Below are 115,343 nucleotides of genomic sequence, written 5' to 3'. Positions count from 1 at the left end.
CGGCTCGCCCACATGCTGCGCGACAGCGCGGCGACGCTGGTATTGACGCAAAGCGCGCTGCTCGAACCGCTCGCGCCGGTTCTGCGTGAGACCGGGGTCGAGGCCTGGTGCATCGACGCACCGCAGCACCTCGCCGGCGAAGATACAGGCAACCTGAATGTCGAGATCCATCCGGACAGCCTGGCCTATGTGATCTACACGTCGGGATCGACGGGAATGCCGAAGGGCGTGGCGGTGTCGCACGGGCCACTCGCCATGCACTGCGAGGCGATCGGGCGGCTGTATCGCATGACGTCCCGCGACCGGGAATTCCAGTCGGCATCGATCAATTTCGACATTGCGCACGAGCGATGGCTGGTGCCGCTGATGACGGGCGGAGCACTCGTCCTGCCATCCAGGCCAGGTCTTTTGATCGACGATCTCGTCGAGGAGATCGAAAGCAATTCGGTAACATCGATCTTTCTGCCGCCGGCCTATGCGGATCAGTTGAGCGCAGCGTTGCGGCAGAGCGGGCGCAGGCTTGCGATCAGGGCATGCATTGTGGGCGGCGAAGCCTGGTCGGATACCGGAATAAAGGCGCTTCGCCAGGCCGCCAATGTGGAGCTCCTGATCAACGCCTATGGCCCGACCGAGACGGTGATCGCGCCGACGGCGTGGCTCGTCGACGACGCCGCGTTGACGCCGGGGCAGCCGGCGCCGATCGGACGTCCCGTCGGTGTCAGGTCCGCCTACATCCTCGACGCCGACCTCAACGTCGTGCCCGTTGGTGTCACCGGCGAACTTTTCATCGGCGGTCTCGGGCTGGCTCGGGGCTACCTGAATCGGGGCGCACTTACGGCGGAAAGGTTCATCCCGGATCCGTTCGGCGGTGACGGCGATCGCCTCTATCGGACCGGCGATCTCGCGCGGTGGCGGACCGATGGCGTGATCGAATATGTCGGCCGCGCGGACCAGCAAGTGAAGGTCCGCGGCTTCCGTATCGAGCTGGGAGAGATTGAAGCGCGTCTGATGGAGCAGCGCGGCGTGCGCGCCGCCGCCGTGGTGACACGCGAGAGCAGGACCGGGCGTCAGTTGATCGCCTATGCGAGCGGCGAACCGGTACTTGACGGCCGTGCATTGCGCGATGCGCTATCGGCCATTCTGCCTGATTACATGGTGCCATCGGCAATCGTGATACTCGAGCAGATGCCGCTGACCCCGAATGGTAAGATCGACCGGCGGGCGTTGCCGGCGCCCCACGAGGATGCCCAGGCTCGCCGCGGTTATGAGGCGCCCGAGGACGAGATCGAAATCGCGCTGGCGAAGATCTGGGCCGAGCTGCTCGGTGTCAGCCAGATCGGACGCAACGATCACTTCTTCGAGCTCGGCGGACACTCATTGCTTGCGGTGCGGGTGCTCAGCCGGGTGTCGCAGGAGATTGGCGTGTCGGTTCCGGTTTCAGATCTGTTCGTTCATCCCGAACTTGCATCATTCGCGCGCGTCGTGTCGATCAGGCTGATCGAGCAGGAATTCGGTACAGAAGAACTCCAGAGCCTGATCGCGGCGGGGCAGTGAACATGGTGGGTTCATCAAAGCCGAATTTGCGCGATCTGGATTCCGCGGAGGTAAGAAAGCTCCTGTCGCTGGCCAGGGATCGCGGCCGAAATGCCAACAGGAATGGGCCTGCCTCTATTCCAGCGGTGCCGCGCGACGGACCGCTGGAATTGTCCTTTGCACAGCAGCGACTTTGGCTGCTGGCGCAGCTCGATGGCGTCAATTCCAACTATCACATTCGCGGCGCATTGCGCCTTTCGGGCGATCTCGACGTCCGTGCGTGGCGTCGAAGCCTCGACCGGGTGTTTGCACGTCACGAATCGCTGCGCAGCGTCTTTCGCGTGGTCGACGAACAGCCGCGCGTCGAATTGTTGTCCGATGAACATCTGCCGGTGCTCGAACATGATTTGCGGCAACGGGAGGATGCCGGACAGGAACTCGCGCGCTTGCGCCGCGAGGAGGCCGATACGCCGTTCGATCTCACCACGGGACCATTGATCCGCGGCCGCCTGATCCGGATCGCGGAGAGAGAGTACGAGTTCCTCCTCACCCAGCATCACATCATATCCGACGGCTGGTCGATGGGCGTGCTCGTGCGCGAGCTGGGCGCGCTATACCGGGCGTTTGTAGCCGGCCAGGAAGATCCGCTGCAGCCGCTGGCAATTCAGTACCCGGACTACGCCGCCTGGCAACGGCAATGGTTGGCGGGCGAGCGATTGCAGCGGCAGGTCGACTATTGGCGACAGGCGTTCAAGGACGCGCCAGCGGTGCTCGAATTGCCGACGGACCGTCCGCGATCGCCGGTCAGGTCTCTCGCCGGCGCGTCGCTGCCGATCGAGATCGACGCGGACCTTGCACTCAGCATCAGGCGGCTCAGCCAATCACATCGCACGACGGCATTCATGACGGTGCTGGCGGCCTGGGCGGCGGTGTTGTCAAAACTTTCTGGCCAGACCGATCTCGTAATCGGTACGCCGACGGCCAACCGCAACAGGCGTGAGATCGAAGGCCTGGTCGGCTTCTTCGTCAATATGCTGGCGCTCCGCGTGGATCTGTCGGAAGAGCCTGATGTGGCGGAGTTGTTCAGCCGCGTACGCGGTGCGGCGCTGGCGGCTCAGGATCATCAGGACCTGCCGTTCGAGCAACTCGTCGAGACCATTCAGCCGCCGCGGCGGCTGGACCATACGCCGGTCTTCCAGGTCGTGTTCGCCTGGCAGAACAACGAGACGGCAATGCTTGAATTGCCGGGCCTCAAGGCGGAGATTGCCGAGATCCCGCTGCAGCAGGTCAAGTTCGATCTCGAGCTCAATTTGGGCGAGACGGACGGCCGCATCGTCGGCGCCCTGAACTATGCGACGGCGCTGTTCGACGAAGCGACGATCAGGCGTCACCGGGACTACCTGCTCGGCATGCTGCGGGTCATGGTCGCCGACGCGGGGCAGATCGTCGACCGGATCGATATTATAGACGCCGGGGAGCGCAAGCTCGTTCTGGACACATGGAACCAGACCTTTGCGCCGTTCCCGGCCGAGCGTTGCATCCACGAACTGTTCGCGGAGCAGGTTCGAAATTCGCCTGACGCCATTGCACTAACTTACGAAGACGTTCGCCTGAGCTATGGCGAACTTGATGCAAAAGCCAATCAGCTCGCGCGATACCTGATTGGTTTGGGCGTAGGTCCGGACCAGCCGGTCGCGATCTGTCTCGAACGCGGCGTTGCCATGATCGTCAGCCTGCTGGCTGTGCTGAAGGCCGGCGGTGCCTATCTGCCTCTGGATCCGGCCTATCCGGCGGAGCGGTTGCGACAGATCGTCGATGACGCAAAACCGAAATTGTTGATCGCCCATAGTGCCGGACGCGCAATCTTCGCGAATGCGTCGTGCAAGATTGTCGATCTGGAGACGAGCGCGCCCGCCATCGCCAGCCTCGCGACATCAGATCCAGGTGAGCTTGTCACAGGACTGACCTCACGGCATCTCGCCTACATCATCTACACTTCCGGCTCCACCGGCCGGCCCAAGGGGGTGATGGTCGAGCATTGCGGTCTGGTGAATCTGGCGCTGGCCCAGAGAGCGCTGTTCGCGGTTTCCCCGCGCAGCCGCGTCGTGCAGTTTGCTTCGTTCAGCTTCGACGCCAGTACCTGGGAAATCATCATGGCTCTCTGTTCGGGGGCCGGGCTGTTTCTCCTCAGTGCGCGCGAGCACCGCAACACGTCGGAGCTGCCCGACTATCTCTCGCGCCACGCCATTACGCACGCGACCTTGCCGCCGGCCATGCTGCAGGGACGCGTCGATCTCGACAGGCTGGCGTCGCTGCGGGTGCTCGTCCTTGCCGGTGAATTGCCCAAGGCCGAACTGATCAAGGGCCTGCCTCCGGCCGTTGCCGTGTTCAACGGTTACGGGCCGACGGAGACGACGGTCTGCGCCACCGCCTGGCAGCGGCCGGCGGGTTTTGATAGCGACGTCGTCCCGATCGGCCGTCCGCTTCCCAATACCCGGATCTATCTGCTGGACAGGCTCGATGCACCCGTGCCGCTTGGGTCGATCGGCGAAATCTACATCGGCGGGGCAGGGGTCGCCCGCGGGTATCTCAATCGCGCCGATCTGACGGCGGAACGTTTCGTGCGCGATCCCTTCAGCGGCGAAGGCACCGCGCGAATGTATCGCACTGGCGATCTCGGACGTTACCTGCCGGATGGCAGTATCGAGTTCCTCGGCCGCAATGATCATCAGGTCAAGATCCGCGGCTTCCGCATCGAATTGGGCGAGATCGAGTTTCGCCTCAACGAGCACGCTTGCGTGGCCGATGCAGTGGTGCTGGTACAGCAGGATCACAGCGGCGACCCGCGGCTGGTTGCGTATGTGGCCGCGAAGGACGACAGCGCGAGACTTGAGGCCGGCGAATTCGCGGCTGCGATGCGCAGTCACCTCCGCGCGTGCCTGCCGGAATACATGGTGCCGCAGGCTTTCGTGCGACTGGATGCATTGCCGCTCACGCCGAACGGCAAGGTCGATCGCAAGGCGCTGCCCGCGCCGGAGGATGACGCCTTTGCGCGACGCAGCTTTGAGCCGCCGCAAGGCGAGGTCGAGCAAATCGTTGCGAAGGTCTGGACTGAGTTGCTGGGCGTCGATCGGATTGGACGCAACGACCACTTCTTCGAACTGGGCGGCCACTCGCTGCTCGCGGTCCGCTCGCTGGAACGGCTGCAGCGGCATTCGCTGAGCGCGGATGTGCGTACGCTGTTCGCCAAGCCTGTGTTGGCTGATTTTGCCGCCAGCCTCAATGGCGGCGTCGCCGCCGATGTTCCGGCCAATCCGATCACGCTGCAAACGATGGCGATTACGCCCGAGCTGTTGCCGTTGATTGCATTGAAGCAATCCGACATCGACAGCATCGTGGCCAGCGTCCCCGGGGGCGTTGCCAACATCCAGGACATCTACGGCCTGTCGCCGCTTCAGGACGGTATCCTGTTTCACCATCTCTTGTCGGCGCAGGGCGACCCCTACCTGCTGGTCGGCCAGATGGCGTTTGCAAGCCGCGACCTGCTCGACCGCTATCTCGCCGCCGTTCAGCGGGTGATCGCCCGTCACGACATTCTCCGCACATCCATCGCGTGGGATGGTCTGTCCACGCCGGCGCAGGTGGTCTGGCGACAGGCCCCTTTGGTCGTCACCGAGGTCGTATTGGACGGCGACAGTCCGGCGCATGAACAGCTCGCGCAGCGTTTCGACCCGCGCCGCAATCGAATCGATCTCGGCCAGGCGCCGCTGTTGCGATTTGCGGTCGCCGGTGATCCCGGCAAGGAGCGCTGGCTGCTGCTGGTGTTGCTGCATCATCTGATCGGCGATCACTCCACCCTGGAGGTGATGCACGACGAAGTCCGAAAGATGTTGTCGGGGCGCGGTGAAGAACTGTCCGCTCCGTATCCGTTCCGAAATCTGGTGGCGCAGTCGCGAGGATCGGCCGCAACCGCAGAGCACGAACGCTTTTTCCGAAGCATGCTGTCTGATATCGATGAGCCCACCACGCCGTTTGGCCTGGATCGGGTGCATGGCGACGGTGGCGGGGTGGCGGAAGCCCGGCGAACGCTGCCGGATGAGCTCAATGCGCGGCTCCGTGCTCTTGCGCGACGGCTGGGTGTGAGCCTTGCCAGCCTCTGCCATCTGGCCTGGGGCCAGGTGGTGGCGCGAAGCAGCGGCCGCGAGCACGTCGTGTTCGGCACGGTCCTGTTCGGCCGCATGCATGCCGGCGCCGGCGGCGATCGCCCGATGGGACTGTTCATCAATACGCTGCCGCTGCGGCTCGATCTCGATGGCACAGCGGTCGAAGACAGCGTTCGTCGCGTGCACGCCCGGCTCGCCGAACTGATGGCGCATGAACATGCTTCGCTGGCGCTCGCGCAACGTTGTAGCGGCGTCGCTGCGCCTGCGCCCTTGTTCAGTTCGATCCTGAATTACCGGCACAATGCGATGCCGGCTGATTCATCCGCAGATGAGAACGCCGCGGGCCAAAGCGGCATCGAATGGCTCGGTGGCGAAGAGCGCACCAACTATCCCTTGATGCTGGCGATCGAGGATTATGGCCGGGCACTGGGATTGACGGTGCAGGTGATCCAGCCAGTTTCACCTGATCGCGTCTGCGCGTTGATGCAGCAGGCGCTCGATCAACTGGCCAAGGCTCTGGAACGCGCGCCCCGCTCTCCAGTGCGGCAACTGGATGTTCTGCCGTACGAAGAGCGTCAGCTTCTGTTGGAAACGTGGAATCGGACGCAAGCCCGATACCCTCGAGATCGCTCCTTCATCGAACAGTTCGAGGCGCAGGTCAGTCACTCTCCTGATGCCGTGGCGCTGGTGTTTGGCGATGCGGAACTGAGCTATGGCGTGTTGAACGGGCGTGCCAATCGGCTGGCGCGACGGCTACGGGATCGCGGCGTCGGAACCGACGGGGTGGTCGGATTGGCGCTGGAGCGCGGCGTCGAGATGATGGTCGCGCTTTTGGCCGTGCTGAAGGCGGGCGGGGCGTACCTGCCGCTCGATCCGGATTATCCGCCGGAGCGGCTTTCGCATATGCTGCGCGACAGCGGCGCGGCGCTGGTGCTGACGCAACGGACGCTGCTCGATCAGTTCTCCCCGGTGCTGGAGGAGACCGGCGCGCAGGCGTGGCTGCTCGATGAGCAGGATGGAGATGCGGGCGGTGACGCCGGCAATCTTGATGTCGCCGTGCATCCCGAGAGCCTGGCCTATGTGATCTATACCTCAGGCTCGACCGGCCTGCCCAAGGGCGTGATGGTCCGCCACGACGCGGTGACGAATTTTCTGGCGACGATGGCGGAGCAACCGGGCCTCACATGTGAGGATCGCGTGCTCGGCCTGACCTCGCTGTCCTTTGACATCGCGGTGCTGGAGCTGTGGTTGCCGCTGACCATGGGCGCGCAAGTGGTGCTGGCGGATCGTGCGGCGGCGCATGATCCATCCCGGCTCAAGGCCATCGTAGCCAAGCACGGCGTGACCCTGATCCAGGCGACGCCCTCGACCTGGCGGATGTTGCTCGATCATGACGGCCCGTCGTTGCCGGCGAGCTGCCGCGTGCTGTGCGGCGGCGAGGCGCTGGCACCGGATCTGGCGCGGCGGCTGGTGGCGCAGGCTGATGAAGTCTGGAATCTGTACGGCCCGACCGAGACCACGGTGTGGTCGGCCCGCCACCGCCTCGATGCGCAGGATGATCGTCCGCTCTTGGGTGGCCCGATCGGCAACACCACGCTGCATATCCTCGACAACGACCTCAATCTTGCGCCGGTCGGTGTGGCGGGCGAGCTCTATATCGGTGGCGCGGGCCTGGCGCGTGGCTACTGGCGGCGCGGTGCGCTGACGGCGGAACGCTTCATCCCCGATCCGTTCGGTTCGCCGGGAACGCGGCTGTACCGCACCGGTGACGTGGCGCGGTGGAGCGCCGATGGCGTGATCGAATATATCGGCCGCTCCGACCACCAGGTGAAGATCCGTGGCTTCCGGATCGAACTCGGCGAGATCGAGGCGCGGCTGCTGGCGCAGGATGCGGTGCGCTCGGCCGTGGTAATCGCGCGTGAGGCTGGCGCTGGCCGCCAGCTTGTCGGCTATGTCAGCGGCGCTGCGTCGCTGGATGGCGCGGCGCTCAAGGCGGCGCTGACGTCGGCGCTGCCGGACTACATGGTCCCGGCGCGGATCGTGGTCTTGGACCGGCTGCCGTTGACGCCGAACGGCAAGATCGACCGCAAGGCGCTGCCGGCGCCGGATCAGCTTGTGGCGGCAACCGAGCATGTCGCGCCGCGCACGCCGGCCGAGGCGGCGCTGGCCGCGATCTGGGCCGACCTGCTGCGCCAGCCCAATATCGGCGTCACCGACAACTTCTTCGAACTCGGCGGGGATTCTCTCATCGCCGTCCAGCTCGTCAGCCGCATCAAGCGCGACCTCGGCCACGACCTGCCGCTGAATCGCCTGTTCGAAATGACGACTGTCGAAACGATGGCGGCGGCGCTCGCCCCGGATATTCAGGTCGACAAGCGCAGCGACGACATCGCCGCGATGCTCGACATGTTGAAGGAAGTCGAGCTTTCCGATGAGTGATACCGCCACCACGCAGAAGCAGCAGCTTCGTGACATCTCACGGCGCTTGATGCGTCTCGACGCGAACAAGCAGCATGCGTTCCTGACGCAGCTCGCGGCGAAGGGCGTCAACCTCGCCATGCTGCCAATTGCGCGTCAGGAGCGGACGCGAGCGCCGCTGTCCTTTGCGCAGTCGCGCCTCTGGTTCTTGTGGCGCATGGATCCGGGCGGTGCCGCCTACAACATCTCGGCAACCGTGCGGATGCGCGGCAAAGTTCAGTTGCACGCGCTGCAGCAGGCCTTCGATGGGCTGGTCGCCCGCCACAGCGCGCTTCGCACGGTGTTTCGACAAGAAGGCAGGGAAGCTGAACAGTTCGTGCTCGACCCGCAACCGGTCGCATTACGGCATGTAACGGTCGATGGTGAAGACCGCGAACAACAAGCGCGTCTGCTGGCGCGGCAGGAAGCATCGCTGCCATTCGATCTGGAAGCCGGCCCGCTCATGCGTGCGGCGTTGCTGACGCTGGAAGAGGACGACCATTTTCTCGTGGTCAGCCTGCACCACATCGTGGCCGACGGCTGGTCGATGGGCGTGCTGGTCGATGAGTTCTGGCGCTTGTATGCGGCGGCCGCGTGTGGTGAGACGCCGGCACTGCCCGAACCTGAAATTGAATACCCCGATTATGCCGAATGGCAGCGGCTCTGGATGAGCGCGGTCGATGGCGAGCGGCAGGTCAAGTACTGGACGACGCGCCTCCAGGACCCGGCGGTGCTGCAGCTTCCGATCGATCGGGCGCGGCCGGCGGTTCCTGATCTCGTTGGATCAGCGCTTCGCATGGCGCTCGATCCGGCGCTCGCCGATGGCTTGCGCGCGCTGGCGCGACGGCACCAGACGACGCTGTTCATCGTGCTGCTGGCGAGCTTCAAGCTGCTGCTCTATCGCTACACCGGCCAGTCCGACATCAGCGTCGGCGTGCCGGTCGCCAATCGCCACCGCGACGAGACACGCGGGGTGATCGGGCTGTTTGTCAACACCCAGGTGCTTCGCACGCAACTCGACGCGCACGCGACGATCACTGACTTTATCGCATCCGTCCATTCGGCCACGATCGAAGCACAGGAGAACCAGGACCTTCCGTTCGAGCGATTGCTGGAGATCCTGCAGCCCAAGCGCAGCCTGAGCCAGAATCCGCTGTTTCAGGTCCTCTACAACCACCAGCGCCGGCGCGTGTCAGGCAACCCGCCCGATCGCACCGGCCTGCAGATCGAGAAGGTCGAGCCTGAAGTCGACACCGTCAAGTTTGACCTGGCCCTCGATAGCGAAGAGGGACCATCAGGAGAGATCCGCGCGATCTTGACCTACGCGACTGCGCTGTTCGAGGCAGCGACGATCGAACGCCTGGCATCGCACTGGGTCACGATCCTGAACACGATGGTTGATGACTGGACGCAGTCCGTCGCCGACATGGCACTGCTTTCTGAACAGGAGTTGGCCAGGCTGCGCCAGTGGAACGGCGCGGAGGCCGGCGCAGCCGCACCGTTTGTGCCGGTGCATCAAACGGTCGCCCGGCTGGCCGCGGAAACACCCGACGCCCCAGCGCTCATCTTCGGCGACGATGTGATCTCCTATGCCGAGCTTGACCGTCGCGCCAATCGGCTCGCACATCGCCTGATCCGCCTTGGCATCAGTCCTTCCGATCTGGTCGGCATCTCGGCGCGGCGTTCGCCATCCCTCGTTGTAGCGCTGCTGGCAATATTGAAGACCGGCGCAGCCTATCTGCCGCTCGATCCCGAGCATCCGGCGAGGCGGCAGGCCGTCACCATGCGCGACGCCGGCGTACGTTTTGTGCTGGTCGATGCAGAAGGCTCGGCATTGACCGCGCCACCGTCCGGGATTGAAGCTGTCCCGCTTGATGCGAGCGATCTTGACCGGGAGCCGGAGAGCGATCCCGGCATGGCGGTGGAAGCGACAAGCCTTGCCTATGTCATCTACACCTCGGGCTCTACCGGCATCCCGAAGGGGGTCGCGGTCGAGCACGGACCGTTCGCCATGCACTGCGAGGTCACGGCTAGGCTCTACGACATGGACCGGCACTCGCGCGAACTGCACTTCCTGTCCTTTACGTTCGACGGCGCCCATGAGCGACTCTGGACTGCGCTGACCTGCGGCGCCGCGCTCGTGATGCGCGACGAAAATCTCTGGTCCGCCGAGCAGACGCTCGACGTACTGCGCCAGCAGCGCGTCACCAACGCAGGCTTTCCGCCGGCCTATTTGCAGCAACTCGCCGACTTTGCGGCGTGGCGCGGCGATCCGCCGCCGGTCGAGCTTTACTCGTTCGGCGGTGAGGCGATGCCGAAGGCCGGGTTCGACAAGGTCAAGCGCGCGCTCAAGCCGCGGACACTGATCAACGGTTACGGCCCGACCGAAACCGTCGTGACGCCGCTGGTCTGGAAGGTCGATGCCAGCGAAGAGATTGAAGGCAATTATGCACCCATCGGCCGTCCCGTAGGGCGCCGCTCGGCCTATATTCTGGACGGCGATCTGAACATCGTACCGGTTGGCGTGACCGGTGAATTGTTCATCGGCGGCGAAGGACTGGCGCGCGGCTACTGGCGGCGCGCCGAATTGACGGCTGAGCGATTCATCCCCGACCTCTTTGGTGCTCCCGGCACGCGGTTATATCGCACGGGCGATCTCGCCCGATGGCGCACCGACGGCGTGATCGAGTATGTCGGCCGTTCCGATCACCAGGTAAAGATCCGCGGCTTCCGGATCGAGCTCGGCGAGATCGAGGCGTGGCTGATGCGGCAGCCGGGCGTGCAATCGGCGGTCGTCGTTGCGCGCGAAGCGGGCGTAACCCGTCAACTGGTCGGCTATGTCGCCAGTGAAGGTGCGTTCGACGAAGCGGAAATGCGCGCTGCCATCTCGGGCAAACTGCCCGATTATATGGTGCCGGGCCGCATCGTGAAGCTTGAGCGGCTGCCGCTCACCGCTCACGGCAAGGTGGATCGCGACGCCTTGCCGGCTCCTGACATGCAAGCCGCAGTGGCAGCACATGTCGCGCCGCGCACCGCGACCGAGACGACGCTTGCTGCGATCTGGGCTGAACTCCTTGGCCAGGCTGTCATTGGCGTTGACGACAATTTCTTCGAGCTTGGCGGCGATTCGATCATCTCGCTGCAGTTGGTCGGCCGCGCCCGCCAGGTGGGCCTGCGGATCGAACCGCGAGACGTTTTCCGGCACCAGACATTGCAGGAGCTGGCGCGGGCCGCCCGCATCGAGCGAGCGGAGGAGGACACCGCGCCTGAGAAAGTTCTGGAGGGCAGCGAACATCCGCTGCTGCCGATCCAGGCGCGGTTCTTCAGCGAGGACGCCGGTGAACGTCATCACTGGAATCAGGCCGTCCTGTTGATGCCGAAATCGCGATTGGATTGGGGGATCGTGGAGCGCACGATCGCCGCCGTGGTGGCGCATCACGATGCCTTGCGCCTTCGTTTCGAGGAGATCGATGGCGTCTGGCGGGCAACCCATGGCGCGGCACAAGCGGTTTCAGAACTGTTGTGGATTCGGAGCGGTATACGCGACGCGGCCGAGGTGACGAGGCTGGCGTCGGCAGCCCAGGCCAGCCTGTCGCTAAACGGGCCGCTGCTGCGCGTGATCGGCATGGATCTCGCCGATGGCAGCCAGCGGCTCCTGATATTGGTGCACCATCTCGTCATCGACGGTGTGTCGTGGCGCGTGCTGCTCGAAGATTTTGCGACGGCTTACGAACAAATTCAGCGAGGTGCGGCGCCGGTCGAGCTGGCAAAGAGCCAATCCTACGCATCGTGGGGAGCACGGTTGCACGCCTATGGCAGCACCGACGAACTGTCGGTCGAATTTCCCTATTGGCTCGAACGGGGAACACGCACCGATCTGCCCTGCGACGACGATCATGGCGGCGTCGATCTCGTTGCCGAGGGCGAGGAGATCCTGCTCGCATTCGATGCAGGGTTGACGACGCGGCTGTTGAAGGAAGCGCCATCGGCTTACCGGACTCAGGTCAACGATCTGCTGCTGGCGGCATTGGCGCGAGCGGTATCGCGCTGGAGTTGGCTTGACGATGTTGTTGTCGAACTCGAGGGACACGGTCGCGAGGATATCTTCGCGGGCGCGGACATTTCCCGCACGGTGGGCTGGTTCACCACCGCTTTCCCTGTGCGCTTGCCGGGCGGCTCCGGAGACGACGCTTCACTGATCAAATCCGTCAAGGAAGAACTTCGCGCGATTCCCGCCCGCGGGTTGGGCTACGGCATATTGCGCTATCTCGGCACCGATGCGCAGCGCAATGCACTGGCCGCACTCCCCGAGCCGCGTATCGTTTTCAACTATCTCGGCCAGTTCGATTCCAGCGTGGGTGAGTCCACGCCGTTTAGCGTTGCCCCCGAGAGTGCCGGGCCGGCGCGCAGCGACAGCGCGCCGCTTGGCCGCTGGCTGAGCATCAACGGCCAGGTGCGGGAAGGCCAATTGCGGTTGTCGTTCAGCTATGGCCGCAGGCGCTACCGGCGGGAGACGATCGAACGTCTCGCAGAGCATTATGCGGCGGCCTTGCGCGAACTCGTCGACCATTGTACGGGCGGCGCCCGCGGCATGACGCCTTCGGACTTCGCATTATCAGGGTTGAGTCAGGCCGATCTCGACGCCCTCGGCGCAACGATCGATTGCCGCGAAATCGAGGATATCTATCCGTTGTCGCCGATGCAGCAGGGCATGCTGTTCCATGCATTGCGCGATGGTGAAAGCGGCAACTATGTCAACCAGGTCGGCCTCGAAGTGCGTGGTCTCGATTCCGGCAGGTTGCGCACCGCCTGGCACGAGGTAAGCGCGCGCCACGCGGTGCTGCGAACCGGCTTTGCCTGGCGCGAACTGTCAGGCGCGGCACAGCAGGTGGTGTATCGCCATGTGACGCTGCCATTCGTGGAAGAAGACTGGCGCGGGCAGGCCGCAGCCATGGACCGCGGTGAACTCGAGGCGGCGCTGGCGCGCGTGTCGCAGGCCGAGCGTACCAAAGGCTTCGACCTGTCGCAGGCGCCGTTGCAGCGGGTGCGGCTGATCCGGCTTGACGAAAACCGCCACTGGCTGATCTGGACGCACCACCATATCCTGCTGGACGGCTGGAGTTCGGCGCGTCTGGTGGCCGAGATCCTCCAACATGAACGCGGCGACCGATTGCCCGCCATACACGGCCGCTACCGCGACTACATCGGTTGGCTGCAAAAACAGGACCGCGATGCGTCGGCGACGTTCTGGCGTACCGCATTGGCCGAACTGGACCAGCCGGGGTTTCTGGCGGATACGCTGGGAGGGCCTGCGACCGCCGGGGCATCCGGCCATGGTTCACTGGACCTGCTTCTCTCCGCGGATCTGACCGCAAAACTGCAGGCGTTTGCAAAGCGTGAGCGCGTCACGCTGAACACCCTCCTGCAAGGCGCGTGGGCGCAATTGTTGCGCCGGCATACCGGCCAGCGCGTTGTCTGCTTCGGCGCGACGGTATCCGGCAGGCCCGCAGAGATCATAGGGTCCGAAGAAATGGTGGGCCTGTTCATCAACACCCTGCCGGTCGTGGATCAAGCCAAACCGCAAACCGATGTGGGTGCGTGGCTTCGCGATCTGCAGGAACGCAACATCGATCTGCGCGACCACGGCTGGATGCCGCTCTACGAGATTCAGCGTCTCGCCGGCCGATCCGGCCGGCCGCTGTTCGACAACATCCTGGTGTTCGAGAACTATCCGATCGATCAGGCGCTGCGCAGCGAGAACGAAAGCGGGCGCCGCTTTGGGCGGGTCGAGCAGGTCTCGATCACGAATTATGCCCTCACGGTGGCGGTATTCGCCAGGACCGACGGCATCAATCTCGGCTTCCGCTATGACCGCGGCCGGTTCGATGACGACCAGATAAAATATCTGCAGGCCTGCCTGTCGCGACTGCTTGCCGAGATCACAGCGGACGCCTCAAGGCCACTCGGTGAACTCGGCGGCCTCGATGCGGATCAAGCGCGGAAGGTGCTCGGTTGGAGCGGCGGCATTGCCAAGACTTCGAATTTTCGTCGCGGAATCGTCGCCGAGATCGAAGCACGTGCTGCAGCTTCACCGTCTTCTATGGCGTTGGTCTTTGGGGACGAGCAGGTCAGCTATGGCGATCTGAACGCTCGCGCCAATCGCCTGGCGCGGCAGTTGAGAGGCCGCGGCATCGGTCGCGATCGGCTGGTTGGCCTCGCGCTGGAGCGCAGCGTCGAACTGATCGTCGGTGTTCTCGCCGTGCTGAAAGCCGGCGGAGCCTATCTGCCGCTCGATCCGGACTATCCGCCGGATCGCCTTCTGCATATGCTGCGCGACAGCGGAACCAAGCTGATACTGACGCAAAGCCGGCTGCAGGAGCACCTCGCGCCTGTGATTGCGGAAGCGGCCGTCGAGGCCTGGACCATCGAAGGAGAGCGTGAGGCTCGGACCGGCGAGCCGGCCCGCAATCTCGACGTGGCGTTTCATCCAGACAGCCTGGCCTATGTGATGTACACGTCGGGATCGACGGGCATGCCCAAGGGCGTGGCCTGTTCGCATGGCGCATTGGCCGCGCGGCTCGGCTGGATGCAGGCGGAATATCGCCTCGATGCCGGCGAGACCTTGCTGCAGAAAACGCCGTTCAGCTTCGATGTCTCGGTCTGGGAAATCCTGTGGCCGCTTGCGACCGGCGCACGGCTTGCGATCGCAGCTCCCGGTGCGCATCGCGAACCGCGGCTTCTGGTCGGCGCCATCATCGCCCACGATGTAACGACACTGCATTTCGTGCCGCAGATGCTTGAGCATTTTGTTGCCGAGCCCGAAGCGGAGCGCTGCGTCACGCTCAAGCGCCTGTTTGCCGGGGGCGAAGCCTTGTCGGCGGAGTTGAGGGCGCGTGTGCTCGCGGCCTTCCCCAATGTGCGCTTCGATAATCGCTACGGTCCAACCGAAGCGCTGATCAACGCCACGTTCTGGAACTGTCGTGACGATGGCGCAGCACGGGTGCCGATCGGACGGCCGATCCCGGGTACAGTCATTCGCATCCTCGACACCGATCTGAACATGGTTCCGGCCGGCGTGACGGGCGAATTGTTCATTGGCGGAGCAGGGCTGGCGCGCGGCTACTGGCAGCGGCAGACGCTGACGGCGGAACGTTTCATTCCCGATCCCTTCGGAGGGACAGGCGAGCGGCTCTATCGAACGGGAGACCTGGCGCGCTGGCGTTACGACGGCGCGATCGAATATGTCGGGCGATCCGATCATCAGGTCAAGATCCGTGGTTTCCGCATCGAACTCGGAGAAATCGGGGCGCGGCTGCTCGAGCAATCTGGTGTCCGCTCCGCGGTGGTGGTGGCGCGCGAGGTCGGAGCCGGCCGTCAGCTCATCGGTTACGTCAGCGGAGCGGCCGAACTCGAAGAGCCAGGCTTGCGCACGGCGCTGTCGCTTGTTCTGCCTGACTACATGGTGCCGTCGCGGATCGCGGTACTGGAGCGGCTGCCGCTGGCGCCGAACGGCAAGATCGATCGCCACGCACTCCCGGCACCCGACGCGCCATATATCGGCGCGGCGTACGAGGCGCCCCGCACACCGGCCGAACTGGCGCTCGCGGCGGTCTGGGCCGAACTGCTCGGCCGGCCTGCCGTCGGCCTTGCCGATAATTTCTTCGAACTCGGCGGCGATTCGATCATCTCGCTGCAGATGGTGAGCCGGGCCCGTCGCGCCGGTTATCTGATCGAACCGCGCAACGTGTTTCAGCATCAGACGCTCGAGGCGCTGGCGCTCGCGGCGCGCACCGAGCAGCGAAGCGAAGCGCTCGTCGATCAGGGACCTGTCTTCGGCTCACATTCGTTGTTGCCGATCCAGGCCCGGTTCTTTGCGGAGGACCCAGGAAGGCGCGATCACTGGAATCAGGCGGTGTTGTTGCGGCCGAGGGACCGCCTCGATTGGCAAGTGATGAGGCGCGTGATTGCGGCCGTGGTCGATCATCACGATGCGCTGCGACTTCGCTTCGAAGAAAGCGAAGGGACGTGGCGCGCGGAGCACGGCGCTGCACCAGCCGCCGCGGATCTACTTTGGATCCGAAACGCGGCTGATGCAGAAGCCGTGACGGCGCTGGCGTCGTCGGCACAGGCAAGTCTCTCTATTTCCCAGGGGCCGCTGCTGCGTGCGGTCGGCATCGATGTCGCCGATGGCAGTCAGCGCTTCCTGATCGCGACTCATCATCTGGTGGTCGACGGCGTGTCATGGCGGGTTCTGCTGGAAGACATCGCCGCCGCATATGCACAACTTGCGAAGGGCGACGCGACGGTTACGCTTGCGCCCAAGACCCATGCCTACGCAGCGTGGGGTGAGCGGCTGCATGCCCATGCGACATCGCCCGGACTGGCGACCGAACTGTCCTATTGGCTCGATCGCCGAGCGGATTCGGACATTCCCTGCGATGACGACCATGATGACACCGATCTTGTCGCCGATGCCGATGAAGTGCTGCTGACGTTCGAACGGGAATTGACGCAGCGCCTGCTGACGGATGCTCCGTCCGCCTATCGCACGCAGATCAACGATCTTCTCCTCGCCGGCCTCGCACGCGCTGTCTGGCAATGGAGCGGACAGGACGATGTGCTGGTCGAGCTGGAAGGCCATGGCCGTGAAGATTTGTTCGGCGATTTCGACATTTCGCGAACGGTCGGCTGGTTCACGACGGCGTTTCCCGTGCGGCTGGCTGGCGGGTCACAGGATCCTTCGTCGTTGATCAAGACCGTGAAGGAGGAACTTCGCGGCATTCCCGGCCGCGGGCTGGGCTATGGCGCGTTGCGCTATCTCGGCTCTGAAGGGCAGCGCTCGGCGCTGTCGAATGTCGCCGAGCCGAAGATTGCCTTCAATTATCTCGGCCAGATCGACGGTGGCATTGACGAGGCGGGATTGTTCGCGATGGCGCCGGAAAGCGCGGGCCCGTCGCGCGACGTATCGAGCCCGTTGCGGCGCTGGCTGAGCGTGAATGGCACGGTGCGCGAAGGCCAGCTGCGGCTGTCGTTCGGTTTCGGCAGCAAGCGCTATCGGCGAGAAACGGTCGAGCGATTGGCCGCCTTGTACGAGGCGGCGCTGCGCGAGTTGGTCGATCACTGCACCGGCGGCGCCTGCGGCCTCACGCCATCGGATGTGGCATTGTCAGGCCTTGGCCAGGCCGATCTCGACAGGCTGAAGCTCGATTGGCGAGAGATCGAGGATATCTACCCGTTGTCGCCGATGCAGCAGGGCATGCTGTTCCATGCGATGCACGACGGAGAGAGTGGAATTTATGTCAACCAGGTCGCCGCGGAAGTGTGCGGCCTCGATGCCGGGAAGCTTCATCGTGCATGGCAGGCGGTCAGCGATCGTCATGCGGTGCTGAGAACCGGCTTCGTCTGGCGTGACCTGCCCGGCTCGCCGCAGCAGATCGTCTACCGTCGTGCCGAAGTGCCGTTTGTCGATGAAGACTGGCGCGCGCGGGCCGCGGGATGGGAGCAGCCGCAGTTGGAGGCCGCGCTGTCCGATGTTTCGCGGCGCGAGCGGGCCGAAGGGTTTGACCTGTCGCGGCCGCCTTTACAGCGGGTAAGGCTGATCCGGCTCGGGGAGGAGCGCCATTGGCTGATCTGGACGCACCATCACATCCTTCTCGACGGATGGAGTTCGGCGCGCTTGATCGCCGAAGTGATGCAACATAACGGCGATGTCCGGCTGCCGGCATTGCAGCGACGCTATCGGGATTACATCGGCTGGCTGCAGAGCCGGGATGCCGATGCATCGGCGGCGTTCTGGCGCAATGCAATGGCAAGGCTGGATGAACCGAGCTTCCTAGCCACGGGCCTGGCCGAGCATGCAGAGGCGGAGTCATCCGGTCACGGCATGCTCGCACTGGAGCTGGACGCTGCTCTGACGGGGCAGCTGCAACAATTTGCGGCGCGCGAGCGCGTAACGATGAACACGCTGGTGCAGGCCGCATGGGCGCAGTTGCTGCGCCAGCATACCGGACAGAGCACGGTTTGCTTTGGCGTCACCGTGTCGGGCAGGCCGCCGGAACTGACCGGCGCCGAGGACATGGTCGGCCTGTTCATCAATACGTTGCCGGTCGTCGACGATGTCGGTCCGCAGCAGAAAGTCGGCGTATGGCTGCGTGAACTGCAGGATCGCAATCTGACCTTGCGCGAATTCGGTTGGACGCCGCTGTATGAGATCCAGCGCCTGGCGGGGCGTCCCGGACGGCCCCTGTTCGACAGCATCCTGGTGTTCGAAAATTATCCTGTCGACCACGCGTTGATGGAGAAAGATCGGCAGATCCGTGTCGGCGAGACCAGGATCGTCGAGACCAGCAATTATCCGCTGTTCGCGAGCGTCGGCCTCGACGAGCGGCTGCGGCTGGTGTTCAACTATCAGCGCAAGCATTTCGATGAGGCGCAGATCGCGCGGCTGCAGCGCGCTTTTGTGCGGCTGATGGAAGCGTTGAGCGTCGATGCCGATCGGCCGGTCGGCATGATCGCGGCCAGCGATCCGGCTGATGATGCACTGCTCTCCGGGGCGAACAGCACGCGACGAGATGGGCCGCGCCAGGGAATTGTCGAACAGTTCGAGGCGCAGGTCGGTCACTCACCTGATGCCGTGGCGCTGGTGTTTGGCGACGAGGAACTGAGCTATGCCGCGTTGAACAGCCGGGCCAATCGGCTGGCGAGACGGCTGCGCGATCGCGGCGTCGGAATCGACGGGGTGGTTGGGTTGGCGCTGGACCGCGGCGTCGGGATGATGGTCGCGCTTTTGGCCGTGCTGAAGGCGGGCGGGGCGTACCTGCCGCTCGATCCGGATTATCCGCCGGAGCGGCTTTCGCATATGCTGCGCGACAGTGGCGCCGCGCTGGTGCTGACGCAACGGACGCTGCTCGATCAGTTTTCTCCGGTGCTGGAGGAGACCGGCGCCGAGGCGTGGCTGCTCGACGAGCAGGATGGAGATGCGGGCGGTGATGCCGGTAATCTCGACATCGCCGTGCATCCCGACAGCCTGGCCTATGTGATCTACACCTCAGGCTCGACCGGCCTGCCCAAGGGCGTGATGGTCCGCCACGACGCGGTGACGAACTTCTTGGCGACAATGGCGGAGCAACCGGGCCTGACGGCGAAGGATCGCGTGCTAGGCCTGACCTCGCTGTCGTTTGACATCGCGGTGCTGGAGCTGTGGCTGCCGCTGACCATCGGCGCGCAAGTGGTGCTGGCGGATCGTGCGGCCGCGCATGATCCATCCCGGCTCAAGGCCATCGTGACGACACAGGGCGTGACCCTGATCCAGGCGACGCCGTCGACCTGGCGGATGCTGCTCGATCATGACGGGCCATCGCTGCCGGCGAGTTGCCGCGTGCTGTGCGGCGGCGAGGCGCTGGCGCCGGACCTGGCGCGTCGACTGGTGGCGCAGGCCGGCGAAGTCTGGAACCTGTATGGTCCGACCGAGACCACGGTGTGGTCGGCCCGCCACCGCCTCAATGCGCAGGATGATCGTCCGCTCTTGGGTGGCCCGATCGGCAACACCACGCTGCATATCCTGGACAACGATCTCAATCTTGCGCCGGTCGGTGTGGCGGGCGAGCTCTATATCGGTGGCGAAGGTTTGGCGCGTGGCTACTGGCGGCGCGGTGCGCTGACGGCGGAACGCTTCATCCCCGATCCGTTCGGCCCCTCCGGCGCGCGGCTGTACCGCACCGGCGACGTGGCGCGCTGGGGCGCCGATGGCGTGATCGAATATATCGGCCGCTCCGACCACCAGGTGAAGATCCGCGGCTTCCGGATCGAGCTTGGCGAGATCGAGGCGCGGCTGCTGGAACAGGATGCGGTGCGCTCGGCGGTGGTGGTGGCACGCGAGGTCGGTGCGGGACGTCAGTTGGTGGGTTATGTCAGCGGCGGGGCGCCGCTGGATGGCGCGGCGCTGAAGACGGCGCTGACGTCGCTGCTGCCGGACTACATGGTCCCGGCGCGGATCGTGGTGCTGGATCGGCTGCCGCTGACACCGAACGGCAAGATCGACCGCAAGGCGCTGCCGGCGCCGGATCAGCTTACGGCGACAACCGAGCATGTCGCGCCGCGCACGCCGGCCGAAGCGGCGCTGGCCGCGATCTGGGCCGACCTGCTCCGCCAGCCCAATATCGGCGTCACCGACAACTTCTTCGAACTCGGCGGGGACTCGATCATTTCGCTGCAGATGGTGAGCCGCGCGCGCCGCGAAGGCGTGTTGATCGAACCGCGGGACGTCTTCCGGCATCAGACGATCAAGGCGATGGCGGCAATGTCCCGTGACGTTGCCCCGGGCAAGGACACATCGGCATCAACGCGTGGTGCGCTCTCGGGCTTGACCAGCGAACAGCTCGAACGGCTTGATCTCGACTGGAGCCGCATCGAGGACATCTACCCGCTGTCGCCGATGCAGCAGGGCATGCTGTTCCACAGCCTGCGCGATGCCGGCAGCGGCGTTTACGTCAACCAGGTCAGCGTTGAAATCCGCGGACTTGACGCGGAGCGCCTCGGGAGAGCATGGCGCGAGGTGAGCGCGCGTCATCAGATGCTTCGGACCGGCTTCCTATGGCGCGAGCTTGCCGGCTCTCCGTTGCAAGCCGTCTATCGCGACACCGTCGTGCCGTTCGAACAGGAAGACTGGCGCGGGCATACCATCAGCGACGAACGGATTGGTGCGGCGCTTGCCGGCGAACGTGCCGCGGAGTTCGATCTCTCGACGCCGCCGCTGCAGCGCGTGCGGCTATTGCGCCTTGAGGACGATCTCCATCGGCTGATCTGGACCTATCATCACATCCTGATGGATGGATGGAGTTCGGCAAGGTTCGTCGGCGAAGTCCTGGAATGCTATTACGGCGGGGCGTCCGCGGCGAACCCGACGCGTTATCGCGACTACATCGCCTGGCTGCTGGCGCAGGACGCCCAGGCTGCCGAACGTTTCTGGCGCGAACAGCTCAAGGCCTTCGATGAACCGACGCAACTGGCCGATGCTTTCGGCTCCCGCCGTCATCAGGCATCCGGCCACGAGCGTTGCTACACGCGGCTCGAAGAGACGGCGACCGCGGAACTGAACGCATTCGCGCGCCGTGAGCGGATCACGCTCAACACCATCGTCCAGGGCGTGTGGGCGCTGCTGCTGCAACGCTATACCGGTCAGCAGACCGTGACATTCGGCGTCACGGTCGCCGGCCGTCCGGCTAGTCTCGACGGCTCGCAGCAGATGCTCGGGCTCTTTATCAACACGCTGCCCGTGATCGAAACGCCATCGTCCGCCAGCACAGTCGGAGAGTGGCTGCGGGCGCTTCAGGATCGCAATTCGGCGATCCGGGATTACGAGCATACGCCGCTCTACGATATCCAGGGCTGGGCTGGCCGTGCCGGTCAGACGATGTTCGACAGCATCATCGTGTTCGAAAACTATCCGATCGAGCGCAGCATGCACCGGGGTGACGGTTCGCTGCAGTTCGGTGGCCTGAAGAATGTCGACGTGACGAATTATCCGATGGACCTGTCGGTGTTCGTCGAGGAGACGCTTCAGGTCGAGTACACCTATATGCCGAGCCATTTCACGGCGGCGCAGGCAGCGCAGATCAAGGCGCAGTTCGAGCATTTGTTGACGGCGCTGATGCGGGACGCGTCGGTGGTGCTTGGCAGCATCGACCCGGTCACGGCGGTCGACGCCGGTCTCGCCGAGAATTGCAACCGGCATGCCACGTCGGCCGCCCCTTTGCCGCTGGTACATGTGGCGATCAGCGGCCATGCGCAGCGTCATCCGGACCGGACGGCGCTTACCATCGGCGGCAAGGCGCTCTCGTTCGGAGCCCTCGACACCAGAGCCAATCGCCTTGCCCATCACTTGATTGCCCGCGGGCTTAAGCCCGAGCAGCGCGTCGGTGTCGTGGTCGAACGAACAGACGCCACGATGGTCGCGCTGCTGGCTGTCCTGAAGGCGGGCGGGGCGTATGTTCCGCTCGATCCGGAGCTTCCACCGGAGCGGCGCGCGTTTGTCATGCGCGATGCCGGCATCTCGTTCCTGCTGTCGGGGCAGCTCGGTGTTGAAGATCTAGGACCCGTCAAGAGCGTCAATCTTTCCACATTCGACTTCGACGCGGGGCCGGACCATGTGCCGCAACCGGATTTACATCCCGAGAACCTCGCTTATCTGATCTACACGTCTGGCTCGACGGGAACACCAAAGGGCGTGGCCGTCGCCCATGGGCCGCTCGCGATGCATTGCCACGTCACGGGCAGCCTATACGAGATCGACGAGAGCTCGTGCGAACTGCATTTCCTGTCGCTGGCCTTCGACGGTGCCCATGAACGCTGGTTGACGGTATTGTCGCATGGCGCGCGCCTCCTGATGCGGGACGCCGAGTTGTGGACACCGGAGCAGACGGTCGAAAACCTGCACGCGCATCGTGTCAGCCATATCGGGCTGCCGCCGGCCTACCTCCAGCAGGTTGCGGAGGCCGTCGAGCAGACGGGCAACCCGCCGCCGGTCAAGCTGTACTCGTTCGGTGGCGAGGCGATGCCGAAAGCGGGCTTCGACAAGGTCAGGCGCGTCTTGAAGCCGCGCATCCTGATCAACGGCTACGGCCCGACCGAAACCGTCGTTACGCCGCTGGTCTGGAAGGTCGATGGTGACTCCGAATGCGAGACACCATACGCGCCGATTGGTTTGCCGGTCGGTGACCGACGTGCCTACATTCTCGACAGTTCGCTCAACATCATTCCCGCTTCTGTCGCCGGTGAACTTTATCTTGGAGGCTTTGGACTGGCGCGCGGCTATCACGGCAAGGCGGGCATGACCGCCGAGCGTTTCGTACCTGATCCATTCTCTGCGACGCCTGGGGGCCGGCTATACCGTACCGGCGACCTGGCGCGATGGCACGAAGACGGTACCGTCGAATATCTCGGCCGCAGCGACGACCAGGTCAAGGTCAATGGTTTCCGGATTGAGCTTGGAGAAATTCAGACCTCGCTGCTTCGTCATGAGGAGATCGAGCAGGCGGCCGTGGTGGCGCTGGCCGGCGCTGCCGGAAGCCAGCTCGTTGCCTATGTCGCGCCAAAGTCGGCAAAGGACGCATCTGGAGCCGCTGCCGAGGCTCTGGTCGAAAGAGTAATCAGTTTCCTGAAGCAGACATTGCCGATCTACATGGTGCCGGCACGGATCATGGTGCTCGATCGGCTTCCAGTCTTGTCGAGCGGCAAGATTGACCGGCGTGCGTTGCCGGCCCCCGACGCGGCCGGAAGAAGCTTCGTGGCCCCGCAAGGACCTGCGGAAACCGCGATGGCGCGGTTGTGGGCCGACATCCTCAAGCTGCCGCAGGTCGGCGTCACCGATAATTTCTTCGAACTCGGCGGCGATTCGATCCTCAGCCTCAAGGTCGTGGCCCGGCTTCGGCAGGACAAGACTTTTGGCATCGAGATCAAGCTTCGCGATCTCCTGCAGAAGCCGACGATCCGTGCGCTGCTCGCGGATACCGGCGCCACGGCTCCCGCCGCTGCGTCGGCGCCGTCAGCGCTGCTGCCGCTGAATGCTGCGGTTCGTGGCGCGCGTCCGGTATTCTGCGTGCACGGCGGCTTCGGCACCGTCTTCGACTATGGGCCGTTGGCGCGCCGCCTCGAAGGGCGCCGGCAGCTGATTGGACTGCAGTCCAGGATGCTTGTCGACAGTTCGTGGAGCGACCGGTCGCTCGAGGCGATGGCCGCGGACTATGCGAACGAGATCAGGCAGGCGCAGCCGCACGGTCCCTATAGTTTGATCGGCTGGTCGCTCGGAGGCCTTCTCGTCAGCCTCGTTGCGGCCGAACTCGAACGCTGTGGTGAACGCGTCGATTGTCTCGCCCTGGTCGACAGCTTTGTGCTGCGGCCGCACGGCGGATCGAACCGGCAGGAAACCGTGACCCACTGGACCGATGACCTCGCAGGATTGCTATTGGCCGTTCTTCCACGGTCTGCATCCGCTGGCATCAGTTCACATGTGGAGGAGGCGAAACGCGCCGGCCTGCCGGAAACATCCGAAACCGTCCGGGCTCTGATCGCACGGATATCAGAAGAAGGGCAGGGAACTTCGATGGACGACACTTTGCTTGGTGTCGACGATCTGTCCGGCGCTTTTGCAGTCGGCCGGCACCTCAAGACCCTGACGCAGAACGCCGCGCCGCCGCGCCGTCTTGCGGCCGTGCCGTTGTGCTGGTGGACATCAGGCCGACTGACGCAGCGCGATCGGCTGGAGACGCAACTGCCTGACGCCGTTGATCGTGGCGCGGTCGGAGACAACCATTTCACGATCCTGAGGGATGCCGGCTTGCTCGATGACATCTGCAGCCTGCTCGTGCCGGAGGCAGCATCGACGGCTTCGCAGGACTCGGTCCCGGAACCGGCGGAGTGAGCACATGAGTTTAGATCCCGATATCGCCGCGCTGCTCGATATGGTGCAGGCAGGGACCGAAAGCGGCGCACGCATTCCGTTTCCGCAACTGACGGCCGTGCAGGCGCGGGCTGATTTCGATGCATCCTCGCCGCTGCTCGACGTCGATCCCTCGGCGCTCGCGTTTGAGCTTCAATTGTCGCTGCCGACGCGCGATGGCGCCATGATCGACACGCGACTGTACGCGCACGGGGAGCCAAGCACTCGCAATCCGGCGCCCGTCCTTCTCTATATGCATGGCGGGGGCTTTGTCGTCGGAAGCCTCGATTCACATCAGCCATTGTGCCGTGGTCTCGCCGAAGACAGCGGCGCGGCGGTGCTGTCGGTTGGCTACCGGCTTGCTCCGGAGCACAGGTTTCCGACCGCGTTCGAGGATGCGGTCGATGCGTTGGCCTGGATCGGCCGCGAGGGGCTTGCGGCGGGGATAGACGCCAGCCGCGTGGCCGTCGGCGGCGATAGCGCCGGTGGAACGCTTGCCGCTGCGCTCGCCATCGAAGCAAAGGCGAACCGAAGCCTGCCGCAGCCCGTGCTTCAGGTTCTCGCCTATCCCGGCCTGAACTCCCGGCAAACGTCCAATTCCTACGAACGGTACGGTTCCGGATATCTGCTGGAACGCAGCACCGTCGACTGGTTCTTCCGGCAGTATCTCCGCGACGATTCCGACCGCGACGATTGGCGCTTTGCGCCGCTGGCCGCGAAGGATCTATCAGGCCTGCCCCCGGCGCTCATCGTGCTTGCTGAATATGATCCTCTGGTGGATGAGGGACGCGATTACGCGGCCAGGCTTCGCGCCGCCGGCGTTCCCGTCGATCTGCAGATATATCCGGGCATGATCCATGAATTCCTGCGCATGGGAAATGTCGTGGCCGATGCCCTGCAGGCGCGGGCGGCGATTGGGCAGGCGCTGGCCCGCGCTTTTCGGGCGGCTAGCGCAAGGCGGCCTGATGTGGAAAGACTGCGGGAATGAAGGTATGTCATGGCTCTCACCCACCGCGGTCTCGCCGGAAGGCGTTCCTGAGCCGGATCCCATGAGCAAAAAGTCAATCTCCGATTACAGGCTGTCTCGCCGCGCGCTTTTGACCGCGGGTCTGGGTATTGGCGGCGGGATGCTTGCAGACGGCTTGCCGACGGCGATTGCGCAAGCCACCGCACCGCAATCCGGCCCCCGCGTCGCCGCGCTTGGTTGGGCTTGTGCACAGACCATACTGGCGCTCGGGATCGTGCCGTTGGTCGTTCCGGAGATCGAGCGCTACGGCAGGCTCGTCGTCGAGCCGGCTGTCCCGTCAAGCGTTCAGGAAATCGGCTTGCGCTCGGAGCCAAATCTCGAACTGCTGCAGAGCTTCGCGCCTGATATTATCATCATCGATCCCAGCATCACTGCGGCAATGCCCCGCCTCAAGCTGATCGCCCCGGTCGAGGTCTTCACAATTTTCAAGCCCGGCCGGCATCCGCTCGAAACGGCGCGCAGTTCGACGATGGAGCTCGCGCAGCGTCTTGGCGTGCAGGCCGCATGCGAAGCCTATCTGGCGCGTTTCGATACCGCCATGATCGGCTATCGCGAGCAGCTTCGGAATCGAGGAGGCAAACCGCTGTATCTCGTCAGCGAGATCGCCCGCAACCGTGCGCTCGTATTCGGCCCGAACAGCCTCTATCAGGAGGTGCTCAGCCAATTCGGGTTGAAGAATGCCTGGACCGGACAGAGCGGTCCGTGGGGACACACCAGCGTCGGCCTCGAAGTTCTCGCCGCGGTCCCTGACGCGCGACTGGTCCTGATGAGTTCGCGGGTCGCCGATATCGAAGCCCTGCTCAAGGCAAGTCCGGTACTGAGCACCCTTCCTTTCCTCCGCTCGGGGCGGCTGACGGTGCTGGGAAATCAATTCTTCTATGGCGGCGTGCCGGCGGCCGAACGCTTCGCACGTCTTCTCGCCGAACGTCTGCCGCAGGAAAACAATGAGCAAGGTTGACGCGCTGCCCGCCCGGTCCGGGTTCGAGATGCATCCGGCGATTCTGATCGGCTTGCTGTTTGCGGCGGCTGCTGCGCTGACGTGGCGTCATCTGTCGGGCTTTCTGCCGGCTACCGCATGGTTACCGGTGCTATGGCGGCCCGAGATCACGGACACGCAGCAGATGCTCGTGCATTACACCGTCTTTCCGCGCATCGCGGTGGCGCTGCTGGCCGGCGCCGCCCTTGGCCTGGCCGGCACCGTCTGTCAGCAGGTGCTCCGCAATCCGCTTGCCGAGCCGAGCACCCTCGGTGTCCTAAATGGAGCCTATCTCGCGCTGACCGTGACCACCTTGTGGGCGCCGTCGCTGCTTGCCTTCGGCCGCGAGTGGATTGCGTTGATCGGCGGATTCGCCGCGTTTCTGTGCGTGTTCGGTCTCACCTGGCGCCGTGCGCTATCGCCGGTCGTGCTGGTGCTTGCCGGGCTGATCGTTGCCTACTACTGCGCCGTGACGACTCAGGCGCTGGTGCTGCTCAACCATGAATACCTGATTGGCCTGTTCATCTGGGGCGCGGGTTTTCTCAATCAGCAGGACTGGAACAACGTCGCGTTCCTCGCGCCGCGTTTCATCATTTCCTTCGTGCTCATCGCAGCGATGGTCCGCCCGCTGACCTTGCTCGGCTTCGATGACGAGACCGCACGCAATCTCGGCCTCGGATTGACGGGCGCGCGGGTCTGCGCGCTTGGCATCGCGATCGCGCTCAGTGCTTCGGTCGTCAGCGTGGTCGGCGTAATGGGTTTTGTGGGTCTTGCGGCGCCGGCCATTGTCATGCTGTCAGGCGCGCGCCGTTTTCGCGACCGGCTGATTTGGGCGCCCCTTTGCGGCGCCTTGCTGCTGTGGCTGACAGATGAGCTTGTGCTGCTGATCCCGCCCGGCTATCGCGAAATGCCGGCTGGCGCCGCCACTGCCCTGATCGGCGCGCCGATGTTGCTTTTGTTGCTGCCGCGGCTACGGGCCACCGCGCCGGTGGGGGACCTCACGCCATCCATACCACCGCGTCTCGACCATCCCTGGCGGGTCATCTTGTTCGGTGCGGTCTTGCTGTCGGTCGTGGTCTGGATCGCGCTCGCGGTCGGGGTCGGCTCAGAGGGCTGGAGCTGGAGCGGTCTGGCCGGCATCCAGGAGTTTTTGCCGTGGCGCTGGCCGCGCGTGGTGTCGGCCATGGCTGCGGGGGCCACGCTGGCGGTGGCCGGCACGCTGCTGCAACGCATGACCGGGAATCCAATGGCGGCTCCGGAGGTGATGGGGATCAGCTACGGCGCCGCGATGGGTGTGCTCGTTCTCCTGTATCTTCTTCCCTCCCATACACGCGTGACGCAGATTGCAGGCGGTGGGATCGGAGCCTTCATCGTGCTCGGGCTGGTTCTGCTGTTCAGCCGGCGGTCCGAATTCAGTCCGGAGCGTGTGCTGCTGGCTGGCGTCGCCATGAGCGCGGCGTTCGGCGCGATCATGGCCATGGTGCTTGCGACCGGTGATCCCCGCATAGGTATACTTCTGTCGTTGCTGGCGGGATCGCTTTATCAGATCGGTCCGACCGAGGCGGCGATACTGGCCGCCGCCGCCATCATCCTGTTGGCTCTGGTGCCGATGTTGTCACGCTGGCTCGATATCCTGCCGCTCGGCCCGGCAGCGTCGCGTTCGGTGGGCATATCGATGGCGAGAAGCCGCATCATCATCATGCTGCTGACCGCGTTGTTGACCGCGACGGCGACCTTGATGGTTGGGCTTCTGAGTCTCGTCGGTTTCATCGCGCCGCACATGGCGCGGATGATGGGGGCACAACGCGCACTTCACCAGGCGGCGCTGGCCGCGCTGATTGGTGCCACATTGATGGTATTCGCGGATTGGGCCGGGCGGATGGTGATATTTCCGTTCCAGATGCCGGCCGGCATCTTCGCGATGATGCTCGCCGGTCCTTATCTGGTTTGGCTGTTGCGCCCGCGACGAACATGACACGCCGCGATGGAAAGGCGGATGACTCGCCTTTTTATCGTGCAAAGCTGATGAGGTGGCTCTGATCCGGAGACGGCATCACCCCCATGGGGATGCCGTAGATGGTTTCGAGTTCAGCCGGCGTCATGATCCTGTCGGGCGCGCCGCGGGTTATCAGCCTGCCCGAATGCAGTGCGATGATCTCGTTGCAGAAGCGCGCCGCCATGTTGACGTCATGGAGCACGACGACCACGCCGAGATTGCGCTCGCGGGCGAGCTGCTTCACGAGCGACAGAACTTCGATCTGATGGGCGATGTCGAGCGCCGAAGTCGGCTCGTCGAGCAGCAGGCATTCGGCGTCCTGCGCAACCAGCATCGCGATCCAGACCCGCTGGCGTTCGCCACCGGACAATGTATCGACCAGCCGATCCGCAAACGGCTCGATGTGGGTCAGTGCCATGGCCTCCGCGACCTTGTCGCGGTCGGTGTCGCCAAACCGGCCGAGTGCGCCATGCCATGGATAGCGGCCCAGCGCGACCAGTTCCTTGACCAGCATGCCGGCGGCGGGCGGCGTCTGCTGCGGCAAATAGGCGACCTTGCGGGCGTATTCCCGGTCGCTCCATTCACGTAGCGGGCGCCCTTCGAAACGGATCGTGCCGGATGAGCTTGGCTGCTGCCGCGCCAGCAGCTTCAGCAAGGTCGATTTGCCGGAGCCATTGTGCCCGATCAGGCCCACGACGCTGCGCGCGGGAAGGGACAGGGTGAGTGGTTCGAGCAACGCGCGGCCAGCCACCGCAAAGCCGACCTGGTCCAGTTCGAACAAGGGCGCGGTCGTATCGGGCGACGCCTCGGCGATTTCGGTGGGCCGAACTACGTGCATGGGAAAGTGCCTGCGGAGACTATGCGGTGCGAGACGAACGCTGTCCCCTCGATCCGCGCATGTGGAGATGTCATGGCTGACGCAGGCTCCAATACGCGACCGCAAGATGCTGCTCGCGGGAGAGCTTTCGTTCATCGCGCAAATGGTTTCGCAATGCCTTCAGCGCCTGTGCTTCGCACGCGACCCAGGCAAAGGCCTCGCGATGATCAGGCCATCGCACAGCCTTGACGGCATCGACCAGCAACTGCGTCGTCCCGGCCGGACGGTCGCCGCGATGCAGCCAGCGGATCGACACGCCGGCAGGCCCGACCAGCGGAACCTCCTCAAGCCGATCGGCGACTTCGATGAAGACTTCACCCTCAGCCGTTGCCGGCAGGGTCTCGAGAATTCGCGCGATGGCGGGGAGGGCAGTTTCGTCGCCGGCCAGCAGAAACCAGCGCGCCGGACGAATGCCTCGCCCGAGGGGGCCGGCCATGCCGCAAATGGCGCCGGCTTGCGCATTGAGGGCGAATGCCGATCCCGGTCCGGCATGGTCGTGCACCACGAAATCGATATCGATTTCGCGGGTCTGCAGATCGATGCGGCGGATGGTGTAGTAGCGGGTGACGGGACGGCGGTCCGGTTCCGGCCAAAGGATGCGTCCGTCCGGCGCAGGCCACGGCCATTCGGGCTTGGCGAGGCCCGCCGGCGGGAAATACAGGCGGACGTGCAGGTCATCGTCGTTCACGAAGCGGGCGATGTCGTCCCCGGTGAAGGTCAGCCGGCGCATGCGGGGCGTGAGGTCGATCGCTGCCTTCAATCGCACTTCGCGGAAATTGGCTAGCGTGCCGCCATCGGATTCATGACCGGACCAAACGATAGTCGGTGGCTCGTCGCCTGCGAACTCGATGACGTGCGAGGCCACGACCGATCGCAGCATTTCGAGGTGACCCTTGTCTTTAGCCTCGACGCGGATCTTGAGTGCCTCGGCCTCAACGGTGAGCGAGCTGGTTCCAAACGGAAGTTTGGCCACCATCAGGCCATCCTGATCCTCGAAGGCGATGTCATGCTCGGCCAAATGATCGATCATCCGGGCGGCAAGACCGGCGGCATCGGCAAGCCGGATGCGGGTTTCGGAGATCAGCGAATCCAAGTCATCCTCCAGTCGGGCCTGTCCGATGCTGGCCTGCAAGCGCTTCGATTTCCGGATATCGCGGCCCGACACGGCTGGATCCAAGTCCTACACGCTCATCGGCTGCGATGCAAAGGCGGTACCACTCATATTTTATTAAACGCGTCGCCGATCACAAATTAGAATCAATCGAAAAAGGCTGAAAAATAAGCCCTGAAAGAGCGATGCTGCCATCATGTATTCGCATCACTCCAGCAAGGCTGTTCGTGTCACGACGGGCCGTGTAGGTTCGCTTCAGCTCTACTCAAGCGCGGCACTCATGATGAATCCACGAAGCGGCCTGACGGCGCAGATCCTGCATCTCCTGCGGCCATATTGGCCGATCGTGCTTGGAGGCATCGTTCTCGGCATTGTCGGCGGCGCCAGCGTTGCGGGGCTGCTCGCAGTCGTCAACCGCGGGCTCTACGCCTCGCAGGGCGACATCGCAACGCTGCTTTTCGCCTTTGCGGGCCTGTGTTCGCTGATCCTGATCGGATCCATCGGCTCCGACATCAGCGCCAATTATGTCGGACAAAGGATCATCGCCGAGCTTCGCAAGTCGCTCGCCGCCAAGATTCTGGCTGCCCCGATCGACCAGCTCGAAATCTACCGGACGCATCGCCTGATCCCTGTTCTCACGCAGGATGTCGATACGATCAGCGATTTCGCATTCTTCTTCTCATCTTTTTTCGTGTCCCTCGTTATTACTTTCGGCTGCATGGTTTATCTGGCGGTATTGTCGTGGCCGCTTTTTCTGATCACGGGATTGGTCATTATCCTGGGTTCGCTGGCGCATGCTCTTGCGCGAACGCGGGGGGTTCAGGGATTCAATGCCGCCCGCGACTCGGAAGACGAGTTGCAGAAGCACTACCGGGCGATCGCGGAGGGCGCGAAGGAATTGCGCCTGAACCGCACCCGCCGGCAGCGCGTGTATGTGGAGAAGCTTCAGCGCACCGTTGACCGGATCAGCACGGTGCAGATCAAGTCGATCAACCTCTTCGTGACTGCACGGGCATTCGGCACGATGCTGTTCTTCGTCGTGATCGGCGTGGCGCTGACCTTGCGTCCCTTCTTGTGGCCGGACAGTCCCGCCTCGGTCTCCAGCGGCTTTGTGCTTGTGCTGCTCTATATGCGAGGTCCCATCGACCAGGTCATCGGCATCCTGCCTGCACTCGGCCGCGCGCAGGTGGCGATGCGCCGCATCGCCGAGCTTTCGGAGCAGTTCTCGACGCCTGAACAGGACTTGCTGGCCGCGCCTTCGACCGCGCCGGAAGCGTCGGCCCGGATCGAATCGATCGAACTCCGCGGAGTGTCGTACGCCTTCCGCGCGGTGCCCGGCAGCAATCCTTTCGTTCTCGGGCCGATTGACCTGCATATCCGCCAGGGGGACATCGTTTTCATTGTCGGCGAAAATGGCAGCGGAAAGACCACGCTCATCAAATTGCTGCTGGGACTTTATGCGCCGCAGACCGGTGCGGTGCTTCGCGATGGCCTGTCCGTCGTAACGGAAACGCGGGATGATTACCGGCAGCTCTTCACCACCATCTTCTCCGACTACTACCTGTTTGAAGACCTGCTTCAGGGAGCCGGAGTGGTGCCGGATGTCGCGGAACGGTATCTGGAGCGATTGGAGGTCGCGCACAAGGTCTCGGTCGAGAACGGCGTATTTACGACGACGGACCTGTCGACCGGGCAACGCAAGCGGCTGGCGCTGATGAATGCCTGGCTGGAGGAGCGGCCGGTCCTTGTGTTCGACGAGTGGGCCGCGGATCAGGATCCCGCGTTCCGGCATATCTTCTATACGGAACTGCTGCCCGACCTGAAGCGCATGGGAAAGACGATCATCGTGATCTCGCATGATGACCGTTATTTCGGCGTGGCGGACCATCTTGTGCGACTTCGTCACGGCAAGATTGTCGCTGGCGAGGCGAAGGCCCATAACGTCATGGAGCCGTCATCAGTTCCAAGCGGCGCGCCTCTTTAGACGTATTTTTGTTTTCCGAGAAAATTTGAATTTAAATTCGGAGACCGCGGAGGTTTGCCTCGAATAAGGCAGGCAATGTCCCGGCCAAGTCATTCATTGGTTTTGTAAGGAATCTAAACTGCGTGCGTTGGCATTTCTTGTCATCCTGCGCGGGAGTGATTTACATCGCACGCGTGAGCGCAAATCGCGTCTTGTTTCAAGCAATCACGTCAATGCGAGTGCCGTATGAACAAAGCGTCGAGCTCCGCGACAGATCCTCACGCGTTTCCGATCGGACCGCACGCCGGCATGACGGTCCTTCAGGACGGCGCAGACTTGCGGGTTATTGCAGACGGCGACACGGTGATGCGTCTGCGCCTCGATGAGCAACTGGACCATCTGAAGATGCTCGATGCTCCCGGCGATCCGCGATTAGCGGTGCGGGCGGCTTCGGCGGCAGCTGAGGCAATGTTCGGGTGGCGCCCCGGTCTCAATCGGCTTTTTCTGGATTCGGTCGGGGAACCTGTTGCACGTAGATTGCTGGACGATGGCCTTGCTGTCGTGGCCGGAAGCGACCTCGTGCTGCTCCCGGAGCTGACAATGCAGCGCCGTGACAACTGGCTGTCCGATGCCGCGCGGCCGCCAATGCCGCAACTCCACATCATGACCGACGGCAAACGTCATCCGCGACGGCCGCAAAAGCCAGTAGGAATGGTGTATGCCCGCTTCATCCCCTGGCTCGGCGAGGTTGTCTCGTTTCGAGTTGCCGATGTGGAGGATGACCTGCATCTGCTGCACCGGTGGATGAATGACCCACGCGTCGACGCCTTCTGGGATGAGGCCGGCGATCTCGAGAAGCATCGAAAGTATCTCTCCACCATTCTGGCCGATCCGCACATGTTGCCACTGATCGGCTGCTTCGGTGACGCGCCATTTGGCTACTTCGAGCTCTATTGGGCCAAGGAGAACCGTATTGCGCCGTTCTACGATGCCGACGATTACGATCGCGGCTGGCATGTTGTCGTCGGAGAGGATGCCTATCGCGGACGCCGCTACATCAGTGCGTGGCTGCCATCGCTGATGCACTACATGTTCCTGGATGATTGCCGAACGCAGCGAATCGTCGGCGAGCCGGCGGCTGCCCATTCGCAGCAACTCCGCAATCTGGAACTCTCGGGATTCGCGAAAATCAAGAATTTCGATTTTCCACACAAGCGGGCCACCCTGGTCATGCTGCTGCGCGAGCGCTTCTTTGGTGACCGGCTGTGGCTACCGGCGACGACCGGTCCGGCAACCACAGCCTAACGCGCAAACGGAGCGCAGTTTCATGTCTCACCAGCTTGCCATCGAGCACGATGTTATCGGCGTCGGATTCGGGCCGTCCAATCTGTCGCTGGCGATCGCGCTGGACGAGTGCGCCAGAAGATCTCGCTTGAAATGCACATCTCTGTTCGTGGAGAAGCAATCCCAATTTACCTGGCATGGGGGCATGCTCCTGCCGGGCAGCGACATGCAGATATCGTTTTTAAAGGATCTGGTCTCTCTGCGTGATCCGACCAGTCCGTTCACGTTTGTGAACTATCTGCACAAGCACGGCCGCTTGCAGGATTTTATCAATTGCCGAACGTTCTATCCGAGCAGGCTGGAGTTCAACGACTACCTGCGGTGGGTAGCGGCTCAGTTCAAGCCTCACGCGGCCTATGGCGAAACCATCGTCGCCGTCGAACCGGTGATGGCCGGACAATCCGTCACGTCCTTGCGGGTTTATTCGCGAACGCTTGCCGGCGGTGAAACGGTGCGGCTTGCGAAGAATCTGGTGGTCGCGGCGGGAGGCAGGCCGAATATCCCGGAGGTGTTAGCGAAGACCGTCGATGATGCCAGAGTTTTTCACTCCAGCCGCTACCTCGACACGGTCGATTCCGTTGGCCTCGGCGGGAAGGCTGCATGCGTAGCTGTCATCGGGGGAGGGCAGAGTGCGGTTGAGGTGACGGTCGACCTTCGCAGCCGTTTTCCGCACGCGAGCATTGACCTGATCTTCCGCGGCCATGCGCTGAAGCCGTCCGACAGCAGTCCGTTCGTCAACGAGATTTTCAATCCGGACTACACGGATTTTATCTTCGCGCAGCCTGGCGAGCGTCGAGATGCGATCGTCCGCAATTTCCGCAATACCAACTACGCCGTCGTCGACTCCGACCTCCTCGATCAGCTGTATCGCTTGCTCTACCAGCAGCGCATCAGCGGCACGACGGGCGTCGAGTTGCACCCGCGCAGCGAGATCAAGAGTGTGCGCGCGGCAGTTGAAGGCATCGAGATTGGAACGGTTGACAAGTTCAGCGGCCAGCATCGCCGCTCTTGCTACGATGCCGTCATCCTCGCCACCGGCTATGACAGGGAAACGCCGCACACGTTTCTGGAACCGATCCGGCGCTATATCCGCGATACCGCGGTCGACCGCAACTACAAGCTCGCGACCAGCCCCGCGTTTCGCCCGCAAATCCATCTCCAGGGATATTCCGAGTCATCTCACGGCCTGAGCGACACGTTGCTCTCCGTTCTGGCGACGCGCTCGCAGGAAATCGCCGAGTCTCTGCTTTCGACGATTTCGCGCCGCGAACTCATCGCCTAGACCTGCCAGATCGCGGGGGCGATCAGCCGCCATTGCGTGGCTGATCCAAGCGTAGCCGGCACCGAAAGCACTGCAGGTGACGGGCCTGCATCGACAATCACCGTATCAGGAGGAATCGCAAATCCGAGAGCTGCCGCCTTCAGTACCGCTTCCTTCAGAGTCCAGTAGCGCAGAAACAGCCGGGATCGGAATGCCGTTGGAGCCTTCCGCAGGGTCTTGCGTTCCTCTGCGGCCAGGACGATTTCGCTGATGGAATCCATATCGGCGATGTCACGCAACGGCTCGACATCGACCCCGACCGGCATGGATGCGGCTGCAACGGAAACCGCACCCCTGGAGTGGCTCAGGCTGAAGTCGATGTTCGGCGGGCCGGCAATGAGCACGGGCTTGCCGTGTGTGGACGGTTCGAACCGCAGGGCATTGGCAGGCTGCCCCACAAGGCTGCCCAGCAGAAGGCGAGCGCCAGCGTGCGCAGCCAGATAACTGATTCGATCCTCAATGTGCAGGAACCGCGCCAGACGATCGGCTTCCCCAGTGTCGATCACACTTGCAGCTTGCTCGAAACTGAGCGCGCCGGCGGAACCGCCGATGAAGTCCGGGGAGGGAGACACCGCGGCGAGCCACAGAGCGATCTCTTCCGGCTTTAGCTGCTCGACTGGGCTCACGATACACGGTTCCGACAGGCATCGGACGCGCAGTGCATCCTGCGGCGTCGTGCATTTGACTGCGATCGACCACGCGAGGGAGCGGCTTGCGCGCGCGATCGATAGCGATGCCGCAAGCGGTTCCTGTTCAGCCTTGCGAGAGTTCGCCATATCCATTGGCTACTCGATAAATGCACAACCGGAAGCAACTTTTGCGTGTGTTGGGCGTCACATGGAAAAGATCTGGCTTAGAATCCATCTAACCGAGGTCAGCAAGGCGATGTGTTCTTGCGACAAACATCGGCGGCGCTGGTAGATTCATTCTTAAACGCATCTGCGGAAGCTGCAGGTCAACGTGGAACTGACTATGACAAGATCCGTCCTTATCGAGCAGCAAATGGATATCTATTTGCCCGAGCGAATTGCAACCATACTGCTTCGCAGCCAGCATGCCGGGCTCGTCGGCAAGGAGCTGTCCACGCGCATCAATTATCTCCTCGAGATTGCATCGCTTCATACCAGGAGCGAGCTTCTTGAACAGCCGGGGCTGGGACGCCTGAGCCTGCACCGGATCGAAAAATGGATGAAATTCCATGGACGCCACCTTCGCCGCGACGAGGAGAGTCTGGACAGTGTGATCTGCCGTTTCGGCTTTCAGCAGGTGGTTATCGGGTCAAAGGCAAGCCGGTCCGCGTCTGCATCGGTTATCTCCCCCGAGGACAGGGACAAGATCTTGCACGAGATCCGTGCATGCAACTTGGGCGACGAACAGTTCCCCCGGCCGGAACGACGGATGTCGATGAGCCAGAGCAACTGAAGCGAACTGCCGCTGTCCCGCATAGAAGCGCGCTTTCGAAAGGGCTGGTAAGCGTGCTCGTCTGAATGTTTTCGGCGCCGACCGCCATACCAAATGAATGATCGGGAAGATTTGGTGCCGTGGGCATGTCCCGTTCGCTACTACTTCATGTTCCTGGTCTTGACCGCGATCGCCGTCGCAGCAGTGCGGTTCTCGACGCCAAGCTTGGAGTAAATTTGCTCGAGATGTTTGTCCACAGTCCGCGGCGACAATCCTAGAATTTGTGCGATGTCGCGGTTCGTCTTGCCCTTGGAAAGCCAGGACAGCACTTCGCCCTCGCGCGCGGTCAGGCCGAGCTCGCTGGAGAATTCCGCGGGCGTACCGGCGCCAGCGTCCTTGGCGAGCCGCAGCAAGAATTCGTTGGAGCCGAGCTTGCCCATATAGTGCAGCCGGAGCTGCTCGTTGCCCGGAAATGACACCATCGCCGCGTTTGAGGCGGCCTTGCCCGCTTTCGCCTGCTCGAGCCATTGCGGCATCGGCTCGGGCAACGCTAATTCGTCGTCCGCATTCGCGGTGAGTATGGCCGACAATAGTTTCTGCGCCTGCGGCGTCGCCCACATGATCTGGCCCGCGCTGTTCACCGCAAGCAGATAGCGGCCGGAGACGTCGAGGGCGGCGCGGGCGCTCTGCGTCAGCCGTGCGTTGGCGAGGTGCACGCGAATCCGCGCCAGCATCTCCTCGATCGCGATCGGTTTTGTCACATAGTCGACGCCGCCGGCCTCCAGCCCGCGGACGATGTGTTCGGTCTCCGCGAGCCCTGTCATGAAGATGATCGGCACGTTATCGAGGCCTGCGTCGCGCCTCAGCCGCCTGCAGGTCTCGAACCCGTCCATGCCGGGCATGACAGCGTCCAGCAGCACGATGTCGGGCGTGATCTGGTCGACGATCCGCATCGCAGCCGCGCCGTCGAGCGCGACCATGACCGTCATGCCTGCGCCGTCGAGCGCGTCGGTCAATAGCCGCAGCGTCTCCGGAGAATCGTCGACGACGAGGGCAACGTCGCGCTTTTTGGATTCAGTGATCATAGCTGTGCAATGTTTTCAAGGTCGCCATGTACTGATCGAGATCGAAGCGGTCCACCAGCGAGCGCATCTGTGAGACGAAATCGGCATGCTGGGGATAGTCGTTGCCGATCTCGTCGAGCTTGACCTGGATCGCGCGGATGTAACCCAGTTGCCCGAGACCAATCAGCTCCTCCACATACTTTACTGGCGGCCGCGATCCGGTTTCCGGTTTCCAGCGCGGCACTGGAATTTCCTCGGCCTCATATTGCCATTCGAGTTTTAGCAGCTGCCGAATGGTCTCCAGTAACCGGGGAATGTCGATCGGCTTCATCAGGTACCCGTCGTGGTACGGCTGCGCCAGCGGCGCACCATGCGCCTCCAGCGCGCTCGCCGACACCATCAGGATGCGGGCCTGATGATGGCCGTTCGCGCGCAGCGTTTCCGCCACCGTCCAACCGTCCATGCCAGCCATCGAGATATCCAGCAGGAACAGATCGGGTCGGCAGTGTTGCGCCAGCGCGAGGCAGCCGGGTCCATCGGGCGCGCTCAGGAGAATGAAGCCCAGCGGTGCCATCACCTCGCGCAGCAGGTCGCGATGGGTCGGATCGTCATCGGTAATCAAGATCGTCTTGCGCGGGCCGTGATAGCCGAAAATCGGCGCCTCCACCGGCGCGATCCTTGTCGGATTGGTGACTTCCGACAGCAGGATCTTGACGCGGAAAGTGCTGCCTTTGCCGACCTCGCTCGTCACCTTGATGTCACCGCCCATCACGCCCGCCAGCAGCCGGCTGATGGTGAGGCCGAGGCCGGTGCCGGTCTGCGGCTGCGACACGCCGAGCGCGCCGCGCTCGAACGGCGCGAAGATGCGTTCGAGATCGCTCGCCTGGATGCCGGGGCCGGTGTCGATCACCTCGAACTCCGCGACCGGGCTGCGGTAATGCACGACGAATTGCACGCTGCCGGCTTGCGTGAATTTCAGCGCATTCGACAGCAGGTTGATCAGAACCTGGCGCAGACGTTTTTCGTCGGCGTAGACCACGACGGGCAGCACCGAGGGCCGCTTGAAGACGAAGTCGATGCCCTTGGCGGCGGCCTGCACGCGAAACATGCCGACGAGCTGATCGAGAAATTCGCTCAGGCGCACCTCGTCGCGCGATAAATAGAGCCGGCCTGCCTCGATCTTGGAAATGTCCAGAATGCCGTCGATCAGCCCCGACAGATGGTCGGCGCTGCGGCGGACCACGCGCACCTGGTCGCGCGGCTTGGTGGCGAGGCCGGAATCCTGTTCCAGCAGTTGCGCATAGCCAGAGATGGCGTTCAGCGGCGAGCGCAGTTCGTGGCTCAGGCCGACCACATAGCGGCTCTTCGCCAGGTTCGCCGATTCAGCCACTTCCTTGGCGCGCTGCAGCTCGGCATCGGTGCGCTTGTGCGCGTCGATTTCCTGGATCAGGAGCGCAGTCTGCCGCCGCGTTTCCGCTTCCGCCGCACGGCGGCTCTGCTGTGCCAGCACGAACAGCCATGCCACCACGCCGATGATGATGGTGAGCGCGAAGAACACCTTCCAGAGCACGTCGGATAGCGCAGAACCGTCGACCGGAATCGTCGCGGATGTCTGCAGATAGATCAGCCCGAGCGTCAGGCCAACGAGGCCTGCGGACACCGCGAAAACGCCGAGATAATGCCCGAACTGCGAGTTGATCCGGGCATAGATCGGCTCCGGCAACAGCTTGCCGAGCGCCTCCGACACCTGTGCGCCGGCGCGCGCATGCGGCTTGCAGAGGTCGTGGCAGCGCGCGTCGAGCGAACAGCAGAGCGAACAGATCGGTCCGGCATAGGCGGGGCAGGAGGCCATGTCCTCCGGCTCGAACGAATGTTCGCAGATACAGCACTGGATCGCTTCGAGGTTCTGCCAGCTACGTTTGGGTTTGCGCGCGATGTAGTATTTGCCGTCGGTCGCCCATGCGATCAGCGGCGCGGTGACGAAGGCCACCGCCAGCGCCACGAAGGCGGACAGCGCCTTCGCTGTCGGTCCGAACAGGCCGTAGAACGCGCTGATCGAGACGATGGTCGCGATCGTCATGGCACCGACGCCGACCGGATTGATGTCGTAGAGATGCGCGCGTTTGAATTCGATCTGCTGCGGACGCAAGCCCAGCGGCCTGTTGACGACGAGATCGGCGACCAGCGCGCCGACCCAGGCAATCGCAACGTTGGAATAGAGCGCCAGCGTCTGCTCCAGCGCCTTGTAGACGCCGATTTCCATCAGCAGCAGCGCCACCATCACGTTGAATACCAGCCAGACCACGCGGCCGGGATGGCTGTGCGTCAGCCGCGAGAAGAAGTTCGACCAGGCGATCGAGCCGGCATAGGCGTTGGTGACGTTGATCTTGATCTGCGAGAGAATGACGAAGGTGCCGGTCAGCGCCAGCACCAGATCGGGCTGCGACAGCACGTAACGAAACGCTTCGAGATACATATGCGCGGGCTCAGCGGCGTGCTCGCTGGAGACGCCGTGGCTGAGCGCGAAGTAGGCGAGGAACGAGCCCAACAATAATTTGAGCGCGCCAAAGATGATCCAGCCGGGGCCGGCGCTCAGCAACGCGATCCACCATGAGGTGCGAGAGGTTCGGCGGTCGCGCGGCAGAAACCGCAGGAAGTCCACTTGTTCGCCGATCTGCGCGACCAGCGAAAACACCACTGAGGCGGCGGTTCCGAACAGCAGCAAATCAAGATGGCCGCCGGCATCGCCATGCTCGCCGGCGAATTTCCGCCACTCCGTAAATGAGTGCGGGTTGGCCCAGGCGATCGCGACGAACGGGAGGATGTGGAGGACGACCCAGAGCGGCTGCGTCCACAGTTGAAAGCGGCTGATCAAGGTGATGCCGTAGGTCACCACAGGAATGATGACGACGGCGCTGATGAGATAGCCGATCGGGCGCGGGATGCCGAAGCACATCTCCAGCGCGGCGGCCATGATGACCGCTTCGAGCGCGAAGAAGATGAAGGTGAAGGAGGCGTAGATCAGCGAGGTGATGGTCGAGCCGATATAGCCGAAGCCGGCGCCGCGGGTCAGCAGGTCGATATCGATGCCGCATTTTGCGGCATGGTAGGCAATCGGCAGGCCGCAAAAGAAGATGATGACGCTGACGACCAGGATGGCGACGGTGGCATTGGTCGCGCCGTAGTTCAGCGTAATGGTGCCGCCAATCGCCTCCAGCGCCAGAAAAGAGATCGCGCCAAGGGCCGTATTGGCGACGCGGGCCGCCGACCATCGTCGGGCGCTCTTGGCGGTGAAGCGCAGCGCATAATCTTCCAGGGTCTGGTTCGCAACCCATTGATTGTATTGGCGCCTGACGCGGTCAATCCGCTGCCGCCCTGCCACTGTGATGCTCCTGCCAGTTCAACTGACCTCCCGCGTAGCCAGCAAACTCCGTACCAAAACCTACGTCGCTATTTTGCGGTGCAATATACGCGATCTTACGTATCTGTGCAGTGCACAAATCTAGGCAATCCTCGCCTGACCAATAAGCGTTCTCGAACCAAAAATGGGGTGCTCATGTCAGACGAACCAAACAAGGGCCTGCAGTCGCCGCTTCGTCGCCAACTGCTGATGGGCGCGGCGGCACTGCCGCTCATTTCGATGCTTCCCCGGCCGTCATTCGGAGCCGGTCCCGCAACCTCCGTGGTCAACACCACGGGCCTCGCGGTCACCGACACGGAAGTCACCGTCGGCATCCTGCACTCGGCCACCGGCACGATGGCGATTTCGGAAACCGGCTCGATCCAGGCCGAAAAGCTCGCGATCGAACAGATCAACGCCGCCGGCGGCGTGCTCGGGCGCAAGATCAAGTTCATCCAGGAAGACGGCGCCAGCGACTGGCCGACATTTGCGGAAAAGGCCAAGAAGCTTCTCGTCAACGACAAGGTCGCGGCGATCATGGGCTGCTGGACCTCGGCATCGCGCAAGGCGGTGCTGCCGGTCGTCGAGCAGTACAACGGCATGCTCTATTACCCGACCTTCTATGAAGGCCTCGAGCAGTCCAAGAACGTGATCTACACCGGCCAGGAGGCAACCCAGCAGATTCTCGCCGGCCTGAACTGGATCGCCAAGGAGAAGGGCGCCAAATCGTTCTTCTTCATCGGCTCGGATTACATCTGGCCGCGCACCTCGAACAAGATTGCGCGCAAGCATGTCGAGAACGTGCTGAAGGGCAAGGTCGTCGGCGAGGAATATTACGCGCTCGGCAGCACCCAGTTCAATTCGGTGATCAACAAGATCAAGCTGACCAAGCCCGACGTGATCTTCACCGACGTGGTCGGCGGCTCGAACGTCGCCTTCTACAAGCAGCTCAAGGCGGCCGGCGTCGACCTCTCGAAGCAGGCGCTGCTGACGATCTCCGTGACTGAGGATGAAATCGATGGCATTGGCGGCGAGAACATCGCGGGCGCCTATGCCTGCATGAAGTACTTCCAGTCGCTCGACAATGCCAACAACAAGGCGTTCGTTCCCGCCTTCAAGAAGCTGTGGGGTGAGAAGACCGTGATCGGCGACGTGACGCAGGCCGGCTATCTCGGCCCGTGGCTGTGGAAACTGACCTGCGAGAAGGCTGGCAGCTTCGACGTCGACAAGATCGCCGCCGCCTCACCTGGCATCGAGTTCAAGGAAGCGCCCGAAGGTTACGTGCGCATCCACGAAAACCATCACCTCTGGTCGAAGACCCGGGTCGGGCGCGCCAAACTCGATGGTCAGTTCGAACTGATCTTCGAGACCGCCGATCTGATCGAGCCCGATCCGTTCCCGAAGGGCTATCAGTAAGCCCGCGGAGCTTCCCGCAAACTTTCTCCAACCGCTCCCTGGCGTGGACCGTCAATCCACGCTTCACGACCCCGCGTCGCGAATTCTCTCGCGACGCGGGACTTATCCCCTCGACGGAGAAGTCAGATGTTCGGTGATTACTCGATTGGCGATCTGGGCTCCATCTTCGTCATGCAGGGATTTGCAGGCCTGATCCTGTTTTCCGTTTACGTTCTGATGGCGCTCGGTCTTGCGATCATCTTCGGCCAGATGGGCGTTATCAACATGGCGCATGGCGAGTTCATGATCCTCGGCGCCTACGTCACGTGGATGACGTCAAACTTGTTCCAGAGCTATCTGCCGGGTCTATTCAGTGGGTACTTCTTTCTCGCGATGATCCTCGCATTCCTCGCCTCCGGCGCTCTCGGCATGCTGGTGGAGTGGGTGCTGATACGTCACCTCTACAAGCGGCCGCTCGATACGCTGCTCGCCACCTGGGGCCTCAGCCTGATGCTGCAGCAGGCCTATCGCTCGATCTTCGGCGCGCGTGAAGTCGGTGTCGAACTGCCGCAGTGGATGCTGGGCTCGCTCAAGGTCACGGACTCTATCGAGGTGCCGATCAACGGCGTCTTCGTGATGGGCCTGACCGTGCTGATCACCATCGTGGTCGCCTACGTCATGTACAAATCGCGCTGGGGCCGCCAGGTCCGCGCCGTCGTGCAGAACCGGATCATGGCGGGCGCCGTCGGCATCAACACCGCGAAAGTCGATCGTCTCACCTTCGCACTGGGCTGCGGCATCGCCGGCGTCGCCGGCAGCGCCTTCACCATGATCGGCTCGACCGGGCCTACTTCAGGCCAGCTCTACATCGTCGACACCTTCCTGGTGGTCGTGTTCGGCGGCGCCGCCAGCCTGCTCGGCACCATCGCATCGGCCTTCTCGATCTCCCAGACGCAGTCGACGCTCGAATTCTTCACGTCGGGATCGATGGCCAAGGTCCTGACGCTGCTCGCGGTTGTCGGAATTCTGATGCTGCGGCCGCAGGGTCTGTTCGCCCTCAAGGTCCGCAAATAACAAGAGGGCTGAGCCATGACCGACAATCGCTTTACCAATCGATCGGAGCTTATCGGGATCCTGGTGCTCGCCGTGTTCCTGGTGGTGATCCTGCCGCTCTGTCTCGATGTCTTCAGGCTCAACCTTGTCGCGAAATACCTCACCTATGCCTTTGTGGCGCTGGGGCTGGTGATCTGCTGGGGCTATGGCGGCATCTTGAGTTTGGGGCAGGGCGTGTTCTTCGGTCTCGGCGGCTACTGCATGGCGATGTTCCTCAAGCTCGAAGCGTCGAGCGTCGAGAACACCAAGATCCAGTCGACCCCCGGCATTCCCGATTTCATGGACTGGAATCAGATCACCTCGCTGCCGTTGTTCTGGCAGCCCTTCCACAGCCTCACCTTTACCATCGCCGCCGTCATTCTGGTGCCGGGCCTATTTGCGTTGGTCATCGGCGCTGCGATGTTCAAGCGCCGCGTCGGCGGCACCTATTTCGCCATCATCACGCAGGCGGTCGCGGCGATCCTGACCATCCTGATCGTCGGTCAGCAGGGCTATACCGGCGGCATCAACGGCATGACCGACCTGCGTACGCTGAAGGGCTGGGATATCCGTCCCGACCACGCCAAGGTCGTGCTCTACTTCTTCGAGGTAGGCTTGCTGTTCATCTGCATTCTGATTGCTCAGTTCATCAGGCACTCGAAGCTCGGCCGTATCCTGGTCGCGATGCGCGATCAGGAAGACCGGGTCCGCTTCTCCGGCTACAGTGTCGCCAATTTCAAGATCTTCGCCTTCTGCGTCGGGGCCATCTTTGCCGCCATCGGCGGGGCCATGTTCGCGCTGCAGGTCGGGTTCATGTCGCCATCCTTTGTCGGCATCGTGCCATCGATCGAGATGGTGATCTATACCGCGGTCGGTGGCCGGCTCTCGATCCTGGGCGCGGTCTACGGAACCATGCTCGTCAACTTCGCGAAAACAAGCCTTTCGGAATCCTTCCCCGAGCTCTGGCTGTTCGGCCTCGGCGGACTGTTCATCGCCGTGGTGCTTGCTTTCCCGAACGGCCTCGCCGGCATCTGGCAGGATCATGTCCAGCCGCGGATCGACCGGCTGATCTCATCACGCAAGCCGAAGTCCGAGAGCGGCTGGACCGATAATTCCGTCGCCGACGGCGCGCCGGCAGAGTGAGGAGGACATCATGCTCATCGGTCATCAGCCAAAACCCTTCCTGCTCGCGGTCGAAGGACTCACGGTGTCCTTTGACGGGTTCAAGGCGGTCAACGATCTCTCCTTCTATGTCGAGGAGAACGAGATCCGCGTCATCATCGGCCCCAATGGCGCCGGCAAGACCACGGTGCTCGACCTGATCTGCGGAAAGACCAAGGCCACCTCAGGCTCGATCGCGTTTCGCGGCAAGGAGCTGACGAAACTGAAGGAGAACCAGATCGTGAAGGCCGGGGTGGGGCGTAAGTTCCAGACCCCGTCGATCTACGACGATCTTACCGTGTTCGAGAATCTCGAGATTTCATTTCCACGCGGCCGCACCGTCTTCGGCGCGCTGACATTTACACGCGACGCCGTTGTGCGGGACCGGGTCCATGAAGTCGCTGAAATGATCTTCCTCAAGGACCGCCTCGACATGAGTGCCGCGCTGCTTAGCCACGGCCAGAAGCAGTGGCTCGAGATCGGCATGCTGCTGATTCAGGACCCGGACTTGCTGATGCTCGACGAGCCAGTGGCCGGCATGAGCGTGAGCGAGCGCGCCAAGACCGCCGAACTGCTCAACCGCATCATCAAGGACCGCTCCGTGCTCGTGATCGAGCACGACATGAAGTTCGTCGAGGACATCGCCCACAAGGTCACGGTCCTGCACCAGGGCCAGATCCTGTCGGAAGGCACGATGGAGAAGGTGAAGAACGATCCGAAAGTGATTGAAGTCTATCTCGGACATTAAGGAGCGTGTCGATGCTGGCTATTTCGAATCTACACGTCGCCTATGGCCAGAGCGAAGTGTTGCACGGCCTCAACGTGTCGGTGGCGCCCAACGAGATCGTTGCGATCATGGGCCGCAACGGCATGGGCAAGACCACGCTGATGAAGTCGCTGATGGGGATCGTGCCGACCAAGAGCGGCTCGGTGAGCATGGAAGGCGCCGAGCTCAGCGCGCTCCCGAGCTACGATCGCGTCGCCAAGGGCCTTGCCTACGTGCCGCAGGGCCGCATGATCTTCTCCGCCATGACGGTGAAGGAGAACATCGAGACCGGTCTCGTGGTGTCGGGCGGGTCCGAGGTGCCCGAAGACATCTACGAACTGTTTCCGGTGTTGCTGGAGATGAAGGGGCGCCGCGGCGGCAATCTTTCCGGCGGTCAGCAGCAGCAGCTCGCGATTGCGCGTGCGCTCGCCACCAAGCCAAAAGTGCTGCTGCTGGACGAGCCGACCGAGGGTATCCAGCCGTCGATCATTAAGGACATGGCGCGCACGCTGAAACGTATTCGCGACGAGCGCGGTCTGTCGATCGTGGTGTCCGAACAGGTGTTGAGCTTCGCGCTCGATATCGCCGACCGCGTGCTTGTCATCGAGAACGGCGAGATCGTCCGCGACGACCCGCGCGACAGTGTCGATGCCGCGCAAGTGTCGAAATATCTGTCCGTCTAATTCGTAACCGTGCTGTTCTAAAAAGGGGAGCTATCGATGCCAGAGACACTGATCAAGGTCGATCTTTCGAAGTCGGCCTACGACAACGACATGATCCACAACCGGTGGCATCCCGACATCCCGATGGTTTCGTGGGTCAAGCCGGGTGATGATTTCATCATCGAGACCTACGACTGGACCGGCGGCTTCATCAAGAACAACGATTCCGCCGATGACGTGCGCGACATCGACCTGTCGATCGTGCACTTCCTGTCCGGCCCGATCGGAGTCAAGGGCGCCGAACCCGGTGATCTGCTGGTGGTCGACCTGCTCGACGTCGGTCCGCTGAAGGAGAGCCTCTGGGGTTTCAACGGCTTCTTCTCCAAGCAAAATGGCGGCGGCTTCCTGACCGATCACTTTCCGCTGGCGCAGAAATCGATCTGGGACATCAAGGGCCTCTATACGTCGTCGCGTCACATTCCCGGCGTGAACTTCGCAGGCCTGATCCATCCCGGCCTGATTGGTTGTCTGCCCGATCCGAAGTTGCTGGCGACATGGAACGAACGCGAGACTGCGCTGATCGCGACCAACCCGACCCGCGTGCCGGGCCTCGCCAATCCGCCCTTCGCTGCGACGGCCCACGCCGGCCGCGCCAAGGGCGATGCCAAGGCCAAGGTCGGCGCCGAAGGCGCCCGCACCGTGCCGCCGCGTGAGCATGGCGGCAATTGCGACATCAAGGATCTGTCGCGCGGTTCGAAGATATTCTTCCCGGTCTATGTCTCCGGCGGCGGCCTCTCAATGGGCGATCTGCACTTCAGCCAGGGCGACGGCGAGATCACCTTCTGCGGCGCGATCGAAATGGCCGGCTGGCTGCATATCAAGGTCGATGTCATCAAGGACGGCGTCGCCAAATACGGCATCAAGAATCCCGTGTTCAAGCCGTCGCCGATCACGCCGAACTACAAGGACTATCTGATCTTCGAGGGCATCTCTGTCGACGAGGCCGGCAAGCAGCATTATCTCGACGTGCACATCGCCTACCGGCAGGCCTGTTTGAACGCGATCGAGTACCTGAAGAAGTTCGGCTATTCCGGCGCGCAGGCCTATTCGATCCTGGGCACGGCGCCGTGTCAGGGCCACATATCAGGCGTGGTCGACGTGCCAAATGCCTGCGCCACTCTGTGGCTGCCGACGGAGATTTTTGACTTCGACATCATGCCGTCGTCGGCCGGTCCGATCAAACACATCACGGGCGATATCCAGATGCCGATCTCGCCGGACAAGTAATCCCTGCGCGAGAAGGATGCGGGACGGCTTAAGCGTGCCGGCCGCCCCGCATCCGACGTCGTGATCTTCCAGCCATCGCGCAAGGAAACCAGATGCCCGTCTACGAATATCTCTGCAACGATTGCGGCCCGTTCACGGACATGCGGCCGATGGCCGAATGCGACGATCCGCAGGGCTGCCCGCGCTGTGAGACTGAATCGCCGCGCGTGATCCTGACCGCGCCGGCGTTCTTCTGCATGCCGTCGGAAAAGCGGAAAGCGATCGCGACCAACGAGCGCAGCGCCAACGCGCCGAAGACACTTGGGGAATACAAGGCCTCGCACGGCCCCGGCTGTGGCTGCTGTTCAACCGGAAAGAAGAAGCCGGCGCGGCTGGTGACGAAGACAAAGGGCGGCGCCAAGGGCTTTCCGACCGCGCGTCCATGGATGATCAGCCACTGACGCGCGGTCCTGCGCGTCAGGAAACTCAAACCAGAACAAGAGGCGATCCCAATGCTTCACGGTGACATTTCCTCAAGCAACGACACAGTTGGCGTTGCTGTCGTCAACTACAAAATGCCGCGCCTGCACACCAGGGCCGAGGTGCTCGATAACGCGCGCAAGATCGCCGACATGGTGGTGGGCATGAAGACCGGGCTGCCGGGCATGGATCTCGTGATCTTCCCGGAATATTCCACTCACGGCATCATGTACGACTCAAAGGAGATGTACGAGACCGCCTCGCAAGTCCCCGGTGCCGAGACCGAGATCTTTGCCGAAGCCTGCCGCAAGGCTAAGGTGTGGGGCGTGTTCTCGCTGACCGGCGAGCGCCACGAGGAGCATCCGCACAAGGCGCCGTACAACACCCTGATCCTGATGAACGACAAGGGCGAGATCGTCCAGAAGTACCGCAAGATCATGCCATGGGTACCGATCGAAGGCTGGTATCCCGGCAATTGCACCTATATGTCCGAAGGGCCGAAGGGTCTGAAAGTCAGCCTGATCATCTGTGACGACGGCAACTTTCCTGAAATCTGGCGCGACTGCGCCATGAAGGGCGCCGAGCTGATCGTGCGCTGCCAGGGTTACATGTATCCCGCCAAGGAACAGCAGATCCTGATTTCCAAGGCGATGGCCTGGGCCAACAATGTCTATGTGGCGGTCGCCAACGCCGCCGGCTTCGACGGCGTCTATTCCTATTTCGGTCACTCCGCCATCATCGGCTTCGACGGCCGCACGCTCGGTGAGACCGGCGAGGAGGAATACGGTATCCAGTACGCGCAATTGTCGAAGCACCTGATCCGCGACGCGCGCCGCAACGGCCAGTCGCAGAACCACCTCTACAAGCTGGTGCATCGCGGCTACACCGGCATGATCAACTCCGGCGAGAGCGCCAAGGGCCTCGCGGCTTGCCCCTACGATTTCTACTCGAAGTGGATCGCCGATCCGGAAGGGACGCGCGAAATGGTCGAGGCGATGACCCGACCGACCGCGGGCACGGACGAGTGCCCCATCGAGGGCATTCCGAACGAGATAACGGCGAGCAACTACTAGACAGTCGAAACAGCGCGCCACACGCACCGACGTCGTTCCGACCCTGAGCCGGGACCGCTAACCGACAGACTTGGATGTCCGCGGAATGGCGGTTATGGAATAAGCCTCGGCTGCAATCGACAACTTATCCCGGAGCAAATGATTGTCTTCATTGTCGCCGTGACGATGAACCGTTCACGCTTGCTTCAGGTAGGGTCGCTTGACGTGACAAACGTTCTTGGCGCTGTGGCCGGCATCGGGATCCTCCAGAACCAGAAGGGTCGAACCCTCGTCACGGTTGGAGGTCGTGAGCTTCTCCATTGCTTGTGCGATTGACTCGACTTCCCCTTCCCACGGCGCCGCATGTCGGATTTTGCTGTAGTAGCCGCGGCAGTGCTTGAGATGACTCGCAAAAGCGCGCGTTGTCCGAAGTTCGAAATGCTTTAGCGCGTCCTCGGTTGAAACCGTGACGGCCGCGGAGTTGGCCACGGCGACTGCCAGGATGGCCGACTTCACGCCGTGCCCAACGCCGTCACCGCATAGCGGGTCCAGCGTCATGAGTGCGTCCCCGACAGGCAATCGGCTGGCCCGGATTGGTTGGGTATGAAAGGACGGTGCAATCGGGATCACGGAGGTCGCCAGATCAAAGAGATCTGGAACTTTCTCCACTAGCTTTGCCAGGAGGGAATGGTCCGACGCATCGTTCTTGATTTTCTCCGACAAGGTGCCGCTTATCTCGGGTTCAGGAGTCGCGATCTGAAGGCACAGTTGTTTCGACCCGAGCGGGAAAAGGAAACACCAGTAGCCGATGCCGGCGTGCATCTCGGCAAACTCGGCCGCGCCGTGATCGATCGAGATCGGCTCCCAGACCCGCATTTGTCGGCGACCCGAATAGCGTCGGGGGAAGTTCGAATTGCGTCCCCGCGCATCGATAACGAACTGCGCCGATCGAGCTGGGGTAGGCTCCTGAGCGCTCAAGGTGCTTCCCGAGCTTACGGAACCCAAGTGTTCTCTCGAGAACTTCTCTAGCATCGTCGCCGCGAGCGATGAGCTTTCGAGCGCTACGAGCGGTTCCAATACTTCTGCCGCGGCGTCGGTATCCCAAATCACTCTCCGGCTCGCCAAGCGATAGTGGGTTGCTGCGGTGACAATGTCGCTGTCCCAGATATCGTTAATGAGCTGCACCGTGCGGGCTGAAAGTGTGACCCATCGGGTGGAGGTCGGCACGGGTCCGGCGACTTCAACTTCCCAGCCGCTATGAGCAAGAAGGCGCGCCGCCGTCATGCCGGAGATCCCGGCACCAAGAACCACCGCCTGACGAGATTTGGATAGTGAGGCTGTCATCAATGCCAAGTTGACCGTCGTGACTGCGGCACGGCGCGAAACTCCATCACCTTTTGCTCGGGGCGGTTAGGAAAACCTCCTCCAATCCGAGGCTCGGAAGCGGGGCGGCGCCGAATTGCGTGGGCACTGAATTATGGTACGTCCGACTCCGATTTCATGATGCTCAGGAAGCGCGTGCGCACGCGCTGCATGGCTGAGGCCGAATGCGCCGCCAGCATTTGAAGGTCCTTGTCTGCGGCACTTGCGTGAGCCCTGTTCAAAGCGTCTAGAGGTCCGGTGGCCGCCTCCACGATTTGCGTGAACGACGGCTTTGCACTGCCTGTGAGAGGAGGCTTTGGAACGGACATGTCCAAAACAACCAGCTTGTCCGCAACCGTTTTCTGCCGCGCCAACGCAAAGCGGCCGAGATTGCGCTCGGCCAGAACCTGCGGCACTGAAAAGAGCGGTGCGCCACGGGCGTTGATGAGCGCCTGGATCTCAACGTCCATGCTATCGACCATCGCGATCCGCGTCGCCTCGATGAGGTCTCCGTGCTCCGCGTCCCCGCGCCCGAAGACGATCAAAAGGAGGTTGAGGATCACCTCGTAGCTCCGGTTCACGCGTGTCTCGAATTCTTTCGCGACGTGTGCAGGCTCCAAGGGAGCTGGGTTGGGCGGCAACTGCAAATGCCCATTCGCCGGGCCGGGCGGCAACAATTGCTTCACGCGCAAGAACCGGTGATAGTGATCGTAGCCCTCATCGATGATCAGTTTGATGAGATGCAATATCCTGTCCTTGACGTCCTGCGAGATTTCTGAGCTGCGTTCGATGCTGAAAAGCAGTCGCGTGTACATCCCGTCGATCGTGTCCGGTCTCGTTTCGGGATCTACTTCTTTGCTCGGTCTTTCGACGGCGATGAACCAGTCAATCTGCTCCTCTCTGGCGGGAATGAGCGCAAATGTGTGGTCCAGGAACCGGCCGTCATGGTCGAGATCGATCGTCTTGTCCGCGCGTGCGAGAACAGGTGCATGACCCAGAAGCACCAGTATTTCGTTCACCCACCGGAAGTGCCGCATCTCGTCGATGGCGACGCTCAGGATCGTGTTGGCCGCCTCGTAAAGCCTGAGCGCGGGCTCGTTGGTGAGATCAGGCCGCCTTCTTGGCGCGGCAACCGAGTAATAGGCGTAGAGGTACTCGACCATCAGCGCATGCTCGATGCTGGCGAGATAGGATAGCCGCGCGAGAATGGAGCCGACATCGGGCAACAATTGATCGTCCGGAATGGGGCCGACCGGTTTCGTCACGTACTTTGAGGCTTCGACGTCGTTGAGTACGACCGGCAATGATTCCCATTCGTTGATCAACTCGGCGTGGTTCATTTGACGCGGCACGCGCTCCGGGCCAGGCAGCGCATTGCCTACCGCATCGCTTGTTCGTCCGCGCGTCCATTCTTCGAGGGCGACCACGGGAGCATGCTGCGGCGGCTCCGGAACACCATTCGCACCGGTTCTCACGCGCTGGAAATTGTAGATCTGGGGTCCACTCTCGCTGACGGCGACCATGTCGGGCTTGTTCGACGCCCAATACCAGCATCCGCAGTCGGTAAAGTCATATTGCCACGGCGCACAAAGGCTCCGGGTCAGGTCGCCCGCTTCGAAGACGGAAGGATTGATCACGCCGTCGACGAGGTACTCTGACCGACGGCCGAACAGCACCACCAACCTGGAAGCGCCGAACGATATCGCAGTGTTGTTGCCAGTCTGAAGCGCCTGTTGCACCTGATCATCGATTTGCGCGGGCGTCGTTTGTCCTGCAGCGCGCGGTGGGCCCAGGACGATGGCGACGTCGCCCGCCTCCAGCTCGCGGAGTATTTGCCAGATCTCGGTGCCACCCATTCCGAAGAGGGGAAACGTGCTAACCTCCACCTGCCCGGATCCATCCATCGTCGGGAAGTTGCCCCGGACGTGCCATAGGGTCAGTCCGGCTTCCCGGTCTGCCTCCGTGATGGGATAATCACGCGTCGGATCAAATGAACGGAGCCACGCGGCCTCGTCGTGATGCAGCTCGAAAACGAGGCCGGGAAAAAACTGCTTTTCCAGGTTGCGATGGTCGAATTCGAGCCCGGGAAACGTGTTCTCGACTGCGTCGTCCGGCCTTGTCGTGACCGGGTTGCCCCGCACGAGAAAGTCCGAATGGGCTGTCTGATTGAGCGGGAATATCTTTCTCTTCTGGAGTTCGCCAGTCATCGCGCAGCTCCGGGCTGACCAAAATGACGGTCGGGATTTTCGAAGTACCCGGGGGCACTTCGCGAAAGCTCCGCGTAGGCCGCAAGGCAAAACTCCAGCCAGGCACGGATATAATCGCAACCTAGTCTTCCGCGGCGCGCCACCTCATGATAGCAGCCACCGCCGCACAGATAGCGCGCCCAACAGGACTTGCACGGCTCCTGCCGGTCAACATGCATGTTCCGCAAGTGCACGCTGCGCCGTGTTTCGTTCAAACCGCTTTCCAGATCGCCGAAGCGGAATTCGGCATCGTCAACCAAACGGTGACAGGCGAAATAGTCGCCCTTGGATCCAACGCTCATGTAGCCGGCTCCGGCCCCGCAGGGGTAAGGCCGATGCGTCCCCCGATGTATCTCCTGCAGAGCGGTCTCGAAGTTGCTAAAAGGAAAGCGTCGTGCGCCCGATATGGCCGCCTTGGCGTGTTCGCCGCAGGCGATCATCTCAGCAGTGAATTCGACCAGTGAAGCGCCGTTGAAAGCGGGAAACCCCGTTGGCGCCGCCAAAACCGGCGCGAAGCCCGCTTCATCGACGCCGAGCGAAAAGAAGTGTTCGAGCAGGGGAAGGAGCGCTCCTGACAGAGGGCTAACTGTTGCACGGATGGAGATGTGCCGGGGGCGATGTCGATCGGTCAACAGCCGCAGTCCATTGATTGTGCGCTCGTAAGCGCTCTGTCTTCCCGGCAATCGTCTCTGCCGGTCGTTGGTCGCAGCATCCCCATCCAGGGACACCGTCACGCTGAATGGGTAGCGCCCAAGTAGTTCCGCGTCCGCCTCGGTCAGCAACGTGGCGTTCGTGGTGAGCGAAAATCTCGGCCGATGTCCGGCCTTGCGCGCTCTATTGTCGGCATAAGCCGTGATTTCGTGGACCAATGAGCGATTCACGAACGGCTCACCGCCCATGAAGCCAATTACCAGATCGCTGTTGGCGGGCGCAGAGTCGATCAATTGGTCGACAGCGTGGCGAGCTACGGCTTCACCCATCAGGCTCGCGTTGCCGCCGAAGCGGCCGCGATCGGCGTAGCAGTAACCGCAACTCATGTTGCAGGCCTGCGCCACGTTGAGCGAGATGGACCGCAGGGCAGGCGGCGAGATCGGCTCGAAGGATATGTATCTGCGGCGTCCAAGTCCGCCGAGCAGGCCGGAAATGCTCTCCGGCAACCGTCCGCGCGCGAGGTCGGCCTCGATGCCGCGAGCCGTGTCGTCGTCGATATCGAACAGGCGGCTTCCGTCTGCTAGAAACAGGTGGGTGCCTGCGGCGCTTCGTACAACACGTATTTCGGCTTCCGCCTGCATGTGGGCACCCCGCTCAGCTGATTAACCCTTCGGATCGCAGCGCCGCGACCCAGGACGTCAACATCTCGTATTGCCGCTGCGTTACGTTCATGGGGCCGCCGTGAGAGCCGCGCATCAGGGGAGGCATACGACGGTCGTAATCTTGAAAACCGTCGCGCGGCTTCCGAATCCACTTGTCAAGCAATGCGGGATCTTCTCGAAGCCGGTCGCGCAAATACTCGATGGCGACGTAGCGCCGATGTTTGCGACGACCTGCGAACGAAACCGGAAGCGCATCCGCGCGATGCGCGGTAGGAGCGATCTGGTCCTTGGTCGGCCAGATAGTGCCGATCGCGGGCTGATCGCGGTCGCCGCTGACGGGGCGAAGACGTCGCGGCGGCGGCCGCGAGCCATGCCGCCGGTCGAGCTCGGTGTCCTTGTTCATCGAGTCCGACGTTTCGAGGGCCCTCTCGAAAAGATCGCGCACCAACGCATTCAATTCGCCCATGGGAATGCCCGCCCTGATCGCGGCGCGATCGATGCGATCGGCGAGGCCGTCTTGAATTGAAACCGGATGGCGGCGGTCGGGTGCGAAATCCGGAGGGCCGACAGCTATGCGGGCGCTCGCTTCGCGGCCGCCGATGGAGCAACTGATGATGCCGTCCGTTACATCGTCCAGCAGTCCCAAACATCGGCCCTGCTGCGGGCTCTGGTCGTCCAGGAACATCGCATGTATCAGCGACGGCACTTTGCGATTGTCGTCGCGTATCGCGGGCAGGCCGACGGATGATCCAAAAAGATAGCTAGCCCAGTGCGCGGCGGGATTTAGAATCAGCCGGCCGGGCAGCTCGAATGCCGCCCATTCGTCTGGTCGCGTCTCTCTTGCGATGACCTCCTTCAGATTGGTGGGACCATAGGCAAGGCCGGCAGGCGGGTAGAACCGCAGCCTCAATTCGGGGAAATCCGCAGTTGGCTTGGACAGCTGAATTGCGCCCACCGCAATGCTCTCACCATCAGGAATCAGTCGAAGCGCCCGATCGCCTTGCGGCGACACGGCTCTGAGTTCATTCCGCGTTGTGTTGTCGCCCGCGAAATCGGCGATGCATTCCACGCGGTCGCTGTCGGCCAACGTGAACTGGTAGGCCTTCAAGTTCGCAAGCGATATTTTCCAATGCATATCGGCGGTTGTCAGGCCGAATTTTCCGAGCACTTCGGGCGTGATCGGACCTTCCTCGGTCCTCCCGTCAGCTTGCCATCGTCCATGGAGTTCAAAAAAAGGACACACGGGCCGAAAGCGCCAAGTACCGTCCGCATCCCGATCCTTGAAAATGATCTCAGACCCCGCAGGGATCACACGCACTTCACCGTCCGCTGACAGATCCAGGGACTCCAAAGGCACAAGGGTAGTCTTGCCAGAGCCGCCCGGCGAAGTGTCGCTCGGACCCCACTCGAAGTTTCCGCAAGGAACGCTACTTGATCCCAATCGCGCAACCGCGATTGGCGGAACAATCCATAAGCTCTCTATCACCTACGCCCCCTCAAAAAGCGAAGTGTGAAGCCTGGAAAACACTCTCAACGATTGCATTTATTTGCAGTTGTGTCACCATCAAACTTCTTCTTGCGATCCAGTTCATCGTTACGACGTCTACGAAACGTTTTTTTTGATCGCCCAGTCTACCAACGCAGTCCGCGAGCCGGGTTCTCAAAGGTTTTTCCGAGCGCGTCACGGAGCGCGACCTCGAGCATCGATTTCGCCACGACTCCTTGAGCTTGCGGTTCTCCTCGTTGGCAACGCACTCGTCGCGAGTTTTTAACTGAACGAACACGCTGTAGGTCAAAATTGCAGAGGAGGCGCAAATGGCGCGTCGCGGACATGGCGAGGTGCGGGACAGTAGTGTCGTCGCCGCTTCGATTGCGACAGTGAGAAATTTTGCGGCCTCGGTAGGGCTGTCTCCGTCAGCCTCTACCTTCGGCTACATGTTCGACTTTGAGGGCGAAGACCACCGGCTGCCAACGTCGCACGAGACCGTCGAGGCGCTGAAGCAACTCGGCAGCGTGTTGTTCGATCGTGACGAGACGACGACCGCAAGCGAGGCCAGGGGCGATAGCTCGATACCGGCTGCCTACACTTATTTCGGCCAATTCGTCGACCACGACATCACGTTCGATGAAGGTTCCGGCGACATGGCGACGCTTTCCGCGCCCGACCTGAAGCCGCTTTCATCGCTCGCTGCTTTGAGCAACAGTCGGACTGCCCACCTCGACCTCGACAGCGTGTACGATGCGCCCAGAGCCGGCGATCGAATGCTGCTGTCTACGGTAACGAAGCTCAACGGCACGACGACACCCTTGCTCCGACCGCCCGGCAAGGCGGACCAAAACGATCTTCCTCGGGAAGGTCGTTCCGAAGATCCACGTACGGATCGCGCTGCCCGAATTGGCGATCCGCGAAACGATGAAAATCTCATCGTGTCCCAACTACATGTCGCGTTCCTCAAGGCGCACAATGCGCTGGTGGCGGGTGGCATGAACTTCGAGGCTGCGCGCCGAGCGATGCGCCAACGCTATCAGTGGATCGTTCTGCACGACTTCCTGAAGCAGGTTTCCGACGAGACCGTCTTGAGCGATGTCGTCGCGTACGGACCGAAGTTCTGGAAGGTGGAGCAGCCTGGCAAGCTCTTCATGCCAGCAGAGTTCGCCGCTGCCGCCTATAGGTTCGGTCATTCGATGATCAGGACGAGATACGATTTCAATCTCAATTTTCCCAATGCGACCTTGTCTCTGCTTTTCACGTTCACTGCTCTCACCGGGCAGCTCGGCGAGAACTTAGGCCTTCCGACGGCCGATACGCTGCCGGAGAACTGGATTATCCAGTGGGAGCGCATTCTTCCCACAAACGCAGGCAAGCCGCAATTCGCGCGGACGATTGATGCTCGTCTGACGGATTTCACGTTCAAGCTGCAAGACACGTTCGGAAAGCCGGAAGGCGAAGGCAATTCAAACCCCGAAGTCGTGCGGGTCGCCCCGCAGCTTGCAATTCGCAACCTGCTGCGCGGATATCTGTTTGGGCTTCCGACCGGGCAAGCCGTAGCAAGGGCGATGAACATCACACCGCTCTCGGGCGATGCATTTCTCAAGGCGCTGCCCAACGAGGAGATCAGGGCAAAGGCCATCCCGTTCGCGGAGCGCACGCCGCTCTGGTTCTACATTTTGGCGGAGGCCGGTGACCCTGCAGGAGCGGCGGGGCGGCACCTCGGGATGGTTGGCAGCCGGATTGTGGTTGAGACCTTCTGGAATCTGATCCGGCATTCCGAGGACTCAATCCTGCAGCCGGGGGCGAAGCTGGACTTTGACTCATTTACGCTCGTGGATTTGATCAACCTGGCCGCCAAGGAGGATGTGCAGGCCTAACAATTGATTGGGGGAAGATTGATTTGCGCAGTGAGTAGATCGGATCAACCTCTGTACGCGCCATGTCGAAGCGAAATCGATCGTAGCAAAGTTGGCCGGTTGAGCGAATTTGCCAACCCGCCAATCTGTGCAGGTCCGACGCGCAAGCCGCATTGAAGGAAAGTGCCGGCGACGATCACGTCTCATCGGAAACTCCGTTCGGCTTGAGGCGCGCCTGCTGCACGAGACGAACATCAATTTGAGGGAGGGGCCATATGACTATCAATTACATCGCCAATGACCCGGCCGTTGCCGCCATTCCGGCCCAGTCGATAGCCGCGTCGCCGAACAGGCCCGCGGGCCAGATGACATTCAATGTCACGAGCTTGCCACCCGAGCAGGTCTACAGCCTGGGAACCAACGAGTTCGTGGCGTGGCAGGCGAGGGAAGCCGCGTTCCGCACGCTTGAGACGTTCGAGAATTTCGCCGGCCCCCTGCGGGGCTGGACCGGCAGGCCCGCCAAGCTCAAGCTCGACCTTATTCCGAACGAAGGGGTGGACCTCAACGCCTTCTATAACCGCAGCAGCGTGTCGTTCTTTTCCTTTCCGCTCGGCGGTGGCAGGACGGTGTTCTCAGGCGCCAGCGCCGACGTGGTGGCCCATGAGGTCGGCCATGCCATCCTGGATGCACTGCGTCCCGATCTCTGGGACGTCGACATGTTCGAGGTCCCGGCATTTCACGAAGGGTTTGGCGATTGCATCGCCATCATGGCCGCGCTCGCCGACCAAAACATCCGGACGGCTCTGCTCGCTGCCAGTCCGCAGCTCAACACGCCGAATTTCGTCGAAGGCACGGCGGAGGAGCTGTCGCTCGCCATTGGCACGGCAGTCAGCCCGACTCACAACGCGGCGCAGCCTCGACGCGCCATGAACGCGTTCAAGTGGGTGCTGCCGCAGAGCCTGCCCGACGACGGCAATCCAGGTGTCCTCATCAACGAGATCCACAGTTTCGGTCAGCTCACGAGCGGATGCTACTACCAGCTCATCCGCGAGATTTTCCAGGCCGGGCCGGGCGGAGAGGCGGGCCTTCTGCAGGCCTGCCAGGTTGCCACGCGCCTCCTGGCGCAGGCGGTGGCCGAGGCGCCGATCCGCCCGCGTTTCCTCGAGACCGTCGGACGCACGATGATCCTCGCCGATAAGAATCTGTTCGGCGGCGCGAGCGAGGCTCACATCCGCACGGCCTTCGGGCACCACGGCATCACGCTCAGCGTGACGAACTTCCTGGCGCCGCGCATGGCCCTGACGCCGGCGTCCACGAAGAAGAGCAAGACCGCGGGCAAGGGCGCGAACCTCGCGTCGCTCAGCGCGCCGGCCAAGCGTCTCCTGAACGATGTGCTCGAAGTCGCTCCGAAGGGGAAGCTCACCCGTTCAGCCTTCACAGTGGCCGGCCCCGACACCGCTCAAATGACGACTTATCGCGCCGTGGACTTGTCCGGGCTGTCCGAACAACTGACCAACGTGAAGAGCTATAACCCATATTCCGCGCTGGTCGGGTTGAGTGGCGGGGCGCCGGCTGTTCTCGGGGCTGTTGATCCTGCTGCTGTCATATCCAACGAGGTGCGCAGCTACGTGGCTACGCTCCTCCGGCGTGCCCAAGTGGATCTCACGCCGCCTGGAAAAGCGAAGCCCGCAGCGAAGGCCGCATCACCGGGCGCGACCGCCAAAAAGAAGAAGGCGGCCAAGGCGGCACGCAAGGGCCGCAAGAAGAGGGGCGCTGGGTACCTGTCGGAAAAGGGTCGGGCGACGCACGTCCTGCGACTTCAGGGCAAGGAAGTGGTGCTCGAGCGGATCGGCTTTGCGTGCGGTTGCCATCCGCTGCGTTGGCGGTTTGCCGGTGGTTGAGCGGGGCGGCGCATTCCGCTTCCTCGCTCCGCGGTCCTTCCGACAGACCCCTTGACCGGAGACGGCCGGGTGCGTTCGGACGGGGATGCGGTCGAAAGGCGGGGCCATCACCATCACGAGGAGCGTAGTATGACAACGTTCGAAGGATTTTCCTGGCGCCGGACCAAGGCCCCGGGCTCGACGGAGCCGGGATACAGAACGGACGATGTCTTCTTTATCGATGCTTCGACCGGGTGGGCGGTCAACAGCGCCGGCAGCATCATCAAGACGAGCGATGGTGGCAGCAGCTGGGTCACGCAGGCCGAGTTCGAGGACGTGTACCTGCGCTCCGTCGGGTTCGCCAATGCGAACGTCGGATGGGTCGGCACGCTGACCTTGACGCATCGGCTGCTGCACACCACCGACGGAGGCGCAAGCTGGCGGCTCGTCAACAATCTGCCGCCGGGCTCGCCGCCGGCGATCTGCGGCCTCAGCGTGGTCGATGCGAACACCGTCTACGGGTCGGGAACGAACTTTCCCGACCGCCCGGCGGCGATCGTCAAGACCACGGATGGTGGCGCGACTTGGACCGCGATCAACATGTCCGCGCACGCGGCGATCCTGGTCGACATCTATTTCAAGAATGCCATGGAGGGATGGGTGGTCGGCGGCCGCGACGACGTCGGCCAACCGATGGCCCGGCGCAAGCGGGATGATGTCGAGCCCGTTGTGCTGCACACCGTCGACGGCGGCGTCACCTGGACCGATCGCCTTGAACCGATCAGGCGGCTGCTGCCGCGTGGAGAGTGGGGTTGGAAAATCCAGGCCCTCGACGCTCAGACAATGTTCGTCTCGCTCGAGAACCTGCTCGATGGGGCAATTCTGCGCAGCGACGATGGCGGGCTCAACTGGCAGCGCATTCGCATCAACGATCGTCAGCGCAACAGCAACCTGGAAGGCGTTGGCTTCGTCGACCGCGATCGCGGCTGGGTTGGTGGCTGGGGCGACATCGACTTCGTCGGCGGGTTCACGAGCGCCACGGCCGACGGTGGCGCAACCTGGGACGACGCCAATAAGATTGGATTTCGTCTCAACCGCTTCCGCTTCATCGGCAATCCGGTCACGGTCGGCTATGCGAGTGGCGACACCGTTTACAAGTTCACCGACGAGCCCGCCCCGGCAGGAATGGTCGCAGGCGCCGTGGCGGCGGCCGCCGCGGAAAGGCGCATGCTGGACGGCCGCGCAGTGTCGATCGACGTCGATGTCCCGAACGGCGCGCGACGGCTGAAGGTCAACGTCTGGGACCGGTTCGGCCGTCATCTGCACGTGCTCGCCGACGAGATCGCGCCGCAGCCGGGCGCTAGACGCCTGACATGGGACTTCCGCGATGTCGAGGGCGAGCTGCAGTCCGCCGGCGCCTACATTCTGCGCGTCAGCATCGACGGCAAGTCCACGAGTCATATCGCCTATCGGACGGATCGCTAGGGCAGATCGAAAAGCCGGTGTCCGCCCAGCCGGGGTAACTGGCCAAATGGAGAAACGCCACATGACGGTTCGGAACGTGAACCTGGCGGTGTTCCGCCGCGTCCCCTTTGGTCCCGCTTCGGCAGTTTCGGCCGGCGCGCATGCGGCGGTCGGCGCGGGCGTGGTGGCGCCGGGCCCTGGCGGTGCCGCGCCGCTCCTGCTCGGGCCGCGAATGCGGCCGCGCGACGAGACGATATTCTGGCTGTCGGCGGCCGCCGAGATCGAGCACGCGCTGATGGTCCAGTACCTGTTCGCGGCCTATTCGATCGACCCGGCTTCCCTCCCGGCTGAGAATGACGTCAGGCGGCTTGCGACCGAGATCAGGAACACGCTCCTGCAGATCGCCCGCGAGGAAATGGGCCACTTCATCTCCGTGCAGAACCTGCTGCACGCGGTCGGCGGCGCGCTGCACTTCAGCCGGCAGTTTTCTCCGTTCGAGTTCGCCGTCCAGCCGTTCGGTTATCGCCTGGAACCGGCGACGCTGGATTCGCTTGCCAAGTACGTCATCGCCGAGAGTCCGAACCGGCCGGTCTCCGAACTGGTCCTGCGGCCCGACCCGGCGCAGGACGCCGCCATCAAGCAGAAGCTTGTCGACGACATCGCTCCGAGAGCCGAGCGCAGCAACGGCGGGAACCCGCTGTTTCACGTCGGCGCGCTGTTCGCGCGCCTGCATGAGCTGTTCAAGTCTGGGCTCGATGACACGGACTTCCGGCCGGGCCGGAGCGGCTTGCAGGCGACGTGGCGCGACTGGGGTTATGAGGCGCCGCCCGGTACGGCCGGCAAGATCGTGCTGGTGGAGCAGCTCTCGGCGGTCAGCGCGATCGATCTGCGCAGGGACGCGGCGGCTGCGATCGCGGCGATCGGCGATCAGGGCGAGGCATTCGACGCGCCGGTGGCCGATGGCGACGAGTCGCACTTCGAGCGTTTCCTGAGCCTTTATGAGAAGCTGGAGCAGGCCGAGACGGCGCTCGGCCGGCCGCTCGCGCTCCCCGTCGTGACGAATCCGGCCACGATGCCGCTGCCCGCTCCGGGAGGGCATATCACGCATGCGCGCGCGTTGCGCTGGGCGTACCTCTTCAATCTGCGCTATCGGCTGCTGCTCGATTGCCTGCATCATTCGCTGCTGAGCGACGTTGCGAGCTACGAGACGTCGGGTGCGCAAATGGGCGATCGCACCCCGAAGGGGATGCTGCAGCTGTGGACTTTTGGCGAGATGCGCCGCCTCAAGGTCATCGCCGAGAAGCTCGTCGAGCTCCCCGCAGGGGCCGCGCCGGCCTCACGCGCCGGACCGCCGTTCGAGCTGCCCTATTCGATGCGGATGCCGCATATCGATGCCGACCGCTGGACCATGCATGCCGACGTGTTCGCGATGGCAGCCGAGTTCATTTCCCGGGAGATGCTGGTGGATGGGGAGACCGGCGCCGACTTTCTTGCCGCCGTGGCGGACGCAGATCGCGCGGCAGCGCGCATCGCGACCGCGCTTGCCCGCGGCGAGGCGCTGCCGCCCGGCACCCATGCGACGGACTTCGCCAAGGTCACCCGGATTCTCGACGAGTCCGTGCGGGGATTTACGTTCCGCTCGCCGCACGGCCCGTTCTGGCGCAACTCCATCCACGCGGAGATGATCGACAGCGGGCGCGTGGTGCCGGGCGATCCGGATGGGTCGAACCTGCTGAACCGGATTGCGCTCGGCCAGGCCGAAGCAGGCAGCATGCCGAAGGAGAGACCGCGGATCGCTCACGAACGCGTGGCGTATGTGCGCGACTGGATCGCGCGCGGAGCGCCCGACAGCGATCCACCGGGCATGGTCGGCTTGATGGGTGAGCCGTTGCCGCCGCGCGAGCCGGCCGGATCTTGAAGCGGCGCTGCTCCGATCGAGCGCCGGATTAGCGCTTGATGAAGGACTTCCGCTTTTCGATCAGCCTGCCGCCCGACTCGCCGCGTTTCTTGACGAGCACGTGCGTCTGCCCGGGCCCGAGCGGGACGTCCGGATCCTCGCTTTCGACCACCTGTCCATGCTTCCGGAGCGACTTGAGCAGGGCCTCCTTCTCGGCCTCGTCCTGCGGCTCGGAGTGCGTTGGCTTCTTTCCCATGTCGGAATCTCCTGCTGATCGGGACGTCGCCGGCAATTTATGCACGGCCGCCACCCCGCTGCTTCTGACCATAAAATAGTGCCTTGCATGCCAAAACGCGAGGGGCCGTCGAGGCTAGGCGTCCGCCGCCAGAATGGACCTGATCCGTGACAGGTTTTCGGCTGCGGCCGCCAGTTGACGGGGTGACGTCGAATTCTCGGCAAGAGCCGCTGCGACCTTTGCCAGCTTTCGGCCGCCGGCCAGCGAACAGTCAGCTGTCAAAACGTCTCGGTAATCTTGCTCAGGCGAGGGGGGCGATCCGGGTCAAATCCGCAGGCGCGCGCCGCCTGTTCGATCATCCGATAGGCCGGAACGAGCATGGTGATCGGGTCGGTGGCGGGGTCATCCTCGGCCAGCCAGGGCAGCGAGCCATGCGGTCCGCCGCATAGATGCAGCGCGATCTTTTGCTCGCGCAATTCTTCTGCCAGCGCGTCCACCGTGGCCGCCGTTTCATCCATGAGGCGCATCATGACGACCGGCGTGCGCGATGACAACGCGGCGCGCGGCCCATGCTGCAGTTCGGCGGCGCTCAGACCAATGGAAGGTAGGCGCAGGATTTCCGAAAGTTTGAGCGCGATCTCCCGCGCCGAGCCTAGGCCCAAGCCCCGCGCCGCCACAAACACAGCTGACGCCTTGGCGAGATCACCGGCAATCTCGGACCAGTCGAGCGCCAGCGCGCGATGCAGCCGCTCGGGTAGCCTGTCGAGGGCTGACCGCAGCGCACGATCTTCCGCCAGTTCGGCAACAAGTCCGGCGCCAGCGGCCATCGAGCCGATAACGGTCTTGGTCGCCGCTACGGAGTACTCTCTGCCGGCTTCGATCGGAACGACGAACTCCGCTTCGTCGGCCACCGGCGACGACGTCACATTGACGATGGCGATAGTGCGGGCGCCCGCAGCGCGCGCCGACCTGGTCGCCGCGATAAGATCCGGGCTGCGTCCGGATTGCGAGATCACGATGAACAGCGCATGGCGCAGCATCAAGGGCGTGCGAAATGCCGTGATCACCGAAGGAGCACTGGCTGAAACGGGAAGGCGAAGCCGCGTCTCGACAAGGTATCTTAAGAAAACCCCGGCATGCCCAGAGCTTCCCCGGCCGCACACGACGCACAGCGGGGCGGAGCCAATCCCAAGTCGCTGTGCGATATCGCGCGTGGCGGGGCGGTTACGAACAATTTTGGCGACAACATCCGCGCTCTCCCCGATTTCGCTCGCCATCGCGGATGTCGTCACGGCTCAACCGCTCCGCCTTGCCTGCCTGCCGCGGCTCCCTTGGGATGCCGGTCACGATCCTTGGCGAGCTCGGCAAACACGCGCCGAAGATTGCCGTCACAGTTTTTTAGAATGGTCTCGGCATCAACCCTGTCGAAACCCAACGCCAGAAGACCTGCCGTCTTGATGTCTCCCTCGGCCTGCTCAAGCGAGCGTGCCGCGTGCGAAGGATCACAGCGCGCGATTTGCGCTACCATGGCCTCGGCGCGCCGCTTCAGCTTGGCATTGGTCGGCTGCATGTTCACCATCATGCCGCGGTACACCCGGCCAAGGCGCAGCATGATCCCCGAGGAGATCAGGTTAAGCACAATCTTCTGCGCGGTGCCCGCCTTCATCCGCGTGGAGCCGGCGATGAGCTCGCGGCCGGTCTCGATCAATATCGGAAACTTTGCCGACGCCAGCAGCACGGTGCCGGGATTGTTTGCAACACCGATCGTCACAGCACCGAAAGAGCCTGCCTGCTGCAGCGCCGCGACCGTGAATGGCGTTGTCCCGCTGGCGGCAACGGCGATCACCACGTCGTGTTGTGTGAGCCGCGCGGCATTGATCTGCGTGACCGCATCGTCGACATCATCCTCCGCACCCTCGATGCTGGCGACGAACGCGCTGTCTCCGCCGGCGACGATGAAGCGGACGCGCTCGCTGGGCCAGGCGAAGGTCGGCGTCAACTCGGCGCCGTCCTGGACCGCCACGCGGGCCGAGGTGCCGGCGCCGACATACACAATGCGTCCGTGATCACCCAGCCCCGCTTTGGCTGCTTCAGTCGCCGCAGTGATCTCGGGAAGGGCATGGCCGATCGCCGCGACTGCCGCGAGCTGGCCCTCCCACATGGCTTCCATCGCTGACGTCAGCGACCATGCATCAAGATCGGCAAAGCGGGGATCGACTTCTTCGGTGGCCATATAGTTGATCCATGCGCCATCAAACGCGGAACTTTGAAGCCTGTTCATGGTCAGTTTCTTTCTTGGGCAGGTCAAGCCGCCCTCGCGCCACCAGTAACGCCCCGGCGGCCGCGTCGGCGTCAGGGCACTTCAAGCGGGCGCGCAGGTCAGGCGTCAGCCAGGGCGTAATGGCATCCGCGAGCCCGCCTACCAGTGAGAGCCGGTTAATTCCTCTCGTCAGGAACAAATCAAGCAGATCACCAATGGCATCGGCCGCGCGTTCGACAATGCGACGGCCGACCGGATCGCCCTGATTGGCGTGCCGCATCACAATCGGCGCGAACGCAGCGTAGTCTGTGGCCCTGGCTTCTTCAGACCAGGCCACCGCCTGATAAGGATCATGATCGAATGCGCCCAGCACCTCTGAAAGCAATGGAGTCAGCTCGCCGCGCCGATCCGCGGCCCGCAGTGCCAGTCGAACAACCTGCAGGCCGATGTCGGCACCGCTGCCTTCGTCCGACACGGGGAAGCCGTAACCAGCGAGACGGATTTCGCGGCCGTCGATCAGGCCGACACCCACCGAGCCTGTGCCGGCTACCACGATGGCCCCGTCCGCGCCGCTATGGGCGCCGAGACAGGCCGCCAGGCCGTCGCTGATGAAGATGACGGACGCAAAGGGATGCGTGACCTTGTTGAGCGCCGCTTCCGCGCCCCGGCGGCCAAGACCGGCCAGGCCAATTCCGGCGTGCATCCGCGCGAAATCCTCGCGCGTCAGTCCGGCCTGTGCGGCTGCCGCTTCAGTGGCCTCCATGATGGACCGCCAGGTCTTCTCGAAGCCAATCCGCGTCGTGGCGGGCCCTGAGCTCGCCGCACCGAGTACCCTGCCGTTTTCGTCCTCGATCCGGGCGCGGCAGCGGGTTCCGCCGCCATCAATGCCGAGATACGTGGTACCTTTTGTTCCCATGGAAAGTTAACGCGAAGGTTTCGCTCCGGGTCCTCCAAAGCTTCTTCGTGTACATAAGAAGTCTTGTTGAGGACTCGTCTCACGAGTCCGTGACTGCCATTCTCGGATCAATACAGATGGGCCACGCTGGTTCTTGCTCTCTCACGATTGCTGCGCAGCACATCTTTGACGGTGCCGACATGCGCGGGCCGGGGTCGGTCAGGATCTCGCAGGGGCGGATTGAAAGCATCACCTTCGGCGAGCCGGAGGCGCGCGCCTCAATCCACGCTCCCGCAGACGCGATCCTTGCACCCGGATTTATCGACATCCAGGTGAACGGAGGCGGGGGCGTTCTTCTCAACGACCAGCCAACGGAGGCTGGCGTTCGACGCATCGTTGAGGCGCACCGCAAGGAGGGGACCACGGGCTGCTTGCCGACCCTCATCACCGATCGCAGCGAGGTCATCGAGCGATTGGCTACAGTCGCCCAGGCTTGTCTGAAGATTCCCGGCGTTCTCGGCTTTCATCTGGAAGGACCGGCCCTCAACAGGTCTCGCAAGGGCATTCATCCGGAAGCCGAGATACGCGTGCCCGATAGGCGCGATCTCGCCGCGATCAAAAGTTTTGGGAGCTGCGGCCGCTCCATTGTGACCTTGGCCCCGGAATGCGTGCCCGCGTCCATGATCGATGAATTGATCGGGGCCGGATTGTGTATCGCGGCCGGCCACAGCGACGCCACCGCAGCCGAAATCGGGCAGGCGGTCGATCGCGGTGTCTTGGGGGTGACCCATCTGTTCAATGCCATGTCGCAGTTGAACGCCCGTGAGCCGGGCTTGGTGGGCGCCGCGCTGGGGGATGACCGGCTGTTTGCAGGGATCATCTGCGACGGCATCCACGTTGACCGCGCCGGTTTGCGTGTTGCCTTTCGCTGCAAGGGGCGCGATCGATTGATGCTGGTCACCGATGCCATGCCATTGACGGGCACGAACGAGCGGCAATTCATGCTGCAGGGAAGGCAGATCACGTTGCACGAAAATCGCCTGACCGGCCCCGATGGCACGCTCGCGGGCGCTCACCTCACCATGATCGAGGCGGTGCGCAATGCGGTCGCGCTGCTCGGAATCTCCCTTGTCGATGCCCTCATCATGGCCTCTCGGACGCCCGCGGCATTTCTGGGCCTTGAGTCCGAGCTTGGACGGATCGCGCCCGGATATCGCGCGGACCTTGTCGCCTTCAATCCGAACTTTGAAGTCGTCGGCACATGGATCGGCGGTGCCGGTTCGATGGGCGGCGCGAGCGAGGCTTTTCAACGAGGTTAGATGCGCAACCATCCCATCATCGTGCAAGAATATGGCGGTGTCTGTCTTGAAACACCGGCGAAAATTCGAGCGATTCGCGCGCGTGAGGAACTTGATCGTGGGCGCGTTGTGGTGCTGGCAGGATTTCAGGGCGTGAACCCGGCGACCAGGGAAATTACGACGCTCGGCCGAGGCGGCAACGACACCATGGCCGTTGCAATGGCTGCGCCGCTGAAAGCCGAGCGCTGTGAAATCATCAAAGAGGACGACGGAATTTGTTCGGCCGATCCGCGCATCGTGCTGGATGCGAAGCCCCTGCGGCGAGCGGATCGATTTACCGGTGGGACCGGCAGATCGCAGTTGCATAGTCGGAAGGTGGTAGGCAAAAGGCCCTGTTGAAGCGATTTGGCTTTTTATCGCGCGATTACCACCAAGAATCCGCGAGAATGTTTCCAACGCCAATCGACGATCACAGGATGAGCCCGATGATCAAGATCCTGCTGGGAGTGCTGACGTTCCATAGACTGACGCGCTTGCCGCTATCGCGTAACCAGCTTCACTGCCGCCAGTCGCGCTTGGCGCGATAGAGCAGTCAGATCGCGGCGATGAACACAAGGACAATCCAGCCATACGACGGCCCCAGCGAGTGGCGTAGCCACAGGCCTGCGCCGATGATGGCAATGATCAATTGAAATGTGCGTCATTAAACTTCACTGGCTTTGCTTTCGTTGTTTGGGTTGGGTGTATTTCGGGTCACAGTAGATCTGCATCAGCAGGGTGATGACGCCGTACCAGAACAGCACCGACATCAGATGCTGCCGTCGTCGGCGTGCAACTGCGGCAGGCGCTGCACGGCGAGCAGGGCTTCAAGACGGTTGCGCACATTGAGCTTGTCGAGCAGCACGCTCATGTAGTTCTTGACGGTTTTCTCGGCGAGATTGAGCGCCGCCGCGATCTCCTTGTTGGTCTTGCCGCGCAGCAGGAGCCGCGCGATCTGCTTTTCGCGGTAGCCCAGTTCAACCGACATCGCGTCGGCAACGGTCGCTGGATGATTCATCAGATGCTGCCATCGTCACGCTTGACGGGACGGCTCGCCGGTTGGGTCGGCGCAGGCTTGGCCCCGAACGGTTGCGTCGATGGCGCGCGGCCATAGGGCTGCGTGGCGCCGCCGCCATGGGGCTGCGTCGATGACGTGGCAGGCGGGGAAACCGTGGTGATGCAGTTGGTAAAACTGCCAACGGCCTCGCGACTGCCAATCATGCCGGTCGTCCATGGCTGTTCGCTGCCTTCGCTGAAACCGAGCGTCATGCGATTCGCGCCCGCAAACAGCCGGAAGAAGTTGAGCAGGAAGTCGCTCGCGATGCCGAACTCGACATAGCTAAGCCCGCTCTGTGTGACCATCCCGGTCGCCGTTGCCGTGAACGGCTGGCTGTTGTCGAAGGTCATGTAGACCGGGATTGTGATGTCCTTCGGAATGCGCCAGCTCGTCTTGAACACATGCACGAGGACATGCTGGTCGCCCTTGATGAACTTCACCATCAGCGTTCCCTCGATGATTCCGTTCTGGCCGAAGTCGGACTGCATGCCGCACAGTGGCGTGCCGTTATGGGTCGTGGTGACGAACGTCTTCCAGTATCCACTGCGGTGCAGGTAACGCAGATCATTTGTGGCAGAGGCCGGTGCGGTAGATGCGAGGACGGATGCCGCAATGATCGCGGCGATAGATCGTTTCATGATTTTCGTTTACTCCGTTGGTCCAAAGATCAGGCGCAAAACCCACCCTATTCCAAGCGACATCCGAGGGGGGCCGACGAGGTGGATGACGGCGATCCGGCGTTGGGCACTGGGTGATAGCCGTCGATGAACGGCGAGCCGTCGTATTCGCTGACCGAGATTTCCGGGATCTCGACACCGTAGTTCGCCGCTGAACTACTGGTTCGGATATCGCACGACAGAATGGCCGCTGGGCCGTCCGCCGCCTGACGAAAAAAGCATTTGCTCGCTGGAAAAATTGTGCGGCTCGCAGGGAAATGGTGCGCAGCAGCCAGCAGACTGCACAATCCCAGCAGTGTGTGATAGAATGGGCCGGTGGAGAATTCTTGCGGTTCTACGCCATTTATTTGTTTTTTCGCGCCAAGCCCGACATAGTCGGAAAGCGCGAGGGGGACGGGCCTAGTCCAAATGGCGCGCCGCCCATGGCAGCGCGTCCGCGATGCCATCCCCGTACAACCACGGGAGCGTGTCTGGAAAAACGTCGGCTTCCGTCTTGCCAGACCACCAGAATGCCATCAGGTCCTCGCGGTTGGGCCGCGCAGTCGGCGCGTCAATCCGGGCGCGGCGTCATTCTCAGACATTGGCGCGCGAACCCGCCACGATCGCTAAACAAATGCGGAGTATTGTTTGGATCAGACCCAGACTACTTGGCCGCAGTCGCTGCGGTTTCGCCCGGTGGCACAATCCGGAACATGAAGGTCGAAACCTTTTCCCCGGGTTTGAATGGACCGGGAATCTGGTTGCTGACCGGGTTCAAACTTTGGAGAAAAGCCGCGATCGCCATGGCGTCATCCGCTGTGAGTGTCGCATAAGCGTGCCAAGGCATAATCGGCGCCAGGATGCGGCCGTCCGGCCGTTCACCGACCTGTATCGCCTTCACGATCTGCTCTCGGGTCCAATTACCGATGCCGGTCTTTTTGTCGGGTGTGATATTCGGGCCCACAAAGACACCTTGACCCGGAATCTCGAAGCCTACATCCGAGCCGCCGAGAAAGCGTGACATGTCGGGATTCCCGAAGAAGTATCCCGGCGTGTGGCAGTCGTTGCAGCCGCCGAGCGTGACGAGATATTTGCCGCGCGTGATCTGTGAATCGTCAGCCATGGCCGCGAACGCTTGAAACGCGATAACTGACGCGGTCACGAATGCAAGACGAACTGAAATCCGCAACATGATTTACCTCCCTGGCTTCGATTGCTTGGTTCCCCCTCTGCACTCAGCTTTGCGCCTTACGGTTTGCGGCCGATCACGGCGCCGTTCGCGGCGGGTGCGTCGAACCAGACCGTCTCGATGTGCCGGAAGCCGGCTTCCTCGAGCCACGCCGAATATTCGGTCGGCGTGTAGTTTCGTCCTTCCGTCTCGATCAGCATGTTGAGGCTCATCAGCGCGGCCGGCGCCGGCCCGGTCTTTTCGTCATTGACGAGAAGCTCGCTGATGACGACTGCGCCGCCGCTCGGCAAAGCCTCGAAAGACCGGCGCAGCAGCGCGCGGTTCTTCGCCTCGTCCCAATCGTGCAGGATCATCGACAGGAGATGCACGTCGTGATCCTCGGGAAGCTGTTCGAAGAAGTTGCCGCCGGCGGTCTCGATGCGGTCGGTCAAGCCGGCCTCGGTAATTTTTCCCGCGGCGATCGCGGCCACATGCGGCAGATCAAATACGGTCGCGCGCAGCTCCCCATACAGTTTGCAAAGCTCGATGTCGTACGCGCCCGATCCGCCGCCGATGTCCAGAAGGCGGCGGAAATGATTGAGATCCACGGCTTCGCCGAGCTTGCGCGCGGTCATCGTGGAGACCGAATGCATCGCCTCCCAGAAGAGTGCCAGCATCGTCGGATCCTCGCCGTCGAACATCGACGATTGCGCTGCCGGGTCCCACGTGGTTGGCCGGTTCGTGCGCAGCGCTTCGGTAAGTTTGCCCCAGCCCGCGTAGAGCCGCTTGTCGGCCATCTGCACGAAGCCACCGAAGTAATACGGCTTCCCGCGCACGAGAAAAGCTTCGCTTAAGGGCGTATTGCGATAACGGCCGTCCGTTTTCTCCAGAAGCCCGAGTGCAGCGCAGCCGGTCAACAGCATCTCGGCCGGGCGTGGATGCAGACCGAGCGCTTCCGCCAGCTCCGCAACCGTGGTGCCGGCGCCGCCTGCAAGATGACTGAACAGGCCCTCCTCGTGTGCTGCAGCCAGGGTCTTGAAAGCCCAGAAGCCGGTCGAAAGCGCCATTAGCGGGACGGCGGAAGGAAGCTCCTGCGTGGTGACGATCGGTTGATCGGCCGCGCGCAGCCTTGTCTCGCCCGAGATCGAACCGGGCTGGCGGGCAAGCGTTGTCCTGTGCGCAGCAGCGCGCTGATGGTTGGGCATAGTGCTCTCCTCAGGTGTTGACGGCTAATTCGCAGCTCTTAAGCCGCGCGGTGGTCTTCAGCACAAATCCACGTAGTCCCTTTCCGCCGAGGCAACGGTAAGGAGACTATAGGACCGATAGAAGTGCCATTCATTTTCACGGACGTCATTTCCAGAACGGCTTGGCTGCTTCGGCCATGGCTTCTGGCCGCGTCTTGCCGATGTCCTTGAGAAAGTGGTCATCGAGTTCAGCCAAGGCTTGTCGCTGCCGCGACCGCTCCGAACACTGGGCACACCAGTGCAGGAAACGAAATCCCCATCCAGGTCCACGATGGCTGGATGCCGCGGCTTCCTTCCGACTGAATGCCGCGGCTTCCCTCAGACTCGTGAGTGAATTGACAATAGCGGACATGATAAGTTTCTCCTGATACGCAGAAGTTGCACGGATAAAACTATCGGCAGTCGCTGGCGTGTGAGCTTGTTCACTTCTCACGCGGTCGTGCGATGACAGTAGTCAAGGTGCTTGCGGTCTCAACGCGAGCGGCCGTCGTCGTGGCAGGCCCATACCCGCACGGTCGCATCGCGCTCCGCGTAGCTCGCCGTCTGGTCAAAATCGGCGCAGCTGGGCTAACGCTGCGCGCATCAGCGGCCCAAGGTTAGAAAGCGAAGCGGTATGGTGGAAGGTCCAATCTGCGGATAATCAATCAGTCCAATTCAGGCGGCGCCTCGCGACTGTTGATCGGATTAAGGCGGCGCGCTTTGTCGATCGGGGATGCGCTCAGAATGTAACGTGCAATGGTACTTTCGCCGCGTGCCGTCGCCTCAAGCGACATCGCTCATGCCGCTTTCGGGCGTCGAGACGTACGTTCATCGAAGCATCTGCGCAGCCGCCTCAGCCCTTCGGCAATCCGCGCCGTCTCGATCGCGCCATATCCCAGGATGATGCCGGCCGGAGGCTTTCTGTCCACCTGACAGCGCGACATCGTATCAACCGCAACGTCGAGATCAAAGGCCCGTGATACAATCGCATCGATATGATCAACCGACGCGCCTCGCGCGCAAGCGGTGATGTGCAGGCCGGTGCTCGATGGAACAAGGTCGAGGTAATCGCTGAAGTTCCTCTTGATCTCCGCGGTCAGCGTCTCATGCCGTTCGCTATAGATGCGGCTCACCCTGCGAATATGGCGCGCAAACGTACCCTCGTCGATAAACTGCGCCAGCGCGCTCTGCGTTATTGTCGCTGTATGCCAATCGGTGACGAACTTGGCCTTGTGCGCCGCCTCTCGCAGTGACGGCGGCACGACCATGAAGGCCAGCCGGAGAGTCGGCAGCAATGTCTTTGAGAACGTGCCGACATACACAACGCGGCCGGCGGTATCGATGGTTTGAAGCGGCTCGAGCGGACGTCCGCCGAAGCGAAACTCGCTGTCGTAGTCGTCCTCCACGACAACCGCGTTGTTGCGCTCGGCCCAGGCAAGCAGCGCACGTCGACGCGACAGGCTCATGGCCACGCCGAGGGGAAACTGATGCGACGGCGTTACGTAGACCGCCCTGGCCTTGGCCGGCAGCGCCTCCACGACGAGACCTTCGCTATCGACCGGCACCCCGATCACGCGCGCGCCCAGCGCCTTGAGCAACTCCTTTGGAGGCCGATAGCCCGGATCCTCCATCGCAACGACATCGCCGGGCTCGAGAAGCACGCGAGCGATGATGTCGAGCGCCTGGTGGGTGCCATTCGTCACGATGACGTCGTCGGGCGATCCGGAAACGCTTCGTGAGATACCGATGTGGCGAGCGATCGCCGCGCGCAGGTCCCAATTGCCGGCTGGATTCTCGTAGACGCCTGCCGCCATCTCGCGCGAGCGCAGCGCACGGGCGACGACCCGCCGCCAGCCTCGGTGCGGAAATAGCGAAGCGTCCGGAAGCCCGGTTCTGAAGTCGAAACGCGCCGTGCGGTCAAAGCCCGTCGGAAGCCGAATCGTCTCCCAAACGCCACGCACCCGAACCGCGCGGGCAGTCGATCGCCTTGTTTTCGACGCCGGACGTTTTGCCTCGAACTGATGGCTGACGAACGTCCCGGCGCCCGTATGGGATGTCGCGAATCCTTCCGCGAGAAGGCTTTCATACGCGACTGTCACCGTCGATCGCGAAACCGCCAGCGCGGCAGCCAGTTCCCGCGTGGGCGATAGCCGCTCCCCGGGCCGGAGGCGGCCGTCCAGAATTGCCTGCCGGATCTGACGATAGATTTCGCCACTGAGGTCGGTTCGACCAACAAGACTGACGTGAAAAGCCACAATCCTGGTCCATCTTCCTTTGCAATGGACCGGCAACCCTGCACAAAGGTGAACGTTCCATCATACCGCTTCACAGATGTGGAGACGGCAACCGAAGGTTCCTTGAGCGTGAAGCTTATCAGTCAAGGGCAAGGGCCGGTTGTTCGCGGAAAGCGTGGTCGTGGAACGCCCGCTTCTGGCGCAAGGCGGTCTATCGCGAAACATGGTCGACCGTTGACGGGCCGTACGATGAAGGAAGCGCAGGGCGCTATTCAGCCGAGTCGTGCGATAGCGCAGCCGAATCTACGATCGAGAATGACAAACCATGGTCGCGTCGAACGTGGAGCGGTCGTTTGATGATCGCTAAGGCAGAGCAACGAGCGACGATGGAATCGTGCCGCTGATTTGCCCGACGTGTCAAAATGTATTCGCGGGCAAAGCGTCCACGCCAGCGACCCTCTGCTACTTTGCATGGGGTTGTTTTCGATATTTTAGTTGGGAGCGGGCAGCGCGGCCCGCCTTCGCCCGATGGGCTACGGCGTGGCAGCCTTCGCCGGTAGCTTCCAGTCCGTCTTCGCTTTCGCTTCGCTCAAGCTACGCCGGACACCACGCTTCGCCCCTCAGGCCCCGCGCGGCTGCGCCACGCGTAGCCCGAAGGGCGAAGCGTGGTGGGCCCGGCAGGACTCGAACCTGCAACCAGACCGTTATGAGCGGTGGAAACTCGCTGTATTGCCACTAGAAGTGCCCATTTTCATTGAATTTTGACGACGTTCGTTTTCTTCTTTTCAGTTCGTTTCTGAGGCGAAGCTGAGGCGGTAGGCTTGGCCGTCATCTTGGCAACGGCATCCTTCAGGTGGTCTGGGTGGTGATGCCCGTACACACGCAATAACGTTTCGACGCTCATGCCGAGGTAGCCGGCGGCTTGCCATGGGTCGGTACCGTTCTGCATCAGCCACGTTGCGGCGGTGTGCCGTAGTGTATGCGGCGAAACGCCAGGCCCGAGCTTGGCCAGCGCCACCGCATGTTTGAACGCGGTCTTCACGGAAGATACACCTTCGCCGTTGAACTCGACAAAGTGCCGCGCAATAATCTTGCGCTCCTTCCAACGTCGCAGGTGTGCCAGGAGGCGCGGTGGGATCGGCATCGGCGGCTGCCGTTTGTTAGTCTCCCGCTTTCCCTGGGCGCGTCGGTAGTAGACGCCACGTTCAAGGTCAACAAAGGACCGCCCGATGGCCGCGGTCGGCGATGCTGACGCAATGGCGCCCGCGCGCGTCCCGCTATAGACCCCGATAAGGATGAACCGGGCGAGATGGCGGAGGGGCCGCTTGCTCGTTTCGATCTGCTGCCCTTTATTGGGGCCGCGATGCATAGTCTGTATCTCGCGGGCGCGCCAACACGTCCAGATTAGGTGGGCGGCTTCATCGCGAGTCAGCCATCGATCGCGGGCAGGGCCCTTCTTGGGAAGCGTGACCTTCACGATGCCACGGTGCAGCCCTTCCGCCGCATGGTTGGCGATGGCAGCCCTGAGATCCTCAAGATCTCGGCGTGCACCGCCCTTATTGCCGCGGTGTTGTTGGTACTCACGGCACTTGGTCCGGGTCACCTCCGACAACATGAGCTTTCCCCAAAACTCTTTGAGGCGCCCGATCCGATTGAGATACTTCTGAGCGTCGGAGTTCTCGACGTAAAGGTCGGGGCGGTCGTCAATGAAAATCGAAAGCACATCGGCGACGGGAATTTTCTCTAGGTCTTTTTCCTTGCGCGTCGGCGCGTATTTTTTTGCAATATAGTCCTTGAGGACTTGCTCAGCTCCTGCAACTTCGCGTTCAGCGCATCCAGTGGCGAAATATCCCGTGCCGTCCCGGATGACCCAAGTGGCTTGATGGGTGAGTTTTCCGGCCCTGTAGCGGGCTGGTCTGAGGTGGAGTCGGGCACCCTTACTTCTACGCGGCATCGGCCACGCATCCTTTCAATTTCATTGAGAGTCGTAAACGCTTTGCCTGCAATAATCTCGACTGTAAGCCGCCCCCGCTTGGCTTCTCGTCTCAGGCTGCTTTCCGAAATGCTCTGATCCGGAAAGGCGATTGCAGCTGCCACGGACAGCCTCAGCGGTGTATCGGGTCCTACATTCTCGGATGTTAGCGCTGGTTTGCGCAAGGGTCATCTCACAAATGATTCAAGCGAGCAAGCGGCCTGTGCGTAACGTTCCGCGAATGCGTTTGCGCGAGGCGCCGTGTTTGCTCAGGGGCCCCTATCGCATTGCCCAGCGATTCCCGGCTGAAAATCGGTGCGGCTTTGCGATTGTCGATTTTTATGAATCAACTCAAACGCCTTTTTGCTCGTCGATCAATTGCAAGCAGTAGAAAGTTGCGACCTCATAACCCCAGGTCAGCAAAGTGGGATTCATTTCGTATGGCTTGGCGCAGTTAGAGCGACGCGATCATATTTTTGTAATCAATGCCATTTCCATCGTCGCTCCCGAGGAATTCTCGGATTATCCGCGCGTTGCGGCCCAATGATGGATTGGAGCGAGAGTTCAAGTTTTTCAATTGGTTAGAAGACGGAGTGTGCATGACGTGTGCACCGGGAGATCAAGAAAAATCGATTGATGGCAAATCTGAGCAGTTGTTCGAAGGTGTGACGAGGACGTCGGCGTAACTTTTGGCCACGCGGGCGGATAGGCTTGACTAGAGCGGAGCACTGGCGCGATCCAAAAAGCTGAATCCGCTCTTCGGAATGGAAAACGCCTTTAGGGGAGTGATCTGCTGGTTGAGCGTACGCAAAGAATCCGAATGATGGTCCGAGTCGCTTCCCGGGTACTACGTCCCTCCATCAATCCCTGAAAGCTCTCGTCTTGACCGATCGCTTCGGCGCAACGGCTAGCGTCGAATCGTAAATTCCTTCGACGCCCGCCGATATTCCCAGTTAGCTCTCTCAAGTGCGGGGCGATCGAACTCTGCCTGGGGATACCCAACGCAGAAGTAACCGATGAATTTCCAGGATTGGGGAACGTCGAGGCTCTCGTAGATGCGGGTTGGCGTCAGTATCGACACCCAGCCGAGCCCAATGCCTTCCGCGCGCGCGGCAAGCCACATCGCGCAGATCGCCGCAACGACGGAATATTCGATCGTTTCCGGCATCGTGGCGCGTCCAAGGCCGTGGCCGATATCGCTGGCCTTGTCCGCGAAGACGGCCAGGTGACCCGGTGCCTCCTCGAGACCCGAGAGCTTGAGCGCTGCATATCGCGCTGCGCGTTCGCCCGAATAGGACGCCAGGGCATCGGCATTGCAGGTCTTGAAGTCGTCGATCACGGCTCGGCGTCTTGCCCCGTCCTCGACGATGACGAACCGCCAGGGCTGGCTCAGCCCGACCGACGGGGACAGGCAAGCGATGTCTATCAACCGCTCCAGCGCGCCTTCGGGCAGCGGATCGGTCCTGAAGCGCCGCACGTCGCGCCGCCAGATGAAGAGCTCGCGCAACTGGCGGCGGAATTGATCGTCGAAAGCGACCATCAGAGTGGCAGGCTGGAGTGAAAGAGGGAGGTCGCTATCAGCAGGATGGCGGTTTCGCCAAGCTGTTCGAATGCGCCCAATATATCGCCGGTCTGCCCGCCGATCTGCTTGATCGCCAGGCGAGCCGTCATCAGCCCGATCAAGGCGAGCAGGGCCACGGCCAGGATCGCCTTGCCCGTCCCGAAGCCGAGGGCGAGGATCAGGGCGCCCAAGCCAAGCGCAATGGCGGCGCCTTGAGGCGTCGGCTGTCCGGCGCGAGCCGAAAGTCCGTCCGGCCGTGCCGGCGGCACAAACGCCATGAAGGTAGGCACGCCCGCGCGCGCAGCGGCATGTGCAAGCAGGAGTGCGATCATGACCGATCGCGGCGCGGCGATCGCTGCCAGCGCGCTCCAGCGCAGGATCAGCGAGATGAAGAGCGCGCAGGCCCCATACGTGCCGATCCGGCTGTCGCGCATGATCTCGAGCTTGCGCTCGCGCGTCCGGCCGCCGCCCAATCCGTCCACAGCGTCGGCAAGTCCGTCCTCGTGCAGCGCGCCGGTTACGATGACCGTACTTGCAAGCGCCAGCATCGCGGCCGGCCCCGATGTCAGGCCAACCGCGTAGGCGACGCCGTAGACAGCAGATCCAACGAGCCCCACCAGCAAGCCCGTGACCGGAAGCGACCAGGTTGCGCGCGTGACTTCGCCATCGTCCACGGCCGTGGACGGGCCGAAAGGAAGAATCGTGGCGAACGAAACACCGATCCTCAAGTCGGTGATGATGGTTCGGAGCTGCTCGACCCCAGGCATCACTTGACCTTCATCGGCAATCCCGCCACCACGAACTCGACCTCGTCGGCTACCGCGGCCACATTTTGGTTCAACAGGCCAGCGGCATCGCGAAAGGCACGCGCAAGCGCGTTATCCGGCACAATCCCGAGGCCGACCTCGTTGGTCACAAGGATCACGGGGCTGCGTTGTCGGCCGAGCGCAGCGGTGAGCAGGGCGGCTTCGTCCGACCAGTTGCGCTCGGCATGGAGGAGGTTGGATAGCCACAGCGTCAGGCAATCGACGAGCCGGGCACCGCTATGGTCCGTTTCAGTCAGTGCCTGCACCAGATCGAGCGGGGCCTCTCGCTCGATCCAGTCATTGCCTCGGCGCGCGCGGTGGCGGGCGATCCGCTCTTCCATCTCCGTATCGAGCGCTTCGGCGGTCGCAATGTAGATGGGGCGGCCAGGATAGGCTTGCGCACGCGCCTCGGCGCGCCGGCTTTTGCCGGAACGGGCGCCTCCCGTGATCAACACGATCGCCATTGAATTCTCCGTTCAGACCCGCACTAACCATCAATCGCCGGCAAAGACAAAGCCGAATTCTCCTCTCGGGGGGCTTGCGCTTCGCTGGAATTCTTGCGCATCAGGCGGGTAACAGGAGACAATGCGTGGACTTTGCCGGGGCAATAGCGGTAGCGATGACGGTGGACGCCGTGTTGGGGTGGCCCGGCGCACTGTTCGCGCGCATCGGCCATCCCGTGACCTGGATCGGTAAATTGATCAGCCTGCTTGATCGCAGCTGGAACCGGTCCGTCGACGCCCCGTCGATCCGCCGCATTGCAGGCGTCGCCGCTGCACTGTTGGTGATCGGGCTTTGCGCCGGAGGTGCCTGGATCGTGCAGGTTATGTTGGGGCCGGGCTGGAGCGGCGTTGTACTCATCGGCATTCTCGCATGGCCGATGATCGCGCTGCGCTCGCTTTATGACCATGTCACCGCGGTGGCGCGGCCGCTGCAATCGGGCGACATCGATGCTGCACGACTGGCGGTCGCGCAGATCGTGGGGCGCGATCCCGCAACGCTTGATGACGCGGGGATCGCGCGGGCAGCCATCGAGAGTCTTGCCGAAAATACATCTGACGGCATCGTGGCGCCGGTGTTCTGGGGCGCACTGTTCGGCCTGCCCGGCATCGTCGGCTACAAGGCCGTCAACACGCTCGACTCCATGATCGGCCATCGTTCCGAGCGTCATCTGTATTTTGGCTGGGCGGCCGCGCGAATCGACGATATCGCCAACTTCATTCCGGCGCGTCTCACCGGCTTCCTATTCGCGCTGGTCTCCTTGCGCGTCACGGATGCGCTGTCATGCATGGTACGGGACGCGAACCGCCATCGTTCGGTCAATGCCGGCTGGCCGGAAGCCGCGATGGCGGGCGCGCTCGGCGTCCGTCTGAGCGGGCCGCGCAGCTATCATGGCGGCGCGACCAATGAGCCCTGGCTGAACGACGGCGCGCGCGATCCGCTCGCTGCCGACGTCCGGCAAGGCTTGATGCTCTACATCCGCGCGATGCTGCTCCTCGGCGGGTTGCTCGTCGCACTGGCGTTGGCATGACGAGGGCGGCGATGCGCGAGCATGGTGGCAATCTCGATCAGGCCGTCCAGCGCTTCGGTGGACGCATGCAGGACTGGATTGATCTGTCGACCGGCATCAATCGTCAGCCCTATCCGATCGGCGAGATCGAGCCGCATTTCTGGAACGCCCTGCCATCGCGATCAGATCTTGAATCGCTACATGAAGCCGCACGGCAGGCCTATGCGACCAAGGCGCCGATTCTGGCGATGGGCGGCGCGCAGGCCGCGATCCAGCTCCTGCCGCGACTTGCGCCGTGCGGCCGGGCGCGCGTACTCGCGCCGACGTACAATGAATACGCCGCTGTCTTGTCGGCCGCCGGCTGGCATGTTGCAGAAGTCGCCAGTCTTGACGCGTTGGCGCGCGCCGATCTTGCTGTGGCCGTCAATCCCGACAGGCGACGCTATGACAAGGCTGAGTTGCTCGCGCTCTTGCCGCGCGTCGGTCGTCTCGTCATCGACGAAAGCTTTGCCGACGCCAGGCCAGAGCTATCGCTGGCGGCGGAGGCGGGACGACCCGGTCTCCTGATTCTGCGCTCGTTCGGAAAGTTCTATGGCCTCGCGGGGTTGCGCCTTGGCTTTGTGCTCGGCGCGGAAGAAGACATCGCCGCGCTATCGGCGATGGCGGGCCCGTGGCCGGTATCCGGTGCCGCGATTGCGGTCGGATGGCGCGCCTTGCGCGATCGCGCTTGGGCCAGTGCGACCGCGGCCCGTCTGGAAGCCGATTGCCTGCGGCTCGATGCCGCCGTGAAATCGCAGGGGTGGCGCCTTATCGGCGGCACGCCGCTGTTCCGTCTCTACGAGACCGGCGACGGGCGTGCCGCGCAGGCGCGGCTGGCCGGTGCGCGCATCTGGTCACGGATCTTCGAGCAAAGGCCGGGCTGGTTGCGGCTGGGGTTGCCAGGCGATGAATCGGAATGGACGCGGCTGGCCGAGGCTCTCTCGAGCTGACGTTTGGCGCTCAACGTGCGAGCGCGAGCAGCCCTTCGACATCGAGATGGGCCTCGATGTGATCGGCCAGCGCATCGAGCGCGCTCTCCACCCGCCCATGATACCGCTGGTTGGCAACCGGAATGTCCAATTGCCTGAGAAACGAGCTGCGGAAACTGTCGGACGTAAATAGGCCGTGCAGATAGCTGCCGCAGACACGTCCGTCGATTGAGACCGCGCCTTCCGGCGCGCCATGAAGCAGAGCGAATGGACGCGCACGGTCCGGCCCGTCCGTCTGACCGATATGAATCTCGTAGGCGTCGATCGGGTGCCTCGTTTCCGCGTGCTGCGCGGTCACGCGGGTGAGCGTCTTCTGCTCCGTCATCACCGTCGTCACGTTCAGAAGGCCGAGACCTGGCGTTTCGCCAGCCGGGCCCTCGATCCCTTCGGGATCGGCCACGCTCCGCCCGAGCATCTGGTAGCCGCCGCAGACGCCGAGCACATGACCGCCACGGCGGTGATGCGCGAGCAGATCGATGTCCCAGCCCTGCGCGCGCAGGAAGGCGAGATCGCCGCGCGTCGATTTCGAGCCGGGAATGATCACGAGCCTGACGTCGCCGGGAATGGCCTCTCCCGGGCGGACCATCACGAGGTCGACGCCGGACTCGAGCTTGAGCGGATCGAGATCATCGAAATTGGCGATCCGTGACAGCGCGAGAAACGCGATCTTGCATTGACCAGGTTTTCGCGCCTCACCGAGCCCCAGCGCATCTTCGGCCGGCAGTTCGCCGGCCCGGGTGAAGTAGGGCAGCACCCCAAAGCCGCGCCAGGATGTCCGGGCTTCGATCAGCCGATAGCCGTCGTCAAACAGTGTGGGATCGCCGCGGAATTTGTTGATCAGAAAACCCTGGACCATCGCGGCATCGTCCGCATTGATCACGGTCTTGATGCCGACGAGCTGCGCGATGACGCCGCCGCGGTCGATATCGCCAATCAGCACCACGGGAACGTCGGCTCTCCGGGCAAAGCCCATATTGGCGATGTCTGATTTGCGCAAGTTCACTTCGGCCGGGCTGCCGGCGCCTTCGACGAGCACGAAATCGGCGCGATCTTTCAGCCGCGCAAAGCTCTCGAGCACCGCGCCCATCAGCGAAGGTTTCAGGGATGCGTATTCGCGCGCGCGGGCCGTGGCGATGCGCTTGCCATGCACGATGATCTGGGCGCCGACATCAGTTTCCGGCTTCAAGAGGACCGGGTTCATATCGGTATGCGGCTCGACGCCGGCAGCCAACGCCTGCAACGCCTGCGCGCGGCCGATCTCGCCGCCATCGACAGTCACGGCTGCATTGTTCGACATGTTCTGCGGCTTGAATGGGAGCACGCGATAGCCGCGTCGCTTGGCGGCACGCGCGAGACCCGCGACGATGAGCGATTTACCCACGTCCGAGCCGGCTCCCTGGATCATCAATGCGCGCGCCATCGAATTAGAACTCGACGCCCGGCTGGGCCTTGACGCCAGAACGGAACGGATGTTTCACCAGCGTCATCTCGGTGACGAGATCGGCGATCTCGATCAACTCCTCCTTGGCATTGCGTCCGGTGAGAACGACATGCGTCATCGGCGGCTTCGAGGTCTTCAGGAAGTCGACGACCTCAGCTATGTCCAGGTAGTCATATCGAAGCGCGATGTTGATCTCGTCGAGCACGACCATGCGCAAGCGGGAATCCAGGATCAGTTGCTTCGCCTTGTCCCAGCCTGCCTTTGCGGCGGCGATATCGCGGGCGCGGTCCTGGGTTTCCCAGGTAAAGCCTTCTCCCATCGCATGGAACTGGCAGAGATCGCCGAAATGCCCGGTGAGCAGGCGTCGCTCGCCGGTATCCCAGGCGCCCTTGATGAACTGCACGACCGCACAGGGAAAGCCATGCGCGACACAGCGGACGATCATGCCGAAGGCGGAGGACGATTTTCCCTTTCCCGCGCCGGTATGGACGATGATCAGTCCCTTCTCAGTGCTCTTGGTCGCCATGATCTTGTCGCGGGCGAGCTTTTTCTTTGCCATTTTCGCCGCATGGCGGGCACCACTCGAAGCCTCGGAGGCCACGACGTCCTCGTCCTCGGCGGCATCCTGTTCAGTCATCATCTGACGTGGTCCTTCGGCTTGACAAGTAGCTAGCTTGGGCAAATGGTGGGCCTGCGTTGGTTCCTGTCCTATGACAGGCGAAGAGGGAATGCGATAGGGCTCAAATCGAGAGGTTTGGGTTCGAAAAGCAGCCGCCCCCGCGACCGTGACCGGAGAGATGCCCGAAGCCACTGCCCCGAACGGGGTCGGGAAGGCGGACATCGAAGGACAAAATCCTGCTCCGCAAGCCGGGAGACCTGCCCGCGCAACGTTTGAGACCGGCGGACGGGGTGTTCCGCGACGGGGAAGCGAGCCTTCCTTCGGATGGATTCGCGCACCTCATCGCTCCCGCTGTTTATCCTGGAAGGGGCGATGACTGTCACACTTCACGTCTGCATCACCTGCCGTGCCGGCCAGACGCTCGGCGAGGGCGAGACCACGCCCGGCAAGCGCCTGCATGCCGCCATTCTCGAGGCCGGTGTGCCTGATGGCGTCGGTGTGGTTCCGGTCGAATGCCTGTCCGCGTGCAGTCAGGGCTGCTCGGTCGCGCTCAGCGCGCCGGGACGGTGGTGCTATGTCTACGGCCGTCTGTCGGAAACCAATGCGCGCGATGTGATCGCCGGCGCGTCAGCCTATGCGGCTGCGTCCGACGGCATCGTGCCGTGGCGCAGCCGTCCGGAGATCTTTCGCAAGCAATCGCTCGCCCGCATTCCACCTATTGCCGTCGTGCCGGAGGCCGCCGAATGAACTCGCTCGCAAAAGTCCCCGTCACGGTCGTCACCGGCTTTCTTGGATCGGGCAAGACGACGCTGATCCAGCATTTGATCACCAATGCCAATGGAAAGAAGCTTGCCGTGCTCGTCAACGAGTTTGGCAGCGAAGGCGTGGATGGGGACATCCTGAAATCTTGCGCCGATGCCAATTGTCCGGCCGAAAACATCGTCGAGCTTGCCAATGGCTGCATCTGCTGCACCGTGGCCGACGATTTCATTCCGGCCATGGAGCAATTGCTCGCACGCAACGTGAAGCCCGACCATATCCTGATCGAGACATCTGGATTGGCCCTGCCGAAGCCCTTGCTCAAGGCATTCGACTGGCCGGAGATTCGTTCCCGGATCACGGTTGACGGCGTGATCGCGCTGGCCGATGCGGAGGCCGTCGCGGCCGGTCGCTTCGCGCCGGATCCGGATGCGGTGGAAGCGCAGCGTGCGGCCGACGACAATCTCGATCACGAGACGCCGCTGTCAGAAGTGTTCGAGGACCAGATCGCCTGCGCCGACATCGTGCTGTTGACCAAGGCGGACCTTGCCGGATCGGTAGGGCTTGAAGCAGCGCGGGCTGCGATCGAAGCCGAGATGCCACGCCGCGTGCCGATGCTGCCCGTCGTGGACGGCGCGGTCGATGCGCGCGTGATCCTGGGTCTTGAAGCGGCGGCGGAAGATGATCTCGCCGCGCGCCCGTCGCATCATGACGGCGAGCACGAGCACAATGACTTTACCTCTGTCGTCATCGAGCTTCCGGAAGTCACCGATGTCGATGCGCTCATCGCATCGATCCAGCGGTTGGCGCGCGAGCAGAATGTGCTGCGCGCCAAGGGCTATGTCGCCGTTGAAGGCAAGCCGATGCGGCTCTTGCTGCAATCGGTCGGCGAGCGCGTGCGGCATCAGTTCGACAGGCCCTGGGGCGCTAAGCCACGACAGTCAAAGCTGGTCGTGATCGGTGAGCACGGCGATATCGATGAGGCCGCGATCAGGACAGGACTTGGCATCTGATGCACGTCGTCTTCCGCGAGAGCCGCGGGCTGGAGGAGACCGCGACGCCACGGGACATCGGCCAGGATCCGGCCGATCTCGTGGTGCTTTCGTTTTCGGACAGCGATCTTGCCGCCTTCGCGTCGGGCTGGCGGCGAGGGCGGGCCAGCCTGCCGTCGCTGAGGCTCGCCAGTCTTGCCGAGCTGCGTCATCCGCTGTCGGTCGACACCTATGTCGAGCGAACGCTGTCGCAAGCACGCGGCATCCTCGTGCGCCTGATCGGCGGCGAGTCCTACTGGTCGTATGGGCTCACGGTGCTGCATCAGCTCGCCAGGGATCGCGGCATCGCGCTGGCCGTGCTGCCGGCGGACGGTCGTGACGATCTGCGACTGGACGCGTTCTCCACATTGCCGGTTTCGACGCTCCGGCGGCTCAAGGTGCTCTGCGACAAGGGGGGGCCGGTTGCGGCGCAGGCTGCGATCGCGCAGCTCGCGCTCGCATCCGGACTCTATGCGGGACCTGTTGTCGGGGCGATCGATATTCCCGAGATCGGGTTCTATGACCCCGCGCGTGGTGTCGTGGCTGCGCCGACCTCCGATGGGCGGCCCAGCGCGCTGGTTACGTTCTATCGGTCCTATCTTACGGCGGCCGACACGGATCCGGTCGACGCTCTGATCGTAGCGTTGCGGAAGAGCTTTGATGCCTTCGGCGTGTTCGTCACCTCGCTGAAGGCGCCGGGAGTTGCGGACTGGCTGCGTGCGCATTTCGCGCAGCACGCGCCGGCCGCCATCGTCAATGCGACTGCGTTTTCTGCGGTCGGCGAGGACGGCGCGACGCCGTTCGATGCTGTGTCGTGCCCCGTGTTTCAGATCGCGCTGTCCACGGCGCGGCGCGACGACTGGGCGGAGTCGCTACGCGGTCTCTCGCCGGGAGACCTCGCAATGCATGTGGTATTGCCCGAGGTTGACGGCCGGCTGTTCGCGGGCGTGGTGAGTTTCAAGTCGGCGAGCGAGCGCGATCCCTATCTGCAATTCGCCCATCTTGCGCATAGAGCCGACGACGAGCGCGTGGGCGCTGTTGCCGCGCGGGTCGCGGCCTGGCGACAACTTGCTGACAAGCCGGCCGGCGAGAAGCGGCTGGCAATCGTGCTCTCGAATTATCCGGGCCGTCCGCACCAGATCGCGCATGCGGTTGGGCTAGACGCGCTCGCCTCGATCGAAGCGTTGCTGTCCGATCTTGGTCGAGCTGGTTTTGATGTCGGGATGGCCACGTCGCTTGGCGATGTTCTGATGCGGGAGCAACTGACGTGGAGCGTCGCCGAATATCGCGTGGAGCTATCCCGTCTTCCACGCCAGTTGCAGGATGACCTCGCGCGCGCCTGGGGCGCGCCGGAAGATGATCCGAATTGCAAATCCGGCGAACTTCATTTCTCTGCTATTCGATGCGGTAAGGCCATCATCGCAGTCCAGCCGGAACGAGGTGAGGTTGGGCATCGTGATGTGGACTATCACGATCTCACACGCACGCCGCGCCACGCCTATGTTGCCTTCTATCTGTGGCTCCGGCGCGAGGCGATCGACGCTGTCATCCACATGGGCGCGCATGGCACGCTCGAATGGCTGCCCGGTAAGTCCGTTGCGCTGTCGTCCTCCTGCTGGCCGGAAGCGCTGATTGGCGACCGGCCCGTGATCTATCCTTTCATCGTCAACGATCCCGGCGAAGCGGCGCAGGCCAAGCGGCGGATCGGCGCCGTCACCATCGGGCATCTGCCGCCGCCGTTGGCGAAGGCCGTGGTGCCCGAGGGCCTACGCCGGCTCGAGCGACTGCTCGACGAATATTCGACGGCCGACGGCCTCGATCCCGCGCGCCGCCAGCGCCTGATTGCGGCAATCCGCGATGAGGCCCGGGCCGCAGGGCTTGAAGGCGATCTGGGCCTTGCCGCATCGGCCGCGCCGGCCGAGGCTATTCCGCGGATCGATCGCTTCGTCTGCGATCTCAAGGAAAGCCAGTTCGGCGACGGCCTGCATGTCTTCGGCCGCGGCGCTTGCGGCGAGGCGGAGAAGAGCGCGCTGCTTGATGCGCTCGCCGGCCGGCGCGTTGCGCCGGGGCCGGCGGGCTCGCCCTATCGCGGGCGTCAGGACGTATTGCCCACGGGACGCAACCTGTTTGCCGTCGATCCCCGCGCCGTGCCAACGCCGGCGGCGCATGCGCAAGGTATCAAGTTCGCGGAGGAATTGCTGCGCCGTCACCTTCAGGATCACGGTGACTGGCCGAGGGGGCTCGTCGTCGATCTCTGGGGCTCATCGACCATGCGCACGGCTGGCGAGGATTTTGCGATGGCCCTGCATCTTGCCGGCATCGCGCCGCGCTGGGATCACGGATCGGGCCGGGTGACCGGTTACGACATCATCGCGCTGGCCGAGCTTGGCAGGCCGCGCATCGACGTCACGCTTCGCGTGTCCGGGCTGTTTCGCGACGTGTTCTCCGGTCTCGCTCAATTGTTCGAGGCAGCAGCCGAAGCGCTCGCCGAGCGCGAAGGCGAAGGCGAGGAAAATCCGTATTGTCATCGCGCATCGCGCGTGTTCGGGCCGCGTCCCGGACAATATGGCGTCGGCTTGGCGTCGCTACCCGATGTCTTCACGCCGCAATCGCGGGAGGCAGTCGGCGAGGCGTGGTTGTCGGCATCGTCCTGGGCGTTTTCGTCCGATGGTGCGATGAAGCCCGACCGCGCAGGCATCGAGGCGAAGCTCGCTGCCGCCGACGCCTTCGTCCATACTCAGGACCTGCCTGAGACAGACCTGCTGCTCGCCGCGGACTATGCCGCCCATGAGGCGGGTGTCGCGGCCGCAGCGGCGCGATTGGGCACGAGCATCCCCTCGCTCTATCACCTCGACACCACGCGGCCCGATCAACCACGCGCCCGCGAGCTGACGGAGGAAATTTCACGCGTGGTCCGCACGCGTGCTGCAAATCCTGAGTGGATCGCCGGGATGAAGCGGCACGGCTTTCGCGGCGCGGCGGAAATCGCCGCGACGCTGGAGCAGATGGCCGCCTTCGCTCATCTTGCGGATGCCGTGCCGGCGCATCTGTTCGATCTCTACTACGACGCAACGCTCGGCAATGACGACGTCCGCGGCTTCATGGCGTACGAAAATCCCGCGGCGCTCGCTGCAATGGAAACCTGCTTTACCCGATTGCATGAGGCCTCGCTGTGGAAGACGCGCCGCAATTCGATTGCGGCGGCGCTGCGAGAGGCCTCATGAGCGCGATCGCGATCAAGGGCTGGTGCCCGGGCGCGCTGCGGCCGATGCTGTCAGGCGACGGGCTGGTCGTGCGCGTTCGTCCGTATGGAGGGCGGCTTGATGCGAGGCAGGCGGCAGGAATAGCGGACCTCGCCGAACGTTACGGCAATGGTTTGATCGACCTCACCAGCCGCGCCAATCTTCAGATCCGTGGCGTCAGTGATGAAGGACATCCGGCTCTGCTCGACAGGCTCGCGCAGTTTGGATTGGTCGACCCCGATGCGGAGACCGAGAGACGGCGCAACATTCTGGTCACGCCGTTCTGGAGCGCTGGCGATGACACGTGTTCGCTTGCTACCGAACTTGAGCATGCGCTGGTCCATAGCTCTCTCGATCTTCCGACCAAGTTTGGCTTTGCAGTCGATGACGGGAAGGAGCGCATGTTCGCCGCGGCGTCGGCGGACGTGCGCTTCGAGCGCGATCCTTCGGGCACACTGATCGTGCGCGCCGACGGAGCCGAGTTAGGCCGCTCTGTTGCACGAAGCGAAGCGGTGAGCGTCGCACTCTCGCTCGCCGAATGGTTCCTGGCATCAGGCGGAGCCAGAGACGGGCGAGGGCGCATGGCGGCCCATGTCCGCGCCGGCGCGCGGCTGCCCGAAGGGTTGCGGGGGGATGCCGAGCCTGCACGCGGCATGGCTGCACCGGCTCCGGGCCTCGATCCGCATGGCGCGTTGATCGGCGCGGCGTTCGGGCAACTATCCCATTCGGCGCTCCGCCATCTCGCCGGTTGCGCGCCGGCACTGCGCACGACGCCGTGGCGCATGATGCTGGCGGAGGGGCTACATGAGCTGCCCCGAACGCCGGATCTCATCACACGGGCCGACGATCCCGCGCTCCGTGTGATTGCGTGCAGCGGCGCGCCGCGCTGCCGTGAGGCGCACGCCGATACACGTGGGCTGGCGGCTGCGCTCGCGCCGCACGTTGCGGCTGGCGCGCGGCTTCACGTATCCGGCTGCGCCAAGGGCTGCGCCCATTCCGGCCCTGCGTCGATCACATTGGTTGGGACCGGTGACGGGTTTGATCTCGTTCGTGACGGTTCGACACGGGATAGGCCTGTCAGGCGCGGCCTGAGCGGCGCAAGCCTCGTCAAGCATCCCTCCATCCTGGTGGGAGCATGCTGATGCAGCACATCTACGAAACCGATGGCGCGGCGATCTACCGGCGATCCTTTGCCACCATCCGGACCGAGGCCGACCTCGGCCGGTTCGCGCCTGACGAGGAACCGGTGGTCGTGCGCATGATTCATGCTGCGGGCATGGTGGGTCTCGAGGCCCATATCCGCTTCACACCCGGCATGGCGGCGATCGCGCGCGCCGCGCTGCAGAAGGGCGCGCCCATTCTCTGCGACGCGCGCATGGTCTCGGAGGGAATCACGCGCGCGCGCCTGCCGGCCGGCAACGCCGTCATCTGCACGCTCAGCGACCCCGCCGTTCCCGCGCTCGCGCAGTCCATGCGCAATACGCGCTCGGCGGCCGCGCTCGAGCTGTGGCGGCCGCATCTTGAGGGCGCCATTGTCGCGATCGGTAATGCACCGACCGCGCTGTTTCATCTGCTCAACATGCTGGAGGACTGTGATTGCCCAAGGCCGGCGGCGATCATTGGCTGCCCCGTCGGTTTCGTCGGCGCGGCTGAATCCAAGGCCGCATTGATGGCCGATTCACCCGCGCCGGCGCTGACGGTCGAGGGGCGCCTTGGCGGCTCCGCAATCACCGTTGCCGCCGTGAATGCGCTGGCAAGCCGGAGCGAATAGGGATGGGGCGTATCATCTGCTGCGGCCTCGGGCCAGGCGATCCGGATTTGATGAGCGTGCGTGCTAACCGTGAGGTGCGCGCGGCGAAGCACGTCGCCTATTTCCGCAAGAAGGGACGTCCCGGCCAGGCGCGGCGGATCGTCGAGGGGATGCTGGCGGCAGACGTCTCGGAATATCCAATGGAATATCCCGTCACGACCGAGATCGCCTTCGACAGTCCGGAGTATGTCCGTCTGCTCACCGGATTCTATGACGAATGGGCGGAGCGCCTGACGCGGCTTGTGCGGGCGGTCGACGTCGTCGTGCTCTGTGAGGGCGATCCCTACTTCTACGGTTCCTTCATGCACCTGCACGCGCGCTTGCACGGGCGGGTCGGGATCGAGGTGATCGCAGGCATCCCCGGAATGGCCGGCTGCTGGAACTCTGTCGGCCGGCCGATCGCGCTCGGCGACGACGTGACGACGGTTTTGATGGGCACGCTCGCGGAGGACGAGCTGGAGCGTCGGATGCGCAATTCCGACGCGCTCGTCATCATGAAGACCGGCCGCAATCTGACAAAAGTGCGCCGCGCGCTTGTGTCCGCCGGCCGACTGGCTGACGCGTGGCTGGTCGAGCGCGGGACCATGCCGAGTGAGCGTGTCGCTCGGCTGATCGATGTCGAGGAAGCCGACTGTCCTTATTTCGCGATCGTGCTAGTCCACGGGCAGGGGCGACGCCTGGTGTCGGTCGAATGACGGGCACGCTGACCATCGCGGGACTTGGGCCGGGCGACGACGCACTGGTCACGCCGGAAGTCTCCGCCGCACTCGCGGCCGCGACCGACATCGTGGGCTATGCGCCCTATGTTGCGCGCGTGGCTCCGCGCGAAGGCCTCACGTTGCACCCCTCCGACAACCGCGTCGAGTTGCAGCGCGCGAACGAAGCCTTGCGGCTCGCATCAGAAGGCCATCAGGTTGTCGTGGTGTCCTCCGGCGATCCCGGCGTCTTTGCGATGGCCTCTACCGTGTTCGAGGCGCTTGAGGACCGGCCGCAATGGCAGGGGCTTCCCATCCGCGTGTTACCTGGCGTGACGGCGATGTTGGCAGCCGCCGCGCGCGCCGGCGCACCGCTTGGACATGATTTTTGCGTGATCAATCTCTCCGACAATCTGAAGCCGTGGCCGGTGATCGAGAAGCGCCTGCGGCTCGCCGCCGAAGCTGATTTCGCGATCGCGATGTACAATCCGCGCTCGGCGAACCGGCCCGAGGGCTTTGGACACGCGCTGGACGTCCTGAGCGAGGCGGGGTGCGGCGAGCGCATTGTCATCTTTGCGCGGGCGGTCAGCACACCCGATGAGCGGATTGAGGCGCTCAGGCTATGCGAGGCGAAGCCCGAAATGGCCGACATGCGGACGCTCGTGATCGTCAGCAATTCGACGACGCGCCGGATCGGCCGCTGGGTCTATGCACCGAGGCAGGTACGATGACCGAGCCATTGCATGACCTCGGCGACGCTTTCCACCCGCAACCGGTCCGGAAGTGCTGGTCGCGACAGCATGATCACGGGAAGACCCAGCGCGCGCGCAGCGTCAATCTTGGCGCGCGCGCCGTCTCCGCCGGAATTGCGGGCGACAATCCATTCGATGCGACGCGCGCGCATCATCTCCAGTTCACCATTGAGCGTGAACGGGCCGCGCGACACGATGACGTCGGCATCGAATGGCAAGGCGTCCTCGGGCGCGTCGACGAATCTCAGCGTGTAGGCGTGCTGCGGCCTGCTGGCGAAGGGCGCGATATGCTGCCGGCCGATCGCAAGAAACACCCGGGTGCGGCTTTCCGGCAAGGCCGCAACAGCGGAGGCGATATTGGCCACCTCGATCCAGTTGTCGCCGGGCGTTCTGGCCCAGGGGGCGCGTTCCAGAGCCATCAGCGGCGTGCCGGTTTCCACGCACGCCGCAACCGCGTTGCGGCTCATCTCGGCCGCGAAGGGATGCGTTGCGTCAACCACATGCGTGATGCCTTCCCGACGAATGTGTTCGGCAAGACCGCTCACGCCGCCGAAGCCGCCGATACGAGTCGGCAGCGGCTGGTTGGCGGGCGCACGGGTGCGCCCGCCGTAGGAATAGATCGCGTCGAGTCCTGCGCGCGCGATGCTCTCTGCAAGCAGATTGGCGTCGGCCGTTCCGCCCAGAATGAGGGCGCGCATCATGGCTGATCCCTGGTTGACCATTATTGGCATCGGCGAAGATGGCCTTGCCGGCCTCTCCGAGGCAAGCCGAAAGGCGATTGCCCGGGCGGAAACTGTCTTTGGCGGCGAACGCCATCTCGCGCTCGCGGAGGTTGGCAACCGCGGCCGTCCGTGGCCGGTACCGTTCGATGCGGACATTGTGCTGAGCCGGCGCGGCCGCCCGACGGCGGTGCTTGCCTCGGGCGATCCGTTCTGGCATGGCGTCGGCGGAAGCCTTGCTGAGAAGCTCGAGGCAGGCGAGTGGGTTGTCCACTCCGCGCCTTCGACCTTCTCGCTCGCCGCGGCGCGATTGGGCTGGCGCCTCGAATCTGTCGTCTGTCTCGGGCTCCACGCCGCGCCTTTCGAGCGCTTGGTCCCGCATCTGGCGCAGGGCGCGCGGATCATTTGCCTGGTGCGCGACGGCAAGGCAGGCGGCGATCTCGCAAAATGGCTCACGGAACGTGGCTGGGGCGGGTCGTTGATCTGGAGCCTTGCGGCCCTTGGTGGCCCCGGCGAACGCATCAGACAACATCGTGCCGACAGCTACTCGGCCGAGCCTCGCGACAATCTCGTCGCGCTGGCGCTGGAGGCGAGGGGATCGCAGGGCATCGCGCGCAGCTCGGGTCTTCCGGACGATCTCTTTGTGCATGACGGCCAGATCACCAAGCGGCCGGTGCGCGCGCTGGCGCTGTCAGCCCTTTCGCCGCGGCCCGGCGAAAGATTGTGGGATATTGGCGCGGGCTCAGGCTCGATCTCCGTTGAATGGGCTTTGGCGGGGGGGACGGCCATTGCGGTTGAGGCTCGCGAGGAACGCGCTGCGAACATCCGCCGCAATGTTGCGGCGTTCGGTCTGACACATCGGATCACCGTCGTTGAAGGAACCGCGCCCGATGCTCTCGCGGGCCTGAAGGCGCCCGGTGCCGTATTCGTCGGCGGGGGGCTCAATGCCACGTTGTTCGATCCCGTCTGGCTGTGTCTTGAAGCGGGCACGCGATTGGTCGCACATGCCGTGACGCTAGAAACGGAGGCGTTTCTCGCGGACCTGCATCAGCGCCACGGTGGGGAATTGATGCGGATCGAGATCGCTCATGCCGCCCCGCTGGGCCGGTACCGATCCTGGGAGTCGGTGCGGCCGGTCGTGCAATGGAGTGCGGTCAAATGAAGGTCGCAGGTTTGGGCTTCAGGCGTACCGCGACGCTTGCCTCGCTGCGCGAAGCGCTGATCGCGGCCGGCGGCTGCGAAGGCCTCGCGGCGGTCGCCACGGTCAGCGACAAGGCGGAGACGGCCGCTCTGATATCGTTGGCGCGCGAGCTCAACGTGCCGATCAAGGCTGTTCCAGCCAATGTGCTGGCCGGCGCCACGACGCTGACCCAGTCAAAACTCATCCGGGAAAAATTTGGCACGGGGTCGGTCGCGGAAGCCGCCGCACTGGTGGCGGCCGGTCGTCGCGCGCGCCTGATTGCGACGCGCGCGGTTTCACAAGACCGCACCGTAACGGCGGCGCTTGCCGAAGGAGACGGCGAATGACCGTGCATTTCATTGGCGCCGGCCCCGGCGCTGCAGATCTCTTGACCTTGCGCGGGCGCGATCTGATCGCCGCCTCGCCGGTCTGCCTCTATGCCGGCTCGCTCGTGCCGGAAGGCGTACTCTGGCATTGCCCGCCGGGCGCGCGGATCGTCAACACCGCGCCGCTGTCGCTCGACGAGATCATTGCGGAGATCGCCGCCGCGCACGTGGAAGGCAAGGACGTCGCGCGGCTGCATTCGGGTGATCTCTCGATTTGGTCAGCGATGGGCGAGCAGCTACGGCGGCTGCGCGCGCTGAAGATTCCCTATTCGATCACGCCCGGCGTGCCGTCCTTCTCCGCCGCCGCCGCGGCGCTCGAGGCCGAGCTGACGCTGCCGGGCCTTGCCCAGTCCGTGGTGTTGACGCGCACGCCCGGCCGGGCGAGCGCGATGCCGGACGGCGAGAAGCTCGCCGCTTTCGCCGCGACCGGTGCGGTGCTCGCCATCCACCTGTCGATCCATCTCCTGGACAAGGTGATCGCCGAGTTGACGCCGCATTACGGCACGGATTGTCCGGTCGCGATTGTTTGGCGCGCAAGTTGGCCGGACCAGCGCATCGTGCGCGCCACGCTTGCCACGCTCGATGCCGCAGTCGGTGTTGAGCTCGAGCGGACCGCGCTCATTCTGGTCGGCAAGACGCTGGGCTCGGAGGAGTTCGCCGAGAGCCGCCTTTACGCTGCCGACTATGATCGCCGTTACCGCCCGGTCGGGCAGGCACCGCGTTTTCCGGAGGCGTCGTGATGGCGACAGGCCTCGTCATCTCGGCGCCGGCCTCCGGCATTGGCAAGACGACGCTGACGCTGGCGCTCGCGCGCGCCTATCGCGATCGCGGGCTGACCGTGCAGTGCTTCAAGAGCGGACCCGACTATATCGATCCCGCCTTCCACGCGGCCGCGACGGGACGTGCCTCGGTCAATATCGATAGCTGGGCCATGGATCGCGAGACGATCGCGCGGCTGGTCGGCCGCGGCGCGGACGCCGATCTCGTGCTCGCGGAGGGGTCGATGGGCCTGTTCGACGGCGTCGCTGCGCGCGGCGTGGCGGGCACCGGCGCGACCGCCGACATCGCGGAGATGATGGGCTGGCCGGTTCTGCTGGTGATCGATCCATCCGGCCAGGCGCAGACGGCCGCGGCGGTTGCCGCCGGACTGCGCGATTTCCGCGCGGGCGTCCGGCTTGCAGGCGTCGTTCTCAATCGCGTCGCGAGCCCACGGCACGAGGATCTGGTGCGCCGCGCCATGGCAGACGCCGGCATTGCCGTATTCGGTGCGCTGCCGCGCCATGCCGAGATCGCCTTGCCGAAGCGGCATCTTGGACTGGTGCAGGCCGAGGAGCAGGCAGAGATCGGCGAACTGATTGCGAAGGCTGCACGCTTCGTCACCGAGCATGTCGATCTCGACTCCGTGCTGCAATCGGCCTCTGCCTGGCTGCCGCCATCGGCCCCGGGCGATCTCACCGTCACGCCACCCGGGCAGCGGATTGCGCTGGCGCGCGATGCGGCGTTCTCCTTCATCTATCCGCACATGCTCGAAGCCTGGCGCGCCGCCGGCGCCGAGATATCGCCCTTCTCGCCGCTTGCCGATGAAGGGCCTGACGCGAGCGCCGACGTGTGCTGGTTGCCCGGCGGCTATCCGGAACTGCACGCGGGCCGGCTTGCAGGCAACACGCGGTTTGGTGGCGCATTGCGCGCCTTCGCCGAGACGCGCCCCGTGCATGGCGAATGCGGAGGCTATATGGTGCTCGGTACGGCCTTGACCGACGCCGAGGGCGCACGCCACCAGATGGTCGGCTTGCTTGGCCTGGAGACGAGCTATGCCAGGCGTCGCATGCATCTGGGTTATCGTCTGGCGGAGCTTGCTGCACCGATACCCGGACACAAGGCCGGCGCACGGCTAAGGGGCCATGAGTTTCATTATTCGATGATCGTCGCGCAGCCTGACACGCCGCTCGCGGTCGTGTGCGATGCGACGGGCGCCGTGGTTGCGGAGACCGGCTCGCGGCGCGATAACACCTCCGGTACCTTCTTCCATCTGATTGCGGAGGACCGGTGAGCGGCTTCGTCTCCTTCATCTCCGCCGGCCCCGGCGATCCCGAGCTCCTGACGCTGAAAGGGGCGGCGCGGCTGCGCGAAGCCGACGTGGTGCTCTATGACGACCTCGCGTCGGGGGCGATCCTCGATCTGGCCGGTCCAGCCGCCAATCTCGTCGCGGTGGGAAAACGCGCCGGTCGCCCCTCGACCAAGCAGCAGCATGTCAACCGGTTGCTGGTCGATTACGCGGGAACGGGCGCGCGCGTGGTGCGGCTGAAATCGGGCGATGCGGGCATCTTCGGTCGTCTGGAAGAGGAGCTCGAGACACTCCGCGCGGCAGGGATCGGCTACGAGATCGTCCCAGGCGTCACCGCGGCCTGCGTCGCGGCGGCGCAGACCGGCATTCCCCTGACCCGACGGCATACGTCGCGCCGGGTCCAGTTCGTGACCGGCGCCGATGTCACCGGTGAATTGCCCGCGAACCTGAACTGGGCGGCGCTGGCCGATCCGGAGGCGACGACCGTCGTCTATATGGGCCGGCGCACGTTCCCGGTCCTGGCCGCGAAGCTGATCGAGCATGGCCTCGCGCCGAGCACGCCGGCGCTGTTTGCCGAATCCTTGGGCCGCACCGACGAGCGGCTGGTCCGCACCACGATCGAGGAGCTCGCCGAACAGCTCGCGCGAGGCGGAGCGGCGAAGACCGCCGCCGTGATCCTGTTCGGCGCGTTGGCGGAGATGACGTGAGATGACACCGTCGCCGACCCTCGCTCGCCGCCTGACGCGTGCTCTTCGAAAGAGTCAATTTTTGACGCCAAAGCCGTCGGTGTGACGGCAGGAAGGACTTGAGGCCATGCATATCGAACCGGGAATTGTGACGGGTGCAAAACTCGTGCTGAGCTATGCTACCGGAATTGCCGCAGGCGGCGTCGCTCTCAAGCTCGCGGCCGATAGCGTGCGCGAGCAAGGCATCGTTTCATTTGCCGTGCGCACGGTTGCGACGACAGCGCTGGTGTTCTCATTCTTCGAGATCCTGCCGCACCTCCGCGTCGGAGTCTCCGAGGTGCACTTCATCCTCGGTTCCACATTGTTCCTGCTGTTCGGTGCCGCACCCGCCGCGTTCGGACTCGCATTGGGTCTTCTGCTGCAAGGCCTGTTCTTCGTGCCGACGGACCTGCCGCAATACGGCATGAACTTGACGACGCTGGTGGTGCCGCTGTTCGCGATCCACGCGCTGGCCCAGCGCATCATTCCCCGCAACACCGCCTATGTTGACCTGCAATATCGCCAGGCGTTGGCGCTTTCGACGACGTACCAGTCCGCCATCGTCGCGTGGGTTGCATTCTGGGCGCTCTACGGTGCGGGCTTTGGCGCGACGAATCTCGCCAACATCGCGATGTTTGCAGGATCCTATGCGCTGGTCATTGTGATCGAGCCGCTGGCGGATCTTGCCGTGCTCGCGCTGGCAAAATCGCTGCGTGGCGTTACGGCCTACGGCTTCGTCACCCCGCGTGCACAACGCCGTGTAGAGATAACGTGAGGGGCGGCTGCCACGGCCGCCCTTCGCACAGGTTATGCTGACGCTCTCCCTGATAGGTATCGGCTGCGGCGATCCCGAGCAGCTCACGCTCGCTGCGATCCGCGCGATCAACGCTGCCGATCTCGTCCTCATCCCGCGCAAGGGCGCGGCGAAGTCCGATCTCGCCGAACTGCGGCGGGCGATTTGCGCCGATGTGCTCACGAGCGACAAGGCGCGTATCGTGGAATTCGATCTGCCCGTGCGCGATGCCGGCGAGGCGGACTACCGCCGGGGCGTTGACGATTGGCACGACGCTGTCGCTGCAACTTGGTTACAGGAGGTCGCGAGCCACCTTGGCAGCGACGGCCGCGTGGCCCTGCTGATCTGGGGCGACCCGTCGCTCTACGATTCCAGCCTGCGCATCGCGCGAAGGCTGGACCCGTTGCCGGCGATCGAGGTGATCCCGGGCATTACGTCGATCCAGGCGCTGTGCGCGGCGCATGCGCTGCCGCTCAACGACATCGGCGAGCCCTTTCTCGTTACGACGGGGCGGCGGCTGCGCGAAGCCGGCTGGCCTGACGGCACCGACACCGTGGTCGTGATGCTTGATGGCGGCACCGCCTTTCAATCGCTGGAGCCGAAAGGCCTGCACATCTGGTGGGGCGCCTATCTCGGCATGTCCGATCAGATCATCATGTCCGGTGAGCTTGCCGAGGTTGGTCCTCGCATCGTCGCGACGCGGCAAGAGGCGCGCGAACGGCATGGCTGGATCATGGACAGCTACATTCTCAAGCGCAGGCCGTGAGGCGGCTGCATGCAGAGGCAGAACAACATGCTTCCCGAGTGGGTCTCCCAGAACTGCCCTGATGTCTCGGCCGTCCATCGCGAGGCGGCGCTCGCGCGGCAGGGGCAACTGACAAAGCCGACCGGTGCGCTCGGCCGGCTCGAGCACATTGCGGTCGAGCTTGCCGGTTTGCAGCAGACGGAAAAACCTCGCGCGGCGCGCGTGCCGATCATCATCTTTGCCGGCGATCACGGCATCGTCGCGCAGGGCGTGTCGGCCTATCCGCAGGAGGTGACGATCGCGATGATGGCGAATTTCGCCGCGGGCGGCGCTGCGATATCGGTCTTGGCACGCGAATTGGGTTTGGGTCTCGAAGTCGTCGACGCCGGCACGTTGGCGGGAGCGCCGCTGGCGGGTGTCGTCACCGACAAGCCGCGCTGTGGCAGCCGCGATTTCAGTGTGGAGGCGGCGCTTAACCCGAGCGAGCTGGCGTTTGCCTTTGAATGCGGCCGGCGCGCGGTGCTGCGCGCGGAGGCCGGGCATCCTGATCTACTCATCTTCGGAGAAATGGGGATCGGCAACACCACGACCTCGGCAGCAATCGCTTCGGCCCTGCTCGGCGTGAGCGCCGAAGAGATCGCAGGTAGCGGAACCGGTGTCGATACCGCCGGCCGGGCCCGCAAGGCGCGGCTGGTTGATGCCGCGCTGGCCCTGCACAGGCTTGCGGGGGCTTCTGCCGAAAAGATCTTGTGTGCAGTTGGGGGTCTCGAGATCGCCGCCATCTGCGGTGCGATCATCGCAGCCGCGCAGCGGCGCATTCCGGTCCTGATCGACGGCTTCATCGTGTCAGCTGGAGCGCTCGCGGCGGTGCGTCTCAATCCGTCGTGTCAGCCATATCTCTTGCCCTCGCACCAATCGGCGGAGCAGGGACATCGCCTGATTCTTCGCGCGCTCAACGTCCATCCTCTGGTCAGCCTGGACCTGAGGCTCGGCGAGGGATCTGGTGCCGCGATCGTACTGCCGCTGGTGCGGCTCGCATGCGCCCTGCACAACGGCATGGCGACCTTTGCGCAAGCCAACGTGCCGGATCGGCCGGCCTGATGACGGCGCTTCAAGCAGCGCGCTGATTGACCGATAGCACCCGCCAGCCATTCGACAGCCGATCGATGCGAGTGAGGAAGAGCGGGTCGATGACGAAGCGGAGGGCAGCCTGCGGGGTGAGGTCAAGTGCGATGCACAGCGCAGCGCGGATGGTGCCGGAATGGACGACAAGGATTGCCGGTCCGGTCCCGATCTGATCGAGGCCCTGCCGAACCCTGACAATCTGATCCTCAAAGCTTTCGCCGCCCGGCGGCCGGGAGCGAGCCGGATCGCTCCAGAACTTTGCGTAGCCTTCGCGGCCGGCAGCGGCGAGATCGTCGTGGCGCTGCCCGGTCCAGTCGCCAAAATCCTGCTCGCGGAATTCGGGCACCAGGATCGGGTCACGCCCCAGCGCACGCGCCGTGTCGACGGTCCGTCGCGACGGGCTTGCGTAGCTTGTGGCGTCCTGCGGCAGATGCCGTCTCAGCGCTTCAAGTTGCGTCCGGTCGTTGAGATCCGCGGGGGCGTCCGAGGCATGGATCGTCCCTGCGACGCCATTGACGACGGCATGCCGGACCAGCCAGAGGAAAGTGTCCCCTTCCATTCAACGTCTCCACCTACGTCAGAGCAGTAACGCGATAGCACGCTCCGGTAAGCAATTGTCAATGTAGAGATCGCTGCGACAAGGACACCGAGACTGCACATTGACTCCGTGCTCGTCTTAATCCTAGATGCACGCGACGGTTTCCCCTTACGGGGGTGAAAAGGGAATGCGGTGCGAGGAGGTTTCCTCAATGCCGTAGCTGCCCCCGCAACTGTGAGCGGAGAATGTTGCGTCACGAGCCACTGGGCATCTCGGTCCCGGGAAGGCGACGCAAGGTAACGACCCGCAAGCCAGGAGACCTGCCGTCAGCCGTGGTCACACGCGAAGATGTCGGTCGGGGAGTACAGACATTCGGCTTCACCCGAGGCTTAGCAAGCTGGAGGTTGAGACCTGGGTCGCTGTGACGTGCCACTGACGTCATACCGAGGTATCAACCATGTCGTCTCTTCGTGCCGCCCGGTCGGGCAAATTCTTGCTCGCATGCGGCGTTCTCTCTTATTTTGCTTCCCTCGACATCTCCGTAGCCTGGGCGCAACAGGCGAGCTCCCGTGAGCAATTGCCACCCGTCGAGATTTATCCGGGTGCCGATCAGAAGCGCAGACCGGCAAGGCCGGCCGGTCGCGACGAACGCGGCGCGCGCCATACGGCGGCAAGCAGAGCCACGTCCGCCGCGACAGCACCGAAGCCTGATGAGCAAGCAATGCAGACGCCGCCGAACGCGAACGCTGTCGCCAAGGGCGCTTCGCGTCTTGGCCTGACCGTGCGCGAGATTCCGGCAACCGTCGAGGTGATTTCAGCTGAGACGATCCGTGAGCAAGGCTATCGGACGGTGTCGGAAGTCGCGCAAGGCGCGGTCGGCGTGACGTCCGGTGACAATCCGGCCGAGCCCTCGGCCTTCTCGATGCGCGGCTTCACCAACAGCCAGATCAACGTGCTCTACAACGGCATCAAGATCGGTCCGCAGAACATGACGTCGCGTATCATGGATGCGGCCAATCTCAAGGCAGTGGAGTTTCTGAAGGGACCAGCCTCACTGTTGTCGGGCGAGGGTGCCGCAGGCGGTGCGGTCAATTTCTTGACCAAGCAGCCGCACATCGGGCCGATCCGGAACGAGGCGTACTTCTCCTATGACTCGCTGAATTCGTTCCGGAGCTACTACGGCTCCGGCGGCAGCACCAACATCCAGGGCCTGGACTACCGGTTCGACATCAGCCGCTCCTCACTCAACGGTTTTGCCGACGACACCAACACGAAGACGCTCGACGTATCGGGCCAACTGAATTACCGCATATCCGACAATCTCAAGGTCTGGGGCGCCATCGAATACAAGGAGGACCGTTCGAGGGCCTATTGGGGCGTGCCGCTCGTTCCGGTCGCCTTCAGCGGATCCCATGCCACAGCCGGCATTGTCTCCGGGAGCTACGTCTCGAACTACAACGGATCGAACCTGGGGCCCGTCACGATCGACGACCGCACCTTCAACACCAACTACAACGTTCTCGATAATCGTAACGTGGCGAAGGAGGTGTGGCTTCGCGGCGGCTTCGAGCTCAGGCTCGCACCCGGTCTGACCCTGAAGAGCCAGGCCTATGGCTATGGCGCCGAGCGCGAGTGGCTCAACAACGAAGTTGAGGCGTTCAACGCCAATTCGAACCTGGTCGATCGCGAGCGCTTCTACGTGGCGCATCGCCAGAAGCTCGCAGGCAACATCACCGACTTGACCTGGGATGCGAACATCGTCGGTATGGATAACCGCCTCGTGACGACGGTTGCGGCGAGCGGCCTCGATTTCGTCCGCCCGGGTGCCGCCAACTTCCCCCACGACCTGGTCACGCCGGTCGATCCCGCGCGTGGATACTACGGCCTGCTGACGACGCAGCGACAGACCGCTCGAATCGACAATGAGTCCCTGTCGTTCGAGGATCGCCTTAAGATCACACGGACATTTGCTCTGGTCGGTGGCCTGCGCATGGAGCATATCGGGCTCGATCGGAATTCGACCGACGCGAACGGCGTGGTGAAGACGGGCTTTCCCTTCTCGAAATCCTGGATGCCGGTGACGGGCCGCATCGGCTACACTTGGGAGGCCGTTCCCGGCCTGACGTTCTTCAGCCAATACGCGACGGGTGCAGACGTGTCGGCCAATAACATTTTTCTGCTCGGGCCGCTCCAGCCGCTCGACCTGACAACGTCGCGGACCTATGAAACCGGCGTGAAGCATCTGTTCTGGGACAACCGGGCGGAGTGGTCGTTCTCAGCCTTCGATATCCTGCGCAAGAATGTCTATGCGGCGGCCGGCGGCATGCAGCTCAACTTCGCCGGACGGCAAGAATCGAAGGGCGTGGAGCTCGCAGCCTCCATGCGCCTGACGGAAGCCTGGCGTGTGTGGGGCAACATCGCCTATGTCGACGCGCGCTATGCCGACTACAATTTTGCTGGTGGCTCGTTTTCCGGGAATACGCCGCCGAACGTGCCGCGCGTCGTCGCGAACGCCGGCGCGTCCTACCGGTTCTTCACGCCGTGGCCGGTCGAGCTCGGGGTGATCGGCCGCCATGTCGGCGATCGCTACAACACCGATGCCAACACCGTGACGATGAACGCCTACACGGTGGCCGATCTCTATGCCTTCGTCGACATCCCCAAATCCGTCTTCAATGCCGTCGAGCAAACGCGGCTGACTTTCCGGGTGCGGAATGTGACCGACAAGCGCTACGCGATCTGGGGCGATCCGTTCTATCCCGACCAGATCCTGCTGGGAGCCCCGCGCACCTATGAGATCTCCGCCGCCCTCAAATGGTGAGGTGATTGCCGTATGATGGACGGACTGGTCCTGCTGCACCGATGGCTCGGGGTCGCGTTCTGCCTCCTGTTCGCAATGTGGTTTGCGACCGGCATTGTCATGCACTTCGTTCCGTTTCCGTCGCTCACGGAAGCGGAACGCTTTGCCGGACTTGCCGCCGTGGACAGCGCTCGTGTGACCATCGATCCGTCGACAGCTGTCGAGGCAAGCGGCATCGAGGACGCCGCGCGCGTTCGGCTGATCCAGCGGACCGACGGGCCGGTGTACGTCGTTTCGGGGTCGTCGCAATTGCGGACGATCCGTGCATCAGATGCGACGGGTGCCGCAGTGAAATCTCCCGACATTGCCCTCGCTGCGGCGAGGGATCATGCAAGGCGGCGCGGCATGGATATCTCGCGCGCGTCAATCGTTGAGCTCGCAGATTATGATCAATGGAGCGTGCCGAACGGCTTCGATCGTCACCGTCCCTTGTTTCGCGTGGCGCTCAACGATGCGGCCGATACAGCACTCTATGTGTCCTCGGTCACCGGCGAGATCGTATTGGACACGACGCGCAGCGAGAGGTGGTGGAATCTTGCGGGCAGCGTGCTGCACTGGATCTATCCCATGATGCTCCGAAGCAATTGGTCGCTCTGGGATCGCGTGGTATGGACGCTGTCGCTGCTTGCCTTGATCGGAGCGGCGCTCGGCGCGGTGCTTGGGGGCGCGCGGATCAGGATTCAGCAGGGGACTGCCGTTTCGCCCTATCATGGCTGGCATGCGCTGCATCACGTCATTGGCTTAATAGCGACAGTTTTCGTCCTGACGTGGATCTTCAGCGGCTGGCTATCCATGGATCACGGGCGGTTGTTCTCGCGTGGGCAATTGACCGACACCGAGGCTAACGCCGCCGCGTCCCCACCAGCCTGGAACAGGCTTCCGTCTACAGACTGGGGGTCAATATCGCCGTCTGCCCGAGAGATCGAATGGTTCGCCTTCAATGGGGACCGCTATCGACGCGACCGGATCGACCTCGGGAGGCAAACGCTAGTTCGAGCGGGGAGCCCGAGATCGGATGATCAATCAGGGTTCCTGGACTCGCGCGAGGTCCAAGCGTTGATCCACCGCTTGGCATTTGGTTGCGGCTTTCCAGCAATCCTTGCGGCAGATGACAACTACATGGCGTCCTCCACGATACCGGGTGCGCCTGTCTACCGTTCGGTATGCGGCAACGTGTGGTATGACATTGATGGCGCGAGCGGGAACATCTTGCAAAGATTGGACTCGTCGCGCCGCGCGTATCGCTGGCTTTACAGCGCATTACACACGCTGGATTTTCCAATCCTTGTGATTCGTCCTCGCGTCCGGAGCACTTTGATAGTCGGCCTCTGCATGTGTGGACTGCTGTTCGCAATAACTGGCATAGTTATTGGCTGGCGACGCGTGAGATACTCCGTGCTTGGGAAAGTGGTCCGTAAAGATGCTCGAGAAGTCTGATCTTCCTCGTTTCGCTGAGAACACTCAGCAACTCTAAAGTTCGCCGCGACACGCGCGTTTCTTTACTGCCAGCACCGCCGAGCTCGAACCCTCGATGTTTAGCGCGGATCTCTCCGGCGCGGCTGCATTCATCAGACGATCGAGCCGGCCGGCTCCACGGCGATCGTGCGAACAGCAGGATTAATCCGCTTCAGAGACGCTCATGTCGAGAAGGTGGCGGACGGTGCAGCCGCCGTATACCGAAGCCTTCAACTCGGGAAGATAGCGGACGACCGGCGCTTCGGGATCGAGCCGGCCTTGCCCGGTCAGGATGCCGCCGACCGTGCCGGCTATGGATTTGCTGACCGAAAATATCAGGTGCTGCGCATCGGGCGCGAGACCGTGCGCATACCACTCCGTGACGGTCCGGCCGCGATGGAGCACCAAAAAGCCGTCGACGTGGGTTGAGCGCAACGCGTCAGCGACCGTCCTCTTTTCGCCCTTCAGGTCCGCGAAGGGGATCTCGTCGAGATAGCGGGGCGACCGCGGCAGCGCTACTGGCGTGCTCGATCGCGCAATGTTCGCGGTGGGAAGCACTTCGCGAACATTCCGATAGCTCCATTCCATCTGCGGATGCTGGCGCCAGTTGGCGAGCGTGATCTGACCTTCGTCAGCCGGGACAATCGACATGGTACCTTGAGCGCCAAGCATCTCTGGGAGACGAGCCTGGCGGGATCATCGCGGCGGCGGGTGTCGCAGCAATCCACCGGATGGTGGCTATGAGTTGTCGCTGTCCGCCGCCCGCGCCGGGCAGTATGTCCTTTTTTGATCGCGTTTTTAAGGGGTTGGCCCGCATTTTGCTTGACTGAAAGGTGCGTCTGCCCCGTACGCGAGACGGATGCGCTCGATGTCCGACTTTCAGAGGAAGCAAATTGGGAGGGTGGCCATGTACATGATCGCGAGTCGCTCTGATCCGGCAGCCAGTCAGGCCGTTCAATTTGCGAGAGGGATGTTCGATGCATCAGCGATGGCGTTTTACGCCGTCGATGATGGTCTTAACCACAATCGATTTCTCTTGAGCGGAATTCCGCTCGATTTTCATCGCGAATATGTTGAGCGGATGGGGCAGTTCGACCCGCTTCATCCCAAACGCGCCGCCGGAAAGCCATTTGCGTGGCTCAGCGTCATGTCAACGCAATACTCGAATGCGGAAACGGCAGCATACCGGTCATTTACCGACCAGTTCGGAATCGCCGACATGATGGAGTTTTTCTTCCGTCGAGGTGATAAGATCGTCGCCGGCATGAGCGTCATCTGGATGCCTGGATGCAAGATTCCCGACGAGGCTACAAATATCGCTGAGAAGATTCACGATTATCTCGAGTTCAACCTGGTCGGTTGCACGCCGTCGGCGAGTGAACAGGCCGCGCGCTATGGCCTGACCTCGCGCGAACTCGACGTGATCGAGCTCGTCTGCTGCGGACGGACCAACCGAGAGATCAGCGAGTGCCTTGGGATAGGCCACGCGACCGTCAAGACGCATCTCATCCACATCTTCGAGAAGCTCGGTGTGGAAACGCGCTCGGCGGTGGTCGCGCTGATGTCGAGACTGCACTGATAGGCTTGCGCGCCGCCGCGAAGCGATGGCGCCCTTCATGATCGATCATCCACCGTTCGGTTGATTGATCCGGCATGGTTGCCGGATCACGGTTCCCCTGATTGGTGTTTCAGGGGCCGGCGTCATTCTAGCGATGTCACCGTATGTGTTGGACAGCATCCATCCGCTTGCGAGAGGACCGCTTATTCGAAGAACGGGAAAGCGTTCCTGTTTGCGCAAAATGCCGGACGCGCAGCGCCACGCGCGGTTTCCAGCAAATCGACGGCGTGGCAGTCCGAGGGCGCACCGCAACTCTTGCTGGACGTACGCGACCTGCGCGTAACCAGCAACGCTGGCTATCCGCTGGTCGATGGCCTTTCCTTTACACTCAACCGCGGCGAAACGTTGGGCATCGTTGGCGAGTCCGGCTGCGGAAAATCGCTGACGTCACTCGCTTTGATGGGCCTTTTGCCAGTCGGCATGTCGGTATCGCGGCACGTCGAGTTCGAGAGCGCCGATCTCCTGAAATTGGCGCCGGCCGCCATGCGCGATCTTCGCGGGGACCGCCTCGCAATGATTTTTCAGGATCCGATGACGAGCCTCAATCCAGCGCTCACCGTCGGCTATCAGATCGCAGAGGGGCTGATACGGCATCGCGGCTGCGACCGGCGCGAGGCGCACGAACACTCGATCGAACTGCTGCGCAAGGTCAAGCTGCCCGCCGCCGAACGGCGGTTCGACGAATACCCGCACCAGCTTTCCGGCGGCATGCGCCAGCGCGTGATGATCGCAATCGCGCTGATCTGCCAGCCGGCGCTCCTGATCGCCGACGAGCCGACGACGGCCCTCGATGTCACGGTGCAGGCCCAGATCCTCCATCTGCTTGGGAGCTGAAGGACGAGCTCGGTTCGGCGATGATCTTCATCTCGCACGACCTCGGTGTCGTCGCCGAGAATGTCGACCGCGTCGTCGTGCTTTACGCCATCTGCTGGCGGAAGCGACCAAGGCGGCCTACCGGGCGCGCGACTCCTTCTTCTGCGATCCCGCCACCAGCAATATCGACAGCGCCTCGTTCCTTTCCGACGACTATATCGGCGCAATCCGCAAAAAGATCGACATGAAACGCGCCTCAACCATCGAGGCGTGGGAGGATATCGAGCACCGCGATACCGTTTATGTCACGGTTGTCGACCGCGACCTCAATGCGATTTCGCTGATCAACTCGCTGTTCTATCCGTTCGGCAGCGGCATCTATGCGCCGAAGTCCGGCGTGCTGCTGCATAACCGCGGCTGGAGCTTTCGCGCCCGGCCGGGGCATCCCAATTCGCTCGGGCCGCGCAAGCGGCCGATGCACACCATCATTCCCGGCATGATGATGCAGAACGGACGCGCGGTGATGCCGTTCGGGGTGATGGGCGGGCACTATCAGGCCACGGGCCACGCCAACCTGATCTCGAACATCCTCGACCTCGGCCTGGACATCCAGCCGCCGCGGAGGCGCCGCGATCGTTCTCGTTTGACGGCGTGCTCTCGCTGGAAACAACGATATCGGCCTCAGCCAAGGACGATCTCGCCGCGCGCGGGCACAATGTCCGCTGGTCAGAGGAGCCGATCGGCGGCTGCCAGGCGATCCGCATCGACCACGAACGCGGCGGTCTCCTCGGCGCGTCCGATCACCGCAAGGACGGGCTGGCGCTGGGTTTTTGAACTACTTGACCGCCTCTAGCCCGGCGTCGATGCCCTCGGCGATTTTTGCAACGTCCGCCGACGTCAGGATCAGCGGCGGCGACAGGATGAGGTTATTGCCCGAGACGCGAAGCATCACGCCGGCCTCGTAGGCGCCGTCCGCCACCGCCGCCATCGTCTTCTTGTCGGCCGCCTTCTTGCTGTCGCGATCGGAGACGAGTTCGATGCCGGCCATCAGCCCCTTGTAACGGACATCGCCGACGACGGCGTGCCGCGCCTTGAGCTGTTCCAGCGCCTGTCCCAGCTCCTTGCCGCGCGCAACGGCATGCTCGTCGAGCTTGAGCCGCTTGGTTTCAGCGAGCGCCGCGATCCCCGCGGCGCAGCCAACGGGGTGCCCCGAATAGGTGTAGCCGTGGCCGATCGAACCGAAAGTGGTTTGATCGGATTCAAAAGTCTCGGCGATCTTGTCATTGATCAGGGTGGCGCCGAGCGGGAAATAACCCGAAGTGATCGCCTTGGCGATCGTCATCATGTCCGGCTCCACGCCGAAAAGCCGCGCGCCCGACCAGGCGCCGGTGCGGCCAAAGCCGGTCACCACCTCGTCCGAGATCATCAGGATGCCGTGGCGGTCACAGATTTCGCGCACAAGCTTCATGAAGTTGTCAGGAGGCACGATCACCCCTCCGGCGCCGAGCACGGGCTCCATGATGAAGGCGGCGATCGTATCCGCGCCCTGGAACGCGATCTCGTCCTCCATGGCGGCCGCACATAGCTGCGCCAGCCTGGCCGGATCGGTCTCATAAAACGGATTGCGATAGGTCCAGGGCGCCGGGATGTGGAACACGCCGGGCAGCAGCGGCTCGCAATTGCGTCGGAAGTTGGCATTGCCGTTGACCGAGGCGCCGCCGAAATGCGTGCCGTGATAGCCCTTCTTCAGTGCAAGGAATTTAGTGCGGTCCGATTGTCCCTTGATCTTCCAGTACTGCCGCGCAAGCCGCAGCGCCGACTCGACGGAATCGGAGCCGCCCGATGTGAAGAAGGCGCGCACCATCGCTTCCGGCTTGAACCATTCGGTCAGCTCGTAGGCGAGTTCGATCGAAGGGCCGTTCGAGGTGCCGCGAAACCCGGAATAATAGGGGAGCGCATCGAGCTGGTCGGCGATCGCCTTCTTGATCGGGTCGCAGCTATAGCCGAGGTTGACGTTCCACAACCCGCCAACGGCGTCGAGCAGGGTGCGCCCGCTCACGTCGGTGACGTGGACGCCTTCGCCCTTCATGATGATCCTTGGCGGATGGGCGCGCATTTCCGCCGGATGCGCCATCGGATGCCATATCGATTTGGCGTTGTTCTCGATCAGGAAATTGGTGTCGCGCATGATCTGCCTGCCATTTCTTCAAGTGAGTTCGAGGCCGAAGGGTCGGAGCGCGGCGACGTAGCCGGAGCGGGGATCGCGGACGTCGAACAGGACAGTGTGCATTCCGCACGCTTCGGCCCCATCGATGTTGCGCCGCTGGTCGTCCACGAACACGCAAGCCCCGGCGTCGAGGGACAACGCGTCGAGCACCATCTGATAGGCGCGCGGATCGGGTTTCAATAGCTTTTGTGTAGGTGGCATCAATGATTGCCGCAAGCGCTGCAACAACGGCAATCTTCCACGAAATTCCGTGCCGTAGAACAAGTCGAGCTCATTCGATAGGATCGCTAGTTTGAAGCCGGTGTCCGCAACCAGTTCGATCGCCCGCTTGGCTTCGGGCCTGATCACGGCTTCCGGGTCGGCGCCACGCGCCCGTTTGACGAAGGTCGCCATGTCGTTCCAGTCTTCGCCGACCAGACGTCCCACCTCGCGGCTGCGCGTGACCAAATAGTCACGTTCCGAAATTTCGCCGCGTTGCATCGATGCCCAAAGCGGGTCGGTTTCGATCGCGAAGGGTCCGCGCCAGCGCAAGGTGCTCGGGGAAAGGCCAAGGGCGGCTTCGGTCAGTCCGTGGGTTTCGAACAGCGTCTTCGAGATGACGCCGCCGAAATCGAGCACGAGGGCTTTGGCGCGCGGAAAACTCACGCCGCGACCGATGCCCGGCCGGCCGGCACGATGCCGGCCTTGACCCAACGATCGAATATGCCGAGCACGGTGGCGTTGAATGCCGCGCTATTGATGTGGTCATTGATCTCGTGAAGCTCGACCGGCGGCTTGATGGCCGAACGCATCTCGCCGACGAAGGCGGCCAGTCCTTCCGGATCGTGCAGTGCTTCGCCTTCGCGGTCCCATTGCTGGATACCGCCGGTCGGCAGGACAAACGCCACCGGCGCCTGAGCTGAAGCAAGCTTGTCTGCAATTGCGCGCGCGATCCTGCGCCGATCGTCCGGGCGCGATGTCGCCGAGGCCAGCAGCCGGTTGTGTGCATGGTAGGGGCGTTCGAGCAGTTCCTTCGGCGTTGGCAGCCAGGCCGGAAAATCCACCATATCGATGGCGCCCGGCGCCACGATCTGCGCTATTCCGGCCTTGCCGGCGTTCTCCAGCCGATCGGCGCCGGAATTCACGACCGAGCCGGTCAATTGGTTGGCGACCTCCTGCAGGCTGAGATCGAGAATGGCAGCAAAGCCCTCCTTCGCGGCGATCGATTCCATCGCGCGGCCGCCCATGCCGGTGGTGTGAAACACCACGACCTCGCAGCCGCGCTGTTCCAGCGCAGGCTTGAGTTCGACCATGTAGCTGAGGCAGCTTTTTCCAAGCGACGTCATGGCGACGACGGGCCGGTCCGACCGCGGTTTCATCGCGCTTCTCGCAGCGCCCACGACTGCCCCGCAGCCTTGCGACAGCACGGATTTGCAGGTGCTGTTGAGCCCATAGAGACCGCCGGCCCACAGGATCATCATCAGGTCGGCCGCGATGCGCTCCGGCGGCACCAGATGCGAGTAGGCAATGGTCGAGATCACGAATTTCGGTACGCCGATCGGCAGCGCCTGCGCGACATCGAGCGCGATATCCGTCCCCATGGTGCCGCCGATCGCGAGCATGCCGTCGAAGTCGCCGCTATCGTATAAACGCCGTGCCAACCGCTTCGCCCCGAGCGCCATCAGCGACATCGCCGAATTCTCGTCGCCGCTTTCGGCGATCTTGTCGATCGTGGTCTCGGCTGCCTGCGCCACTGCGTGCTTGTCGTGATGCGGCGAGTAGGGGGGATCGCCGAGCACGCTGACATCCATCATGATGGCTTCGCCGCCGGCTGCCGCGATGCAGTCTCCGATGAAGCGCAGTTCATCCGCCTTGGTGTCGCCTGTCCCAATGACCAGGATTCGGGGATGCGCGAGTTTGGTCATGGTCGATGGATGCTCCAAAATTTTCCTCGGTTGCGCGCCGGCCGGGAGCCGCGCATCCGAACGGCCGCTCAGGCTGCGGCACAGCAAAAGTGGTAGGTCGAAAACTGGTGGCTTTCAAGTTTGCCGGCCTTGGGGCGGTTGTTGCAGCATCCACCTATCGGTTGATTGCGACGGAACGGGCCGCGAGCGCCTATTCCCGTTGCAAAAAGGTCTCTTGGCGAGAGGACGTGGGGGTGCGCAAGCCGTCTTCACGAGGCAAGTGAAGCATGCAGCAGGAGCAGATCGATCGGCTGAGAGACGTTGCGATAACGCCAAGGGAGCTCTTCATCGCGGGCACGCACGTTCGCAGCCTGCGAGGCGGACGGCTCGACGTCGTTTCTCCGATCGTCGGGCGGACGTTCACCAGCATCGCCGACGGTGGCCCCGACGATATCGACCGGGCGGTGCGCGGCGCCCGGCAGGTTTTACGAGCAGGGCGCGTGGTCGAAGGCGGCACCCTCTCACCGCAAGAAGATCCTGCTGCGGCTGGCGGAATTGACTGAAGGCCATGCGCTCGAACTCGCCGTGCTGGGGGTCCGCGACAACGGCACCGAGATCAACATGGCCTACAAGGCCGAACCGATATCAGCGGCCGGAACGATGCGCTTCTACGCCGAGGCGGTCGACAAGGTCTATGGCGAGATCGCGCCGACCGGGCGGGATGTTCTTGGCCTGATCCATCGCGAACCGCTCGGCGTGATCGGCGTTATCGTACCCTGGAATTTCCCGTTGATGATCGGCGCCTGGAAGATCGCGCCGGCGCTTGCGACCGGCAACTCGGTCGTGGTCAAACCGCCCGAGCTCGCTTCGCTGACGCTGCTTCGGCTGGCCGAGCTTGCCAGCGAAGCCGGTCTTCCGGATGGCGTGCTGAATGTTGTCACCGGCCGGGGGACAACGGCCGGCGAGGCGCTTGCGCTTCACGGCGACGTCGATGCCATTGCCTTCACCGGGTCGGGCGCGGTCGGCAGGCGGTTGCTCGAATACTCCGCGCGGTCGAACCTCAAGCGCGTCTATCTCGAGCTCGGCGGCAAGTCGCCCAACATAGTCTTTGCCGATGTGCCCGATCTCAAGCAGGCGGCCAAGGTGTCCGCCAACGGCATCTTCCGTAATTCGGGACAGGTCTGCGTCGCCGGATCGCGGCTGATCGTGCAATCCTCGATCCACGACCGCTTCATGGACGAGTTGTTGAGCGTGACCACTTCGCTCCGGGTTGGCGATCCCCTGCGCTTGCGTCCTGACATCGGCGCGGTGGCGAGCGAAGCCCAGTTGCAACGCAGCCTCGGTGCAGTGGAGCTTGCCGAGCGTGAGGGTGCGAAGCGGCTGACCGGCGATGAGCGGATTCTTCGCGACACCGGCGGGACCTTCGTGTCGCCGGCGATCTTTGCCGACGTCTCGCCTGAAATGACGTGGTCGCGCGAGGAGGTGTTTGGACCGGTGCTTGCGGTCACGCGGTTTGACAGCGAGGACGAGGCCGTGCGGCTTGCGAATTCCACCAGCTATGGGCTGGCGTCGGCGGTGTGGACCGGCAGCCTGTCGACTGCGCACCGCATGGTGCGCGCCATCAACGCGGGCGTCGTGCACGTCAACACCTATGGCGGTGCCGACATCACCGTGCCGCTCGGCGGCTTCAAGCAATCGGGATTCGGACGGGACAAGTCGTTGCACGCGCTCGACGAATATTGCGACCTCAAGACCGCCTGGATTGCGCTGTGATGAACGCCGCAAAGCTGGACATGCTGATCGCGCGCGAACAGGAACGTTTCCTGAAGCTGCATCCGCGCTCGGCCAGGGCGTGGGAGGAGGGCAAGCAGCATTTTCTTTATGGCGGCCCCTCGCACTGGATGCGGCGCTGGGCCGGCGGGTTTCCCTGCTATGTTGAGGAAGCCAATGGCGCGCATATCCGCGATATCGACGGGCATGACTATGTGGACTTTTGCCTCGGCGACACCGGCGGCATGTGCGGTCATGCCCCCGAGGCCGTCACCCGGGCCGCACTGCGCCAGCTAAGCCGCGGCGCGACAATGATGTTGCCGACCGAAGACAGCCTCTGGGTCGGCGCCGAACTCTCCCGCCGCTTCGGCCCGCGGTACTGGACGCTGACGACGTCGGCGACCGACGCCAACCGCGGCGCGATCCGCATCGCGCGAATGATCACGGGGCGGCCGAAAGTCCTGGTGTTCTCCGGCTGCTATCACGGCGGCATCGAGGAGGCCCATATCGAGATCCGCGACGGCCGCGTCGGCATGCGCAACTCGATCCATCCGAACGGCGTCGACCACGCCGCTGTCAGCCGGATCGTCGAATTCAACGATGTCGAGGGCCTGGAGAGGGCGCTGTCGCACGGTGACGTCGTATTGGCCGATCCCCTGATGACGAACTTCGGGATGATCCCGGTCGCGCCCGGCTTCCACGAAGCGCTGCGCGATATCACACGCCGTACCGGCACCGTCCTGATCATCGACGAGACCCATACATTGTCCTGTGGGCCCGGCGGTTTTACGCAGCTTCACGGCCTGGAGCCCGACATTCTCGCCGCCGGCAAGGCGATTGCCGGCGGCATTCCCGCGGGCATTTTCGGCCTCAACGCCGAGATCGCCGAACGAATGTGGAAACTCATACCCCTTGCCAACCCGCGACAACGCCAGTCCGCCCATCTCGGCATCGGCGGCACGCTGGCCGGCAATGCGCTTACGGTCGCAACCATGCGCGCGGTGCTCGAGAGCGTACTGACGGCGGAAAACTACCAGCGCATGATTGCCAACGCGACGCGGCTTGCCGGGCAGTCCGCAGCCTCATCGCCAACCAGCGTCTGCTCTGGCATGTCACCCAGATCGGCGCCCGCGCCGAGATCATGTTCGTGCCGGAGCTCGAAACGGTGCCGACGTGATTGCTCATCGAAACAGCGATCTCGAAACGCTGCTTCACGCCTTCTACATGAACGAAGGCATTCTGGTGACGCCGTTCCACACCATGTTGTTGATGTGTCCGGCGACGACGCCTGACGATATCGAGAAGCATACAAGGGTGTTTGAACGCTTCATCGTCCTCTTGCGCGAGGCCGGTCTGGCCTGAAGGCGGAGTTGCAATGGCTCGATGCTCATGACGTCAGCCCCTTTCGACCTGTCGGGAAGAGTAGCGCTGGTGACCGGTGGCGGGACGCGGCATTGGCGCCGCTATCGTCACCTGCTTCGCCGAGGCCGGAGCGACGATGGTGATCGCGAACCGCACGAGGGATGTTGCTGCGGAACTGGTCAGGCAACTCGAGGCGTGCAACCTCCGTGTGCATGACGTTCCCTTCGACGGGCTGGATCGGGCAGGCCTGCATGCACTGGTGGGTCAGGCCGCAAGCCGGCACGGCCGCCTCGACATCGTGGTCCACAACGCGGGAGGATGCCTGTGGTCGTCGCTCGAAGAGCTTGACGAGGAAAAGCTCGATGCGACCCTGGCACTCAATCTCAATGCATGCTTCTGGCTGGCGCAGGCCGCCATTCCGCACATGCGGGCGAACCGGTTCGGGAGAATCCTGGTGACGTCGTCGGTTTCGGCCCGGGTCGCGATGGGAGGCGGCACCCATTACTCGGCCGCGAAGGCCGGCGTGAACGCGTTCATTCGCGGCGCGGCATTTGAGCACGCCCGAGATGGCATCACCGTGAACGGCGTCGAAGCCGGCTTCATCGCAAAGCCCGGCCGCGGTACCCTGAGCACGCCGGAGAACATGGCGCGGATCGGACGGTTTATTCCGGTCGGATCGATGGGCGAGGCCGACGACATCGCCTACGCCATGGTCTATCTCGCGTCGGAACAGGCGAAATATGTGACAGGCCAGACGATCCTCGTCGATGGCGGCTCGACGCTGCCGGAAACCGGATTTGCCGTCGAGCAGCAATGGGGGATCGAATGAGCAGTCGTCTTGCAGGGCGCATCGCCCTGATCACGGGTGCTGCGACCGGAATCGGACGCGCATCGGCCGAATTGTTTGCACGCGAAGGTGCCCGCATTGTTCTGTTTGGCCTGGGCGGTCCGGCGCTGGATGATGCCGCCAGTGCGGCCGGTGGAACTGCCGTACATGGCGATGTGACGAACGAAGCGGATATTGCCGCGGCCATCGGAACGTGCGGCGAAAGACTTGATATCGTGCTCAACGCCGCCGGCTTGATCATTCCGGATGAACCGGAAACCGTGATGGACGAGACCTGGACGACAATGTTCGACGTCAAGCTGACGGGAACGATGAGAGTCTGCCGCGCTACCCTTCCGCTGCTCAGGCAGCGGGGCGGAGCGATCGTGAACATCGCCTCCGTTGCGGCGTTCAATTCGAGCCCGGACAGCGTGAGCTATGCGACGAGCAAGGCGGCGGTCGTGTCCTACACGCGCTCGCTCGCCTTTGCCCACGGTGGCGACGGAATTCGCGCCAATGCCGTTGCTCCGGGATGGGTGCGGACGCCGATGAGCGAGCATGAAATGCGGCTTCTCGCGAAAAAAAAGGCAGTACACCAGAAGACGAATTCAGGGTGTTAAGGGAGCGAATCGCATTGCGCAGGATTGCCGAGCCATCGGAGATCGCATCCTGCTGTCTGTTTCTAGCATCCAACGAAGCCTCTTTCATCACCGGAGCGGTGCTGATCGCTGACGGCGGTGGCCGGGCGCCGACGCAGAGCTGGGCCGTGTGAAGCCACGGGCAAAGCCGAAGGGACGCAAGCACCGGTCGCGGCCGCCTATCATCAGCGCTCGTAGCTTGCGGGATCCGGGCTGTCCGACGGATTTGCAAATGCCTTGCCGCAGAACCGCCGACATGAGCGTATTGAAGTTGAGCCCGTTCGGCGGGACCGGCGATTCGAGCCACTTTTTGTAGAGCGCCTCGATCTCCGGGCTGCGGTAAAGCTCCGCAGTCGTACGATCTGCCACTGCCTTGAAGGCTGCGTCGTCCTTACGCAGCATGGTCCTATAGGGTTCGGCCTTTGAAAAAGTTTTGTCGCTGATGATATAGGCAGACGGGTCCTTCGACCTGGCGATCGCGACGGCAAGCTGCACGTCATCGAGGACGTAGGCCACGGCGGCGCCGGCGATCGACGGCATTCCGCCGGCGAGTGCCGCCATTGTGGCCGCCTCGAGCTTGAGAACCTGACGGCGATCGAGCGTGGGTTCGGTCATGGCAATTCTCCCGAAGTCAGGTGGTCGCGTCGATGGCGTGGAAAACAAGCGAAGCGGAATAGACGTCGGGCAACAGCGCGAGCTGGTTGAGCGTGGTGCCGAGCGCGCCGGCATCCGGCGAATCGACCACGACGACGAGCTTGCCCTTGGGATCGCGGCCGTAGATTTCGCATCCCTCCAGGGTCAGGATTGCAGCTTCCACGTCTGCGAGGCGCTCCGGGCGGGCCTGCACCAGAATGCTGGCGATCTCGCCGCCG

82 protein-coding genes, 3 pseudogenes and 2 riboswitches (2 of these 87 only partly in view) are annotated in these 115,343 nt (G+C 63.2%); of the genes and pseudogenes, 51 read left to right on the top strand and 34 right to left on the bottom strand.

Going from position 1 to position 115,343, the window contains the following annotated elements:
* From IVB22_RS28375 to fhuB, 6 genes are all read left to right on the top strand, one after another.
* Positions 1-1,554, top strand: partial view of a non-ribosomal peptide synthetase gene (locus IVB22_RS28375; protein WP_247520466.1) — the end only. The gene continues 8,250 nt to the left of window position 1, outside the view; only the last 1,554 of its 9,804 coding nucleotides appear in the window; its start codon lies off the left edge, out of view; the stop codon is at positions 1,552-1,554.
* Between the two features lie 2 nt (positions 1,555-1,556).
* Positions 1,557-8,135, top strand: coding sequence for a non-ribosomal peptide synthetase (locus tag IVB22_RS28370; RefSeq protein ID WP_247520465.1), 6,579 nt, complete (start codon positions 1,557-1,559; stop codon positions 8,133-8,135).
* Complete coding sequence (locus IVB22_RS28365) at positions 8,128-24,570, top strand: non-ribosomal peptide synthase/polyketide synthase (protein WP_247520464.1); 16,443 nt, start codon at positions 8,128-8,130, stop codon at positions 24,568-24,570. Before IVB22_RS28370 ends, IVB22_RS28365 begins: the two co-directional genes overlap by 8 nt.
* Positions 24,571-24,574: 4 nt before the next feature.
* Entirely contained in the window at positions 24,575-25,576 is a 1,002-nt protein-coding gene (locus tag IVB22_RS28360) for an alpha/beta hydrolase (RefSeq protein ID WP_247520463.1), read from the top strand.
* A gap of 61 nt (positions 25,577-25,637) precedes the next feature.
* Positions 25,638-26,573: an ABC transporter substrate-binding protein gene (locus IVB22_RS28355; RefSeq protein WP_247520462.1), complete on the top strand. Its 936-nt coding sequence runs from the start codon at positions 25,638-25,640 to the stop codon at positions 26,571-26,573.
* Entirely contained in the window at positions 26,560-28,566 is a 2,007-nt protein-coding gene (gene fhuB / locus IVB22_RS28350) for a Fe(3+)-hydroxamate ABC transporter permease FhuB (RefSeq protein WP_247520461.1), read from the top strand. Before IVB22_RS28355 ends, fhuB begins: the two co-directional genes overlap by 14 nt.
* A 34-nt stretch (positions 28,567-28,600) precedes the next feature.
* Here the strand turns inward: fhuB and IVB22_RS28345 are convergent, their stop codons facing one another.
* Together IVB22_RS28345 and IVB22_RS28340 are read right to left on the bottom strand one after the other, a co-directional pair.
* Positions 28,601-29,425: an ATP-binding cassette domain-containing protein gene (locus IVB22_RS28345; protein WP_247520460.1), complete on the bottom strand. Its 825-nt coding sequence runs from the start codon at positions 29,423-29,425 to the stop codon at positions 28,601-28,603.
* 70 nt (positions 29,426-29,495) lie between these two features.
* The gene (locus IVB22_RS28340; protein WP_247520459.1) at positions 29,496-30,557 is read right to left on the bottom strand and encodes a siderophore-interacting protein; all 1,062 of its coding nucleotides are present in this window, start codon (positions 30,555-30,557) and stop codon (positions 29,496-29,498) included.
* A gap of 301 nt (positions 30,558-30,858) precedes the next feature.
* Between IVB22_RS28340 and IVB22_RS28335 the strand changes: the two genes are divergently transcribed.
* From IVB22_RS28335 to IVB22_RS28325, 3 genes are all read left to right on the top strand, one after another.
* Entirely contained in the window at positions 30,859-32,559 is a 1,701-nt protein-coding gene (locus IVB22_RS28335; RefSeq protein WP_374207717.1) for a cyclic peptide export ABC transporter, read from the top strand.
* 288 nt (positions 32,560-32,847) lie between these two features.
* Positions 32,848-33,843 (top strand): GNAT family N-acetyltransferase, encoded by a 996-nt coding sequence (locus IVB22_RS28330; RefSeq protein WP_247520457.1) that lies wholly within the window; start codon positions 32,848-32,850, stop codon positions 33,841-33,843.
* Positions 33,794-35,164, top strand: a complete 1,371-nt coding sequence (locus IVB22_RS28325) for a lysine N(6)-hydroxylase/L-ornithine N(5)-oxygenase family protein (RefSeq protein WP_247520456.1) — start codon at positions 33,794-33,796, stop codon at positions 35,162-35,164. The genes IVB22_RS28330 and IVB22_RS28325 overlap by 50 nt, the downstream gene beginning before the upstream one ends.
* On the opposite strand, the gene IVB22_RS41705 is transcribed toward IVB22_RS28325, so the two are convergent.
* Complete coding sequence (locus tag IVB22_RS41705) at positions 35,161-35,829, bottom strand: 4'-phosphopantetheinyl transferase superfamily protein (protein ID WP_247520455.1); 669 nt, start codon at positions 35,827-35,829, stop codon at positions 35,161-35,163. The genes IVB22_RS28325 and IVB22_RS41705 overlap by 4 nt on opposite strands.
* Before the next feature lie 376 nt (positions 35,830-36,205).
* Here IVB22_RS41705 and IVB22_RS28315 point away from each other — a divergent pair, with 376 nt between their 5' ends.
* Positions 36,206-36,625: a hypothetical protein gene (locus IVB22_RS28315; RefSeq protein WP_247520454.1), complete on the top strand. Its 420-nt coding sequence runs from the start codon at positions 36,206-36,208 to the stop codon at positions 36,623-36,625.
* Positions 36,626-36,765: 140 nt separating this feature from the next.
* Here IVB22_RS28315 and IVB22_RS28310 read toward each other — a convergent pair whose 3' ends face one another.
* A complete protein-coding gene (locus tag IVB22_RS28310) occupies positions 36,766-37,689 on the bottom strand; it encodes a response regulator transcription factor (RefSeq protein WP_247520453.1) in 924 nt (307 codons plus the stop codon).
* Positions 37,679-41,050 carry an ATP-binding protein gene (locus IVB22_RS28305; protein WP_247520452.1) on the bottom strand — a complete coding sequence of 1,124 codons (3,372 nt, stop codon included), beginning with the start codon at positions 41,048-41,050 and terminating at the stop codon, positions 37,679-37,681. Before IVB22_RS28305 ends, IVB22_RS28310 begins: the two co-directional genes overlap by 11 nt.
* Before the next feature lie 174 nt (positions 41,051-41,224).
* On the opposite strand from IVB22_RS28305, the gene urtA reads away from it, so the two are divergent.
* The 8 genes from urtA (at position 41,225) to IVB22_RS28265 (ending at position 48,963) form a co-directional block, all read left to right on the top strand.
* The gene (gene urtA / locus IVB22_RS28300; protein ID WP_247520451.1) at positions 41,225-42,484 is read left to right on the top strand and encodes an urea ABC transporter substrate-binding protein; all 1,260 of its coding nucleotides are present in this window, start codon (positions 41,225-41,227) and stop codon (positions 42,482-42,484) included.
* Between the two features lie 126 nt (positions 42,485-42,610).
* Positions 42,611-43,537, top strand: a complete 927-nt coding sequence (gene urtB, locus IVB22_RS28295; RefSeq protein ID WP_247520450.1) for an urea ABC transporter permease subunit UrtB — start codon at positions 42,611-42,613, stop codon at positions 43,535-43,537.
* A gap of 15 nt (positions 43,538-43,552) precedes the next feature.
* Positions 43,553-44,698, top strand: coding sequence for an urea ABC transporter permease subunit UrtC (urtC, locus tag IVB22_RS28290; protein WP_247520449.1), 1,146 nt, complete (start codon positions 43,553-43,555; stop codon positions 44,696-44,698).
* Between the two features lie 10 nt (positions 44,699-44,708).
* Positions 44,709-45,464: an urea ABC transporter ATP-binding protein UrtD gene (urtD, locus tag IVB22_RS28285; protein WP_247520448.1), complete on the top strand. Its 756-nt coding sequence runs from the start codon at positions 44,709-44,711 to the stop codon at positions 45,462-45,464.
* Between the two features lie 11 nt (positions 45,465-45,475).
* Positions 45,476-46,165 carry an urea ABC transporter ATP-binding subunit UrtE gene (gene urtE, locus IVB22_RS28280; RefSeq protein ID WP_247520447.1) on the top strand — a complete coding sequence of 230 codons (690 nt, stop codon included), beginning with the start codon at positions 45,476-45,478 and terminating at the stop codon, positions 46,163-46,165.
* 36 nt (positions 46,166-46,201) lie between these two features.
* On the top strand, positions 46,202-47,431 hold the full coding sequence (fmdA, locus tag IVB22_RS28275; protein ID WP_247520446.1) for a formamidase: 1,230 nt from the start codon (positions 46,202-46,204) through the stop codon (positions 47,429-47,431).
* Positions 47,432-47,523: 92 nt separating this feature from the next.
* Positions 47,524-47,871 (top strand): zinc ribbon domain-containing protein, encoded by a 348-nt coding sequence (locus tag IVB22_RS28270; protein WP_247520445.1) that lies wholly within the window; start codon positions 47,524-47,526, stop codon positions 47,869-47,871.
* 51 nt (positions 47,872-47,922) lie between these two features.
* The gene (locus IVB22_RS28265) at positions 47,923-48,963 is read left to right on the top strand and encodes an aliphatic amidase (protein ID WP_247520444.1); all 1,041 of its coding nucleotides are present in this window, start codon (positions 47,923-47,925) and stop codon (positions 48,961-48,963) included.
* A 174-nt stretch (positions 48,964-49,137) separates the two neighbouring features.
* Here the strand turns inward: IVB22_RS28265 and IVB22_RS28260 are convergent, their stop codons facing one another.
* The 4 genes from IVB22_RS28260 to IVB22_RS28245 form a co-directional block, all read right to left on the bottom strand.
* Positions 49,138-50,295: an NAD(P)/FAD-dependent oxidoreductase gene (locus IVB22_RS28260; RefSeq protein WP_247520443.1), complete on the bottom strand. Its 1,158-nt coding sequence runs from the start codon at positions 50,293-50,295 to the stop codon at positions 49,138-49,140.
* A gap of 122 nt (positions 50,296-50,417) precedes the next feature.
* Positions 50,418-52,511 carry a ferritin-like protein gene (locus tag IVB22_RS28255; RefSeq protein ID WP_247520442.1) on the bottom strand — a complete coding sequence of 698 codons (2,094 nt, stop codon included), beginning with the start codon at positions 52,509-52,511 and terminating at the stop codon, positions 50,418-50,420.
* Positions 52,508-53,842, bottom strand: coding sequence for a radical SAM/SPASM domain-containing protein (locus IVB22_RS28250; protein WP_247520441.1), 1,335 nt, complete (start codon positions 53,840-53,842; stop codon positions 52,508-52,510). The genes IVB22_RS28255 and IVB22_RS28250 overlap by 4 nt, the downstream gene beginning before the upstream one ends.
* Before the next feature lie 13 nt (positions 53,843-53,855).
* Complete coding sequence (locus IVB22_RS28245; protein WP_247520440.1) at positions 53,856-55,031, bottom strand: hypothetical protein; 1,176 nt, start codon at positions 55,029-55,031, stop codon at positions 53,856-53,858.
* A gap of 848 nt (positions 55,032-55,879) precedes the next feature.
* Between IVB22_RS28245 and IVB22_RS28240 the strand changes: the two genes are divergently transcribed.
* The 4 genes from IVB22_RS28240 to IVB22_RS28225 all read left to right on the top strand — a co-directional run bounded on the left by IVB22_RS28240 (position 55,880) and on the right by IVB22_RS28225 (position 62,473).
* Positions 55,880-57,232, top strand: a complete 1,353-nt coding sequence (locus tag IVB22_RS28240) for a heme peroxidase family protein (protein WP_247520439.1) — start codon at positions 55,880-55,882, stop codon at positions 57,230-57,232.
* Between the two features lie 254 nt (positions 57,233-57,486).
* Complete coding sequence (locus IVB22_RS28235; RefSeq protein WP_247520438.1) at positions 57,487-59,112, top strand: hypothetical protein; 1,626 nt, start codon at positions 57,487-57,489, stop codon at positions 59,110-59,112.
* Between the two features lie 129 nt (positions 59,113-59,241).
* Positions 59,242-60,576 carry a YCF48-related protein gene (locus IVB22_RS28230; protein ID WP_247520437.1) on the top strand — a complete coding sequence of 445 codons (1,335 nt, stop codon included), beginning with the start codon at positions 59,242-59,244 and terminating at the stop codon, positions 60,574-60,576.
* A 61-nt stretch (positions 60,577-60,637) separates the two neighbouring features.
* Entirely contained in the window at positions 60,638-62,473 is a 1,836-nt protein-coding gene (locus IVB22_RS28225) for a ferritin-like protein (protein ID WP_247520436.1), read from the top strand.
* Positions 62,474-62,501: 28 nt separating this feature from the next.
* Here the strand turns inward: IVB22_RS28225 and IVB22_RS28220 are convergent, their stop codons facing one another.
* From IVB22_RS28220 to IVB22_RS28205, 4 genes are all read right to left on the bottom strand, one after another.
* On the bottom strand, positions 62,502-62,708 hold the full coding sequence (locus tag IVB22_RS28220; protein WP_247520435.1) for a hypothetical protein: 207 nt from the start codon (positions 62,706-62,708) through the stop codon (positions 62,502-62,504).
* A gap of 257 nt (positions 62,709-62,965) precedes the next feature.
* Entirely contained in the window at positions 62,966-63,964 is a 999-nt protein-coding gene (locus IVB22_RS28215) for an SIS domain-containing protein (RefSeq protein WP_247520574.1), read from the bottom strand.
* Positions 63,965-63,975: 11 nt separating this feature from the next.
* A complete protein-coding gene (locus IVB22_RS28210) occupies positions 63,976-64,920 on the bottom strand; it encodes an N-acetylmuramic acid 6-phosphate etherase (RefSeq protein ID WP_247520434.1) in 945 nt (314 codons plus the stop codon).
* Positions 64,921-64,939: 19 nt separating this feature from the next.
* Positions 64,940-65,863, bottom strand: coding sequence for a BadF/BadG/BcrA/BcrD ATPase family protein (locus IVB22_RS28205; RefSeq protein WP_247520433.1), 924 nt, complete (start codon positions 65,861-65,863; stop codon positions 64,940-64,942).
* A gap of 116 nt (positions 65,864-65,979) precedes the next feature.
* On the opposite strand from IVB22_RS28205, the gene nagA reads away from it, so the two are divergent.
* Together nagA and IVB22_RS28195 are read left to right on the top strand one after the other, a co-directional pair.
* Positions 65,980-67,161 (top strand): N-acetylglucosamine-6-phosphate deacetylase, encoded by a 1,182-nt coding sequence (gene nagA, locus IVB22_RS28200; RefSeq protein WP_374207716.1) that lies wholly within the window; start codon positions 65,980-65,982, stop codon positions 67,159-67,161.
* The gene (locus IVB22_RS28195; protein ID WP_374207703.1) at positions 67,162-67,539 is read left to right on the top strand and encodes a hypothetical protein; all 378 of its coding nucleotides are present in this window, start codon (positions 67,162-67,164) and stop codon (positions 67,537-67,539) included.
* Positions 67,540-67,948: 409 nt separating this feature from the next.
* Here IVB22_RS28195 and IVB22_RS28190 read toward each other — a convergent pair whose 3' ends face one another.
* From IVB22_RS28190 to cobU, 11 genes are all read right to left on the bottom strand, one after another.
* Entirely contained in the window at positions 67,949-68,197 is a 249-nt protein-coding gene (locus IVB22_RS28190) for a response regulator transcription factor (RefSeq protein ID WP_276576923.1), read from the bottom strand.
* Entirely contained in the window at positions 68,197-68,874 is a 678-nt protein-coding gene (locus IVB22_RS28185) for a hypothetical protein (protein WP_247520431.1), read from the bottom strand. The genes IVB22_RS28190 and IVB22_RS28185 overlap by 1 nt, the downstream gene beginning before the upstream one ends.
* Before the next feature lie 47 nt (positions 68,875-68,921).
* Entirely contained in the window at positions 68,922-69,359 is a 438-nt protein-coding gene (locus tag IVB22_RS28180) for a hypothetical protein (protein ID WP_247520430.1), read from the bottom strand.
* A gap of 197 nt (positions 69,360-69,556) precedes the next feature.
* On the bottom strand, positions 69,557-70,084 hold the full coding sequence (locus IVB22_RS28175) for a cytochrome c (RefSeq protein WP_374207702.1): 528 nt from the start codon (positions 70,082-70,084) through the stop codon (positions 69,557-69,559).
* 56 nt (positions 70,085-70,140) lie between these two features.
* Complete coding sequence (locus IVB22_RS28170; protein WP_247520429.1) at positions 70,141-71,265, bottom strand: acetylserotonin O-methyltransferase; 1,125 nt, start codon at positions 71,263-71,265, stop codon at positions 70,141-70,143.
* A 145-nt stretch (positions 71,266-71,410) separates the two neighbouring features.
* On the bottom strand, positions 71,411-71,656 hold the full coding sequence (locus IVB22_RS28165) for a DUF1127 domain-containing protein (RefSeq protein WP_247520428.1): 246 nt from the start codon (positions 71,654-71,656) through the stop codon (positions 71,411-71,413).
* Positions 71,657-72,080: 424 nt separating this feature from the next.
* Positions 72,081-73,538: a PLP-dependent aminotransferase family protein gene (locus IVB22_RS28160; RefSeq protein WP_247520427.1), complete on the bottom strand. Its 1,458-nt coding sequence runs from the start codon at positions 73,536-73,538 to the stop codon at positions 72,081-72,083.
* Positions 73,539-74,268: 730 nt separating this feature from the next.
* On the bottom strand, positions 74,269-75,471 hold the full coding sequence (locus IVB22_RS28155) for a site-specific integrase (protein ID WP_247520426.1): 1,203 nt from the start codon (positions 75,469-75,471) through the stop codon (positions 74,269-74,271).
* Between the two features lie 925 nt (positions 75,472-76,396).
* Positions 76,397-77,029 carry a 5,6-dimethylbenzimidazole synthase gene (gene bluB / locus IVB22_RS28150; RefSeq protein ID WP_247520425.1) on the bottom strand — a complete coding sequence of 211 codons (633 nt, stop codon included), beginning with the start codon at positions 77,027-77,029 and terminating at the stop codon, positions 76,397-76,399.
* A complete protein-coding gene (cobS, locus tag IVB22_RS28145; protein ID WP_247520424.1) occupies positions 77,029-77,820 on the bottom strand; it encodes an adenosylcobinamide-GDP ribazoletransferase in 792 nt (263 codons plus the stop codon). The genes bluB and cobS overlap by 1 nt, the downstream gene beginning before the upstream one ends.
* Positions 77,817-78,320: a bifunctional adenosylcobinamide kinase/adenosylcobinamide-phosphate guanylyltransferase gene (gene cobU, locus IVB22_RS28140; RefSeq protein WP_247512659.1), complete on the bottom strand. Its 504-nt coding sequence runs from the start codon at positions 78,318-78,320 to the stop codon at positions 77,817-77,819. Before cobU ends, cobS begins: the two co-directional genes overlap by 4 nt.
* Before the next feature lie 125 nt (positions 78,321-78,445).
* Between cobU and cbiB the strand changes: the two genes are divergently transcribed.
* Both cbiB and cobD read left to right on the top strand, forming a co-directional pair.
* The gene (cbiB, locus tag IVB22_RS28135; protein ID WP_247520423.1) at positions 78,446-79,387 is read left to right on the top strand and encodes an adenosylcobinamide-phosphate synthase CbiB; all 942 of its coding nucleotides are present in this window, start codon (positions 78,446-78,448) and stop codon (positions 79,385-79,387) included.
* Between the two features lie 11 nt (positions 79,388-79,398).
* Positions 79,399-80,355 (top strand): threonine-phosphate decarboxylase CobD, encoded by a 957-nt coding sequence (gene cobD, locus IVB22_RS28130; protein ID WP_247520422.1) that lies wholly within the window; start codon positions 79,399-79,401, stop codon positions 80,353-80,355.
* 10 nt (positions 80,356-80,365) lie between these two features.
* Here cobD and IVB22_RS28125 read toward each other — a convergent pair whose 3' ends face one another.
* Positions 80,366-81,814: a cobyric acid synthase gene (locus tag IVB22_RS28125; RefSeq protein WP_247520421.1), complete on the bottom strand. Its 1,449-nt coding sequence runs from the start codon at positions 81,812-81,814 to the stop codon at positions 80,366-80,368.
* A 4-nt stretch (positions 81,815-81,818) separates the two neighbouring features.
* Entirely contained in the window at positions 81,819-82,472 is a 654-nt protein-coding gene (cobO, locus tag IVB22_RS28120) for a cob(I)yrinic acid a,c-diamide adenosyltransferase (RefSeq protein ID WP_247520572.1), read from the bottom strand.
* A gap of 43 nt (positions 82,473-82,515) precedes the next feature.
* Positions 82,516-82,734, top strand: a riboswitch (cobalamin riboswitch).
* A 92-nt stretch (positions 82,735-82,826) separates the two neighbouring features.
* Between cobO and IVB22_RS28115 the strand changes: the two genes are divergently transcribed.
* From IVB22_RS28115 to cobJ, 7 genes are read left to right on the top strand one after another with little or no spacing between them, the layout of a single operon-like run.
* Complete coding sequence (locus IVB22_RS28115) at positions 82,827-83,201, top strand: DUF1636 domain-containing protein (protein WP_247520420.1); 375 nt, start codon at positions 82,827-82,829, stop codon at positions 83,199-83,201.
* The gene (gene cobW / locus IVB22_RS28110; RefSeq protein ID WP_247520419.1) at positions 83,198-84,226 is read left to right on the top strand and encodes a cobalamin biosynthesis protein CobW; all 1,029 of its coding nucleotides are present in this window, start codon (positions 83,198-83,200) and stop codon (positions 84,224-84,226) included. The genes IVB22_RS28115 and cobW overlap by 4 nt, the downstream gene beginning before the upstream one ends.
* Entirely contained in the window at positions 84,226-87,468 is a 3,243-nt protein-coding gene (gene cobN, locus IVB22_RS28105; protein ID WP_247520418.1) for a cobaltochelatase subunit CobN, read from the top strand. The genes cobW and cobN overlap by 1 nt, the downstream gene beginning before the upstream one ends.
* A complete protein-coding gene (gene cobG / locus IVB22_RS28100; protein WP_247520417.1) occupies positions 87,465-88,628 on the top strand; it encodes a precorrin-3B synthase in 1,164 nt (387 codons plus the stop codon). Before cobN ends, cobG begins: the two co-directional genes overlap by 4 nt.
* Positions 88,628-89,257, top strand: a complete 630-nt coding sequence (locus IVB22_RS28095; RefSeq protein ID WP_247520416.1) for a precorrin-8X methylmutase — start codon at positions 88,628-88,630, stop codon at positions 89,255-89,257. The genes cobG and IVB22_RS28095 overlap by 1 nt, the downstream gene beginning before the upstream one ends.
* A gap of 2 nt (positions 89,258-89,259) precedes the next feature.
* Positions 89,260-89,991, top strand: a complete 732-nt coding sequence (locus tag IVB22_RS28090; RefSeq protein ID WP_247520415.1) for a precorrin-2 C(20)-methyltransferase — start codon at positions 89,260-89,262, stop codon at positions 89,989-89,991.
* Entirely contained in the window at positions 89,988-90,722 is a 735-nt protein-coding gene (cobJ, locus tag IVB22_RS28085) for a precorrin-3B C(17)-methyltransferase (protein WP_247520414.1), read from the top strand. Before IVB22_RS28090 ends, cobJ begins: the two co-directional genes overlap by 4 nt.
* On the opposite strand, the gene IVB22_RS28080 is transcribed toward cobJ, so the two are convergent.
* Positions 90,698-91,444, bottom strand: a complete 747-nt coding sequence (locus tag IVB22_RS28080; protein WP_247512646.1) for a cobalt-precorrin-6A reductase — start codon at positions 91,442-91,444, stop codon at positions 90,698-90,700. The two genes, cobJ and IVB22_RS28080, sit on opposite strands and share 25 nt — an antisense overlap.
* Here IVB22_RS28080 and cbiE point away from each other — a divergent pair.
* The 8 genes from cbiE to cobT all read left to right on the top strand — a co-directional run bounded on the left by cbiE (position 91,443) and on the right by cobT (position 98,457).
* Complete coding sequence (gene cbiE / locus IVB22_RS28075) at positions 91,443-92,624, top strand: precorrin-6y C5,15-methyltransferase (decarboxylating) subunit CbiE (protein WP_247520413.1); 1,182 nt, start codon at positions 91,443-91,445, stop codon at positions 92,622-92,624. The genes IVB22_RS28080 and cbiE overlap by 2 nt on opposite strands.
* Positions 92,621-92,989: a cobalamin biosynthesis protein gene (locus IVB22_RS28070; protein ID WP_247520412.1), complete on the top strand. Its 369-nt coding sequence runs from the start codon at positions 92,621-92,623 to the stop codon at positions 92,987-92,989. The genes cbiE and IVB22_RS28070 overlap by 4 nt, the downstream gene beginning before the upstream one ends.
* Positions 92,986-93,768, top strand: coding sequence for a precorrin-4 C(11)-methyltransferase (cobM, locus tag IVB22_RS28065; protein WP_247520411.1), 783 nt, complete (start codon positions 92,986-92,988; stop codon positions 93,766-93,768). Before IVB22_RS28070 ends, cobM begins: the two co-directional genes overlap by 4 nt.
* Positions 93,768-95,078, top strand: a complete 1,311-nt coding sequence (locus IVB22_RS28060) for a cobyrinate a,c-diamide synthase (RefSeq protein WP_247520410.1) — start codon at positions 93,768-93,770, stop codon at positions 95,076-95,078. Before cobM ends, IVB22_RS28060 begins: the two co-directional genes overlap by 1 nt.
* Positions 95,075-95,800, top strand: a complete 726-nt coding sequence (cobA, locus tag IVB22_RS28055; RefSeq protein ID WP_247512642.1) for a uroporphyrinogen-III C-methyltransferase — start codon at positions 95,075-95,077, stop codon at positions 95,798-95,800. The genes IVB22_RS28060 and cobA overlap by 4 nt, the downstream gene beginning before the upstream one ends.
* Before the next feature lie 106 nt (positions 95,801-95,906).
* A complete protein-coding gene (locus IVB22_RS28050; RefSeq protein WP_247520409.1) occupies positions 95,907-96,593 on the top strand; it encodes an energy-coupling factor ABC transporter permease in 687 nt (228 codons plus the stop codon).
* Positions 96,594-96,627: 34 nt separating this feature from the next.
* Entirely contained in the window at positions 96,628-97,377 is a 750-nt protein-coding gene (gene cobF, locus IVB22_RS28045) for a precorrin-6A synthase (deacetylating) (protein WP_247520408.1), read from the top strand.
* 27 nt (positions 97,378-97,404) lie between these two features.
* The gene (gene cobT / locus IVB22_RS28040; protein ID WP_247520571.1) at positions 97,405-98,457 is read left to right on the top strand and encodes a nicotinate-nucleotide--dimethylbenzimidazole phosphoribosyltransferase; all 1,053 of its coding nucleotides are present in this window, start codon (positions 97,405-97,407) and stop codon (positions 98,455-98,457) included.
* A 10-nt stretch (positions 98,458-98,467) separates the two neighbouring features.
* Here the strand turns inward: cobT and IVB22_RS28035 are convergent, their stop codons facing one another.
* Positions 98,468-99,040 carry a histidine phosphatase family protein gene (locus tag IVB22_RS28035; RefSeq protein ID WP_247520407.1) on the bottom strand — a complete coding sequence of 191 codons (573 nt, stop codon included), beginning with the start codon at positions 99,038-99,040 and terminating at the stop codon, positions 98,468-98,470.
* A gap of 120 nt (positions 99,041-99,160) precedes the next feature.
* Positions 99,161-99,362: riboswitch (cobalamin riboswitch) on the top strand.
* A gap of 114 nt (positions 99,363-99,476) precedes the next feature.
* Here IVB22_RS28035 and IVB22_RS28030 point away from each other — a divergent pair.
* Together IVB22_RS28030 and IVB22_RS28025 are read left to right on the top strand one after the other, a co-directional pair.
* Positions 99,477-101,840: a TonB-dependent siderophore receptor gene (locus tag IVB22_RS28030; RefSeq protein ID WP_247520406.1), complete on the top strand. Its 2,364-nt coding sequence runs from the start codon at positions 99,477-99,479 to the stop codon at positions 101,838-101,840.
* A gap of 12 nt (positions 101,841-101,852) precedes the next feature.
* Positions 101,853-103,316, top strand: coding sequence for a PepSY domain-containing protein (locus IVB22_RS28025; protein WP_247520405.1), 1,464 nt, complete (start codon positions 101,853-101,855; stop codon positions 103,314-103,316).
* Positions 103,317-103,496: 180 nt separating this feature from the next.
* On the opposite strand, the gene IVB22_RS28020 is transcribed toward IVB22_RS28025, so the two are convergent.
* The gene (locus IVB22_RS28020; RefSeq protein WP_247520404.1) at positions 103,497-103,985 is read right to left on the bottom strand and encodes a serine hydrolase domain-containing protein; all 489 of its coding nucleotides are present in this window, start codon (positions 103,983-103,985) and stop codon (positions 103,497-103,499) included.
* Positions 103,986-104,241: 256 nt separating this feature from the next.
* Here IVB22_RS28020 and IVB22_RS28015 point away from each other — a divergent pair, with 256 nt between their 5' ends.
* The 3 genes and pseudogenes from IVB22_RS28015 to IVB22_RS28005 all read left to right on the top strand — a co-directional run.
* A complete protein-coding gene (locus IVB22_RS28015) occupies positions 104,242-104,913 on the top strand; it encodes a response regulator transcription factor (RefSeq protein WP_247520403.1) in 672 nt (223 codons plus the stop codon).
* 294 nt (positions 104,914-105,207) lie between these two features.
* On the top strand, positions 105,208-105,786 hold the full coding sequence (locus tag IVB22_RS28010; protein WP_374207699.1) for an ABC transporter ATP-binding protein: 579 nt from the start codon (positions 105,208-105,210) through the stop codon (positions 105,784-105,786).
* A gap of 88 nt (positions 105,787-105,874) precedes the next feature.
* Positions 105,875-106,599: pseudogene (locus tag IVB22_RS28005) on the top strand (gamma-glutamyltransferase); the annotation flags it as partial.
* 1 nt (position 106,600) lies between these two features.
* Here IVB22_RS28005 and IVB22_RS28000 read toward each other — a convergent pair.
* From IVB22_RS28000 to IVB22_RS27990, 3 genes are read right to left on the bottom strand one after another with little or no spacing between them, the layout of a single operon-like run.
* A complete protein-coding gene (locus IVB22_RS28000) occupies positions 106,601-107,953 on the bottom strand; it encodes an aspartate aminotransferase family protein (RefSeq protein ID WP_247520402.1) in 1,353 nt (450 codons plus the stop codon).
* An 18-nt stretch (positions 107,954-107,971) separates the two neighbouring features.
* Positions 107,972-108,637, bottom strand: coding sequence for an HAD-IA family hydrolase (locus IVB22_RS27995; protein WP_247520401.1), 666 nt, complete (start codon positions 108,635-108,637; stop codon positions 107,972-107,974).
* Positions 108,634-109,896: a Tm-1-like ATP-binding domain-containing protein gene (locus IVB22_RS27990; RefSeq protein ID WP_247520400.1), complete on the bottom strand. Its 1,263-nt coding sequence runs from the start codon at positions 109,894-109,896 to the stop codon at positions 108,634-108,636. The genes IVB22_RS27995 and IVB22_RS27990 overlap by 4 nt, the downstream gene beginning before the upstream one ends.
* 266 nt (positions 109,897-110,162) lie before the next feature.
* On the opposite strand from IVB22_RS27990, the pseudogene IVB22_RS27985 reads away from it, so the two are divergent.
* From IVB22_RS27985 to IVB22_RS42090, 5 genes and pseudogenes are all read left to right on the top strand, one after another.
* Positions 110,163-111,648: pseudogene (locus IVB22_RS27985) on the top strand (aldehyde dehydrogenase).
* The gene (locus IVB22_RS27980) at positions 111,648-112,937 is read left to right on the top strand and encodes a transaminase (protein WP_247520399.1); all 1,290 of its coding nucleotides are present in this window, start codon (positions 111,648-111,650) and stop codon (positions 112,935-112,937) included. Before IVB22_RS27985 ends, IVB22_RS27980 begins: the two are co-directional and overlap by 1 nt.
* A gap of 206 nt (positions 112,938-113,143) precedes the next feature.
* Positions 113,144-113,836: an SDR family oxidoreductase gene (locus tag IVB22_RS27975; RefSeq protein WP_247520398.1), complete on the top strand. Its 693-nt coding sequence runs from the start codon at positions 113,144-113,146 to the stop codon at positions 113,834-113,836.
* Positions 113,833-114,453: an SDR family NAD(P)-dependent oxidoreductase gene (locus IVB22_RS27970; RefSeq protein ID WP_247520397.1), complete on the top strand. Its 621-nt coding sequence runs from the start codon at positions 113,833-113,835 to the stop codon at positions 114,451-114,453. Before IVB22_RS27975 ends, IVB22_RS27970 begins: the two co-directional genes overlap by 4 nt.
* A complete protein-coding gene (locus IVB22_RS42090) occupies positions 114,447-114,605 on the top strand; it encodes an SDR family oxidoreductase (RefSeq protein WP_374207696.1) in 159 nt (52 codons plus the stop codon). The genes IVB22_RS27970 and IVB22_RS42090 overlap by 7 nt, the downstream gene beginning before the upstream one ends.
* Positions 114,606-114,656: 51 nt before the next feature.
* Here IVB22_RS42090 and IVB22_RS27965 read toward each other — a convergent pair.
* A pseudogene (locus IVB22_RS27965) lies at positions 114,657-114,990 on the bottom strand (amino acid ABC transporter substrate-binding protein); the annotation flags it as partial.
* 112 nt (positions 114,991-115,102) lie between these two features.
* Positions 115,103-115,343 carry the 3' portion of a chaperone NapD gene (locus IVB22_RS27960; protein WP_247520396.1) on the bottom strand. It continues 83 nt past the right edge of the window, so the window shows 241 of its 324 coding nt (coding positions 84-324); its start codon lies beyond the right edge, outside the window; it ends in the stop codon at positions 115,103-115,105.

Source organism: Bradyrhizobium sp. 190, assembly GCF_023073415.1.
GTDB lineage: Bacteria > Pseudomonadota > Alphaproteobacteria > Rhizobiales > Xanthobacteraceae > Bradyrhizobium.
Note: the sequence above shows the minus strand (reverse complement) of the source record. Positions and strands in the feature narration are given on the sequence as shown.

What these genes read in the sequence shown, in the direction of transcription:
- IVB22_RS28230 (WP_247520437.1), top strand. Translation starts at nt 59,242, where the DNA reads ATGACAACGTTCGAAGGATTTTCCTGGCGCCGGACCAAGGCCCCGGGC.
- IVB22_RS28235 (WP_247520438.1), top strand. Translation starts at nt 57,487, where the DNA reads ATGACTATCAATTACATCGCCAATGACCCGGCCGTTGCCGCCATTCCG.
- IVB22_RS28050 (WP_247520409.1), top strand. Translation starts at nt 95,907, where the DNA reads ATGCATATCGAACCGGGAATTGTGACGGGTGCAAAACTCGTGCTGAGC.
- IVB22_RS28250 (WP_247520441.1), bottom strand. Translation starts at nt 53,842, where the DNA reads ATGCAGGCGGAAGCCGAAATACGTGTTGTACGAAGCGCCGCAGGCACC.
- urtD (WP_247520448.1), top strand. Translation starts at nt 44,709, where the DNA reads ATGCTCATCGGTCATCAGCCAAAACCCTTCCTGCTCGCGGTCGAAGGA.
- IVB22_RS28170 (WP_247520429.1), bottom strand. Translation starts at nt 71,265, where the DNA reads ATGCCCAACCATCAGCGCGCTGCTGCGCACAGGACAACGCTTGCCCGC.
- cobF (WP_247520408.1), top strand. Translation starts at nt 96,628, where the DNA reads ATGCTGACGCTCTCCCTGATAGGTATCGGCTGCGGCGATCCCGAGCAG.
- IVB22_RS28315 (WP_247520454.1), top strand. Translation starts at nt 36,206, where the DNA reads ATGGATATCTATTTGCCCGAGCGAATTGCAACCATACTGCTTCGCAGC.
- IVB22_RS28310 (WP_247520453.1), bottom strand. Translation starts at nt 37,689, where the DNA reads ATGATCACTGAATCCAAAAAGCGCGACGTTGCCCTCGTCGTCGACGAT.
- IVB22_RS28095 (WP_247520416.1), top strand. Translation starts at nt 88,628, where the DNA reads ATGCAGCACATCTACGAAACCGATGGCGCGGCGATCTACCGGCGATCC.
- IVB22_RS28345 (WP_247520460.1), bottom strand. Translation starts at nt 29,425, where the DNA reads ATGCACGTAGTTCGGCCCACCGAAATCGCCGAGGCGTCGCCCGATACG.
- cobU (WP_247512659.1), bottom strand. Translation starts at nt 78,320, where the DNA reads ATGGCGATCGTGTTGATCACGGGAGGCGCCCGTTCCGGCAAAAGCCGG.
- IVB22_RS28035 (WP_247520407.1), bottom strand. Translation starts at nt 99,040, where the DNA reads ATGGAAGGGGACACTTTCCTCTGGCTGGTCCGGCATGCCGTCGTCAAT.
- IVB22_RS28365 (WP_247520464.1), top strand. Translation starts at nt 8,128, where the DNA reads ATGAGTGATACCGCCACCACGCAGAAGCAGCAGCTTCGTGACATCTCA.
- IVB22_RS28355 (WP_247520462.1), top strand. Translation starts at nt 25,638, where the DNA reads ATGAGCAAAAAGTCAATCTCCGATTACAGGCTGTCTCGCCGCGCGCTT.
- fhuB (WP_247520461.1), top strand. Translation starts at nt 26,560, where the DNA reads ATGAGCAAGGTTGACGCGCTGCCCGCCCGGTCCGGGTTCGAGATGCAT.
- IVB22_RS28090 (WP_247520415.1), top strand. Translation starts at nt 89,260, where the DNA reads ATGGGGCGTATCATCTGCTGCGGCCTCGGGCCAGGCGATCCGGATTTG.
- IVB22_RS28215 (WP_247520574.1), bottom strand. Translation starts at nt 63,964, where the DNA reads ATGGCGAGCGAAATCGGGGAGAGCGCGGATGTTGTCGCCAAAATTGTT.
- IVB22_RS28165 (WP_247520428.1), bottom strand. Translation starts at nt 71,656, where the DNA reads ATGTCCGCTATTGTCAATTCACTCACGAGTCTGAGGGAAGCCGCGGCA.
- IVB22_RS28370 (WP_247520465.1), top strand. Translation starts at nt 1,557, where the DNA reads ATGGTGGGTTCATCAAAGCCGAATTTGCGCGATCTGGATTCCGCGGAG.
- IVB22_RS27975 (WP_247520398.1), top strand. Translation starts at nt 113,144, where the DNA reads ATGGTGATCGCGAACCGCACGAGGGATGTTGCTGCGGAACTGGTCAGG.
- nagA (WP_374207716.1), top strand. Translation starts at nt 65,980, where the DNA reads ATGGGCCACGCTGGTTCTTGCTCTCTCACGATTGCTGCGCAGCACATC.
- IVB22_RS28175 (WP_374207702.1), bottom strand. Translation starts at nt 70,084, where the DNA reads ATGTTGCGGATTTCAGTTCGTCTTGCATTCGTGACCGCGTCAGTTATC.
- IVB22_RS28190 (WP_276576923.1), bottom strand. Translation starts at nt 68,197, where the DNA reads ATGAATCATCCAGCGACCGTTGCCGACGCGATGTCGGTTGAACTGGGC.
- cobG (WP_247520417.1), top strand. Translation starts at nt 87,465, where the DNA reads ATGAGCGCGATCGCGATCAAGGGCTGGTGCCCGGGCGCGCTGCGGCCG.
- cobN (WP_247520418.1), top strand. Translation starts at nt 84,226, where the DNA reads ATGCACGTCGTCTTCCGCGAGAGCCGCGGGCTGGAGGAGACCGCGACG.
- urtE (WP_247520447.1), top strand. Translation starts at nt 45,476, where the DNA reads ATGCTGGCTATTTCGAATCTACACGTCGCCTATGGCCAGAGCGAAGTG.
- cobT (WP_247520571.1), top strand. Translation starts at nt 97,405, where the DNA reads ATGCTTCCCGAGTGGGTCTCCCAGAACTGCCCTGATGTCTCGGCCGTC.
- bluB (WP_247520425.1), bottom strand. Translation starts at nt 77,029, where the DNA reads ATGGTCGCTTTCGACGATCAATTCCGCCGCCAGTTGCGCGAGCTCTTC.
- IVB22_RS28000 (WP_247520402.1), bottom strand. Translation starts at nt 107,953, where the DNA reads ATGCGCGACACCAATTTCCTGATCGAGAACAACGCCAAATCGATATGG.
- urtB (WP_247520450.1), top strand. Translation starts at nt 42,611, where the DNA reads ATGTTCGGTGATTACTCGATTGGCGATCTGGGCTCCATCTTCGTCATG.
- IVB22_RS28205 (WP_247520433.1), bottom strand. Translation starts at nt 65,863, where the DNA reads ATGGGAACAAAAGGTACCACGTATCTCGGCATTGATGGCGGCGGAACC.
- IVB22_RS28070 (WP_247520412.1), top strand. Translation starts at nt 92,621, where the DNA reads ATGAAGGTCGCAGGTTTGGGCTTCAGGCGTACCGCGACGCTTGCCTCG.
- IVB22_RS28025 (WP_247520405.1), top strand. Translation starts at nt 101,853, where the DNA reads ATGATGGACGGACTGGTCCTGCTGCACCGATGGCTCGGGGTCGCGTTC.
- IVB22_RS27980 (WP_247520399.1), top strand. Translation starts at nt 111,648, where the DNA reads ATGAACGCCGCAAAGCTGGACATGCTGATCGCGCGCGAACAGGAACGT.
- IVB22_RS28060 (WP_247520410.1), top strand. Translation starts at nt 93,768, where the DNA reads ATGGCGACAGGCCTCGTCATCTCGGCGCCGGCCTCCGGCATTGGCAAG.
- cobW (WP_247520419.1), top strand. Translation starts at nt 83,198, where the DNA reads ATGAACTCGCTCGCAAAAGTCCCCGTCACGGTCGTCACCGGCTTTCTT.
- IVB22_RS28020 (WP_247520404.1), bottom strand. Translation starts at nt 103,985, where the DNA reads ATGTCGATTGTCCCGGCTGACGAAGGTCAGATCACGCTCGCCAACTGG.
- IVB22_RS28030 (WP_247520406.1), top strand. Translation starts at nt 99,477, where the DNA reads ATGTCGTCTCTTCGTGCCGCCCGGTCGGGCAAATTCTTGCTCGCATGC.
- IVB22_RS28080 (WP_247512646.1), bottom strand. Translation starts at nt 91,444, where the DNA reads ATGATGCGCGCCCTCATTCTGGGCGGAACGGCCGACGCCAATCTGCTT.
- cobD (WP_247520422.1), top strand. Translation starts at nt 79,399, where the DNA reads ATGCGCGAGCATGGTGGCAATCTCGATCAGGCCGTCCAGCGCTTCGGT.
- urtA (WP_247520451.1), top strand. Translation starts at nt 41,225, where the DNA reads ATGTCAGACGAACCAAACAAGGGCCTGCAGTCGCCGCTTCGTCGCCAA.
- cbiE (WP_247520413.1), top strand. Translation starts at nt 91,443, where the DNA reads ATGGCTGATCCCTGGTTGACCATTATTGGCATCGGCGAAGATGGCCTT.
- IVB22_RS28360 (WP_247520463.1), top strand. Translation starts at nt 24,575, where the DNA reads ATGAGTTTAGATCCCGATATCGCCGCGCTGCTCGATATGGTGCAGGCA.
- urtC (WP_247520449.1), top strand. Translation starts at nt 43,553, where the DNA reads ATGACCGACAATCGCTTTACCAATCGATCGGAGCTTATCGGGATCCTG.
- IVB22_RS28255 (WP_247520442.1), bottom strand. Translation starts at nt 52,511, where the DNA reads ATGACTGGCGAACTCCAGAAGAGAAAGATATTCCCGCTCAATCAGACA.
- IVB22_RS27990 (WP_247520400.1), bottom strand. Translation starts at nt 109,896, where the DNA reads ATGACCAAACTCGCGCATCCCCGAATCCTGGTCATTGGGACAGGCGAC.
- IVB22_RS28180 (WP_247520430.1), bottom strand. Translation starts at nt 69,359, where the DNA reads ATGGCATCGCGGACGCGCTGCCATGGGCGGCGCGCCATTTGGACTAGG.
- cobJ (WP_247520414.1), top strand. Translation starts at nt 89,988, where the DNA reads ATGACGGGCACGCTGACCATCGCGGGACTTGGGCCGGGCGACGACGCA.
- IVB22_RS28220 (WP_247520435.1), bottom strand. Translation starts at nt 62,708, where the DNA reads ATGGGAAAGAAGCCAACGCACTCCGAGCCGCAGGACGAGGCCGAGAAG.
- IVB22_RS28155 (WP_247520426.1), bottom strand. Translation starts at nt 75,471, where the DNA reads ATGCCGCGTAGAAGTAAGGGTGCCCGACTCCACCTCAGACCAGCCCGC.
- IVB22_RS28015 (WP_247520403.1), top strand. Translation starts at nt 104,242, where the DNA reads ATGTACATGATCGCGAGTCGCTCTGATCCGGCAGCCAGTCAGGCCGTT.
- IVB22_RS28335 (WP_374207717.1), top strand. Translation starts at nt 30,859, where the DNA reads ATGAATCCACGAAGCGGCCTGACGGCGCAGATCCTGCATCTCCTGCGG.
- IVB22_RS28265 (WP_247520444.1), top strand. Translation starts at nt 47,923, where the DNA reads ATGCTTCACGGTGACATTTCCTCAAGCAACGACACAGTTGGCGTTGCT.
- IVB22_RS27970 (WP_247520397.1), top strand. Translation starts at nt 113,833, where the DNA reads ATGAGCAGTCGTCTTGCAGGGCGCATCGCCCTGATCACGGGTGCTGCG.
- IVB22_RS28125 (WP_247520421.1), bottom strand. Translation starts at nt 81,814, where the DNA reads ATGGCGCGCGCATTGATGATCCAGGGAGCCGGCTCGGACGTGGGTAAA.
- IVB22_RS28185 (WP_247520431.1), bottom strand. Translation starts at nt 68,874, where the DNA reads ATGAAACGATCTATCGCCGCGATCATTGCGGCATCCGTCCTCGCATCT.
- IVB22_RS28225 (WP_247520436.1), top strand. Translation starts at nt 60,638, where the DNA reads ATGACGGTTCGGAACGTGAACCTGGCGGTGTTCCGCCGCGTCCCCTTT.
- IVB22_RS28270 (WP_247520445.1), top strand. Translation starts at nt 47,524, where the DNA reads ATGCCCGTCTACGAATATCTCTGCAACGATTGCGGCCCGTTCACGGAC.
- IVB22_RS28210 (WP_247520434.1), bottom strand. Translation starts at nt 64,920, where the DNA reads ATGGCCACCGAAGAAGTCGATCCCCGCTTTGCCGATCTTGATGCATGG.
- IVB22_RS28115 (WP_247520420.1), top strand. Translation starts at nt 82,827, where the DNA reads ATGACTGTCACACTTCACGTCTGCATCACCTGCCGTGCCGGCCAGACG.
- cobM (WP_247520411.1), top strand. Translation starts at nt 92,986, where the DNA reads ATGACCGTGCATTTCATTGGCGCCGGCCCCGGCGCTGCAGATCTCTTG.
- IVB22_RS28330 (WP_247520457.1), top strand. Translation starts at nt 32,848, where the DNA reads ATGACGGTCCTTCAGGACGGCGCAGACTTGCGGGTTATTGCAGACGGC.
- cobO (WP_247520572.1), bottom strand. Translation starts at nt 82,472, where the DNA reads ATGACTGAACAGGATGCCGCCGAGGACGAGGACGTCGTGGCCTCCGAG.
- fmdA (WP_247520446.1), top strand. Translation starts at nt 46,202, where the DNA reads ATGCCAGAGACACTGATCAAGGTCGATCTTTCGAAGTCGGCCTACGAC.
- IVB22_RS28195 (WP_374207703.1), top strand. Translation starts at nt 67,162, where the DNA reads ATGCGCAACCATCCCATCATCGTGCAAGAATATGGCGGTGTCTGTCTT.